This window comes from Citrobacter sp. CF971 (genome assembly GCF_006385635.1).
Lineage (GTDB): Bacteria > Pseudomonadota > Gammaproteobacteria > Enterobacterales > Enterobacteriaceae > Citrobacter > Citrobacter freundii.
Genome location: NZ_CP041051.1, coordinates 2015910 through 2129034, shown reverse-complemented (window position 1 = coordinate 2129034; position 113125 = coordinate 2015910). Strand labels below are relative to the sequence as shown.

Annotated in this window: 121 protein-coding genes, 5 pseudogenes and 1 other annotated feature (2 of these 127 only partly in view); of the genes and pseudogenes, 56 read left to right on the top strand and 70 right to left on the bottom strand. The window is 49.8% G+C overall.

Going from position 1 to position 113125, the window contains the following annotated elements; genetic code table 11:
• The 6 genes from pheS to thrS all read right to left on the bottom strand — a co-directional run.
• Positions 1–106, bottom strand: partial view of a phenylalanine--tRNA ligase subunit alpha gene (gene pheS / locus E6P06_RS13740; RefSeq protein ID WP_003832580.1) — the 5' end (the start) only. Its footprint begins 878 nt before the window's first position; the window shows 106 of its 984 coding nt (coding positions 1–106); it begins with the start codon at positions 104–106; the stop codon falls past the left edge of the window.
• Positions 107–230: 124 nt separating this feature from the next.
• Positions 231–355 (bottom strand) — a sequence feature (Phe leader region).
• Positions 306–350: a pheST operon leader peptide PheM gene (pheM, locus tag E6P06_RS27750; RefSeq protein ID WP_001386830.1), complete on the bottom strand. Its 45-nt coding sequence runs from the start codon at positions 348–350 to the stop codon at positions 306–308. Its footprint overlaps the feature before it by 45 nt.
• Before the next feature lie 120 nt (positions 356–475).
• On the bottom strand, positions 476–832 hold the full coding sequence (rplT, locus tag E6P06_RS13730) for a 50S ribosomal protein L20 (protein ID WP_003030578.1): 357 nt from the start codon (positions 830–832) through the stop codon (positions 476–478).
• A gap of 55 nt (positions 833–887) precedes the next feature.
• Positions 888–1085, bottom strand: a complete 198-nt coding sequence (gene rpmI, locus E6P06_RS13725) for a 50S ribosomal protein L35 (RefSeq protein ID WP_003030583.1) — start codon at positions 1083–1085, stop codon at positions 888–890.
• A 96-nt stretch (positions 1086–1181) separates the two neighbouring features.
• Positions 1182–1724 carry a translation initiation factor IF-3 gene (infC, locus tag E6P06_RS13720; RefSeq protein ID WP_048997935.1) on the bottom strand — a complete coding sequence of 181 codons (543 nt, stop codon included), beginning with the start codon at positions 1722–1724 and terminating at the stop codon, positions 1182–1184.
• A 3-nt stretch (positions 1725–1727) separates the two neighbouring features.
• Positions 1728–3656, bottom strand: coding sequence for a threonine--tRNA ligase (gene thrS / locus E6P06_RS13715; protein WP_003832572.1), 1929 nt, complete (start codon positions 3654–3656; stop codon positions 1728–1730).
• 391 nt (positions 3657–4047) lie between these two features.
• Here thrS and E6P06_RS13705 point away from each other — a divergent pair, with 391 nt between their 5' ends.
• The 3 genes from E6P06_RS13705 to E6P06_RS13695 are packed head-to-tail and all read left to right on the top strand — an operon-like array spanning position 4048 to position 6751.
• Positions 4048–4410 carry a GtrA family protein gene (locus tag E6P06_RS13705; protein ID WP_139935340.1) on the top strand — a complete coding sequence of 121 codons (363 nt, stop codon included), beginning with the start codon at positions 4048–4050 and terminating at the stop codon, positions 4408–4410.
• Entirely contained in the window at positions 4407–5327 is a 921-nt protein-coding gene (locus tag E6P06_RS13700; RefSeq protein WP_139935339.1) for a glycosyltransferase family 2 protein, read from the top strand. Before E6P06_RS13705 ends, E6P06_RS13700 begins: the two co-directional genes overlap by 4 nt.
• A complete protein-coding gene (locus tag E6P06_RS13695) occupies positions 5324–6751 on the top strand; it encodes a glucosyltransferase domain-containing protein (protein WP_139935338.1) in 1428 nt (475 codons plus the stop codon). Before E6P06_RS13700 ends, E6P06_RS13695 begins: the two co-directional genes overlap by 4 nt.
• A 28-nt stretch (positions 6752–6779) precedes the next feature.
• Here the strand turns inward: E6P06_RS13695 and E6P06_RS13690 are convergent, their stop codons facing one another.
• Entirely contained in the window at positions 6780–7892 is a 1113-nt protein-coding gene (locus tag E6P06_RS13690) for a hypothetical protein (protein ID WP_139935337.1), read from the bottom strand.
• Between the two features lie 146 nt (positions 7893–8038).
• A pseudogene (locus E6P06_RS13685) lies at positions 8039–8419 on the bottom strand (Rha family transcriptional regulator); the annotation flags it as partial.
• 37 nt (positions 8420–8456) lie between these two features.
• Here E6P06_RS13685 and E6P06_RS13680 point away from each other — a divergent pair.
• The 7 genes from E6P06_RS13680 to E6P06_RS13650 all read left to right on the top strand — a co-directional run bounded on the left by E6P06_RS13680 (position 8457) and on the right by E6P06_RS13650 (position 11088).
• Positions 8457–9233 carry an MmcB family DNA repair protein gene (locus tag E6P06_RS13680; protein WP_168199046.1) on the top strand — a complete coding sequence of 259 codons (777 nt, stop codon included), beginning with the start codon at positions 8457–8459 and terminating at the stop codon, positions 9231–9233.
• Positions 9230–9421, top strand: coding sequence for a DUF1382 family protein (locus tag E6P06_RS13675; protein WP_022650956.1), 192 nt, complete (start codon positions 9230–9232; stop codon positions 9419–9421). Before E6P06_RS13680 ends, E6P06_RS13675 begins: the two co-directional genes overlap by 4 nt.
• Positions 9418–9804, top strand: coding sequence for a phage protein NinX family protein (locus tag E6P06_RS13670; protein WP_139935335.1), 387 nt, complete (start codon positions 9418–9420; stop codon positions 9802–9804). The genes E6P06_RS13675 and E6P06_RS13670 overlap by 4 nt, the downstream gene beginning before the upstream one ends.
• Before the next feature lie 91 nt (positions 9805–9895).
• Entirely contained in the window at positions 9896–10111 is a 216-nt protein-coding gene (locus E6P06_RS13665; protein WP_139935334.1) for a TraR/DksA family transcriptional regulator, read from the top strand.
• A gap of 1 nt (position 10112) precedes the next feature.
• Positions 10113–10592 carry an AP2 domain-containing protein gene (locus E6P06_RS13660; RefSeq protein WP_139935333.1) on the top strand — a complete coding sequence of 160 codons (480 nt, stop codon included), beginning with the start codon at positions 10113–10115 and terminating at the stop codon, positions 10590–10592.
• Positions 10585–10749 carry a DUF551 domain-containing protein gene (locus E6P06_RS13655; RefSeq protein ID WP_139935332.1) on the top strand — a complete coding sequence of 55 codons (165 nt, stop codon included), beginning with the start codon at positions 10585–10587 and terminating at the stop codon, positions 10747–10749. The genes E6P06_RS13660 and E6P06_RS13655 overlap by 8 nt, the downstream gene beginning before the upstream one ends.
• A gap of 102 nt (positions 10750–10851) precedes the next feature.
• Entirely contained in the window at positions 10852–11088 is a 237-nt protein-coding gene (locus E6P06_RS13650) for a hypothetical protein (protein ID WP_032936075.1), read from the top strand.
• Here E6P06_RS13650 and E6P06_RS13645 read toward each other — a convergent pair.
• Positions 11046–12254: a site-specific integrase gene (locus E6P06_RS13645; RefSeq protein WP_139935331.1), complete on the bottom strand. Its 1209-nt coding sequence runs from the start codon at positions 12252–12254 to the stop codon at positions 11046–11048. The two genes, E6P06_RS13650 and E6P06_RS13645, sit on opposite strands and share 43 nt — an antisense overlap.
• Before the next feature lie 455 nt (positions 12255–12709).
• Here E6P06_RS13645 and yniD point away from each other — a divergent pair, with 455 nt between their 5' ends.
• Entirely contained in the window at positions 12710–12817 is a 108-nt protein-coding gene (gene yniD, locus E6P06_RS13640) for a small membrane protein YniD (protein WP_003030590.1), read from the top strand.
• Positions 12818–12981: 164 nt separating this feature from the next.
• Here the strand turns inward: yniD and E6P06_RS13635 are convergent, their stop codons facing one another.
• Positions 12982–13740, bottom strand: coding sequence for a YdiY family protein (locus E6P06_RS13635; protein WP_003840911.1), 759 nt, complete (start codon positions 13738–13740; stop codon positions 12982–12984).
• Positions 13741–14027: 287 nt separating this feature from the next.
• On the opposite strand from E6P06_RS13635, the gene pfkB reads away from it, so the two are divergent.
• Together pfkB and E6P06_RS13625 are read left to right on the top strand one after the other, a co-directional pair.
• The gene (gene pfkB, locus E6P06_RS13630) at positions 14028–14957 is read left to right on the top strand and encodes a 6-phosphofructokinase II (RefSeq protein WP_049003630.1); all 930 of its coding nucleotides are present in this window, start codon (positions 14028–14030) and stop codon (positions 14955–14957) included.
• Positions 14958–15227: 270 nt separating this feature from the next.
• The gene (locus E6P06_RS13625; protein ID WP_003840909.1) at positions 15228–16088 is read left to right on the top strand and encodes a fructosamine kinase family protein; all 861 of its coding nucleotides are present in this window, start codon (positions 15228–15230) and stop codon (positions 16086–16088) included.
• 64 nt (positions 16089–16152) lie between these two features.
• Here E6P06_RS13625 and E6P06_RS13620 read toward each other — a convergent pair whose 3' ends face one another.
• Complete coding sequence (locus E6P06_RS13620; RefSeq protein WP_003030600.1) at positions 16153–16689, bottom strand: YniB family protein; 537 nt, start codon at positions 16687–16689, stop codon at positions 16153–16155.
• A 167-nt stretch (positions 16690–16856) separates the two neighbouring features.
• Here E6P06_RS13620 and hxpB point away from each other — a divergent pair, with 167 nt between their 5' ends.
• The 4 genes from hxpB (at position 16857) to tcyP (ending at position 20644) form a co-directional block, all read left to right on the top strand.
• A complete protein-coding gene (hxpB, locus tag E6P06_RS13615) occupies positions 16857–17525 on the top strand; it encodes a hexitol phosphatase HxpB (RefSeq protein WP_139935330.1) in 669 nt (222 codons plus the stop codon).
• 147 nt (positions 17526–17672) lie between these two features.
• Entirely contained in the window at positions 17673–18434 is a 762-nt protein-coding gene (gene kduD, locus E6P06_RS13610; protein ID WP_003840907.1) for a 2-dehydro-3-deoxy-D-gluconate 5-dehydrogenase KduD, read from the top strand.
• Between the two features lie 83 nt (positions 18435–18517).
• Positions 18518–19117, top strand: a complete 600-nt coding sequence (locus tag E6P06_RS13605; RefSeq protein WP_139935329.1) for a metal-dependent hydrolase — start codon at positions 18518–18520, stop codon at positions 19115–19117.
• Between the two features lie 135 nt (positions 19118–19252).
• Entirely contained in the window at positions 19253–20644 is a 1392-nt protein-coding gene (gene tcyP / locus E6P06_RS13600) for a cystine/sulfocysteine:cation symporter (RefSeq protein WP_003843455.1), read from the top strand.
• A gap of 63 nt (positions 20645–20707) precedes the next feature.
• Here tcyP and cedA read toward each other — a convergent pair whose 3' ends face one another.
• Complete coding sequence (gene cedA / locus E6P06_RS13595; RefSeq protein ID WP_246862909.1) at positions 20708–20950, bottom strand: cell division activator CedA; 243 nt, start codon at positions 20948–20950, stop codon at positions 20708–20710.
• A gap of 213 nt (positions 20951–21163) precedes the next feature.
• Here cedA and katE point away from each other — a divergent pair, with 213 nt between their 5' ends.
• A complete protein-coding gene (katE, locus tag E6P06_RS13590; RefSeq protein WP_139935327.1) occupies positions 21164–23422 on the top strand; it encodes a catalase HPII in 2259 nt (752 codons plus the stop codon).
• 36 nt (positions 23423–23458) lie between these two features.
• On the opposite strand, the gene chbG is transcribed toward katE, so the two are convergent.
• The 7 genes from chbG to osmE form a co-directional block, all read right to left on the bottom strand.
• On the bottom strand, positions 23459–24217 hold the full coding sequence (gene chbG / locus E6P06_RS13585; RefSeq protein WP_049003634.1) for a chitin disaccharide deacetylase: 759 nt from the start codon (positions 24215–24217) through the stop codon (positions 23459–23461).
• Positions 24218–24229: 12 nt separating this feature from the next.
• Positions 24230–25585, bottom strand: a complete 1356-nt coding sequence (locus E6P06_RS13580) for a 6-phospho-beta-glucosidase (protein ID WP_003840902.1) — start codon at positions 25583–25585, stop codon at positions 24230–24232.
• A 124-nt stretch (positions 25586–25709) separates the two neighbouring features.
• The gene (gene chbR, locus E6P06_RS13575; protein WP_085951046.1) at positions 25710–26552 is read right to left on the bottom strand and encodes a transcriptional regulator ChbR; all 843 of its coding nucleotides are present in this window, start codon (positions 26550–26552) and stop codon (positions 25710–25712) included.
• 10 nt (positions 26553–26562) lie between these two features.
• Complete coding sequence (gene chbA, locus E6P06_RS13570; protein ID WP_003030618.1) at positions 26563–26910, bottom strand: PTS N,N'-diacetylchitobiose transporter subunit IIA; 348 nt, start codon at positions 26908–26910, stop codon at positions 26563–26565.
• A 54-nt stretch (positions 26911–26964) separates the two neighbouring features.
• Positions 26965–28323 carry a PTS N,N'-diacetylchitobiose transporter subunit IIC gene (gene chbC, locus E6P06_RS13565; protein WP_003030619.1) on the bottom strand — a complete coding sequence of 453 codons (1359 nt, stop codon included), beginning with the start codon at positions 28321–28323 and terminating at the stop codon, positions 26965–26967.
• 87 nt (positions 28324–28410) lie between these two features.
• Entirely contained in the window at positions 28411–28731 is a 321-nt protein-coding gene (gene chbB / locus E6P06_RS13560; protein ID WP_003840900.1) for a PTS N,N'-diacetylchitobiose transporter subunit IIB, read from the bottom strand.
• 298 nt (positions 28732–29029) lie between these two features.
• A complete protein-coding gene (osmE, locus tag E6P06_RS13555) occupies positions 29030–29371 on the bottom strand; it encodes an osmotically-inducible lipoprotein OsmE (protein ID WP_003030621.1) in 342 nt (113 codons plus the stop codon).
• Between the two features lie 199 nt (positions 29372–29570).
• On the opposite strand from osmE, the gene nadE reads away from it, so the two are divergent.
• A complete protein-coding gene (gene nadE, locus E6P06_RS13550; RefSeq protein WP_032936096.1) occupies positions 29571–30401 on the top strand; it encodes an ammonia-dependent NAD(+) synthetase in 831 nt (276 codons plus the stop codon).
• 131 nt (positions 30402–30532) lie between these two features.
• Positions 30533–31420 (top strand): excinuclease Cho, encoded by an 888-nt coding sequence (cho, locus tag E6P06_RS13545; RefSeq protein ID WP_003030624.1) that lies wholly within the window; start codon positions 30533–30535, stop codon positions 31418–31420.
• Here the strand turns inward: cho and ves are convergent.
• From ves to E6P06_RS13510, 7 genes are all read right to left on the bottom strand, one after another.
• Positions 31380–31955, bottom strand: coding sequence for an environmental stress-induced protein Ves (ves, locus tag E6P06_RS13540; RefSeq protein ID WP_003030626.1), 576 nt, complete (start codon positions 31953–31955; stop codon positions 31380–31382). The two genes, cho and ves, sit on opposite strands and share 41 nt — an antisense overlap.
• A 353-nt stretch (positions 31956–32308) precedes the next feature.
• Entirely contained in the window at positions 32309–32794 is a 486-nt protein-coding gene (spy, locus tag E6P06_RS13535; protein ID WP_003030629.1) for an ATP-independent periplasmic protein-refolding chaperone Spy, read from the bottom strand.
• 349 nt (positions 32795–33143) lie between these two features.
• Complete coding sequence (gene astE / locus E6P06_RS13530) at positions 33144–34109, bottom strand: succinylglutamate desuccinylase (protein ID WP_016150121.1); 966 nt, start codon at positions 34107–34109, stop codon at positions 33144–33146.
• Positions 34102–35445 carry an N-succinylarginine dihydrolase gene (astB, locus tag E6P06_RS13525; protein WP_003843447.1) on the bottom strand — a complete coding sequence of 448 codons (1344 nt, stop codon included), beginning with the start codon at positions 35443–35445 and terminating at the stop codon, positions 34102–34104. Before astB ends, astE begins: the two co-directional genes overlap by 8 nt.
• The gene (gene astD, locus E6P06_RS13520) at positions 35442–36920 is read right to left on the bottom strand and encodes a succinylglutamate-semialdehyde dehydrogenase (protein WP_016150120.1); all 1479 of its coding nucleotides are present in this window, start codon (positions 36918–36920) and stop codon (positions 35442–35444) included. Before astD ends, astB begins: the two co-directional genes overlap by 4 nt.
• Positions 36917–37951 carry an arginine N-succinyltransferase gene (astA, locus tag E6P06_RS13515; RefSeq protein ID WP_003030637.1) on the bottom strand — a complete coding sequence of 345 codons (1035 nt, stop codon included), beginning with the start codon at positions 37949–37951 and terminating at the stop codon, positions 36917–36919. Before astA ends, astD begins: the two co-directional genes overlap by 4 nt.
• Entirely contained in the window at positions 37948–39168 is a 1221-nt protein-coding gene (locus E6P06_RS13510; RefSeq protein WP_139935326.1) for an aspartate aminotransferase family protein, read from the bottom strand. The genes astA and E6P06_RS13510 overlap by 4 nt, the downstream gene beginning before the upstream one ends.
• A 444-nt stretch (positions 39169–39612) precedes the next feature.
• Here E6P06_RS13510 and xthA point away from each other — a divergent pair, with 444 nt between their 5' ends.
• The 7 genes from xthA to E6P06_RS13470 all read left to right on the top strand — a co-directional run bounded on the left by xthA (position 39613) and on the right by E6P06_RS13470 (position 46730).
• A complete protein-coding gene (gene xthA, locus E6P06_RS13500) occupies positions 39613–40419 on the top strand; it encodes an exodeoxyribonuclease III (RefSeq protein ID WP_003030642.1) in 807 nt (268 codons plus the stop codon).
• Between the two features lie 223 nt (positions 40420–40642).
• Positions 40643–41299 carry a TVP38/TMEM64 family protein gene (locus E6P06_RS13495; protein ID WP_168199060.1) on the top strand — a complete coding sequence of 219 codons (657 nt, stop codon included), beginning with the start codon at positions 40643–40645 and terminating at the stop codon, positions 41297–41299.
• A complete protein-coding gene (locus E6P06_RS13490) occupies positions 41296–41994 on the top strand; it encodes a TVP38/TMEM64 family protein (protein WP_139935325.1) in 699 nt (232 codons plus the stop codon). Before E6P06_RS13495 ends, E6P06_RS13490 begins: the two co-directional genes overlap by 4 nt.
• Positions 41995–42025: 31 nt before the next feature.
• Positions 42026–43195 (top strand): ABC transporter substrate-binding protein, encoded by a 1170-nt coding sequence (locus tag E6P06_RS13485; protein ID WP_139935324.1) that lies wholly within the window; start codon positions 42026–42028, stop codon positions 43193–43195.
• The gene (locus E6P06_RS13480; protein WP_139935323.1) at positions 43168–44703 is read left to right on the top strand and encodes a thiamine ABC transporter permease; all 1536 of its coding nucleotides are present in this window, start codon (positions 43168–43170) and stop codon (positions 44701–44703) included. The genes E6P06_RS13485 and E6P06_RS13480 overlap by 28 nt, the downstream gene beginning before the upstream one ends.
• Positions 44703–45335, top strand: coding sequence for an ATP-binding cassette domain-containing protein (locus E6P06_RS13475; RefSeq protein WP_139935322.1), 633 nt, complete (start codon positions 44703–44705; stop codon positions 45333–45335). Before E6P06_RS13480 ends, E6P06_RS13475 begins: the two co-directional genes overlap by 1 nt.
• A gap of 87 nt (positions 45336–45422) precedes the next feature.
• Complete coding sequence (locus E6P06_RS13470; RefSeq protein WP_048216537.1) at positions 45423–46730, top strand: sulfurtransferase; 1308 nt, start codon at positions 45423–45425, stop codon at positions 46728–46730.
• A gap of 100 nt (positions 46731–46830) precedes the next feature.
• Here E6P06_RS13470 and E6P06_RS13465 read toward each other — a convergent pair whose 3' ends face one another.
• Together E6P06_RS13465 and E6P06_RS13460 are read right to left on the bottom strand one after the other, a co-directional pair.
• The gene (locus E6P06_RS13465; RefSeq protein ID WP_049003648.1) at positions 46831–47454 is read right to left on the bottom strand and encodes a CDP-alcohol phosphatidyltransferase family protein; all 624 of its coding nucleotides are present in this window, start codon (positions 47452–47454) and stop codon (positions 46831–46833) included.
• Positions 47447–48016: a carboxymuconolactone decarboxylase family protein gene (locus E6P06_RS13460; RefSeq protein WP_003030660.1), complete on the bottom strand. Its 570-nt coding sequence runs from the start codon at positions 48014–48016 to the stop codon at positions 47447–47449. Before E6P06_RS13460 ends, E6P06_RS13465 begins: the two co-directional genes overlap by 8 nt.
• Positions 48017–48095: 79 nt before the next feature.
• Between E6P06_RS13460 and E6P06_RS13455 the strand changes: the two genes are divergently transcribed.
• Positions 48096–48509 carry a pyrimidine (deoxy)nucleoside triphosphate diphosphatase gene (locus E6P06_RS13455; protein WP_168199045.1) on the top strand — a complete coding sequence of 138 codons (414 nt, stop codon included), beginning with the start codon at positions 48096–48098 and terminating at the stop codon, positions 48507–48509.
• Here the strand turns inward: E6P06_RS13455 and E6P06_RS13450 are convergent.
• Positions 48469–48744, bottom strand: a complete 276-nt coding sequence (locus tag E6P06_RS13450; protein ID WP_139935321.1) for a YnjH family protein — start codon at positions 48742–48744, stop codon at positions 48469–48471. The two genes, E6P06_RS13455 and E6P06_RS13450, sit on opposite strands and share 41 nt — an antisense overlap.
• Before the next feature lie 244 nt (positions 48745–48988).
• On the opposite strand from E6P06_RS13450, the gene gdhA reads away from it, so the two are divergent.
• Positions 48989–50332 (top strand): NADP-specific glutamate dehydrogenase, encoded by a 1344-nt coding sequence (gene gdhA, locus E6P06_RS13445; protein WP_003832501.1) that lies wholly within the window; start codon positions 48989–48991, stop codon positions 50330–50332.
• A 60-nt stretch (positions 50333–50392) separates the two neighbouring features.
• Here gdhA and E6P06_RS13440 read toward each other — a convergent pair whose 3' ends face one another.
• The 3 genes from E6P06_RS13440 to E6P06_RS13430 all read right to left on the bottom strand — a co-directional run bounded on the left by E6P06_RS13440 (position 50393) and on the right by E6P06_RS13430 (position 54055).
• Positions 50393–52339: a DNA topoisomerase III gene (locus E6P06_RS13440; RefSeq protein ID WP_003030667.1), complete on the bottom strand. Its 1947-nt coding sequence runs from the start codon at positions 52337–52339 to the stop codon at positions 50393–50395.
• 4 nt (positions 52340–52343) lie between these two features.
• Positions 52344–53387, bottom strand: a complete 1044-nt coding sequence (gene selD / locus E6P06_RS13435; RefSeq protein WP_003840882.1) for a selenide, water dikinase SelD — start codon at positions 53385–53387, stop codon at positions 52344–52346.
• 116 nt (positions 53388–53503) lie between these two features.
• The gene (locus E6P06_RS13430; RefSeq protein WP_139935320.1) at positions 53504–54055 is read right to left on the bottom strand and encodes an NAD(P)H nitroreductase; all 552 of its coding nucleotides are present in this window, start codon (positions 54053–54055) and stop codon (positions 53504–53506) included.
• A gap of 175 nt (positions 54056–54230) precedes the next feature.
• On the opposite strand from E6P06_RS13430, the gene sppA reads away from it, so the two are divergent.
• Genes sppA through pncA form a run of 3 tightly spaced genes read left to right on the top strand, consistent with a single transcriptional unit; the run spans position 54231 to position 57812 of the window.
• Entirely contained in the window at positions 54231–56087 is a 1857-nt protein-coding gene (sppA, locus tag E6P06_RS13425) for a signal peptide peptidase SppA (protein WP_054528300.1), read from the top strand.
• Between the two features lie 55 nt (positions 56088–56142).
• A complete protein-coding gene (gene ansA, locus E6P06_RS13420; RefSeq protein WP_003030673.1) occupies positions 56143–57159 on the top strand; it encodes an asparaginase in 1017 nt (338 codons plus the stop codon).
• Positions 57160–57173: 14 nt separating this feature from the next.
• Positions 57174–57812 (top strand): bifunctional nicotinamidase/pyrazinamidase, encoded by a 639-nt coding sequence (pncA, locus tag E6P06_RS13415; protein WP_371419203.1) that lies wholly within the window; start codon positions 57174–57176, stop codon positions 57810–57812.
• A gap of 37 nt (positions 57813–57849) precedes the next feature.
• On the opposite strand, the gene E6P06_RS13410 is transcribed toward pncA, so the two are convergent.
• The 8 genes from E6P06_RS13410 to E6P06_RS13375 form a co-directional block, all read right to left on the bottom strand.
• Entirely contained in the window at positions 57850–59208 is a 1359-nt protein-coding gene (locus tag E6P06_RS13410; RefSeq protein WP_086504253.1) for an MFS transporter, read from the bottom strand.
• Positions 59209–59348: 140 nt separating this feature from the next.
• Positions 59349–60107, bottom strand: a complete 759-nt coding sequence (locus E6P06_RS13405; protein WP_003030679.1) for a DeoR/GlpR family DNA-binding transcription regulator — start codon at positions 60105–60107, stop codon at positions 59349–59351.
• A 136-nt stretch (positions 60108–60243) separates the two neighbouring features.
• The gene (locus E6P06_RS13400) at positions 60244–61227 is read right to left on the bottom strand and encodes an aldo/keto reductase (RefSeq protein ID WP_139935318.1); all 984 of its coding nucleotides are present in this window, start codon (positions 61225–61227) and stop codon (positions 60244–60246) included.
• Positions 61228–61236: 9 nt separating this feature from the next.
• Positions 61237–62184 carry a carbohydrate kinase family protein gene (locus E6P06_RS13395; RefSeq protein WP_003840877.1) on the bottom strand — a complete coding sequence of 316 codons (948 nt, stop codon included), beginning with the start codon at positions 62182–62184 and terminating at the stop codon, positions 61237–61239.
• A 4-nt stretch (positions 62185–62188) separates the two neighbouring features.
• Positions 62189–63025 (bottom strand): ketose-bisphosphate aldolase, encoded by an 837-nt coding sequence (locus E6P06_RS13390; RefSeq protein WP_003840876.1) that lies wholly within the window; start codon positions 63023–63025, stop codon positions 62189–62191.
• Positions 63026–63049: 24 nt separating this feature from the next.
• Entirely contained in the window at positions 63050–64093 is a 1044-nt protein-coding gene (locus tag E6P06_RS13385; protein ID WP_003840875.1) for an NAD(P)-dependent alcohol dehydrogenase, read from the bottom strand.
• Between the two features lie 17 nt (positions 64094–64110).
• Positions 64111–65490: an MFS transporter gene (locus E6P06_RS13380; RefSeq protein WP_003840874.1), complete on the bottom strand. Its 1380-nt coding sequence runs from the start codon at positions 65488–65490 to the stop codon at positions 64111–64113.
• 26 nt (positions 65491–65516) lie between these two features.
• The gene (locus E6P06_RS13375; protein ID WP_003030686.1) at positions 65517–66593 is read right to left on the bottom strand and encodes a zinc-binding dehydrogenase; all 1077 of its coding nucleotides are present in this window, start codon (positions 66591–66593) and stop codon (positions 65517–65519) included.
• A 296-nt stretch (positions 66594–66889) separates the two neighbouring features.
• On the opposite strand from E6P06_RS13375, the gene E6P06_RS13370 reads away from it, so the two are divergent.
• Together E6P06_RS13370 and yajD are read left to right on the top strand one after the other, a co-directional pair.
• Positions 66890–68143, top strand: coding sequence for a glycoside hydrolase family 18 protein (locus E6P06_RS13370; protein ID WP_139935317.1), 1254 nt, complete (start codon positions 66890–66892; stop codon positions 68141–68143).
• Positions 68144–68236: 93 nt separating this feature from the next.
• The gene (gene yajD / locus E6P06_RS13365; protein ID WP_003832478.1) at positions 68237–68581 is read left to right on the top strand and encodes an HNH nuclease YajD; all 345 of its coding nucleotides are present in this window, start codon (positions 68237–68239) and stop codon (positions 68579–68581) included.
• 44 nt (positions 68582–68625) lie between these two features.
• On the opposite strand, the gene E6P06_RS13360 is transcribed toward yajD, so the two are convergent.
• Together E6P06_RS13360 and msrB are read right to left on the bottom strand one after the other, a co-directional pair.
• Positions 68626–68901 carry a YeaC family protein gene (locus E6P06_RS13360; protein WP_003030693.1) on the bottom strand — a complete coding sequence of 92 codons (276 nt, stop codon included), beginning with the start codon at positions 68899–68901 and terminating at the stop codon, positions 68626–68628.
• 42 nt (positions 68902–68943) lie between these two features.
• The gene (msrB, locus tag E6P06_RS13355; RefSeq protein WP_003030695.1) at positions 68944–69357 is read right to left on the bottom strand and encodes a peptide-methionine (R)-S-oxide reductase MsrB; all 414 of its coding nucleotides are present in this window, start codon (positions 69355–69357) and stop codon (positions 68944–68946) included.
• A 341-nt stretch (positions 69358–69698) separates the two neighbouring features.
• Between msrB and gapA the strand changes: the two genes are divergently transcribed.
• Complete coding sequence (gene gapA, locus E6P06_RS13350) at positions 69699–70694, top strand: glyceraldehyde-3-phosphate dehydrogenase (RefSeq protein WP_003030697.1); 996 nt, start codon at positions 69699–69701, stop codon at positions 70692–70694.
• 83 nt (positions 70695–70777) lie between these two features.
• On the top strand, positions 70778–71662 hold the full coding sequence (locus tag E6P06_RS13345; RefSeq protein WP_003846660.1) for a D-hexose-6-phosphate mutarotase: 885 nt from the start codon (positions 70778–70780) through the stop codon (positions 71660–71662).
• Between the two features lie 196 nt (positions 71663–71858).
• Here the strand turns inward: E6P06_RS13345 and E6P06_RS13340 are convergent, their stop codons facing one another.
• Positions 71859–72713 carry an aldo/keto reductase gene (locus E6P06_RS13340; RefSeq protein ID WP_061549997.1) on the bottom strand — a complete coding sequence of 285 codons (855 nt, stop codon included), beginning with the start codon at positions 72711–72713 and terminating at the stop codon, positions 71859–71861.
• A 159-nt stretch (positions 72714–72872) separates the two neighbouring features.
• The gene (locus E6P06_RS13335; protein ID WP_003030706.1) at positions 72873–73619 is read right to left on the bottom strand and encodes a MipA/OmpV family protein; all 747 of its coding nucleotides are present in this window, start codon (positions 73617–73619) and stop codon (positions 72873–72875) included.
• A 433-nt stretch (positions 73620–74052) separates the two neighbouring features.
• Between E6P06_RS13335 and yeaG the strand changes: the two genes are divergently transcribed.
• Together yeaG and E6P06_RS13325 are read left to right on the top strand one after the other, a co-directional pair.
• Entirely contained in the window at positions 74053–75987 is a 1935-nt protein-coding gene (yeaG, locus tag E6P06_RS13330; RefSeq protein ID WP_049016455.1) for a protein kinase YeaG, read from the top strand.
• Positions 75988–76108: 121 nt separating this feature from the next.
• A complete protein-coding gene (locus E6P06_RS13325) occupies positions 76109–77392 on the top strand; it encodes a YeaH/YhbH family protein (protein WP_003030708.1) in 1284 nt (427 codons plus the stop codon).
• Positions 77393–77457: 65 nt separating this feature from the next.
• On the opposite strand, the gene E6P06_RS13320 is transcribed toward E6P06_RS13325, so the two are convergent.
• The gene (locus E6P06_RS13320) at positions 77458–78228 is read right to left on the bottom strand and encodes a class I SAM-dependent methyltransferase (RefSeq protein WP_044700039.1); all 771 of its coding nucleotides are present in this window, start codon (positions 78226–78228) and stop codon (positions 77458–77460) included.
• 163 nt (positions 78229–78391) lie between these two features.
• On the opposite strand from E6P06_RS13320, the gene dgcJ reads away from it, so the two are divergent.
• From dgcJ to E6P06_RS13305, 3 genes are all read left to right on the top strand, one after another.
• Positions 78392–79882 (top strand): diguanylate cyclase DgcJ, encoded by a 1491-nt coding sequence (gene dgcJ, locus E6P06_RS13315; RefSeq protein WP_003840869.1) that lies wholly within the window; start codon positions 78392–78394, stop codon positions 79880–79882.
• 43 nt (positions 79883–79925) lie between these two features.
• On the top strand, positions 79926–80429 hold the full coding sequence (locus E6P06_RS13310; protein WP_003030712.1) for a YbaK/prolyl-tRNA synthetase associated domain-containing protein: 504 nt from the start codon (positions 79926–79928) through the stop codon (positions 80427–80429).
• Positions 80430–80567: 138 nt separating this feature from the next.
• The gene (locus tag E6P06_RS13305; protein ID WP_139935316.1) at positions 80568–81014 is read left to right on the top strand and encodes a DUF441 domain-containing protein; all 447 of its coding nucleotides are present in this window, start codon (positions 80568–80570) and stop codon (positions 81012–81014) included.
• On the opposite strand, the pseudogene E6P06_RS13300 reads toward E6P06_RS13305, so the two are convergent.
• Positions 80997–81789: pseudogene (locus E6P06_RS13300) on the bottom strand (helix-turn-helix transcriptional regulator); the annotation flags it as partial. The gene E6P06_RS13305 and the pseudogene E6P06_RS13300 overlap by 18 nt on opposite strands.
• A 99-nt stretch (positions 81790–81888) precedes the next feature.
• On the opposite strand from E6P06_RS13300, the gene E6P06_RS13295 reads away from it, so the two are divergent.
• Positions 81889–83076: a CynX/NimT family MFS transporter gene (locus E6P06_RS13295; RefSeq protein WP_003846669.1), complete on the top strand. Its 1188-nt coding sequence runs from the start codon at positions 81889–81891 to the stop codon at positions 83074–83076.
• Between the two features lie 36 nt (positions 83077–83112).
• On the opposite strand, the gene E6P06_RS13290 is transcribed toward E6P06_RS13295, so the two are convergent.
• A complete protein-coding gene (locus E6P06_RS13290) occupies positions 83113–83820 on the bottom strand; it encodes a CTP synthase (protein ID WP_003846671.1) in 708 nt (235 codons plus the stop codon).
• 177 nt (positions 83821–83997) lie between these two features.
• Here E6P06_RS13290 and E6P06_RS13285 point away from each other — a divergent pair, with 177 nt between their 5' ends.
• Entirely contained in the window at positions 83998–84345 is a 348-nt protein-coding gene (locus E6P06_RS13285; RefSeq protein ID WP_003030722.1) for a DUF488 domain-containing protein, read from the top strand.
• Between the two features lie 7 nt (positions 84346–84352).
• Here E6P06_RS13285 and E6P06_RS13280 read toward each other — a convergent pair whose 3' ends face one another.
• Positions 84353–84601 carry a DUF333 domain-containing protein gene (locus E6P06_RS13280; RefSeq protein ID WP_003846673.1) on the bottom strand — a complete coding sequence of 83 codons (249 nt, stop codon included), beginning with the start codon at positions 84599–84601 and terminating at the stop codon, positions 84353–84355.
• Positions 84602–84787: 186 nt separating this feature from the next.
• On the opposite strand from E6P06_RS13280, the gene E6P06_RS13275 reads away from it, so the two are divergent.
• The 3 genes from E6P06_RS13275 to yoaJ are packed head-to-tail and all read left to right on the top strand — an operon-like array spanning position 84788 to position 86036.
• Positions 84788–85813: a sensor domain-containing diguanylate cyclase gene (locus E6P06_RS13275; protein ID WP_003846675.1), complete on the top strand. Its 1026-nt coding sequence runs from the start codon at positions 84788–84790 to the stop codon at positions 85811–85813.
• A 47-nt stretch (positions 85814–85860) separates the two neighbouring features.
• The gene (locus tag E6P06_RS13270; RefSeq protein WP_032941789.1) at positions 85861–85959 is read left to right on the top strand and encodes a YoaK family small membrane protein; all 99 of its coding nucleotides are present in this window, start codon (positions 85861–85863) and stop codon (positions 85957–85959) included.
• Between the two features lie 2 nt (positions 85960–85961).
• The gene (gene yoaJ, locus E6P06_RS13265; protein WP_099530266.1) at positions 85962–86036 is read left to right on the top strand and encodes a protein YoaJ; all 75 of its coding nucleotides are present in this window, start codon (positions 85962–85964) and stop codon (positions 86034–86036) included.
• A gap of 49 nt (positions 86037–86085) precedes the next feature.
• On the opposite strand, the gene E6P06_RS13260 is transcribed toward yoaJ, so the two are convergent.
• Positions 86086–86334 (bottom strand): GlsB/YeaQ/YmgE family stress response membrane protein, encoded by a 249-nt coding sequence (locus E6P06_RS13260; RefSeq protein ID WP_003030729.1) that lies wholly within the window; start codon positions 86332–86334, stop codon positions 86086–86088.
• Positions 86335–86693: 359 nt separating this feature from the next.
• Here E6P06_RS13260 and fdhF point away from each other — a divergent pair, with 359 nt between their 5' ends.
• Complete coding sequence (gene fdhF, locus E6P06_RS13255; RefSeq protein ID WP_139935315.1) at positions 86694–88841, top strand: formate dehydrogenase subunit alpha; 2148 nt, start codon at positions 86694–86696, stop codon at positions 88839–88841.
• A gap of 52 nt (positions 88842–88893) precedes the next feature.
• On the opposite strand, the gene E6P06_RS13250 is transcribed toward fdhF, so the two are convergent.
• The 11 genes from E6P06_RS13250 to E6P06_RS13200 all read right to left on the bottom strand — a co-directional run bounded on the left by E6P06_RS13250 (position 88894) and on the right by E6P06_RS13200 (position 98081).
• Positions 88894–89538: a hypothetical protein gene (locus tag E6P06_RS13250; protein ID WP_003846676.1), complete on the bottom strand. Its 645-nt coding sequence runs from the start codon at positions 89536–89538 to the stop codon at positions 88894–88896.
• A gap of 442 nt (positions 89539–89980) precedes the next feature.
• Positions 89981–90985, bottom strand: a complete 1005-nt coding sequence (locus E6P06_RS13245) for an IS110-like element IS4321 family transposase (protein ID WP_000427623.1) — start codon at positions 90983–90985, stop codon at positions 89981–89983.
• A gap of 96 nt (positions 90986–91081) precedes the next feature.
• Positions 91082–91264: a DUF1869 domain-containing protein gene (locus tag E6P06_RS13240; RefSeq protein WP_003840863.1), complete on the bottom strand. Its 183-nt coding sequence runs from the start codon at positions 91262–91264 to the stop codon at positions 91082–91084.
• A gap of 3 nt (positions 91265–91267) precedes the next feature.
• Positions 91268–91630, bottom strand: coding sequence for a DUF1971 domain-containing protein YeaR (gene yeaR / locus E6P06_RS13235; RefSeq protein WP_003030735.1), 363 nt, complete (start codon positions 91628–91630; stop codon positions 91268–91270).
• Positions 91631–91804: 174 nt separating this feature from the next.
• A complete protein-coding gene (gene leuE / locus E6P06_RS13230; RefSeq protein WP_139935314.1) occupies positions 91805–92443 on the bottom strand; it encodes a leucine efflux protein LeuE in 639 nt (212 codons plus the stop codon).
• A 139-nt stretch (positions 92444–92582) separates the two neighbouring features.
• Positions 92583–93194 (bottom strand): metal-binding protein ZinT, encoded by a 612-nt coding sequence (zinT, locus tag E6P06_RS13225; protein WP_231865366.1) that lies wholly within the window; start codon positions 93192–93194, stop codon positions 92583–92585.
• Positions 93195–93320: 126 nt separating this feature from the next.
• Entirely contained in the window at positions 93321–93911 is a 591-nt protein-coding gene (locus E6P06_RS13220) for an ATP-binding cassette domain-containing protein (protein WP_139935313.1), read from the bottom strand.
• The gene (locus tag E6P06_RS13215; protein WP_003840859.1) at positions 93895–94689 is read right to left on the bottom strand and encodes an ATP-binding cassette domain-containing protein; all 795 of its coding nucleotides are present in this window, start codon (positions 94687–94689) and stop codon (positions 93895–93897) included. Before E6P06_RS13215 ends, E6P06_RS13220 begins: the two co-directional genes overlap by 17 nt.
• Positions 94683–95495 (bottom strand): ABC transporter permease, encoded by an 813-nt coding sequence (locus E6P06_RS13210; protein ID WP_139935312.1) that lies wholly within the window; start codon positions 95493–95495, stop codon positions 94683–94685. The genes E6P06_RS13215 and E6P06_RS13210 overlap by 7 nt, the downstream gene beginning before the upstream one ends.
• The gene (locus E6P06_RS13205) at positions 95485–96459 is read right to left on the bottom strand and encodes an ABC transporter permease (RefSeq protein WP_003846681.1); all 975 of its coding nucleotides are present in this window, start codon (positions 96457–96459) and stop codon (positions 95485–95487) included. Before E6P06_RS13205 ends, E6P06_RS13210 begins: the two co-directional genes overlap by 11 nt.
• Positions 96459–98081, bottom strand: a complete 1623-nt coding sequence (locus tag E6P06_RS13200; RefSeq protein WP_139935311.1) for an ABC transporter substrate-binding protein — start codon at positions 98079–98081, stop codon at positions 96459–96461. Before E6P06_RS13200 ends, E6P06_RS13205 begins: the two co-directional genes overlap by 1 nt.
• A gap of 394 nt (positions 98082–98475) precedes the next feature.
• Here E6P06_RS13200 and E6P06_RS13195 point away from each other — a divergent pair, with 394 nt between their 5' ends.
• Both E6P06_RS13195 and waaZ read left to right on the top strand, forming a co-directional pair.
• Positions 98476–100563, top strand: a complete 2088-nt coding sequence (locus E6P06_RS13195) for a TonB-dependent receptor (RefSeq protein WP_032936136.1) — start codon at positions 98476–98478, stop codon at positions 100561–100563.
• Between the two features lie 424 nt (positions 100564–100987).
• Complete coding sequence (waaZ, locus tag E6P06_RS13190; RefSeq protein WP_139935310.1) at positions 100988–101764, top strand: 3-deoxy-D-manno-oct-2-ulosonate III transferase WaaZ; 777 nt, start codon at positions 100988–100990, stop codon at positions 101762–101764.
• A gap of 31 nt (positions 101765–101795) precedes the next feature.
• Here waaZ and E6P06_RS13185 read toward each other — a convergent pair whose 3' ends face one another.
• Complete coding sequence (locus tag E6P06_RS13185) at positions 101796–101993, bottom strand: hypothetical protein (protein ID WP_003840854.1); 198 nt, start codon at positions 101991–101993, stop codon at positions 101796–101798.
• Positions 101994–102162: 169 nt separating this feature from the next.
• Complete coding sequence (locus E6P06_RS13180) at positions 102163–103686, bottom strand: cyclic diguanylate phosphodiesterase (RefSeq protein ID WP_046670548.1); 1524 nt, start codon at positions 103684–103686, stop codon at positions 102163–102165.
• A 239-nt stretch (positions 103687–103925) separates the two neighbouring features.
• Between E6P06_RS13180 and E6P06_RS13175 the strand changes: the two genes are divergently transcribed.
• Together E6P06_RS13175 and E6P06_RS28250 are read left to right on the top strand one after the other, a co-directional pair.
• Positions 103926–104198, top strand: a complete 273-nt coding sequence (locus E6P06_RS13175) for a hypothetical protein (RefSeq protein ID WP_003030757.1) — start codon at positions 103926–103928, stop codon at positions 104196–104198.
• Positions 104199–104302: 104 nt separating this feature from the next.
• Positions 104303–104403, top strand: a pseudogene (locus E6P06_RS28250) (cytochrome b); the annotation flags it as partial.
• 60 nt (positions 104404–104463) lie between these two features.
• Here the strand turns inward: E6P06_RS28250 and E6P06_RS13170 are convergent.
• The 6 genes and pseudogenes from E6P06_RS13170 to E6P06_RS13145 all read right to left on the bottom strand — a co-directional run bounded on the left by E6P06_RS13170 (position 104464) and on the right by E6P06_RS13145 (position 108293).
• Positions 104464–104718 (bottom strand): hypothetical protein, encoded by a 255-nt coding sequence (locus E6P06_RS13170; protein WP_003846687.1) that lies wholly within the window; start codon positions 104716–104718, stop codon positions 104464–104466.
• Between the two features lie 10 nt (positions 104719–104728).
• Entirely contained in the window at positions 104729–105202 is a 474-nt protein-coding gene (locus tag E6P06_RS13165) for an Ail/Lom family outer membrane beta-barrel protein (RefSeq protein ID WP_230328673.1), read from the bottom strand.
• Positions 105203–105731: 529 nt separating this feature from the next.
• Positions 105732–105896 (bottom strand): annotated as a pseudogene (locus E6P06_RS13160) (NADP-dependent isocitrate dehydrogenase); the annotation flags it as partial.
• A gap of 304 nt (positions 105897–106200) precedes the next feature.
• Positions 106201–106626, bottom strand: a complete 426-nt coding sequence (gene arsC / locus E6P06_RS13155; RefSeq protein ID WP_003030760.1) for a glutaredoxin-dependent arsenate reductase — start codon at positions 106624–106626, stop codon at positions 106201–106203.
• Positions 106627–106638: 12 nt separating this feature from the next.
• Positions 106639–107928, bottom strand: coding sequence for an arsenic transporter (locus E6P06_RS13150; RefSeq protein ID WP_071684642.1), 1290 nt, complete (start codon positions 107926–107928; stop codon positions 106639–106641).
• Positions 107929–107972: 44 nt separating this feature from the next.
• Complete coding sequence (locus tag E6P06_RS13145; RefSeq protein ID WP_003030762.1) at positions 107973–108293, bottom strand: transcriptional regulator; 321 nt, start codon at positions 108291–108293, stop codon at positions 107973–107975.
• An 85-nt stretch (positions 108294–108378) separates the two neighbouring features.
• On the opposite strand from E6P06_RS13145, the gene arsH reads away from it, so the two are divergent.
• Positions 108379–109077, top strand: a complete 699-nt coding sequence (arsH, locus tag E6P06_RS13140) for an arsenical resistance protein ArsH (RefSeq protein WP_139935309.1) — start codon at positions 108379–108381, stop codon at positions 109075–109077.
• Between the two features lie 112 nt (positions 109078–109189).
• Here the strand turns inward: arsH and E6P06_RS13135 are convergent.
• Positions 109190–109396, bottom strand: a pseudogene (locus tag E6P06_RS13135) (hypothetical protein); the annotation flags it as partial.
• Positions 109397–109465: 69 nt separating this feature from the next.
• Here E6P06_RS13135 and E6P06_RS13130 point away from each other — a divergent pair.
• Positions 109466–109708 carry a DinI family protein gene (locus E6P06_RS13130; protein WP_003840850.1) on the top strand — a complete coding sequence of 81 codons (243 nt, stop codon included), beginning with the start codon at positions 109466–109468 and terminating at the stop codon, positions 109706–109708.
• A gap of 174 nt (positions 109709–109882) precedes the next feature.
• Entirely contained in the window at positions 109883–110392 is a 510-nt protein-coding gene (locus E6P06_RS13125; RefSeq protein WP_139935307.1) for a DedA family protein, read from the top strand.
• Positions 110393–110527: 135 nt separating this feature from the next.
• Here the strand turns inward: E6P06_RS13125 and icd are convergent, their stop codons facing one another.
• On the bottom strand, positions 110528–111778 hold the full coding sequence (gene icd, locus E6P06_RS13120; RefSeq protein ID WP_003841892.1) for an NADP-dependent isocitrate dehydrogenase: 1251 nt from the start codon (positions 111776–111778) through the stop codon (positions 110528–110530).
• Positions 111779–111980: 202 nt separating this feature from the next.
• Between icd and rluE the strand changes: the two genes are divergently transcribed.
• Both rluE and E6P06_RS13110 read left to right on the top strand, forming a co-directional pair.
• On the top strand, positions 111981–112598 hold the full coding sequence (gene rluE / locus E6P06_RS13115; RefSeq protein WP_003841891.1) for a 23S rRNA pseudouridine(2457) synthase RluE: 618 nt from the start codon (positions 111981–111983) through the stop codon (positions 112596–112598).
• A gap of 34 nt (positions 112599–112632) precedes the next feature.
• Positions 112633–113125, top strand: the 5' portion of a protein-coding gene (locus tag E6P06_RS13110) for a hypothetical protein (protein WP_139935306.1). It continues 440 nt past the right edge of the window; 493 of the gene's 933 nt are visible here — the first part of the coding sequence; its start codon is at positions 112633–112635; its stop codon lies off the right edge, out of view.

Genomic DNA, 113125 nt, shown 5'->3' with positions numbered 1-113125 from the left:
CTTTCTTGCCCAAATATTCGACGCGGACATTGTCTAACGCGGCAACATCTGAAGCCTGGTTAATGGCGGCCGTTGCACTGGCAACCAGCTCTGCGAGATGTGACATGGTTTTCCTCGTTATGTTGCGATATTCACTAGTCGCTCATATATACGCAAAATCATTCAAGTTGTATCAACGCAGCAAAAGAGCGAATGCAGCCAATACAGAGACAACTTGAAGGATGACGCGTATAAAAAAAGCCTCCACCAGGGAGGCTTTTAGGCGCTGTTTTCCGTTTCTTCTTTCACGCGCAAGCCTCCTGATTTCAGGTGCTAAAGTAAAAGAAGAAGCGGAAAATAGCAGCATTCATGCTTGCGTTACCTTGTGTGGTAAAAACCGGACAACCTTTATTGAAAAGGCTTACGGATAAATTGTCAACTAATTGATTGTACTGCAAATAAAAGAGAGGGAGCCAGGCTCCCTCTTTTCACCGGCTTATGCCAGAGCTGCTTTCGCTTTTTCGACCAGAGCGGTGAACGCTACTTTGTCGAATACTGCGATGTCAGCCAGGATCTTACGGTCGATTTCAACAGAGGCTTTTTTCAGGCCGTTGATGAATTTGCTGTAAGAAATACCGTTCTGACGTGCTGCTGCGTTGATACGCGCAATCCACAGTTGACGGAACTGACGCTTTTTCTGACGACGGTCACGATAAGCGTACTGACCAGCTTTGATAACAGCCTGGAAGGCAACGCGGTATACGCGAGAACGCGCACCGTAGTAGCCTTTAGCTTGTTTCAAAATTTTCTTGTGACGTGCACGGGCAACTACACCACGTTTTACGCGAGCCATATGTGCTCTCCTGTATCTATATTCTTAGTAAAAAAATGAATTAAACGTTAACGGCTTATGCGTACGGCAGGCACGCGATAACCAGACCCAGATCGCCTTTAGACACGAGGCCTTTTGGACGCAGGTGACGTTTACGCTTAGTAGATTTTTTGGTCAGAATATGACGCAGGTTTGCGTGCTTACGCTTAAATCCACCACCACCGGTTTTTTTGAAACGCTTAGCAGCACCGCGTACGGTCTTAATTTTTGGCATTTTAATAACTTCCACTTCGCATTGTTAATAAACGAAACGTAGGCGAACAACGGCTGTGGAACCCGTAGGCTCCACAGACATTGCTACTTGAAGGCCTTACTGTTTCTTCTTAGGAGCGAGCACCATGATCATCTGGCGGCCTTCGATCTTCGTAGGGAAGGATTCGACTACTGCCAGTTCACTCAGATCGTCACGGACGCGGTTGAGCACTTCCATACCGATCTGTTGGTGGGCCATCTCACGACCGCGAAAACGCAGCGTGATCTTAGCCTTATCGCCATCTTCCAGAAAGCGTACCAGGCTGCGGAGTTTTACCTGGTAATCGCCATCGTCGGTGCCAGGACGGAATTTAATTTCCTTAACCTGGATAACTTTTTGCTTTTTCTTCTGTTCCTTAGAAGACTTACTCTTTTCATAAAGGAACTTGCCGTAGTCCATAATACGACAAACTGGCGGTTCGGCGTTAGGGCTGATTTCAACTAAATCTACTCCAGCTTCTTCAGCTTTTTCGATCGCTTCTCTCAGACTCACAATACCCAAAGCTTCGCCTTCCAGACCTGTTAAGCGAACTTCCAGGGCGCGAATCTCGCCATTGATACGATTCGGACGTGCCGTTTGAACTCGTTTTCCGCCTTTAATACCTTATTCCTCCAGTTGTTGAAGACTGCGGCTGCGAATCTCTTGTTGCAGCTTCTCAATCACTTCATTTACGTCCAGGCTGCCCAAGTCTTTGCCACGACGGGTGCGCACGGCAACTTTGCCTGCTTCTACCTCTTTGTCGCCACAGACCAACATGTAAGGGACACGACGTAAAGTGTGCTCGCGGATTTTAAAGCCAATCTTCTCATTTCTCAAGTCTGCTTTTACACGAATACCCGCATTTTGTAGTTTCTGCGTTAATTCGTTAACGTATTCAGACTGAGAATCAGTGATGTTCATGACCACAACCTGAACCGGCGCAAGCCAGGTCGGGAAGAAGCCAGCGAACTCTTCGGTCAGGATACCGATGAAACGTTCCATCGACCCAAGAATTGCACGGTGAATCATAACCGGCACCTGACGTTCGTTGTTTTCGCCAACGTAAGAGGCGCTTAAACGGGACGGCAGGGAGAAGTCCAGCTGTACAGTACCGCACTGCCATGCACGATCGAGGCAGTCATACAGGGTAAATTCAATTTTCGGACCGTAGAACGCGCCCTCACCCAGTTGGAACTCAAACGGGATGTTGTTTTCTTCCAGCGCAACGGCCAGGTCAGCTTCAGCACGGTCCCACATTTCATCGCTACCGATACGTTTTTCGGGGCGAGTGGACAGTTTGACGACGATTTTCTCGAAGCCAAAGGTGCTGTACATATCGTAGACCATACGAATGCACGCGTTAACTTCATCACGAATCTGCTCTTCAGTACAGAAGATATGCGCATCATCTTGAGTGAAGCCACGAACACGCATCAGGCCATGCAGCGCACCTGACGGTTCATTACGGTGGCAGCTACCAAACTCAGCCATACGCAGCGGCAGATCTCGATAGGATTTCAGACCCTGATTAAAGATCTGTACGTGGCCAGGGCAGTTCATTGGCTTAATGCAGTATTCACGGTTCTCAGAAGAGGTGGTGAACATCGCATCTTTGTAGTTGTCCCAGTGACCTGTTTTTTCCCACAGCACGCGGTCCATCATGAACGGACCTTTCACTTCCTGATACTGGTATTCTTTCAGTTTTGAGCGAACAAAGACTTCCAGTTCACGGAAGATAGTCCAGCCATCGTTGTGCCAGAACACCATACCCGGCGCTTCTTCCTGCATGTGATACAGGTCAAGCTGCTTGCCGATTTTACGGTGGTCGCGTTTGGCCGCTTCTTCCAGACGTTGCAGGTAGGCATTCAGGGCTTTTTTATCTGCCCATGCAGTACCATAAATACGCTGCAGCATCTTGTTATTGCTGTCGCCACGCCAGTATGCCCCTGCGGTCTTCATCAATTTGAAGTGATGGCAGAAACGCATATTCGGCACGTGCGGGCCACGGCACATATCGACATATTCTTCATGATGGTACAAGCCAGGCTTGTCATCATGGGCAATGTTTTCATCAAGAATGGAGACTTTATAGGTCTCGCCACGCTTCACGAAGGTTTCACGCGCTTCGTACCAGCTGACTTTCTTCTTAATGACATCGTAGTTTTTCTCAGCGAGCTCGTGCATCCGCTTCTCAAGCGCGTCGACGTCTTCCTGGGTTAACGTACGGTCAAGATCGATATCGTAGTAAAAACCGTTATCAACAACCGGTCCGATCGCCATTTTGGTGTGCGGCCAGAGTTGTTTGATCGCGTGCCCTAACAGGTGCGCACAGGAGTGACGAATGATCTCCAGACCTTCTTCATCCTTCGCGGTGATGATGGAGAGCTTCGCATCATGCTCAATCAGATCGGAAGCATCTACCAGCTCACCGTCAACACGGCCAGCAATAGTGGCTTTCGCCAGGCCTGGACCGATGTCCAGCGCAACATCCATGGGGCTTACAGCGTGGTCGTAATGGCGTTGGCTGCCATCAGGAAGAGTAATAACAGGCATGTTATATCCTTATTTGCAGTGGTGACCCACACGTAAGATCACATACAAAGAGAAAATTTATTTGTTTACAATAAGTTGTGCAACCATCTAACCAACAATCGCTAAATTGGTACACAATCTGGTACACAAATGAAAAACTGACATCTTCAGTCCCTCACCCGGTAAAATGATGGTAACACTAAAAAAGTGGTGATTGCACCACTCTGTTTCACATTGATTCAAATTGTCTTGCAACAATGGATGCGATCGACTAAGTGAGAGCAGCACAAAGCCTTGCAAACCGATGCAAAGATTTGTGTGTCCCGTTTTTGTCTCATGCCAACATGACATGTCGATCGATCCACTTTCAAATGCTAAACTTTCGGCCTCTAAGAATTAACTGATTTTTATAATGTTAAAGCTATTCGCAAAATACACATCTGTTGGAATCATCAACACTCTCATTCATTGGGTTGTGTTTGCTATGTGCATATATGTATTGCACACAAATCAGGCTATGGCTAACTTCGCTGGATTTGTCGTAGCTGTATCTTTCAGCTTTTATGCCAATGCAAAATTCACCTTCAATTCCACGACAACAACACTACGCTACATGCTCTATGTCGGATTCATGGGGACGTTGAGTGCCGCTGTTGGGTGGGCTGCTGACATGTGCGGATTGCCGCCATTGGTTACGCTGGTTACTTTTTCCGCTATCAGCCTAGTATGCGGTTTTATTTACTCAAAATTCATTGTCTTTAGGGATGCGAAATGAAAATTTCTCTGGTTGTTCCGGTCTTCAATGAAGAGGCCACGATACCGATTTTCTATAAAACGGTTCGAGAGTTCGAAGAGTTAAAGCAATACGAAGTTGAGATCGTGTTTATCAATGACGGTAGCAAAGACTCAACTGAATCTATTATTAATGAGCTCGGTATTTCTGACTCGTTGGTTATCCCTATTTCCTTTACCAGAAATTTTGGCAAAGAACCCGCGCTTTTCGCCGGGCTTGACCACGCCACTGGTGACGCAGTAATTCCAATTGACGTCGATTTGCAGGATCCCATTGAGGTCATCCCACACCTAATCGAAAAGTGGCAGGCTGGTGCAGACATGGTGCTGGCGAAGCGCTCAGATCGCTCTACCGACAGCAGGCTGAAGCGCAAATCGGCTGAGTGGTTCTATAAGCTCCACAATAAAATTAGCAATCCGAAGATTGAGGAAAACGTCGGCGATTTCCGTCTGATGTCACGAGAGGTGGTAGAGAATATAAAACTCATGCCTGAACGTAATCTGTTCATGAAGGGTGTACTCAGTTGGGTTGGCGGCCGTACCGATGTTGTTGAATATGCACGAGCCGAACGTGTTGCAGGTGATTCAAAATTCAATGGCTGGAAGTTATGGAATCTGGCTTTAGAAGGCATTACAAGTTTTTCAACGTTCCCGTTGCGCATGTGGACTTACATTGGTCTTGTTGTTGCCAGCCTGTCATTCATTTATGGCGCATGGATGATTTTAGACAAGATTCTGTTTGGCAATAGTGTTCCTGGATACCCTTCATTGTTAGTTTCAATACTTTTCCTTGGCGGGATTCAATTGATTGGGATTGGGGTTCTTGGTGAATATATTGGCAGAATTTATATTGAAACAAAAAAACGACCAAAATATATAGTAAAGGTTTCAAAAAAATGAAAAGAAATAATGCAATAACTATTTTCCTTTTCTTGATAATGATGTCTTTTCAGATAATATCATCTAATGTTTATTACATGGATGATATATTCAGGCATGTGTTATGGTATTCTGGATGGTCTGGAGATGGTAGGCCATTTGCTGATATTATTTACAATATAATATCATTTGGAAATTCAATTGTTGACATGCATCCAATGCCTCTTATTGGATCGATAGGTTTTTTTAGCCTAACAATGTACTACTATGCAAAAAACAACAATATATCACTTGGTTATATATACATAGTATCTTGCTCTGTAATTATTATAAATCCGTTCTTTGTTTCTAATTTATGGTTTAGATTTGATGGTCCTTTCATGGTTCTATCTATATGTTTTGCAATAATCCCATTTTGCGCAAATATAAAAAATAAATTGGTACAATTGTTTTTTTCTTCATTCTTTATATTGCTGGCGCTTGGTTTATATCAGACATCAATAAATATTTTCCTTGGATTTATTTTTATAGAATTAATAATTAAAATAACCAATGAAAAATTATCATGCAGCATTAAACAGTTTGCTTATAGGCTTTCTTCTGCAATTGTTGCCATTTTATTATATAAATTTATAACATCAAACATATATCCAATGAATGATTATGCGGCAGCATACTCAAAAACAATAGGATTGGATTACAATGGATTGCGAACATTAATAAGCAATATAAACATTGCTTTAGATGGATTGAATACTGCATTATTGTCATTTTGGAAATATATAATCCCATGTGCTATTGTTGCATTATATGTATTAATTAAAAAAACATGCAATCATTCAAAAATTTCATTAATAATGGCATTGGTGTCAGTTGTGTCATTATTTTTCCTGTCATTCGGAGTTATAATATTTTCCAATAACATGGTAGTATACCCTAGGGTTTATCTTGGGTTTGGTTGTTTTCTTTTTTTGTTGTTTTTGCTGGTATCGCAGTCAAAATTAAAACCATATATTAGCTATGCTATTATACTAGTTCCATATTCCATCATGTCTATTTATTTTTTCATAGAAAGCTCATCAATAAAAGCTGAGTACATTGACAAAAACGAGTTAGCGCAAAAGCTAGTTTATGACATTTCAAACAATGCTGAAATAAACAACAAATGCATCATGATAATTAATTATCCTAAAATATCAAAAGTTGCTGAAATGAATTTGAGAGCATATCCATACTCCTATAATGTTCTTCCAAAAACATTCTCACCTGGGTATGATGGAGGAAGGTTTTTACTAATGTCTAATGGCTTGAAAGATATGAGATATCAAAATGAAAGCGAAGAGAAAGAAATTAAAGAAAATATTAATAAAATAAAACCAACAATAAATAATGACACATATGAACTTTATGGCATTGGGAATTGTACAGCTATAAAGTTCAAATAAAAGCAGGCGCCTAGTTGGCGCCTATTTATTAGTTTATTTTTGACCAAATCCAATTATTTGGAGATTGCTCAACACACACATACACTTGGTTTGGACCAGTTGATGTATCTCGCCAAAATGTTCCTGAATACTTTTCTTCTGCTACAGGCAATGTCCCTGCGTTTGCTCTAATTAGCATTCTTCCATTATTCTGAGTAAATGACTCAAGACTTCCTGAATCATCATATGCCCTTAGACCGCTATCCCCTGTGGATCCGTAGGACATAACATAAGATCCAAATTTAGGAAGCCTGTATATTATATATCTACCATCTCCATCCTTCACTCCTGATGCAAAATCAATACCATTAATTACAATGCTGTTTGGAAATGAAACAATATTCCTTGGGTTAGAAGTAGGTATCGATGGAACATTTACAGACGCCCCTTTTTGAGCGACAAGTACATTAATAGTACAACCCATGCAGTTCTCTATATTAATGTCAGTTGTTCCATGATTTGCTTCTGAGTACCCAACATTTATCACAGATTGATTTCCATAAACGACATTTACACCATACCTAGCATTGTAACTTGCATCTATGCCATCAATAATATTACCCTGCAATGTCATTGGATTATCAGGTGGTGGAATATAACTCTCACTAGAGTGAATAAAAACAACACCATCCCAACCAGTTGATGAATCTGTTGGCATTTCCCCGTAAGATGGACTTCCATTCCACCTGGCAGTTCCTCCATAAATTTGTATTGAATTTGCTCCCTGTGCGAATCTTACCCCTGCATAACCATTGTAATCAAAGTTACAGTTTCTAAACTGACTATAATAAGGCGTATGCGCATTAGCAACATCCTCCCATAGATCGATACCAAATTCTTTAAATTTGATCCAGTTGCAATTTTCGGCATCCAAAGTTCTATGCAGCCTAAGTCCTGTACCTGTATACCCATTAACAGGATCCCATGATTCAGGTTCAAAGGTGATGTTTTTATAAGAGCTTTTTGTTATTTCATTGCGAACTGCTTGCTTTGCAGAGAACCCACCAAAGAAAACTATTTTTGTTTTAGAACCATCACCATAATATTCTCCAGTTGAACCGCCTTCAATATTATGCCCATTGGTAACAAACTCATCATTCATATAATAAACGCCAGAAAAAAGCACATATTTCTGGTGCTCCAGTATCGATTTAATGGCTGACGGGTCGTTTGTCTTTGTACCATCTGCTACGTACATTTCAGGTGTATACCGACCGTTTACCTGTCTAACCCACCGTCCTGTCGCTAGCGGTGCTGCATTTCTTCACCCATCGCCATGCGTCGGTTTAGCTGCTCGGCCATCCAGTTAAAGGCGGCGATGTATTGCTCTTTAATCGCGGTCGCCATCTTCCCGGTAAACCCCATTACAAGCATCATCCAGCCATCTTTCGTGATGTTGTACATCAGGCGCATTTCACCTTTCTTATCGAGGTATTCAACGGGCTCAAAATTGAGCCGGTTAAAATCAGGGGAGCAATCTGACTCCAGCCGCTTGATAGTGCGAAGAACGTTTTTATGCGCCTTGCCGAAATAGCGGGCGATCTTCATGGACGTTGTGATGACCTTTCCGTTAGATGGCAAAACCATTTCTCGGAAGTCGAAGGCCGGAATAACTGACGGATTATTCATAGCGTGTAACCGACCAGTCTCTGACATGGGCAAAGGAATGCCAGTTCGCTATCCAGTTACGTGCCGACCTGATGTCTACTCTATTGCTCATAGCTACAGCAAGTTCTGCCCTGTCGTCTATGAGGTCAAAATCAGCGTAAGTGATTTCCGGGCTGACGTTACAGCAGGCAAATACACCAAATACTTCAACTACGCAGGCGGCGTTGTTTTTGCAGTTCCTGAAGGCATGCTCAAAAAAAGCGACATCCCAGATGGTTGCGGCTTGATGATCCGGAAGGAAACTGGATGGCATACCCTCAAGGGGCCGACAATGCGCCAGATTGATACCCTTCCTCGCGATGCCTGGATGAAGCTGCTTATGGATGGCATGACCCGGCAGGCAGAGAGAGCCCAAATAAAAAGCCGCGTAATCAACACCTACCTCAGCGAACAAAAACTTATGAAGCGACATGGCAGCGAAATCGCCGATCTTGTTTGTCGAGCGCATCGGTCGAAAGAGCGGCTTGAGCAGCACGTTAGGGATAACGATGAAAGGCTGAAGAACCTGCGCCAAGAAAGTGAAGAGGAGTTGCAACGCCGACGTAAGCGCCGGGAGGAATCTGAGGAAAGGTTAACTGACGCTCAGCAAGATTTGGCGAAAGCACTTGGCCTCGACCCGAATGTCCCTATGTATGTTCTGACAAGGACGCTATGGGAAGCAATGCGCCGACTGACCGAGGATGAAGAGATAAAGAGGTTGCGAGGAATATTGTCCAACCTTGAACGCACGCTGAATGACGGTCTGAAACCATTACCTGGGGAGAAAGCCGCATGAACAGAGCATCACCAGTTGATTTGAGAAAAAGCCTCGAAATCGCCAACCACCTGGCGCATATCGGGATTCGCTTTGTGCCGATCCCGGTGGCTACCGAGGAAGAGTTCCAGACGCTGGCCGCCGAGCTATCGCGACGGCTTGAGCAGATGGCGGTCGAAGCCGAGAAGAATGAAGGCGGTGCAGCATGAAGATTAAAACGGAAGATTTAGTAGGCATCCAGCTTGATTATGCAGCAGCGCTAGCAACCGGTCAGAAGGTGGATTTTGAAGCTGATACCGGATGTCTTTGGTTTGAAGAGCGCGATGTGTGGTTCACCTGGAGCCCCTCAACGGAATGGGCTCAGTGCGGCCCAATGATGGAGAGCTTATCCATCAGCTGCTATCAGTCAGCAGACCCAGCTACTGGCAAGTTGTACCACTGGGTTGGGGTTAATGAACTGGCTTCGCCAGGCCGACGCCGGGGTCTGGTTGCTGACAACCCACGCACAGCCATTTGCCGTGCTGTTGTATTTGTAAAGCTCGGCGATGAAGTGGACATACCGGACGAGTTAGCCGTAAAGGAGCCGGCATGAAGGCACTAATTACCAGGTCGCTATCGCGGCCTTTTTTATTGCTGGCTTTCACCTTCAACCGTATTAACCGACAGTTCCGGGAGCATTGACCATGGACATCATCGACACCGCAGCAGAAATTGAAGAGCTTCAGCGTAACGCTGCCCTTTCCGCTCACCGCATCGACCGCAACGCCGTATCAGCTGAGCATTGCGCGGAATGCGGCGAAGACATCCCGGAGCCGCGCCGCGCTGCCGTTCCCGGCTGCCAGACGTGTGTTAGTTGCGCCAATGATATCGAACTGCGGTTGAAACAGGCGGGGAAATGATATGCGCGTGAAATTTGATGTTGGCGAAAAGGTGGGCATGCTCACACTAATTGAGCCTTTCCCCAAAGATGAAAAAGGAGTTTACAAGGGTAAATTTTCCTGTGATTGCGGAAGCACTAAAATTATTCGCCTTTGTTTCGTTAAAAGTGGACACACAAAATCATGTGGCTGCTTAAAGATTGAAGCAAAAAGGACTCACGGAATGTCGAGTTCTTCAGAATATAGGATTTGGGAGTTGATGTTACATAGATGCGAAAACCCTAAAGATAAGAGATACAAGGATTATGGCGGGAGAGGAATAACTGTCTGTCATCAATGGCATGACTTCAACTCGTTTTACGCTGATATGGGCGCTCGTCCTGATGGGCTTACACTGGACCGCATTGATAATGACAAAGGGTATTCACCGGAAAATTGTCGTTGGGCCACGCCATCTGAACAGCAGTTGAACAGAAGGAAATTGAAGGGACAGGATGCCTGATGTTGGTGAGGTCGTCATAACGTCCGATGGAGAGAGTGTTGATGTAGGTGAGAGCGAGCGCTCAGGTGTCAATTTACGATTCTTCACGTCCATCATCACAGGGCGGGAGTTGCCAGCTACTCACTGGATGCCGCTACCTACACCGCCAACCACATGACGCAACTGATAGCCAGTTATGAGCTGGCTATTGGGTGCGAAAGCACTGCTCCGTTATCCCTTTTGCCCGGTTCGCCGGGCTTCTTTTTGCCTGGAGAAAAGCATGCAAACAACAATCAGCATTCAGCCGGTTCTGGTTAACCGTGAGCGCGTTCAGGAGATGCTTGGTGGTATCTCCAGAACCACGTTTTATCGTAAGCGCAAACAGTGGGAAGAATCCGGCACACCATTCCCGCAGGAAGTGGAAGAAATTCACCCACCTAAAGGCGGCGCTCTCTTCCGCTATGTAGAAGTTATTCAGTTCTGCAAAGATAAAGGGCTATTGGCTGCACACGCCTGAATCTTATCAGCCCACAATTCTGCAGCTGCCTGCTGCTCGGGGATGTAATCATACTGGTCATAAACAGCCAGCATCCCCGTTAGCTTATGCCCGAGTATCTTCTCTGATACGTGAGGTGCAATACCAAGCTCAGCCATCTTTGTTTTGCACGTTCTGCGCAGGTCGTGCAGAGACCAGTGCTCCCCACCCATTACCTCTTCCACCTGCCCCGCGATGGAAATCAATGTACTGGCTGACATAGGCCTGTCCACCTGCAATTTAGCCGGTGGAAACACGATTGACTGATCGGGGTACACATCAAAAACCTTCTGCAGATAATCGGCCGCCAGCTGAGAAATCCCACGCACAAAGCGTTTACGCGTTTTCGAGTTCTCTTTCGGTATAACCCATTCCCTCGCCTTCAGATCAAAGTCACCCTTCCTTGCTAATCTCAACTCAACACCTCGGCAACCGGTAAGCGCCACAAGGCGGATCAGCATTTTGTTTTGCCATGACATCTTGGTTTTATCGATGGCATTCCAGAACGCGCCTATCTCTTCGTCATTCAGGAATCTTTCCCCGTCATCCGGACGGCTACCGATATCGTTAATCTCAAGCAACATTAGAGAATTTGAAGTAATACGTTTTCGACGCAGCGCATAGCGGATCACCTGCTTCATCTTCACCAGCACGTTACCGGCCTGAACCGGCGAACCACCTTTCGTTATGCGCAGGAATATCTGCTCCCACTCAACGGGGCTCATCTCATCTGCTATCAGTCGGCCGTAATTGTCGGTAACGTGAAGCTTCAGCATCCGCTTCCAGTATTCATACTTCACCATCTCTTTCACTGATGGTGTTTCCAGCCACTCATCAACGAGAGTGCTGATGCTCGGCGAGCTGGATACGATGTCCCTGGCTTTTTTCCGCTGCATTGCCGGATCGCGTCCCTCTTCCAGCCAGCCCTTGCATTCCTCCATCGCGTCACGAGCTTCTTTGATCGACATCTTGCCGTAGGTGCCGAGTTTTAGCCTGGCCGGTTTCCCGTTGAAGCGATAGCGGTACTGAAAGGTGATAAGTCCCTTTGGGCTGATCCTGGCAGAAAGTCCACCACCGTCAGCTATCTCCTCTGGTCCATCATATGGCTTGCCAGCTATACGCCTGAGCTTGGTATCGTTGAGAGGCATGCTTGTCCCTGTTCAGCTTTTCGGAATTGGTACACGATTTGGTACACAGATTCTACGACACGAATGCGGACAAGATGAACTAAATTGAAACGGGTGAATTGAAGAAAGTTAGGAGTGGCGCTGAATTGGTGAAACAGGTAGGAACAGACAGGAATGAGGTGAAATTCTGGATGGTACTTACACGTAAGATCACATACAAAGATTCAATATTTAAAATTATCAAAAAGGTGTGGGCTGATTCCCGCTTCACTCTGCGAAATATGTCACTGGTCGCCTTAAAGACCACACTGGACCTACACCCGCTTTTTGATAACACCGTTTGACAGTGTACACGGCATTACGGGTCGATCAAAGCAGCAATCAACGCGCGCTCTATGATGTAAATCAATTCACTGACACCCAACCATCTTTGTTACACTTGCACAAAGTCATCTAACCTGAGCAGGAAAAAAACAATGCCCACAAATCGCTTTGCGAAGAAACACTGGAAGATGGTTGTGATTCTGCTCGTTATTTGTGCGGCCATGTTGATGCTGCGCTGGGCTGCGATGATCTGGGGCTAAATGACGCTCACCCGCTGTTCCGATTTCGTTTATTTATCGATTAATCGAATTCGTCTGAAAATAACGCGTTATGGCCAGGTAGAAAAATAAAACGCAAATTAAATATTAAATAAACTTAACTTTAATTTAGAAAAGCCAGGCCATTTATTTGACCCGGCTTGTCACTACATCCGATAGCCGAGGGAAACTGTCGTGCGGCGATCGGTATGCTCCGGCGCTGTTGCCGGTGGTTCAGAGTTCCAGGTCACGTTGTAAGCCACCTTTAACCCAAAGTGTTCGTTGATGGCAACGTTCAGGGCAGTTTCAGAGTTGAGTGTGGTATCGTCAGCGCCGAATACCGACACACCCTGAGTAAACTTGGTATTGTCCGTCATCTGCCATGCATAGGCCCCGGACGCATAGCCCAGCGGCTGTGTTTCGGTGGTGCCATCCGTGTGCTCGTCATAGCGCACGCCAGGACCGAATTCGAAACGGAAGCTGTGCACAGGCCCGTTGAGGAACTGACGACCATAACCCGCAGTCAGCACGTCACGCTCGCGGTAGCCGTTGTAGCGGTCGGTCAACCAGCTTGCCTGTCCAAAGAGATAGTCATAGTCGGTCATGTTGTAACGACTACGGCCACCTACGGCATATTTCTCCGATGAACGCTCATCATTTGAGGAGGTATTACTGGCATTTCCCCACAGAGACCATGCGGTCGTTTGGCCGTACCAGGTCATGGTGGTATCTGCGGTTAAAGAAGAACTTTTTGTGTTGCCTGACTGGGCGAGATATCCCGCGTTCAGGTTACCTTCAAAGGGTTTTTTCGCGCTGGAAGGGTCATCCATGACAGTAAAAACGGAATCATCGGCGGCAGCATGCATTGACGCAAGCAGGCCTCCCGTCAGCAGTAATGCTGCGGGCACTGTCTTCAAAAGCTTCATTTATTAAGAGTCCGTACAACAAAAAAAGAGACCATTACGGTCTCGGAAACTTTCATATGGATCAATGACAAAAGACCCTTGAAAGGTAACAAATTATAAAAAGACTCGAATAACATAGCAATAAATTCTTATTTCATTTTTTGAATAAGAGCGTTCCTAAACCTTTATTTTATTTATATAACTTTATGACGATAATTTTAAATAAAGATATGAAAAATCATGTTGTTAATTACTTCACTTTCGGGAGGTTAAGTGCCAGACTGAGGACAGCCTAACAGGAGGTAAAGATGGTACGTATCTATACGTTAACACTTGCGCCCTCTCTCGATAGCGCAACAATCACCCCGCAAATTTACCCGGAAGGTAAGCTTCGTTGTACCTCGCCGGTTTTTGAACCCGGCGGTGGCGGCATCAACGTTGCTCGCGCAATTGCCCATCTTGGCGGAACCGCAACGGCGATTTTCCCCGCGGGGGGTGCAACCGGAGAGCATCTTGTTGCATTGCTCGCCGACGAAAATGTTCCCGTATCCACTGTCGAAGCCAAAGATTGGACCCGACAAAATCTTCATGTCCACGTTGAGTCCAGCGGCGAACAGTATCGTTTTGTCATGCCTGGCGCTGCGCTGACCGATGACGAGTTCTACCAACTTCAGGATCAGGTGCTGGAAATTGAATCTGGTGCATTGCTGGTCATCAGCGGTAGTTTGCCGCCCGGCGTACAGCTTGAGAAGTTGACCCGACTGATTACCACCGCACAAAAACAAGGGATCCGCTGTATTGTCGACAGTTCAGGTGAAGCACTGACGGCGGCGTTAGCCATCGGCAATATCGAACTGGTCAAACCTAACCTCAAAGAACTGAGTGCGCTGGTAAATCGAGAACTGACACAGCCCGATGATGTGCGCAAGGCCGCACAGGAAATCGTACATAGTGGAAAAGCGCACCGCGTTGTGGTCTCGCTTGGGCCGCAAGGGGCGCTGGGCGTAGATCGAGATACCTGCGTTCAGGTGGTTCCGCCACCGGTGAAAAGTCAAAGCACCGTAGGCGCGGGCGACAGTATGGTCGGGGCCATGACGCTTAAACTGGCTGAGAATGCACCTTTTGAGGATATTGTCCGTTACGGCGTCGCCGCAGGTAGCGCAGCAACACTAAATCAGGGTACGCGCCTGTGCTCTTTGGACGACACGCAAAAAATTTATTCGTATCTCACTCAATAACGACACCGTCCCTCTTTTGAAGACAAAGGGGGATTCTCGCGTAAAACTGTCAGCATGGGTGTTATGCGACTATGATAAAAAATCACGTTATTACAAAGAAGTGAATCATGTGCAGTCAGACGTCTCCACAACGGTACGGGGTGAAGAAGAGCGACAAACATTAAGTGCCTTTCCAGCGATGACGCGTCCGTGGTGTGCGTCAGTTCGTGTTTTTTAACCGCATTCTTGCGCTAACCTTATGATCTGGCAGACAACATGGGGAGAGACATCATGTGGCAGGCTATCAGTCGTCTTTTAAGCGAGCAATTAGGTGAAGGCGAAATCGAACTGCGTAATGAACTGCCCGGCGGAGAGATTCACGCCGCATGGCATTTACGCTATGCGGGGCGGGATTTTTTCGTCAAATGCGATGAAAGAGAGCTGTTAACCGGCTTTACGGCAGAAGCCGATCAGCTGGAGCTACTTTCCCGCAGTCAAACTGTATCGGTACCGAAAGTCTGGGCAGTAGGCGCAGACAGAGATTACAGCTTTCTGGTGATGGATTTCCTCCCTCCCCGTCCGCTTGATGCGCATAACGCGTTTATCCTCGGTCAACAGCTTGCGCATTTGCACGAATGGAGCGACCAGCCTCAGTTTGGTCTCGACTTCGATAACGCGCTCTCTACCACACCGCAGCCCAATACCTGGCAACGTCGCTGGTCAACCTTTTTCGCCGAGCAGCGTATAGGCTGGCAACTGGAACTCGCCGCTGAAAAAGGCATTGCGTTTGGCAATATTGATGCCATCGTCGAACATGTCCAGCAACGTCTCTCTTCTCATCAGCCGCAGCCGTCTCTCCTGCACGGTGATTTGTGGTCCGGGAACTGCGCCCTCGGTCCTAACGGTCCGTACATCTTTGACCCTGCCTGCTACTGGGGGGACAGAGAGTGCGACCTGGCAATGCTGCCGTTACATATCGATCAGCCGCCGCAAATTTATGACGGTTACCAGTCTGTCTCACCACTACCGCTGGACTTTCTTGACAGGCAGCCAATCTACCAGCTCTATACGCTGCTGAATCGAGCAATTCTGTTCGGAGGACAGCATCTGGTTGTGGCGCAGAAAGCGCTGGATAGATTACTCGCTGCTTAACTACGTACCGCGTTGCTTATCAGGCCTGCCGTTTCGCAACATGGCAGGCCCGATAGAGCGGCACTTACAAAAAGCCCAGCAATGAGAAGAAGAAGTAGCCGATCACGATAACGATCACCGGCAAAATATAAAGCGGGAAAATTTGTAAGAAGATCGTATGGTGCGGTACCACAATTCGCGACTCAAGTTGCTCGCGGGATAATCCTTCACTGCCTTTTGCCTGTTCCAGAATCAGCTGATCCTCAACGCCTTCGCGTAAGAAACGTGCCTGGCGGCTCATTCTGGCGCCTGAATCCTGCAACGCCAGACCGATAAAAATCAGGATGAATATCAGCCAAAAAACGAGATTCAGTCCACTTTGAAAATCGGGCGTTGGCGAGTTATACCAGAACACGTTAAGAAAAGGTGTATTAACCCGCATCATATCGATCATCACATGAGCAAAATCGAGCATGACCGCGTTAATTCCCTCCTGCTTTTCGCTGTGCGCATACATAAACTTCAGTACAGAAACCAGTGTTGAAATCAGCGCGGGAATGAAAATTACCCATCCCGCCAGCCTTTTCAAGACGGCAATGCGTCCAGCTTGTTGATACGTCATGAGTTCCCCTTGATAAAGACGTGTCATTTTGGCCTAAGTTTACCCGCTGATAACCATTTTCGCCTGATCTTTAAAGGCGGTATACTGCTGAATTAGCCATAATGAACGCTCAGAGCCTGTTATTACTGGCTCTTAATCCCTTTTATCACCGTAAAGGAGAGGTTGTAATGTCAACCCCGCGTCAAATTCTTGCTGCAATTTTCGATATGGATGGGTTACTGGTCGATTCTGAACCGCTTTGGGATCAGGCTGAACTGGATGTGATAGCAAGTTTAGGCGTTGATATCTCCCGCCGCCATGAACTTCCCGATACTCTTGGCTTACGCATCGATATGGTGGTCGATTTGTGGTTTGCGCAGCAACCGTGGAACGGTCCCTCACGTCAGGAAGTCACCGAGCGCATCATCACCCGGGCCATTGCGTTAGTGGAAGAAACAAAACCACTGCTGCCGGGTGTGCGTGAAGCCGTGGCGTTGTGCAAATCTCAGGGAATCAAAGTAGGACTGGCATCCGCCTCGCCGCTGCATATGCTGGAAAAAGTGCTGACCATGTTTGATCTGCGCAGCAGCTTCGACGCTCTGGCTTCCGCAGAAAAACTGCCCTACAGCAAACCGCACCCGCAGGTTTATCTCGATTGCGCCACAAAACTGGGCATTGACCCGTTAAACTGCGTAGCACTGGAAGACTCGGTAAACGGCATGATTGCTTCGAAAGCCGCCCGTATGCGTTCCATCGTCGTACCAGCGTATGAGAATCAGGACGATCCCCGCTTCGTTCTTGCCGACGTTAAACTAACCTCGCTCACCGAACTTACTGCCGTTCATCTGCGCGGCTAATCCTGTAACGGGCAATGATCGTATTGCCCGCCCTCTCAGATTTTTTATTTTTAAAACATCGTTTCATTTTTAATTGTGTTTCTGTTTAACCTCTCCTATCCTTGCCCTATAGAGCAAGCGTTAATGACATAAATAGTTGAGGTAAACATGATTCAGGAAGCTTTTCGTCTCGAAGGTAAAGTAGCCATCGTCACTGGATGTGACACCGGCCTTGGGCAGGGTATGGCAGTGGCGCTGGCTGAAGCGGGCTGCGATGTAGTCGGCGTGAATCGTAAAATACCACATGAAACCGCAGAGAAAATTAACGCCCTCGGTCGACGTTTTATGGCTATTCAGGCCGACCTCAGCCAACAAGATGCTCTCACCAGCATCGTGACACAATCGGTGTCGGCGTTTGGCCGGATCGATATTCTGGTCAACAATGCGGGAACCATACGCCGTCAGGATGCGCTGGACTTCAGTGAAAAGGATTGGGATGACGTGATGAATCTGAATCTCAAATCTGTTTTCTTTCTGTCACAGGCCGTGGCGCGCCAGTTTCTGGCTCAGGGCAATGGCGGAAAAATTATTAACATTGCCTCGATGCTCTCTTTTCAGGGCGGAATCCGCGTCCCTTCCTATACAGCATCAAAAAGCGGCGTGCTCGGCATCACTCGCCTGCTCGCCAATGAATGGGCGGCCAAAGGAATTAATGTCAATGCTATCGCACCCGGCTATATGGCGACCAATAATACCCAGCAGCTGCGCGCAGACAGCGAGCGCAATCAGGAGATTATCGATCGTATTCCCGCAGGGCGCTGGGGCACGCCAAATGATCTGAAAGGCCCGGTCGTATTCCTCGCAAGTTCCGCCTCTGACTATATTCATGGCTATACGCTAGCCGTGGATGGCGGTTGGCTGGCGCGGTAATGGCGCACTTGTGACAAAGGGTTACAACGTCACCTCTTCCGCCTACTGTATAAAACCCCTATACTGTATGAATCGACAGTTTATTGGGTTTTATCATGACGGCGGAAGGCCACCTTCTTTTTTCTATTGCCTGTGCGGTATTTGCCAAGAATGCCGAGCTAACGCCCGTTCTTACGCAGGGTGACTGGTGGCATATTGTTCCTTCCGCCATTTTAACGTGCCTGCTGCCGGATATTGATCATCCCAAATCCCTGCTGGGGCAGCGTCTGAAGTGGATATCAAAACCCATTGCCCGGGCATTTGGTCATCGCGGGTTTACGCATAGCCTGCTTGCAGTCTTTGCCCTGCTGACCACGTTTTACCTGAAAGTCCCGGACACCTGGATAATACCGGCTGATGCCTTACAAGGTATGGTTCTCGGTTATCTCAGCCATATTCTGGCCGATATGCTGACCCCGGCGGGCGTTCCCCTGCTTTGGCCCTGCCGCTGGCGTTTTCGTCTGCCCATCCTCGTGCCGCAAAAAGGCAACCAACTGGAGCGGTTTCTGTGCATGGCACTGTTCGCATGGGCAATCTGGATGCCGCAGACCGTACAAGAGAACAGCGCTGTACGCTGGTCTTCGCAGATGATTAATACGCTACAAATGCAGTTCAATCGTTTCATAACGCATCAGATTGACTAATAAATCAGCCAAAAAGTCATTTTCGGTATAAACAATTCCATTTGAATATAAGAGGCATGTCACAGTTCTGCTAATCTTGCGCCAACAGAATCACCTTTAAACGGTGATACGCATAATAAGATCAGGAGAACGGGGATGAACTTTCCTTTAATCGCGAACATTATCGTGTTCATAGTGCTGCTGTTCGTGCTGGCGCAAGCCCGGCACAAACAGTGGAGTCTGGCCAAAAAAGTACTGGTCGGTCTGGTCATGGGTGTCGTGTTCGGCCTTGCCCTGCATACCATTTATGGTTCCGACAGCCAGGTTCTTAAAGATTCCGTACAGTGGTTCAACATTGTCGGCAACGGTTATGTACAGTTGCTGCAGATGATTGTTATGCCGCTGGTATTTGCATCTATTCTCAGCGCCGTTGCGCGTCTGCACAATGCCTCTCAGTTAGGTAAAATCAGCTTCCTGACCATCGGAACGCTACTGTTTACCACGCTGATTGCCGCACTGGTTGGGGTTCTGGTGACCAACCTGTTCGGCCTGACCGCCGAAGGTCTGGTGCAAGGTGGTGCCGAGACGGCCCGTCTGAACGCGATTGAAACCAACTATGTTGGCAAAGTGGCTGACCTCAGCGTTCCGCAACTGGTGCTGTCGTTTATTCCGAAAAACCCGTTTGCCGATCTGACTGGCGCCAACCCGACGTCGATTATCAGCGTAGTTATCTTCGCAGCATTCCTGGGTGTAGCCGCACTGAAACTGCTGAAAGATGATGCACCAAAAGGCGAGCGCGTTCTGGTGGCTATCGATACCCTGCAAAGCTGGGTGATGAAGCTGGTTCGTCTGGTGATGCAGTTGACGCCGTACGGTGTTCTGGCGCTGATGACCAAAGTGGTTGCCGGTTCCAACCTTCAGGACATCATTAAGCTGGGTAGCTTCGTCGTGGCCTCTTATCTCGGTCTGGGCATTATGTTCGTGGTTCACGGGATCCTCTTGGGTATTAACGGCGTTAGCCCGCTGAAATACTTCCGTAAGGTGTGGCCGGTGCTGACTTTCGCCTTCACCAGCCGTTCCAGCGCAGCCTCAATTCCGCTGAACGTTGAAGCGCAAACCCGTCGTCTGGGCGTGCCTGAATCCATCGCCTCTTTCGCCGCCTCTTTTGGCGCCACGATTGGCCAGAATGGTTGTGCGGGTCTGTACCCGGCAATGCTGGCAGTAATGGTCGCGCCGACCGTTGGAATCAACCCGCTGGACCCAATGTGGATTGCCACGCTGGTTGGTATCGTGACTGTGAGTTCCGCAGGGGTTGCGGGTGTCGGTGGCGGTGCAACGTTTGCCGCGCTGATCGTTCTGCCTGCTATGGGTCTGCCGGTCACGCTGGTTGCGCTGTTGATCTCCGTTGAACCGCTGATCGATATGGGGCGTACTGCGTTGAACGTAAGCGGTTCCATGACTGCCGGTACGCTGACCAGTCAATGGCTGAAGCAGACCGATAAAACAATTCTGGACAGCGACGATAACGCCGAACTGGCGCATCGCTAAGTCTGTCAGCTAAAAAACAAAAAACCGCCGGAGTATCATGATCCGGCGGTTTTTTTATATCCATTAATCGCTCAGTTCATTTTCCTGACGAACCTGATTAGCCCAGCGCTGCGCTGATTCCGGGACCGTAAATGCAGGCGAACGTGAAAACGACTCCCCCATTAAGACAAAAGCGACATATTTTCCGCGCAGTATCCATACGTCACGAAACGCATCCATTTTAATCGCATGCTCTGGTGGAGCGGGCTCCACGCGAGGAACATAGCTGATAACCGGACGATTTTGTTGGCGAAGAGGTTTCATAATCAGTTGCTTCACTAAAGACAAATTCTAAAAATCAGAAAACCGCTATCTTAGCCGATTTTGCCTCCTGACGTCCTGCCTTGCGTGCGCTGTTTGCCTGGTTCATCGCGCTTTACGTCATCGGCCTGTACCTGCGCCGCTGAATGAGTGGTCTATAGTTAAAGTTTTTGACAGCAACAACGACCCTTTCAGCGATGAAAACAGGAGACGAGTTTAATGTCACAGAACGATAAGCACCCACTCCATCACTCAGCGCCGGTTCATGATGCCAGCGAATCCCAGCCAGGACTTGACTCACTGGCGCCAGCAGACGGTTCACATCAGCCAGCGCCTGAACCCACACCACCAGGCATGCAACCCACCACATCCGGCAGCTTAAAAGCGCCTGACGTCACAAGTGACAAACTCAACGCGCTGGACAGTTTTCGCAAAGGAAGCGAGGATTTTGCCCTGACCACCAATCAGGGCGTGCGCATTGCGGACGATCAAAACTCTCTGCGCGCCGGAAACCGTGGGCCAACTCTGCTGGAAGACTTCATCCTGCGGGAAAAAATCACCCATTTTGATCATGAACGCATCCCGGAGAGGATCGTACATGCCCGAGGTTCTGCCGCTCACGGTTACTTTCAGCCCTATGCCAGTCTCAGCGCGACGACGAAAGCGGACTTTCTGAGTGATGAAAATAAAATCACCCCGGTTTTTGTCCGATTCTCTACGGTTCAGGGCGGCGCAGGCTCTGCGGATACGGTCAGAGATATACGGGGATTTGCGACCAAGTTTTACACTGAAGAGGGCATTTTCGACCTGGTGGGAAACAATACTCCCATCTTCTTTATTCAGGATGCCCATAAATTCCCAGATTTCGTCCATGCGGTTAAACCGGAGCCGCATTGGGCCATCCCGCAGGGCCAAAGCGCCCATGACACCTTCTGGGATTATGTCTCATTACAGCCTGAAACGTTGCACAACGTCATATGGGCAATGTCCGATCGGGGTATTCCGCGCAGCTATCGCACGATGGAAGGCTTTGGTATTCACACATTTCGGTTGATTAATGCGCAAGGGAAAGCCACCTTTGTCCGTTTCCACTGGAAACCGCTGGCAGGCAAAGCTTCGCTGGTATGGGATGAAGCGCAAAAACTTACCGGTCGGGATCCCGACTTTCATCGCCGCGATCTGTGGGAGGCGATTGAAGCGGGCGATTATCCGGAATATGAACTGGGGCTACAGCTCATTCCTGAAGAGGACGAATTCAAGTTCGATTTTGACCTGCTCGATCCAACGAAATTGATACCTGAAGAACTGGTTCCGGTACAACTCGTCGGTAAAATGGTGCTAAACCGCAATCCGGACAATTTTTTCGCCGAAAATGAGCAAGTGGCTTTTCATCCCGGACACATCGTCCCGGGCATCGATTTTACTAACGATCCCTTGTTGCAGGGCCGCTTGTTCTCCTATACCGATACCCAGATCAGTCGTCTGGGCGGGCCCAACTTCCATGAAATCCCAATTAATCGCCCAACCTGTCCGTATCATAATTTCCAGCGTGACGGCATGCATCGCATGGACATCGATACCAACCCAGCCAACTATGAACCGAATTCCATCAATGATAACTGGCCGCGTGAAACACCTCCGGGGCCAAAACGCGGTGGATTTGAGTCGTATCAGGAACGGATTGAAGGAAACAAAATCCGCGAACGCAGCCCCTCTTTCGGCGAATACTATGCGCAGCCTCGTCTGTTCTGGCTAAGTCAGACGCCAATTGAACAGCAGCATATTATCGGCGGATTCAGTTTCGAACTTAGCAAAGTTACGCGCCCCTATATCAGAGAAAGAGTGGTCGAACAGTTAGTTCATATTGATACTGCCCTCGCCACGGCGGTTGCCAGGAATCTGGGTTTTGAACTCACTGAGGAACAAACCAAAATTATACCGCCGGCCAACGTCAACGGTTTGAAAAATGCGCCGTCACTCAGTTTATATGCAGGTGCGCAAGGTGAGATTAAGGGCCGTGTGGTCGCCATTTTACTTAATGACCAGGTGAAATCGGCCGATCTGCTCGCCATCATGCAAGCCCTACAGGCCGAAGGTGTTCATGCCAAACTGCTCTATTCCCGAATGGGGAATGTGGTTGCCGACGATGGCTCCGTTCTGACAATCGCCGGTACCTTTGCGGGTTCGCCATCCCTGACGGTCGATGCAGTCATTGTTCCATGTGGGAATATTGCGGATATCGCAATGAACGGAGATGCCCGATATTACTTACTCGAAGCGTATAAACACTTAAAACCTATCGCCCTGGCTGGCGATGCTCGTCGGTTTAAAGCAACGTTGAATATCAAAAAGGAAGGAGAAGAAGGCGTGGTGGAAGCGGACAGTGCAGACACACAGTTCATGGATACCCTGCTGACGCTGATGACCGCGCACCGCGTCTGGTCACGCGCCGGAAAAATAGACACGATTCCGGCCTAAAAAAATGCGGCGCATCAAGCGCCGCAAACTCAGGAATTACACGTTTAGAAAACTGCCAAGACGATAACCGCGCTCCGCAATAGCATATTTTAGTGACGAAGACGTCAGCACGTCGAGCTCAGTTAAGCGGGGGTAACAGTAGGCACTTTGACGAATAATGTCATCGATAAAAGCCGGATGACACATCACTTCCAGCGAGGATTCTCCGCGATCGGCTGACGCATCAAGCATCTGCAAAAACAGAGCTTCAGAAATCGCCTCACCGTAAAACTCGCTGCTGAATCCCTGGGAAGTCCGTAAGGTTTCCGGTAAGTCAGACGCCTGGAATACCGCCTGACGATCGATACGCAACGCAATCCCCTTCTGGGCAGCAAACCCTGCTACGATAGGGAAAATTTGCGGGAACATATGCACATGGTGATGGCTATCCAGATGCGTCGGCTCCCGCCCGAACAGGTCAATAAAACGCTGATACTGTGCGGCCAGTTCCTGAGAAATTTCATCCAGCGGCAAAGTGTCTTCCTCAGCCATCTGCCAGATCCATTTCCCCAGTACCCCGTCACGAGTAAGGCCCGGCATTGCCGTCAACGGCCTGCCCAGCGTCAGAACAAAGTGCATTCCGACGGCAAGTTCAGGTATGTCGCGACTCAGCTGTACCGCATGGTCAATTGCCGCACCGTTAATCAGCGCCGTTGTCGAGGTGACAACACCATTGCGACAAGCTTCAACAATGCCGTAGTTTTGTCCTTTACTCAGGCCAAAATCATCCGCATTTACAATCAGTACGCGTTCCATAGCCGACCTCAGTTAGTGTTGTTCGCTTTTGAGTTTCTCAATGCACCCGGCGAAGTTTGGCAGCCATTTTTCATGTGCCAGAATTAGCTCACGCGCCAGAATCTCGGCATCGCTGTCAGAATGCACCAGCGGACTCAGGTTTAACGCCAGCAGCACATCATTCAGCTCGCCGCTCAATGCCGCATTGCTCGCCGCCACTTCAAAACCTTTAATGGTATAGATAAGGCCGAGCACTTTCTCATCAAAATGGGTAATTCGCGGATGCGGCGTAGCACCGTTGCGCCCCAGCGTACAGGTCATCTCAACCGCCCAGTCGGCAGGAATATTATCAACATGCCCATGGTGAGGAACGTTGACATAGTGCTCGGTCTGTTTGTCATTGTAGATGGCATTGATCACTTCACAGGCCGCATCGGAGTAATAGGCCCCGCCGCGCTGCTCCAGCTCTTTCGGTTTAACGTTTAGCTCAGGATTTTTGTAGAGCTCAAACAGTTGTTTTTCAACTTTTTGTACTACCTGAGCACGTGCGCCACCCTTATAGTACTCGCCCATTTCGATCGCCAGCATCTCTTTTGGCTTGAAGTAGTACAGCAGATACGAGCACGGCAGCAGCTTCAGCGAACGAATCAATCCTTCGCTGAACGGCAGGTCGAAGATGTTCTTCACGCCAGAGGCTTTCAACTGACCCGAAGCAACGCCGTCCAGCAGTTCATCAAAGCGTGACACACCGTTGACCAGAACATCCTTAATGAAGACCATATGATTCAGACCAAACAGGTCGATAGATAAGTCATCACTCTCTTTCAGCGCCAGCACGTCGCTGATGAACATTTTCATGCCGATCGGAATATTACATACGCCGATGAATTTCTTGAAATTCGTATGGCGATAAACCGCCTCAGTCACCATCCCGGCTGGGTTAGTGAAGTTGATCACCCACGCATTCGGGCACAGTTCTTCCACATCTTTAACAATATCAAAGATAACCGGAATGGTACGCAGGCCTTTGAACAGCCCGCCAGCGCCGTTGGTTTCCTGCCCCAGATACCCGTGGCTCAGCGGAATGCGTTCATCCTTTTCACGGGCTTGCAGTTGCCCTACACGCAGCTGGGTGGTAACGAAATCAGCATCTTTCAGTGCTTCACGGCGATCCAGCGTTTTAAACAACTTCATCGGTACGCCGGCTTTATCGATCATGCGCTGGCATAGGTCAAAAATAATGTCCAGTTTCTCTTTTCCACCGTCGACATCAACCAGCCACAACTCAGAAACCGGTAATTCATGATAGCGCTTAATAAAGCCTTCAAGTAATTCAGGGGTGTAGCTGCTCCCGCCACCGATAGTGACGACTTTTAATTTCTGGCTCATACTTTCTCCCTTCAGTGTCAAAACACTGACGTGTATTATGCTCAACCCGTATGTCAGGTATAGCGTGGCTGTCCCGACGCTATTTTGGGCAAGCTATAAAAAATGGGTTATTGGCAAATAATATCTACTGATTAAATTCAGTTAATTTCTTACGGTAGCTATTCGGTGTAAACGACGTCAGCTTTTTAAACGTTTTAATAAACAGGCTTGGACTACTGTAGCCAGACTCGTAAGCAATATCCGTTACAGAATAGTTCGTCATTTCCAGCTGTTTTTTAGCAAAGTTAATGCGGATTTCATTAATAATCTGCATCGGCGTTTTGCTGTAATAACGCTGGGTTGCACGGGTCAGATACTCCTGGGATTTCGCGGACAGGTGTACCATATTTTCCAGCGCGTTCTCGCTAAACTGCCGTTTGTCGTGCATGGTCTCGACGGTGGTTTTAAGCCACTGCGGAATATCATCCAACACCTGCTCTTCGCGATGATGACGTAACCGATTAATAATATAGAAGGTGACCACTTCTACAAATTCATCCAGTCCGCTCTCGCGAAAGTTAAGTGATGCAATAACCGTTTCAATATAGGTAAGAAACGAGTTATTCGCCCGATAGACCTGCGATGCAACGAAACAAAATGGCAGTAGCGGGTGATAGTGCTGTTCAAAAAAACGTTTACTGATGCCGACGTTAAGGATCCTTGTCGCACCAAAATCATAAAAACTTTGGTGGTGCGATCCCAACGGGATAAAGACAAAGTCTCCACGTTCGAGTAGTACGCGTTTACCGTTGATTTCCTGATAATAGCGCCCGGTTAAAACCAGGGTAAATTCATAGTAGTCATGCTGATGCAGCCCGCTGATACTCTCAGTTTTGTTATAGATGAACACATGGAAATTTTTGCCATTAAACAGCTGCTGTTCATAAACGGTTTTGATTTCCGGTGCGTTAATCTGTAGCTGCATTATGCACTCCTCGCTATTTCAGCTTTTCGTGAAGTTCAATCAGTTCAGTCACCAGCTCACGCGCCAGCATTGATGTCATCAGGTGGTCCTGCGCGTGGACCAGCACCAGGCTAACTTTCATTTTACCTTCGCCCTGATCGCCTTCAATCAGTTTCGTTTGCACGAGGTGCGCTTCGTTCAGCGCCAGACGAGACTGGTCCATCATCGCCTTGGCCGACTCGAAATCGCCTTGCTTGGCCATTTTGAGTGCGCCGTACGCCAGGCTACGCGCCTGACCGGAGTTGATGATGAGGCCCATCACCACTTCTTCAAGTTCTTCTGCTTCGGACTGCGTGTCGACGATATTCTCGATGTCCAACATACTTTTTTCCTCTGGTTCAGTCCGGCATGACCGTGAAGCCATGCCGGATTAAATTTAGAATTTCAATGCGTTAGCGATATCTTCTTCGCTTTCTTCTTGGTCAATAACGTTCTGCGCTTTGTTGGCTACCACCACGAACGGCAGGTAAACCAGCGTTGCGATACCGAGGTTGAACAGCGCGACCAGCAGAGCAGCGACACTACCGTTGGTGTTAAAGAACGCGCCCAAACCGGTTGGCATGGTCCACGGTGCAATGTTGGTAATCGGTGGAATAATGCCTGAGTAATAAGCTGCCAGCGTAATCGCCGCCAGAATCGGCTGAACCAGGATGAACGGGATAAACATCACCGGGTTCATGATGATCGGCAGACCGAACAGGATAGGTTCGTTAATCTGGAACAGACCTGATGGCAGTGCCAGTTTAGCAACCTGACGATAGTCAGGACGACGCGATGCCAGGAAGATAGCGATAATCAGACCCAGCGTTGCCCCGCTACCCCCAAGGAAAATATAGGAGTCGAGCATCGGTTTCGCCCAGACGTGGAACGTCTTACCGGCTTCCAGCGCGGCATCTACGGAACCAAACTGTTGGTAGATAGAGATGTTTTCCAGCGCCCATGGCGTCATGATACCGCTGTCCAGCGCAGTCAGCGCCAGTGAACCGTGAATACCAAAGAACCACAGCAGCGGAACAAAAATCACGTAGGCCCAGCCCACCACGCTGCCCAACGACGCCAGCGGAGTTGAAATGGAATCCATAATGATCTGGTGGAAGTTCGTACCCCAGGTGTTCAATGCCCAGGCGATGATCCCCATAATGGAGAGGATAAGGAAGCCAGGAATCAGCGCAGAGAAAGAGCGCGATACAGATGTCGGTACGCTATCAGGTAATTTAATGACCCAATTGCGACGAACCACAAAGGTGAACATTTCCGCGACCGCGAGGCCGATAATGATACCGGAAATAATATTGGCACCGCCGAGCCAGTTCGCGCCAACGGCATAGGCTTCACCCACGCTATAAGGCGTTACGGTCATAAACGCGGCGACAGATAACAGCCCGGCAGCCAGTGAGTCGACTTTACGTTCTTCTGCCAGCGCCATGCCGATAAAGAACGGTGCCATCAATGACATGATACCCAGCGTACCGTTATAGACGTTTCCACCAATGCCTTTCAAGCTATTCAGCGTTTCAATAGTTGAAGCATCAAGTCGAATGCCCATTGAATAAAAAAACGACCCCTCCCCAAAGCTCAGGAAAACGTTATTGATTAATACAAACATGGCCCCTGCGAGGGTTAACGGCATTAAACGAATAAAACCGTTCTTGATTGCATTAACGTGTGGCTGCTTTCCAATTTTTACAGCAAAAGGAAGGAGTACCTTTTCAAGTGAAGCAATAGCGTTACTCATAGAAAAATACCCTTAAATACCGCAATTAAAAATTGCGGTGAATGTTAATGAAATAACTCTTTGACGGGAAAAATTAAAATAAAATAATTAATTTGCTGCGGCTTTTTTAATTGCTGCAACAGCAGCCTTAAGCACGCCTAAACCATCGACTTTGCCATACAGCAGCGAGTCAATCACTTCCACAGGCTTGTTGGGTAACAAACGCTGAATTTCGGGCAACATATAAGCAATTTGTGGACCTAATAACACGACATCGGCCGTTGGACCTTTTTCTCCGGCCAGCGTTTCAGGAAACGCTTCAATAATAACCGGCACTTCGTATTTTTCGGCCTGAGCACGCATCTTCGAAACCAACAATGAAGTCGACATGCCCGCAGAACAAAACAGATAAATGTGTTTCTTTTCCATTAAAACGATCCTCATATGCGATTATCTGTCAACCAGACACTCCGCAAGCCATAACCTGCATCCATGCTCTGGGTAACTTGCGTCAGCTAAATTACTTTTTTAGGTGGCTGAAATGAGTATACGGGATTGCACCAGTGGATGGTATTTCCTTGACCAACTAAATTGTCTCTCCTTGACCTGTCGTTATGACCCCCCTCACATTTCGGGCAAATAATTCGCGGCAATAAATAAGATCGTTCGGCACAAAAAAACCGGCACGATGGCCGGTTCGTCTGAATGCTCAGGCAATAAGCAGTTGTTACTTCTTCGCCGCCTGCGGGTCGGTGTCGTACTCTGCGCAGGTCTGGTAACCGGAGTTAATCACATGTCCGGTGTCATCTAAAGCAACAAAATAGGTTTCAGCTTTACCATCTCGTTGACCCAGGATGTAGGTCTGGCATGTCCCTCGCGCATGAATCATGCTGACTTCAGAAGAAGGTTTACCGGCAATCTGCGCCACCTGCGCCCGGCTCATCCCTTTCTTCACATCTTTCACCACGGGCTGAACAAATTGGTCTTTGGTACGATCGTAAGCCGTACACCCTGCCAGCATAGTCAAAACAGCCGCTGCACTCAGAATTCCTGTTAGGTTCTTGTTCATATTCCGTCCTCTTGTATTTCAGCGTGTTATATAAGCCTGGAGCACAACAACGCATTTTTCAAGCAATCAGATGATACTTAGGCGGTTTCGGAAAATTCTATTAAAACAAAATGATGCTCGCATCCCTTGTCGTTTGGGCCTCAACGCGATAATTTTAACACATCATTTTTTGATCATTTTATTTTCCATAGGGGGTTAAATGACTCTGCAGCAAGAGATAATCCAGGCGCTTGGCGCAAAACCGCACATCAATGCAGAAGAAGAAATTCGCCGCAGCGTGGATTTCCTTAAATCTTATCTGCAGACCTACCCCTTTCTGAAATCACTGGTATTAGGGATTAGCGGCGGGCAGGACTCAACGCTCGCGGGAAAACTATGCCAGATGGCTATTTCCGAGCTTCGCGAAGAAACGGGGAATGACGCGCTGCAGTTTATTGCTGTACGTCTGCCATATGGCGTTCAGGCTGATGAACAGGACTGTCAGGATGCCATCGCCTTTATCCAACCGGACCGCGTACTCACCGTCAATATTAAGGGTGCGGTACTGGCCAGTGAACAGGCCCTGCGTGAAGCGGGTATTGAACTGAGCGATTTTGTCCGTGGCAATGAAAAAGCCCGTGAACGTATGAAGGCTCAGTACAGTATCGCCGGCATGACCAGCGGCGTTGTCGTGGGAACCGATCATGCAGCAGAAGCCATCACCGGATTTTTCACCAAATACGGCGATGGTGGTACTGACATTAACCCTATTTTCCGTTTGAACAAGCGTCAGGGTAAGCAGTTGCTTGCCGCGCTGGGTTGCCCGGAACATTTATATAAGAAAGCACCAACCGCCGACCTCGAAGACGATCGTCCTTCTCTGCCGGATGAAGCAGCATTAGGCGTCACCTATGACAACATCGACGATTATCTGGAAGGAAAAACGCTGGCTGCCGACGTCGCGAAAAAAATTGAAGGCTGGTATCTGAAGACCGAGCACAAACGTCGCACACCGATTACGGTGTTTGATGACTTCTGGAAAAAAGCGTAATTCTTTTAGTCACATATTGCCGGATAGCACTGGGATCACCGCTGTCCGGTCCCTTTTCCTGATCTGATGCCGCTTTTTTAATCGGTTCCAAACTGTTACACTGGATGGATAACCAGCATCCGGAGTGAGAAGTGGTACGGCGTCAATCAGCCCCGCGCCTGACATTTGAGGCAGCGGCAATCTATGAATATCCTGAGCACCTGCGTCCATTTTTGAGTGCGCTTCCCGCCGTGCCAGGCGTCTATCTGTTTCACAGTGAAAGCGACACTATGCCGCTCTATATTGGTAAAAGCGTCAATATTCGCAGCCGCGTGATGGCACACCTGCGTACCGCAAACGAAGCAGCAATGCTGCGTCAGGCCAAACGCATTAGCTGGATTTGTACCGCGGGAGAAATTGGTGCCCTGCTGCTGGAAGCGCGATTGATCAAAGAACAGCAGCCGTTGTTTAATAAACGACTGCGGCGCAATCGTCAGCTTTGCGCCTTGCAGCTTACCGACCGAACTGTTCAGGTTGTCTACGCACGAGATATTGATTTCTCCCATGCCCCCAATCTGTTTGGCCTGTTTGCCAATCGTCGCGCAGCGCTACAAGCGTTGCAAAGCCTCGCGGATGAACAACAGCTGTGCTACGGCCTGTTGGGGCTGGAACCCCTGAGTCGCGGGCGCGCCTGTTTTCGCTCCGCGCTTAAGCGATGCGCCGGAGCGTGCTGCGGGAAAGAGAGTCATGAAGCCCATCATTTGCGTCTGTTAGAGGCGCTGGAAAGAGTGAGAGTGATTTGCTGGCCATGGAGCAATGCCATTGCGCTGCAGGAAACCCGCGCTGAAATGACACAGTACCATATCATCAACAACTGGCTGTGGCTGGGAGCCGTTTCAACGCTGGATGAAGCGGCTACCCTGGCGCGTATGCCGGCCGGCTTTGACCATGATGGCTACAAAATTCTCTGTCGGCCTGTTCTGTCTGGTCAATATGACATTATTGAACTGCGTCCGGAGAATGGCCCGGCATCCAGTTAATCTCGCTGAACAGCAGTTTTCCCTCGCGCTCCAGCAGTCGTAAGGTGTGTTTACCGTCGTGCCAGCTTGCACCCTGATCGGCAGTCAGTAGCTTATCGCCCAGTTGCCAGGCACCGCTGATAACAAATACCACGCCGCCGCGCGAACCAAAAGTCGTAAACGTGCGGTCGGCAACTCTGACTTTCGCCTGGCAGACATCCCGTCGGGTCATGATATTGAAATCCATCGACATCTGCCCTTCTGTCAGCTTCGCTTTTACCACCTTGTCACCGGCAAAGGTAAAAGGCTGATGCTGTTTCAGAGTATGTGTGAAGGTGTTTGACTCTTCCAGGGTCACTTCTCCACCTTCCAGTAGAGTAATCACGCGTTCTACGCCGGGAAAGAGAGAAAACTCTCCGTTGGCTGCAATGGAGGCGATACTCGCCCGCCAGTGAAAATCTCGTGTTGCTGGCGGAAAACAGCAAATCTCACGGGTTTCTCCCGCACCATTTCGCCACAGATTGACCGGCATTTTGCGGATATCAAAGTATTCCATCATCCCTCCAGAAAGACGCAGCACGGCAACCCGCCGTAAACAGGCAGCCATAAATCATCATTGGTATGTTCACCCTGCAGATTATTGTTATCGGCAGCAGAGTTGATTTGCCTTAGCGATGAACCCGGTGTTTTGCAAAAAAGAATAACGCGCTGATCCAGGTAGAATTTTCACGGGCTTCAGGAGAATAGCGTGTCGTGTGTCCGGTGCAATAGGCAGGAAAGAAAAAACCGCCGATCCTGCCCACATCGTTAAACGTGTTGTGGACAAGAGCGGCGGTCTTGAGTTTGGTTTCACGCTGTGCGGCAATCAGTGCAACACAGCATGAATGATTTAGTGTAGACGCTGATCGATTACTCGGCAGCTTGTGGCATTTTACCTTTCTGCGCTGCACGTTCTGTCAGACGCTTCTCAAAATTGGCATTAAACTGCTTTTTCTGTTCCGGGGTCAGAATGTTGTAAATCTTGTTCTGAGTTTCCATATGCGCCAGCATGTTGGCTTTGCGCTGTTCTTCCATCTTCGCAATCTGCGCTTCGGCTTTCGCTTTATCGAAACTATCGCTGGCAATAATGTCGTGCATCGCGCGACGCTCTTCCAGCGGCGGACGTTTCATCTGGTCGCGTTGACCTTTCATGATCTCGCGAATCTGCTGTTTCTGAGCATCGGTCAGGTTCAGGTCTTTGAACATCATGTCGTGATGCGGGGCGAATTTACCGTTGTGGTGCATCATCGGTTTGGCATCAGCTGGCGCAGCTGTTGTCGTGTCAGCGGCGTGAGCCAGGTTGGCAGCACCCAGGGCCAGAGTAGAGGCAACAAACAGAGCAGTCAGTTTACGCATAATTTCTATCCTTTCTTTCAGTTATTTTTACGACACTCATGCGACTCTTATGCAATGTGATGTCGTGTTGACGAGATTAACTTTACCGGCTTAAGCGTCAATTAATCAGAGCAACGGTAAAACAGTGAAAGTATAAAAAACAAATTTTCATCAATTATGAAGAAAAAAAGAATAAATTGCGCAGAGTTGCAATAAAAAATTACAACACGATGATTTTGAAAGGATTATGAAGAACTATACCTGAAACCTGATTATTAAGAAAGCAATTCACCAGGAATAATCCGTAATAAATAAAAACAGCACGCAAAAATAAGCCCTGAAGGATAAACCTGCAAGGCATATATATTTATCACATTTTTTGGAGCATCAGCCCGGCACGTAAACCACAGGCCACGTTGGGATTCGGAAAGAGAACGTATTCAACATCATGGGTGACAATAAAACGTTCATCACCGTCCTGCGCCAGCAAGGTTCCCTCTTTAAAAGGGGTAAAGTTGAGCGTCTGGTTATCCATATGGAGAATAAAATCATCGCTACGTCGCGTGATTTGCGACACTACGCGGTAGCGCAGCGGAGATGTTTCTCCCGTCGATACTCGCTCGCCTCGCAGCAACTGCGCCAGTGCGTCTGCCGTTTGCGCAAACTGGGACAGATCGTTTTGTCCAAACGGCAGCGCTTTACCGAGTTCCAGCGTACAGGCCAGTGCGCCAAAATGTTCCCCGCTAAAATGGGTGAACGTGCCGCCAGGCGTCTGATGAAAAACCAGCGCCTCCAGTCCCGCATCTCCCAGCCATTCAAGAAAACCCTCATCCCAGGCAACGTTGCGTTGTGGCAACACGCCAAAGCGCAGATGCTGTGAACCGCGAATCGCGGTGTGTAGATCCAGATGCCAGCGTGCTGGCTCTTTCGCCCGCGAATAAAAATCCTCCAGACACAGCTCAAGCTCATGGGCTCGGCGCGTTTCTTCACTCGCGGTAAAAATCTGCCACCGGCCGCCAAACATACGATTCAGGTCGCTATGACAATACCGTTTTCCCGCAGCAAGCGCCTGCGGGTTTCCCAGAATCACCAGTAGCCGCCATGTTAGTGCCAGCTCGCCGCTAAATAACCTGGACAACAATGAGTCGAGTATCTCTACCGGCGCGGTTTCATTGCCATGGATCCCCGCAGACAGCACCAGAGAATGTTCAACGGGTGCAAGCGGCGTCAGTTCCAGAATTCCGTGACCGATCCACTGCCAGTCAAAACCATGAATGGTTCCTTGCGTTTTCTCTGGAGTGGCGCCTGCGAGCGTGATAGCCAGAAAGTTATCCATGGCGCATCCCCTCCAACTGGAAAGGATACACAGAGCCGAGGTTAAGCAATTGCGTCAGCGTATCCAGCGCTTCACGCCCCTCGCGCAACAGCTGTGGGTCGGCAAGGTCGGCAGCGGTAAGACGATCGCGATAGTAACGGTCAACCCAGTTATTCAACGTGTTAAACAGCATATCGTTCATGATAACCGCCGGATTCACCGCCTGCTGTTCCTGCAAGGTGAGCACCACTCTCAGGCGCAAGCATGCCGGACCGCCGCCGTTGGACATACTTTCACGCAGATCGAATACCCGCAGGTCATCGATCGGATTGTCTTCCTCGAGAAGACGGTTCAGATACCGCCACACGCCAGTATGCTCCCGGCACTCCTGCGGCAGGACCAGCATCATCGAACCGTCGTCACGACTCAGCAACTGACTGTTAAACAGATAGGTAGTCACCGCATCCTGCACCGAAACTTCCGCAGTCGGGACTTCCAGCGGGGTAAAACCTGCCACCTGACTACGCAACTGCTCTAATAACGCCTGCTGTCTAACAAACGCCTGCTGATGACAAAACAACACCTGGCGATTCGACACCGCAATCACATCGTTATGAAACACACCAAGATCGATGACATCCGGATTTTGCTGAGCAAAAATACACTGATGCGGGTTAACCTGATTCAGTCGTGCGACCGCCTCACTGGCCTCACGGGATTGCCTTGCCGGATAGCGCTTCGGCTGGGATGCATTGCCTTCTTCACGACCGTAAACAAATAGCTGTACACCGGGATCGCCGTAATCTCCACCGAGGCGGTTATGGTTTGCCGCCCCTTCATCACCGAAAAGCGCAACCTGGGGTAACGCACCGTGGACAGCAAAACTATTCTCATCACGGAAAATCGCCCGTAGCAACGCTTCGGTAGTAGGAGCTTCCAGCGAACGGTGGAACTTATTATTCAGATTCGCCACCGTCAGATGCACTTTCCCGTCCAGCGAATCTGCTGAAGGGCAAACCGTTGCCGCATTCGCTACCCACATAGGCGATGCGGAGCTGGCACTGGAGAGCCAGTGAGGTGCCTGACGCGCCACTTTCTCCAGCACCTGTTCATCACTGCCGCTAAAACCCAACTGACGCAGAACCGGAATAAAAGGCCGCTCGTGGGGGGGGATCACCGCCTGAGGAAAACCCGCATCCGCCAACGCTTTCATCTTTAGCAGACCTTGCTTCGCCGCCAGACGCGGGTTCGACACCTGAAATCGATGTTTGGTTGAGGCCTCATTACCAAATGACAATCCAGCATAGTGGTGAGTCAGTCCCACCAGGCCATCAAAATTTACCTCACGGGCTTTCATAGATTATCCTCGCGAGAAAAATCCAGCCCGGGGCTAAGCGCCGTTGGCAGCGTTAAGACCGGTGATTCCAGACTTGCCATCGGCCAGGCGCAATAATCTGCGGCATACCACGCGCTGGCGCGATGGTTCCCGGAAGCGCCAACGCCGCCAAACGGTGCGGTACTCGCAGCGCCGGTTAACGGCTTATTCCAGTTGACGATCCCTGCTCGTGCCTCCAGCAGTAGCTGTTCAAACTGGCCGCGATCGGGCGAAACTAACCCACACGACAGTCCAAAGCGGGTGTTGTTCGCCACACGAATCGCCTCATCAAAACTGTCATAACGCCATACGCCAAGCAGCGGCCCAAAAACCTCTTCATCAGGTACGTTCGCCGCCCCGGTCAGTTCAATGATTCCAGGGGTCAGCAGTGACGTTCCGGCTTTCACCAGACGTGGCGCCAACAGCGTACGTCCCCCCAACGACGCCAGACGCTGCCAGGCATCATAGACATGCTGCGCGGCCTGTTCGGAAATCAGTCCGCCCATAAACGGCTGCGGTTCCGCATCCCAGTTACCGGGCATTAAACGCTGACTAACCTCTACCAGACGCGTCAGGAACGCATCACCCTGCGCGCCTTTTTTAACTAACAGGCGGCGGGCACAGGTACAGCGCTGTCCGGCGGTGACAAATGCGGACTGAATGGTCAGATGTACCGCGGCATCAATATCCTCCGGATTCTCAATAATCAGCGGATTATTACCCCCCATCTCGAGGGCGAGGATTTTTTCCGGTTGACCGGATAACTGCCGATGCAACTGATAACCGGTATTGGCACTGCCGGTAAACAGCAGACCATCGAGGTCTTCCAGCGCACTCAGCGCCTGCCCTGTTTCACGTCCGCCCTGCACCAGGTTCAGCACGCCCGGCGGCAATCCCGCCTGTTCCCACAGCTTTGTTACTGTTTCACCGGTCCACGGCGTCAACTCGCTGGGTTTGAAAATCAACGTATTGCCTGCCAGCAATGCCGGAACAATATGGCCATTGGGTAAATGACCTGGGAAGTTATACGGACCAAAAACCGCCAGCACGCCGTGTGGGCGATGGCGCAACGTTGCCGCGCCATCCGGTAGTTCGCTGTGCTGCTCTCCGGTACGGGCATGGTAAGCTTTGACGGAGATGGCGATTTTATTGATCATCGCCGTCAGTTCAGTCGCGGCTTCCCAGCGTGGTTTGCCGGTTTCCCTGGCGATAATCTGGGTTAGCTCGGACTTATTGCTTTCCAACAATGAAGCAAACTTTTCAACAATCGCCTGGCGTTCACTGAAGGGCTGTTTAGCCCAACCGGCAAAAGCTGCACGCGCAGCCTGGCACGCTTGCGTCACCTGCGTGGCATCGGCATCATTGCCGTGCCACAGCACATCACCACCTACTGGGTTGGTTTTCACCCGGCGCTCGCCCAGTCCCGTCACCCAGTCACCGTTTATCCATAGTGTCATGCTGTTTTCTCCTCTGCACAAAGACGCACAAAACGTACATGGTCGCCCGCGTGGCATTTCAGGGCATCCAGTTGTGCCGCCGTCAGTACCAGACGTTGGGTATCCGGGTCTGCGCGAACCAGCATGACGCGGAAGTTTTGATAGTTTTCATTGGCAACCAGACAGGCCGGATAATCGCCGGTTGCTGGCTGACCTTCCGCCACTTCCACCAGCCTGCTTTTACGAATCGCCCGCACCCGGTCAATATCGCATTCCAGCGTCGGCCCGCCGTCGAAAATATCGACATAGTTGCGATAGCGAAAGCCCTCTTTCTCCAGCACCGCCCGCGCGGGCGCCGTTTGCGGATGAACCTGACCAATCACGCTTTGTGCTTCATCAGACAGGAAATCGGTGTAAATAGGATGCTTGGGCATTAATTCAGCAATAAACGCTTTTTGCCCTGTTCCGCAGAGAAAATCCGCCCGGCTGAATTCCATTGAAAAAAAGCGTTTGCCGAGGCTTTGCCAAAACGGCGAGTAACCGTGTTCATCAATCACGCCGCGCATCTCAGCCACGACCTTCTCATTAAACTTGTCACGAAACGCGGCCATAAACATAAAGCGTGATTTTGACAACAAATAGCCGTTGCCTTCTTTTCGCCAGTCCGGATCGAGAAACAGCGTACAAAGCTCGCTGCTACCCGTGTGATCGTTACTCAGAAACAACGTCGGCAGCGCGTTATACACATTCAGCTCTTTCGAGGCGTGGACCAGTGTGCCGACCCGATAGTTGTACCAGGGATCGTTAAGTCCTACCGCCACCTCAATGGCGCAAATCCCGGCCACAGTTCCGCTGGCGCTGTCTTCCAGCACAAACACATATCCCTGCTCACTTTTGGGCAACTCACCGCGCCAGGTTTGTAGCGAACGTTCGATACGCGCCATTAGCGTCGCTTCATTCGCCGGTAGCGAGGTCAATCCGCCGCCGGTCTTACCGGCAAGCTGCATCAACGCGGTGATATCAGCACGTTCAATGGGACGAATCACCATCATGATGAACCTCCTGCTTTAATGCGTTCGCAGGCCAGCGCAAAGCGATCCAGTCCGGTGGCAACTTCTTCTTCGCTGACATTGAGCGCTGGCGCAAAACGCACCACGTTAGCGCCAGCAATCAGTACCATCACCCCGGCGACAGCCGCTTCTTGCGAGATGAGTTTCGCTTTCCCGGCAAATTCCGCGTTCAGCACGCAGCCGATCAGCAGCCCGAGTCCACGAATTTCACTAAACAGTCCAAAACGTTCGTTAATGGCGTTAATACGCTCCACAAACCAGTCGTGGCACTGTTTTACTCCGTTGAGCACTTCCGGCGTGTTAACAATTTCCAGCAGTTTACCCGCCACCGCCGTCGCCAGCGGGTTGCCGCCGTACGTTGTACCGTGCGTACCCACCGTCATCACACTGGCGCAATGCTCTGTCGCCAGCAGTGCGCCGATGGGGAAACCACCGCCCAGCGCTTTAGCTGTCGTCAGCAGGTCCGGCGTAACGCCGTAATGCATATAGGCATACAGCTCGCCAGTACGGCCAACCCCGGTCTGAACCTCATCAAAAATCAGCAGCGCATTATGGCGATCGCATAATTCACGCAACCCCTGCAAAAACGCGTTTGTTGCCGGCACCACGCCGCCTTCGCCCTGGACAGGCTCGACGATGACCGCACAGGTCGTGTCATCAATCAGTTGGCTGGCAGAATCGAGATCGTTATACACGGCATGGCGGATATCCGGCGGCAACGGCGCGAAATCCTGTGAATAGGCGGGCTGACCGCCGGCGCTGACGGTAAACAGCGTGCGGCCATGGAAGGCATTTTTAAACGCCACAATCCCGCTCTTCTGGCTGCCAAAACGATCGTGGGCATATTTACGCGCCAGTTTTAGTGCCGCTTCGTTGGCTTCAGCGCCGGAGTTACAGAAGAAAATGCGCTCGGCGAAGGTGGCGTCAATCAGTTTTTTCGCCAGACGCAATACTGGCTCGTTGGTGTAGCCATTTCCGGTATGCCAGAATTTGCTCGCCTGGTCGTTTAATGCCTCGCGCAATGCCGGATGGGCGTGACCCAGCGCGTTAACTGCAATGCCTCCCGCGAAATCGATATACTCTTTACCCTGCTGATCCCACAGACGTGAACCTTCACCCCGCACCGGAATAAAAGGGGCCGGAGCGTATACAGGCATCATCCATTCATCAAAATTTTCACGCGTAATTGACAGAGACATAGCGACCTCAACGGTAAATAAAAAGTTATTTATATGTTAATAAATATAGTGTTTGCGGTGTAAATGTAGATTGCAGGGTTCGTGCCAGCCAGCGAAAAAAGTGCATAAACGGAGGTCGAGGACGGAATATCAACAGGTTACAACGTGACGATATTCACTATATGTGCATATAAAGTGAATATGTTTGCGCATCAGGTGACTAAACAGAGGAAAAAACGCAGTTTTATTCAGTCGCCAAATATAATTCTGGAATTGTGATCGTATACGAAATTTTTCGGAAATTATTGCTCCATTCCGGCGCGCTTCGCGCCAAAACGGTGCAGTTTTTGCTCCATCGTTAACACCATTAGCAATCATTGTTGGAATCAGGTGACAAGAAGCAGTCAGTCTGCAGAAATTCTGCTACCATCCTTGCACTATTCATCTTGCAAAGTGGCAGTGACTATGAAATTTGTCTCTTTTAATATCAACGGCCTGCGTGCCCGTCCTCATCAACTGGCAGCCATTGTCGAAAAACATCAACCGGATGTTATTGGCTTACAGGAGACAAAAGTCCACGACGATATGTTCCCTCTCGAAGAGGTAGCAAAGCTCGGTTACAACGTCTTTTATCACGGCCAGAAAGGCCATTACGGCGTCGCGTTGTTAACGAAAGAAACGCCAATTGCGGTACGTCGTGGCTTCCCGGGCGATGACGAAGAAGCGCAGCGTCGTATCATCATGGCAGAAATTCCGTCCCCTCTGGGCAGCATCACTGTGATCAACGGCTATTTCCCGCAGGGCGAAAGCCGCGACCATGAAACTAAATTCCCGGCCAAAGCCGCGTTTTACCAGAACCTGCAAAACTATCTTGAGACAGAGTTGAAGCGCGACAATCCGGTATTGATCATGGGCGATATGAATATTAGCCCAACCGATCTCGATATCGGCATTGGCGAAGAGAACCGTAAACGCTGGCTGCGTACCGGAAAATGTTCCTTCCTGCCGGAGGAGCGTGAGTGGATGGAACGCCTGCTGGGCTGGGGTCTGGTGGATACCTACCGTCACGCAAATCCTGAAAAGAATGACCAGTTCTCGTGGTTTGATTACCGCTCAAAAGGCTTTGACGATAACCGTGGCCTGCGTATCGATCTGTTGCTGGCGAGCAACCCATTGGCGGAACGCTGCGAAGAAACCGGCATCGACTATGAAATTCGCAGTATGGAAAAACCGTCCGACCATGCGCCGGTATGGGCTAAATTCCGCGTCTGATCTTCTATGTTTTGTTACTCTCCGGGCCCGGCCTGGAGAGTCTGTTTATTCTGTGCAAAATCAATAAAGCGACGGTAATACATTGTTGCGGCCGGGAATTTATTATATCTTCGCGCGCACTTTTCGCTGACGAAAATGCTCCATTGCACTCGGTTTTACAGGAGACCCCCCATGAAAAAGAAGTTCGCATAAAGCAGAATACCGGCTGCTGATTGTCGCGGTCCTGTTCTGCGTTCTGGCGGGAGTTTTCCATCATTATGGTCTGACCGACCTGATAACCAATTTCCATCATTTACAAGACGTCATCCGCCAAAGCGGTATGTTCGGCTATACGCTTTATATCCTGCTGTTTATTGTTGCTGCGCTGTGTCTGATCCCCGGCAGCATCCTGGTGATCGTCGGCGGTGTGCTGTTTGGCCCCGTGGCAGGGACGCTTATCTCCTTAGTGGCAGCAACCTTGGCCTCGGCGCTGTCGTTTTTGCTGGCTCGCTGGCTTGGACGGGATCTGCTCCTGAAATACGTTGGGCATACGACAATGTTTCAGGCTATCGAAAAAGGTATTGCCCATAGCGGAGTTGACTTTCTGATCCTCACCCGGCTCGTGCCGCTGTTCCCTTATAACATTCAAAATTACGCCTATGGGCTGACGGCTATTCCGTTCTGGTCATTTACCGTGATATCTGCGGCAACCACTTTACCAGGCATTTTTATTTATACGCTGATGTCGCACGAACTGGCCAGCGAAGGAATTAGTTGGGCATTTATCGGTAAGCTCAGCGTGGCGGGGCTGGCGTTATTCGCCCTCGTACAGGCAACCAAAGCCTGGGCCCGGTATAAGCGTATCGATCCATCAGCTCCTCACGAGTGCGCAGATAAATGATAAAACGACGCATCCATTACTACCGCGCAGGAGTGATAATCCTGCTGCTGCTCGCGCTGATGGCGTGGGCGTGGATACCTGGCGTGAGCGATTTTCTCCACGCCAGCCTGGCGGCATTTGCCACGCTCGATCAGCATGCAATTGAGAATTTTATTCGTTCTTACGGAACTCAGGCGGCGGTCGTTTCATTCTTCCTGATGATCTTGCAGGCCATCGTCGCCCCGCTTCCCGCTTTTGTGATCACCTTTGCCAACGCCTCGCTGTTTGGTGCATTTTGGGGCGGCATATTGTCCTGGTGCAGCGCAATGGCCGGCGCGGCGCTGTGCTTTTTTATTGCCCGTGTTTTAGGCCGTGGCGCGGTGGAGAAACTGACCGGAAAAACGGTGTTGAACAACATGGACGCTTTTTTCGAGCGTTATGGCAAGCACACCATTCTGGTCTGTCGACTGTTACCTTTTGTACCGTTCGATCCGGTAAGCTACGCAGCAGGCCTGACCTCGATTCGGTTTCGCCATTTTTTCATCGCCACCGGTATCGGTCAGTTACCCGCCACTATCGTCTATTCATGGGCTGGTAGCCTGTTAACCGGCGGTACATTTTGGTTTGTAACCGGCCTGTTCATCCTGTTCGCTCTGAGCGTAATAATTTCAGTGGCGAGAAGCCTTTATCTTGAACATCAGCGAAAAAAAAACTGAGACTTCCCCCATTTTTAGCCATGGAGATACTATGCGTTACTGCTTATTGTGCCTGAGTTTAATGCTCTGTCCGCTGGCGACGTTTGCCCAGGACGACGGCTGGCAACAAATCAAAAATGATGCCCGCGGTCAGACGGTGTGGTTCAACGCCTGGGGTGGCGACAATGCAGTTAACCAGTATCTCGATTGGGTTAGCGGCGAGATGAAAACGCACTATGCCATTAACCTGAAAATCGTACGTCTCGCAGATGCCGCCGACGCGGTAAAACGTATCCAGACAGAAGCAGCATCCGGGCGAAAAACCGGGGGTTCTGTCGATTTATTGTGGGTTAACGGCGAAAACTTCCGCACTCTGAAAGAAGCCGGGCTTCTGCAAACTCAGTGGGCGCAAACGCTACCTAACTGGCGCTATGTTGATACCCAGAAACCGGTGACCGAAGATTTCTCCGTTCCAACGGAGGGAGCTGAATCACCGTGGGGCGGTGCCCAACTCACCTTTATTGCCCGGCGCGATCTCACCGCGCAGCCGCCGCAATCTCCGCAAGCACTGCTTGAATTTGCGCAGGCGCACCCTGGCACGGTGACCTATCCGCGCCCGCCAGACTTTACCGGCACGGCGTTTCTGGAGCAGTTGTTAATATCGCTCACCACCAAACCACAAGCATTGAAAGTTGCGCCAGATGCAGCGACATTCGCCGACGTTACCGCGCCATTGTGGCATTATCTTGATACCTTGCACCCTGTACTTTGGCGTGAAGGCAAAGATTTTCCGCCCACGCCAGCACGAATGGATGTACTGCTCAATAGCGGCACCCTGCATTTGTCATTGACCTTTAACCCTGCCCACGCGCAGCAAAAAGTAGCCAGCGGCGAATTGCCTAAAAGCAGCTACAGTTTTGGTTTCTCACAGGGCATGCTCGGCAACGTGCACTTTGTTGCCATTCCGGCGAATGCCCGCGCCAGTGCCGCAGCAAAAGTCGTGGCAAACTTCCTGCTTTCGCCCGAAGCACAACTGCGTAAAGCCGACTCAACTGTCTGGGGAGATCCTTCGGTGCTTGATCCACAAAAATTACCTGTCGAACAGCGTGATGCGCTGCTGGCACGGATCCCACAAGGACTCCCTGCCGTTCTGCCGGAACCGCATGCTGCCTGGGTAAACGCTCTGGAACAAGAATGGCTACGCCGCTACGGTACGCATTAATTTTGCTACTCTGGGCCATCATGGCGGCAGTTTATCTGCCGTTGGTGCCAGCGGCTTTCTCTCTGATAGCGCCAGCCCTTAGCCTAACCCATTGGCTGGCTCTCTTTGCCGACCCTCAACTTCCGCAGGCGTTACTGGCGACGCTTGTTTCCACAGGACTGGCTGCCGGCGGCGCACTAATCATCGCGCTGCTGGCGATCTTCGCTTTATGGCCCGGTGCAGGCTGGGCGCGACTAAGCACCCGTCTTCCGTGGCTGCTGGCGACCCCGCATGTTGCCTTCGCCACCAGCGTGCTGTTGGTTTTTGCCGAAGGCGGTAAAATCTGGCAATGGCTTCCGTTCCTCAGCCCACAGCCAGACCGTTACGGCATTGGGCTTGGCGTGACGCTGGCGGTGAAAGAGAGCGCTTTTTTGTTATGGATCCTCTCGGCTCTACTGAGTGAAAAACAACTTTCGCAGCAGGTTATCGTGCTGGATTCGCTGGGTTACAGCCGACTGCAATGCCTGAACTGGCTGGTACTGCCCGCTATCGGCCCGGCATTAGGCAAAGCTATGCTGGCGATTGTTGCCTGGTCACTCTCCGTTGTGGATGTGGCAATCGTCCTCGGCCCCGGAAATCCGCCAACACTGGCCGTATTGAGCTGGCAATGGCTCAGTCAGGGCGATGTCGAACAGCAGGCGAAAGGCGCACTCGCCAGCCTGTTGCTGGTGCTGTTACTCCTCATTATCGCGCTGGTGAGTTATCTGTTGTGGCGCGCCTGGCGACGTACTATCCCGGCAGTAAATGGTGAACGCCTGCATTTTTCACCTATAACAATCGCACGCCCGCTGGTACAGATCTTGCCCGTCAGCGGTGTGGTATGCGCGCTTGTACTGGCGCTTATCGCCAGCTATTCCTCACTAAACCACGAGGCGCTCAGCAATAGCCTGCAGCTAGGGCTCCTTTCCAGCGTGTTAGCGCTACTGATACTTTTTGTCTGGCTGGAATGGGGTCCACAAACCGGGCACCGCTGGGTCTGGCTACCGCTCATTTTGCCTGCGCTACCACTGGTAACCGGACAATATCTGCTGGCGTTATATGCCGAACAGGATGGACTGATGACAACCATTATCTGGGGCCACCTGCTGTGGGTGATGCCCTGGATGCTATTTGTGCTTAAACCGGCCTGGCAGCGCATTGACCCGCGATTAATTTTGATTGCACAAACGCTGGGCTGGTCGCAGGGGCGGATATTCTGGCTGGTGAAATGCCCGCAGCTGGTGCGTCCGGCATTGATTGCCTTCGCGGTTGGCTTCTCGGTCAGTATCGCCCAGTATATGCCGACGCTGTGGCTAGGTGCCGGACGCTATTCCACGCTGACCACCGAAGCGGTGGCATTAAGCAGCGGCGGTAGCAGCGAGATTCTGGCAACACAAGCGTTGTGGCAGCTTCTTCTACCACTGCTCGTTTTCGCGCTCGCAGCCTTTCTCGCCGCGTGGATTGGCCGCTTTCGACAAGGACTCCGCTAATGCTCATTGTGCAAAACGTTTCGTTGTACCAGGGGGCGACTGCGCTGCTGAAGAACGTTACCTTTCAGGTTGATAAAAGTGACATTGTCACGATCATGGGTTCTTCCGGCAGCGGAAAGTCTTCGTTGTTTTCGTGGATGGTCGGGGCGTTGTCGCCTCAGTTTCAGGCATCAGGCGAGCTGTGGCTCAACGAACGACGCGTTGACGCGCTGCCTACGGCGCAGCGCCAGATTGGCATTCTGTTCCAGGATGCGTTGTTGTTTGACCATTTCAGCGTTGGGCAGAATTTACTGCTGGCCCTACCTGCCAGCCTGCAGGGTCCCGCCAGACGCCATGCGGTGGAAAGTGCTCTCGCGCGCGCTGACCTGACCGATTTTTATTCGCGCGATCCGGCGTCGCTCTCCGGCGGACAACGCTCGCGTGTCGCCCTGCTCCGCGCACTACTGGCTCAGCCCCAGGCACTGTTACTTGATGAACCCTTTAGTCGGCTGGATGCGTCGCTACGCGACACCTTTCGCCAATGGGTCTTCACCGAGGTGCGTAAGTTGGGGATCCCGGTGGTACAGGTGACCCATGACGCGCAGGACGTTCCACCAGCAGGCCGCGTACTTCAGATGGAAAACTGGGCGTGAATGTGGCGATATGCTGCGTTAACGCAAGGTTTTTACTTAACCGGCGGCACAGAATGTCGTCCTCTTTTTTCAACGTCGGGCTATTCGATGAAACGTGTTTCTCAAATGACCGCGCTAGCACTGGCTTTAGGGCTCGCTTGCGCTTCTTCCTGGGCAGCTGAAACAGCACAGACGCTCACCCTCGACCAGTTACAGCAAAAGCAAGGCGCGGCGATCGATACCCGTCAGAGCGCTTTTTACAACGGCTGGCCGCAGTCGCTTAATGGTCCTTCAGGACACGAACCTTCCGCACTGAACCTGTCTGCCGCCTGGCTCGACAAGATGAATGATGAACAACTCAGCGCCTGGATTCAGTCACATCAGTTGAAAACTGATGCGCCAGTAGCGCTGTATGGTAGCGATAACGACATACAGGCTGTCAAAGCCCGCCTGCAAAAAGTTGGCTTTAACCATATCTCCACCCTCAGCGATGCGCTTACGGACCCAGCCCGCCTGCAACGTCTGCCGCACTTCGAACAGCTGGTGTACCCGCAGTGGCTGCACGACCTGCAGCAGGGTAAAAACGTAACCGCTAAACCGGCGGGTGACTGGAAAGTGATTGAGGCCGCCTGGGGCGCGCCGAAGTTGTATCTGCTCAGCCACATCCCTGGTGCGGGCTACATTGATACCAACGAAGTTGAAAGCGAACCGCTGTGGAATAAAGTTTCCGACGCGCAGCTCAAAGCGATGCTGGCGAAACACGGTATCCGCCACGACACCACGGTGATTTTATACGGTCGCGATGTCTATGCCGCTGCTCGCGTGGCGCAAATTATGCTGTACGCAGGCGTGAAAGATGTTCGTCTGCTCGACGGCGGTTGGCAAACCTGGTCCGACTCAGGTTTACCGGTCGAACGCGGAACTCCGCCAACGGTGAAACCAGAACCTGATTTCGGCGTGAAAATCCCTGCCCAGCCGCAGCTGATGCTCGATATGGAACAGGCTCGCGGTCTGCTGCATCGCCAGGATGCGTCTTTGGTGAGCATTCGTTCATGGCCAGAATTTGTCGGTACCACCAGCGGCTATAGCTACATTAAGCCAAAAGGTGAGATTGCAGGTGCACGTTGGGGCCACGCAGGCAGCGACTCCACGCATATGGAAGATTTTCATAACCCGGATGGCACCATGCGCAGCGCGGATGACATCGCCGCCATGTGGCAGCAATGGAATATCCTGCCGAATCAACAGGTCTCTTTCTATTGCGGTACCGGCTGGCGCGCTTCAGAAACGTTTATGTATGCCCGCGCGATGGGCTGGAAAAACGTCTCCGTCTACGACGGCGGCTGGTATGAGTGGAGCAGCAATCCAAAAAATCCGGTTGCCAGCGGTGAACGGGGCCCGGACGCCAGTAAGTAAGATTGTCATTATTGCCGGATGCGGCGAGAACACTTTACTCTGCCTGGATATACCATCGTTGTAGGCCGGATAAGCGAAGCGCATCCGGCAACGCAATATCTTACTCCTGACGCTGGACCGCTTTCAATGTCAGGTATCCGCTCCAGATCCGGGTAAACGTCGTCATCCAGCACAGCGCGCCAAAGACCCACGCCATCACGGCAAAATATTCCGGGAACAGACACCCCAACACAAATAGCAAAATCGTCTCAGTACCTTCGGTCAGTCCCCCCAGATAATAAAACGATTTATGCGCGTAGCCCGGGTTATCAATTTGATGTTTCGCCGCCAGCGCGGCAAAGGCCAGAAAGCTGCTGCCGGTTCCCATAAAGGCGAACAGCAGCCAGCCGCCAGCCAGCGAGTTAGCCGCCGGATCGGCGAGCATAAAACCGAATGGCACTAAGGCATAAAACAGAAAATCGAGCGAGATATCAAGAAATCCGCCTGCGTCGGTTAGCCCTCTGCGCCGCGCCAGAGCCCCATCCAGCCCATCAAAAAGCCGATTGAGCACAATGGCCGCCAGCGCTGCCGGATACCAGCCTAACGCCAGAAATGGCAAGGCCAACACGCCAATGGCAAAACCGACCAGCGTAAGCCCGTCCGGGGTAATCGCCGGTTTATCAATAATGCTTACGCAGCGATGCAAAAGCGGTTTTAATCGCGGATGAATATGACGATCAAGCATGCGGGCGTCCTTTAAAGCTGTCGCACAGCCCCTGGGAAGGAATATCGAGAGCAGCATTAAAACGCGCAGAGAGATTTTGAAACGCAATCAGCGCGGTCATTTCCGTAATGGCATCATCGGTAAAATGCTGCTTCATCTGCGCTTTCAGCGCATCATCAACCTGTGGAGGCGTTGCGGTCACCGCATCGGCATAGGCCAGAGCTACTTGCTCTTCTGCGCTAAATAGCGCCGATTCTTGCCAGTTGGCAACCTGTAAGACTTTATCCAGCGCGCCACAGCGTTCAGCCAGCCGTAAACTGTTGGCATCAACGCAGAAAGCGCAGTGGCACACCTGAGAAACGCGGGTCATCAACAGCGCGCGCATCACCGGCGTTAAGCGCGCCTTTTTACGCTCCAGAAACCCGACAAACAGCGCCACCAGCCAGAACAGAAACGGCATCCGCCCCCACCAGCGCGTGGGATGCAGCACATCGCCATAATGTTTTTTCTGCGTAGCAACGAGCGGTTTTAGACTGGAAGGGATACGCGTTAACGGCTTTACCCACGACTGAGGTTCGTTCAACGGTGGCTCCTGAATACTTTAGATAAAACAAAGATAACGATAGTATGTCATTTTCTGCTGTTAGATCTTGATGAATATAATGAAAACCCTCGACGTGGTCGCCGCTATCATTGAAGGTGATGGCAAAATTTTACTGGCTCAGCGTCCGCTACATGCGGATCAGTCAGGCATGTGGGAGTTTGCCGGCGGTAAGGTTGAATCGGGCGAAAGTCAGCCCGAGGCGCTGTTCCGTGAACTGCGTGAAGAGTTGGGCATTGAGGCAGTCGTGGGGCGCTACATTGCCAGCCATCAACGCGAGGTTTCGGGCCGACTGATTCACTTACATGCCTGGCATGTACCGTCATATCAGGGGGAACTGAAGGCGTGTGAACATCAGGATATCGTCTGGTGTTCACCCGAAGAGGCGCTGCGTTATCCGCTGGCGCCTGCCGATATCCCACTACTGGAAGCGTTTATTCTTTTACGCGACGCCAGACAAGCGGATTTGTGCTGATCGTTTTCTCATCGCGTTGGCACTGAAGCAAGACGCCGTCAGCTTTAATCACTGCCCCTTCCGAATAGTTTTGATCCTGATAAATACAGCACTGGTTACAGGGCTGCGCCCTCTGACCGCTGGAACTGAACACTTCCGGCGGTACGTTAACCTGCACATCCGGGCGATAAGGCTGATTTGCCAGCGTCGCGCTGGACACCAGGGCCAACACGCCTGCCACGATTAAACGGCGCATATTCTTTCCTTTTTAACTGACAATTATGCTCAGTATAACGGTATAAATCGGCAGAAACTTTAGCCTCTTCGATCATCGTTTTTGGTTATGACCCACGACGCAATATTAATTTACTTAGCGGGGTTAATTTTTTCTTGCGTCGCGTCACAGTGCTGATGGTATAGTCAAAAACTGCACAACACTTAACACAAAAATCAAAAATCAAAAATATAACCATATCAATACATAAGAGGTTCTTATATCTATGGATCAGACATGTTCTCTGGAGTCATTCCTTAACCATGTGCAAAAGCGCGACCCGAATCAAACCGAGTTCGCGCAAGCCGTTCGTGAGGTAATGACCACGCTGTGGCCTTTCCTTGAGCAAAACCCGCGTTATCGCCAGATGTCATTGCTGGAACGTCTGGTTGAACCGGAGCGCGTGATCCAGTTCCGCGTAGTCTGGCTGGACGACCGCAATCAGGTGCAGGTCAACCGCGCATGGCGCGTGCAGTTTAGCTCTGCCATTGGCCCATACAAAGGCGGTATGCGTTTCCATCCTTCCGTGAACCTGTCGATCCTGAAATTCCTTGGCTTCGAGCAGACGTTTAAGAATGCCCTCACCACGCTACCAATGGGCGGGGGTAAAGGCGGGAGCGATTTCGATCCAAAAGGGAAAAGCGAAGGCGAAATCATGCGTTTCTGCCAGGCGCTGATGACCGAACTGTTCCGCCATTTAGGTCCCGATACCGACGTTCCGGCGGGCGATATCGGTGTGGGCGGCCGTGAAGTCGGCTTTATGGCCGGGATGATGAAAAAACTCTCCAATAACAGCGCCTGCGTCTTTACCGGTAAAGGTCTCTCTTTCGGCGGTAGCCTGATCCGCCCGGAAGCCACCGGCTACGGTCTGGTGTATTTCACCGAAGCGATGCTCAAACGCCATGGTCTGGGCTTTGAAGGCATGCGCGTGGCGGTTTCTGGCTCCGGTAACGTGGCGCAATTCGCCATTGAGAAAGCCATGGAGTTTGGCGCGCGGGTGGTTACCGCCTCCGATTCCAGCGGTACCGTAGTTGACGAAAGTGGATTTACCAAAGAAAAACTGGCGCGCCTGTGCGCAATCAAAGACAGCCGCGACGGTCGTGTAGCAGATTATGCCCGTGAATTTGGCCTGACCTATCTGGAAGGCAAACAGCCGTGGTCGGTTCCGGTCGATATCGCCCTGCCGTGTGCCACGCAGAATGAGCTGGATGTCGATGCAGCACGCGTATTGATCGCCAACGGCGTGAAAGCTGTCGCCGAAGGGGCAAACATGCCGACCACTATCGAGGCCACCGATCTGTTCCTCGAGGCAGGTGTACTGTTCGCACCGGGTAAAGCCGCTAACGCCGGTGGTGTAGCGACATCCGGTCTGGAAATGGCGCAAAACGCCGCTCGTCTGGGCTGGAAAGCGGAGAAAGTGGATGCGCGCCTGCACCACATCATGCTGGATATTCACCATGCCTGCGTTGAATACGGCGGCGAAAGCAAGCAGACCAACTACGTACGTGGCGCCAACATCGCAGGCTTCGTAAAGGTTGCCGACGCGATGTTGGGTCAGGGTGTGATTTAATATTGTCTCTGCAAGCCTGTAGGCCGGATAAGGCACGGGTGCCGCATCCGGCCTACAAACTTACAGGCCCGCCTCTTCAGATGGCGGGCTTTTTTTCGCCGGACGTTTACGCGGCGCACTCTTTTTCTTATCGCCACCACTACCGCCAGGTGCAGCAATTCCGCGAAAGCGTCGTACCGGTGTGCTGCGCGCCTGATCGATAAGCTGATACAGCGTCCCCACCAGCGGCTGCATGAAATCCTGATAGCGGCATTGCTTTTCGCTGATTTGGGTCAGTATAGATTCCCAGTGCGCGGTCATGTCCGGACGCGTCGCCATTTCTGGCAACGAGTGGAACAGCGCTTTTCCCGCGTCGGTCGAATGGATATACCGCCCTTTTTTCACCAGGAATCCGCGCTTAAACAGCAGTTCGATAATTCCGGCGCGCGTCGCTTCTGTACCTAAACCATCCGTTGCACGCAGGATCTTTTTCAGATCTTTATCCTGCACGAATCGCGCAATCCCGGTCATCGCTGACAGCAGCGTGGCATCGGTAAAGTGACGTGGTGGTTGAGTCTGACGTTCAACCACTTCGCCTTTTTCGCACAGCAGTTCGTCATCTTTTGCCACCACCGGCAACGGCGTTCCGTCGTTGTCTTCGTCGCGCTCTTTGTTGCCAAGCAGCGTGCGCCATCCGGCTTCCGCCAGAAAGCGCGCTTTGGCGACAAACTTGCCTTTGGCGATGTCCAGCTCAATCACGCACTTTCTGAATACCGCATCCGCGCAAAATTGCATCAGATACTGACGGGCAATCAGGTTGTAGATTTTCGCTTCGTTGTCGTTCAGGTTAATGGATGAACTGCGCGCGGTAGGAATGATGGCATGGTGCGCATCCACTTTTTTATCGTCCCAACAGCGGTTGCGCGTATCGGGATTGACCGCCGGTTGCGGGAGCAGATCCGGGGCATGGACGCTAATCGCGTTCAGTACCGCATGACGTCCGGCAAAGTGCTCTTCCGGCAGATAACGGCTATCCGAACGCGGATAGGTAATCAACTTATGGGTTTCATACAACTTCTGGCAGATATCCAGAACGTTTTGCGCACTTAAACCGAAGCGCTTCGCCGCTTCAATCTGCAACGCCGACAGCGAGAACGGTAACGGCGCGGATTCTGATTCCCGTTTATCGTTATAGCTGGTGACTATCGCCGGTTGACCGTTAATTCGGTTCACCACGTGTTCAGCCAGCGTGCGATTCAGCAAGCGCCCTTCTTCATCCTGATACGGCTCACACGCTTCGCTCGGCTGCCAGATAGCGGTAAACCGCTCATCGGCGGGCGTTACGATATGCGCTTTCACTTCGAAGAAGTCTTTGGCGACGAAGTTCTCAATCTCTTCATCACGACGCACAACCAGCCCGAGCACCGGCGTTTGTACGCGCCCGACCGAAAGTACGCCCTGATAGCCTGCGTTACGTCCGAGAATGGTGTAAGCGCGCGTCATATTGATACCGTACAACCAGTCCGCACGCGCTCGCGCCAGTGCCGACACGCACAGCGGAATAAACTCACTGTTGGCGCGCAGCCGCTCAATAGCCCGCTCAACGGCCTGCGGGTTGAGGTCGTTAATCAGGCAACGCTGCACCTTCTGGCGCTTTTCAGGCGCCAGTTGCAGGTAATCCAGCACTTCATCCACCAGCAGTTGCCCTTCACGATCGGGGTCACCGGCGTGAATAACTTCGCTGGCCTCATGCAAAAAGCGCTTAATGACGTTGAGCTGTTTGGTCACCGAGGGGCGCGGTTGCAGTTGCCACTTTTCCGGGACAATCGGCAGATCGACCAGGCTCCAGCGAGCATAACGACTGTCGTAGGCATCCGGCTGCGCCTGTTCAAGCAGGTGACCAATACACCAGGTCACCACTTGTCCATTTCCGCATTCGATAAAACCATCGCCTTTGCGATGCGGCTTTGGCAACACATCGGCGATAGCACGCGCCAGACTTGGTTTTTCGGCAATAAACAACCGCATCGAGTTAACGAATCTCAACCATGGCGCGACCGCCACGAGCTTCCACTAACTCACCAATGGCGGTGAGATCGATACCGAACTGCGCCGCTGCCGCTTTCACTTCGGCTTCAGCTTCCGGCGTTACCGCCAGCAGTAGGCCACCGGAAGTTTGCGGATCGCACAACAGATCGCGTACCGATTGCGGCATTTCACCCATCAGGTGTCCGTAGCTGGCAAAGTTACGTTGGGTACCGCCGGGTACTGCACCCTGCGCGATGTATTCTTCAACGCCAGGCAGCTTAGGAATATCCTGGTAGATAATTTGCGCCTGAACGCCTGCGCCCTGACACATTTCACTCAGATGCCCCAGCAGACCAAAACCGGTAACGTCGGTCATGGCTTTCACGCCGTCGATATCGGCGAATGCCGCACCGGCAATGTTCATCCGACACATCACTTCTGTCGCCAGTCCTTTGTGTTCTTCCTTCAGTAGTGATTTTTTCTCTGCTGTCGTCAGAACGCCAATCCCCAGAGGCTTGGTCAGGAATAACTTACACCCTGCCTCTGCGGTGCTGTTTTTCTTCACGCGTTCGGTCGGCACAACGCCGGTTACCGCAAGGCCAAAGATAGGCTCTGGGGCATCGATAGAGTGGCCGCCCGCCAGCGCAATACCCGCCTGACGGCAGGCAAAACGTCCGCCTTCGGTGACTTCGCGGGCGATTTCCGGCGCCAGCTTATCCAGCGGCCAGCCCAGAATAGCAATTGCCATAATCGGTTTGCCGCCCATAGCGAATATATCGCTGATGGCGTTAGTCGCGGCGATGCGGCCAAAATCAAACGGATTATCGACAATCGGCATAAAGAAATCGGTGGTGCTGATAACGCTGGTGCCGTTTCCCAAATCGTATACGGCCGCGTCGTCGCGAGTTTCATTACCCACCAGTAAGTTCGGATCAACAAACTTCGCCTGCTCGCTGTGCAGGATGGTTTCCAGCACTTTTGGGGAAATTTTACAACCGCAACCGGCTCCGTGGCTGTATTGCGTTAAACGAATAGCTTGCTCGCTCATGGACATCTCCTGTCATTGCAATCCGGATATGGTAGCGCTCATTCCATGATGTGGTAAGAGTGACTGTCTGAATTCGAGTGTCTTTGCTCAGAATCCAGACAGTTTTGCCGTTGATATCAGAAATAACGGACGAATGCGCTCGGATCGGCAAGGTTGATCGTCGTGGATGCTTTTAGCTGCGGTGTGCCCAGATAGAGGAAACCGACGATTTTATCTTGCGGGCGACAGTCGAATGCTTCACGTACGACCGCACTTTCGGTTAATGCACCACTGCGCCAGATACCGCCAAAGCCCTGGGCAATTGCGGCCATCTGCATAGCCATCACCGCACAACCGGCAGACATTTCTTGTTCCCACAGAGGAACCTTGTCGTTTTCTTCACATTTCGCCACCACGGTAATAATCAGCGGTGCGCGAAACGGTGCGCTGCGCGCTTTTTCCTGAGCTTTCTCATCGCTACCTGCGGCAATCGCGCCTTTCTCAAGTACGGTGCTAAAGCGTTCACGCCCTTCACCCTCAATGACATAGAATTGCCACGGTTGCAGCGTTTTATGGTCCGGTGCGCGCATTCCCGCCCGCAGAATGTTTTGCAGTTGCTCTCCGGCCGGGGCCGGCTCGACAAGACGAGAAGCGCTACGACGGGTGATAAGTAATTCGAGTGCATCCATTTGCTTAACTCCAACAATGAGATTTGTTCACAAAATTAACACGTGAGCGGATTTTGTTACAGCACAGGCGGTGATTCCTGCTGACAAGTGCCTGTCTGGTCATTACGATAGCCTCATCTTATCGCCTTTCTCCGGGATTTCGGGATGGCGTGTTGTTAATCGGTAGGGAGAATACATGCGAACCCTGTGGCGATTTATTGCCGGATTTTTTAAATGGACATGGCGATTACTTAATTTCGTCCGTGAATTTGTGCTTAACCTGTTCTTCATCTTCTTGGTGCTGGTGGGCGTGGGTATCTGGATGCAGGTCAGCAGCAGCAATACCAGTGAACACGCTGAGCGAGGCGCACTGCTGCTGGATATCTCGGGGGTGATTGTCGATAAGCCGTCGAGCACCAGTCGCTTAAGCGTTATTGGTCGTCAGCTGTTTGGTGCCAGTTCCGATCGCCTGCAGGAAAACTCCCTGTTCGATATCGTGAATACTATTCGCCAGGCAAAAGATGATCGCAACATCACCGGCATTGTGATGGATCTGAAAAATTTTGCCGGGGCCGACCAGCCTTCCATGCAGTATATCGGTAAAGCGCTGCGGGAATTCCGCGACAGCGGCAAACCGGTCTTTGCCGTAGGCGATAACTTCAGCCAGGGGCAGTACTACCTCGCCAGTTTCGCCAATAAAATTTATCTTTCTCCACAGGGTTCCGTTGATCTGCACGGCTTTGCCACCAACGGTTTGTACTACAAATCCCTGCTCGACAAGCTGAAAGTTTCCACACACGTGTTCCGTGTCGGGACTTATAAGTCTGCCGTAGAACCGTTTATCCGTGATGATATGTCTCCTGCCGCGCGTGAAGCTGACAGCCGCTGGATCGGCGAGCTGTGGCAGAACTATCTCGACACGGTTGCTGCCAATCGCCAGATCCCTGCTCAGCAGGTGTTCCCTGGCGCACAGGCCATGCTGGACGGTTTGACAAAAGTCGGGGGTGATACCGCGAAATATGCGCTCGACAACAAACTGGTGGATGCACTGGCCTCCAGCGCTGAAGTCGAAAAAATGCTGACCAAACAGTTTGGCTGGAGCAAAGCGGATAAAAATTATCGCGCTGTCAGCTATTACGATTACTCACTGAAAACGCCAGCGGATACTGGAGACAGCATTGGTGTTATCTTCGCCAATGGCGCGATTATGGACGGTGAAGAAACTCCTGGGAATGTGGGCGGTGACACGACTGCCGCGCAGATCCGCGAAGCCCGTCTTGATCCGAAAGTGAAAGCAATTGTTCTGCGCGTGAACAGCCCTGGCGGCAGCGTCAGTGCCTCCGAAGTCATTCGTGCTGAGCTGGCTGCGGCAAAAGCGGCGGGTAAACCGGTTGTGGTGTCCATGGGCGGCATGGCAGCCTCCGGTGGGTACTGGATCTCCACCCCAGCAAGCTACATTGTGGCGAACCCCAGCACGCTGACCGGTTCAATCGGCATCTTTGGCGTGATCAACACCGTGGAAAACAGTCTGGATTCCATTGGCGTACACACCGACGGCGTGGCGACATCCCCACTGGCGGATATCTCCATCACCAAAGCGTTACCACCAGAAGTGCAGCAAATGATGCAACTTAGCATCGAGAACGGCTATAAGCGCTTTATCACGCTGGTCGCAGATGCGCGTAAAACAACACCTGAGCAGATTGACAAAATCGCGCAGGGCCACGTCTGGACCGGACAGGATGCAAAAGCCAACGGTCTGGTAGACAGTCTGGGTGATTTTGATGACGCCGTGGCGAAAGCGGCTGAGCTGGCCAAACTGAAACAATGGCACATTGCGTATTATCAGGACGAACCGACATTCGTTGATATGGTGATGGACAGCATGTCAGGCTCCGTTCGTGCCATGCTACCTGACGCCATTCAGGCTATGCTCCCACCACCGCTGGCCTCTGCGGCCAGTGCAGTAAAAGCCGAAAGCGATAAGCTGGCCGCATTCAACGATCCGCAAAACCGCTATGCGTTTTGCCTGACCTGCGCCAACGTTCGCTAACTATTGACCCCTCTTCGGGATGAAGAGGGGTTTTCTTTGAGACAGAAGAAAAGTCATGCAGAAAAAATCAATTTACGTTGCCTATACCGGCGGTACCATTGGTATGCAGCGCTCAGAACAGGGTTATATTCCCGTTTCCGGTCATCTGCAGCGCCAGCTGGCATTGATGCCTGAATTCCACCGTCCGGAGATGCCAGACTTCACCATCCACGAATACGCCCCGCTGATGGATTCCTCCGATATGACGCCGGAAGACTGGCAGCATATTGCGGAAGACATTAAAGCGCACTACGACGATTACGATGGTTTTGTCATTCTGCACGGCACTGACACCATGGCGTTTACGGCTTCGGCGCTCTCTTTTATGCTGGAGAATCTGGGCAAGCCGGTCATTGTGACAGGGTCACAAATCCCATTAGCAGAACTACGTTCTGACGGACAAATCAATTTGCTGAATGCGTTGTACGTTGCAGCAAATTACCCGATCAATGAAGTTACCCTGTTTTTCAACAATCGATTGTTTCGCGGCAACCGGACCACTAAAGCGCATGCTGATGGTTTTGACGCGTTTGCCTCACCCAACCTTGCACCACTGCTGGAAGCCGGGATCCACATTCGTCGGCTGGGAACTCCGCCCGCACCTCACGGTACAGGTGAGTTGATTGTGCATCCTATCACTCCGCAACCGATTGGCGTGGTCACCATTTATCCTGGGATCTCCGCTGATGTAGTACGCAACTTCCTGCGCCAACCTGTAAAAGCATTAATTTTGCGCTCCTACGGCGTGGGGAATGCGCCGCAGAATAAAGAGTTCCTGAAAGAACTTGAAGATGCGAGTTCGCGTGGCATTGTGGTGGTGAACCTTACGCAGTGTATGTCCGGCAAGGTGAACATGGGGGGCTACGCGACAGGCAATGCGCTAGCGCATGCTGGCGTGATTGGCGGCGCGGATATGACCGTCGAAGCCACACTCACCAAACTGCACTATTTGCTGAGTCAGGGACTGGATACGCAGACGATCCGTGAAGCGATGACGCAAAATCTGCGTGGTGAGCTCACGCCTGACGATTAAAGGAGTCTATGCCCATGGCCCGAGCCTTACTGTTGGTCGATTTACAAAATGACTTTTGTGCCGGTGGTGCCCTCGCGGTCCCACAAGGTGACAGCACAATCGATATTGCCAACCGTCTGATTGACTGGTGTGCCTTACGCGGCGACATGGTCGTTGCCAGTCTGGACTGGCACCCGGCTAATCACGGCAGTTTTGCCAGCCAGCATCAGGTCGAGCCCTACTGCCAGGGACAACTCGATGGACTGGCGCAGACATTCTGGCCCGATCATTGCGTACAAAACAGCGCAGGTGCAGCCCTGCATCCGCTGCTGAACCAGCGTGCGATAACTCAAACGTTCACTAAAGGTGAGAACCCGCTGGTCGACAGCTATAGTGCGTTTTTTGATAACGGTCGTCGTCAGGCTACCGCGCTGAATGCATGGCTACTCGAACGCCGCATTGCCGAGCTCATCATCATGGGTCTGGCAACCGACTATTGCGTTAAATTCACCGTACTGGATGCGCTCGATCTTGGCTACACCGTCAGCGTTATTACCGACGGCTGCCGTGGGGTTAATATTCAACCCCAGGACAGTGCAAACGCCTTTATAGAAATGGCGGCGGCGGGTGCAACGCTGTATACGTTGGACGACTGGCTGGAAACCCAACCGTAAGCGATGCCGACAGGGTCACTCCTGTCGGCGCGTTATCTCAGGCCAGCGCTGAAATCTCTTCCAGCGATACTTTGCGTGTTTCGATGCCAAAACAAAAAAGAATCAGCGCGCATAGAACCAACATTACTCCTAACACGATAAAGACCGTAATGGATCCATAGCGGGTCAACATAATAGCGACGCCATAGGGCGTAAACACAGCGACAATCCTTCCCACCGCATTAACAAAACCTGATCCTCTCAATCTTAGGTGCGTGGGCCATAGTTCTGGGACATAAACTGCAGAGGCAAAGCAGACATACATATACAGAAAAAAAATCATCACCAGCCCGTAGCTCAGAATGGCCCACTCTTCAGTTTGAAGTGAATAGAAATACCCGAGCAATGCGATAATAATCAACAAGAATGAGCCAAACAATCGCCGTGGAAAGCGATCGATAATTAACGCGGCAATAAATATCCCAACTGGCGCGCCAATCATAATTATCGCGGTCATAAATATGGATTTCGTTACATCGATTCCCGAATTAACAAATATAGTCGGGATCCATACCGTAATGGTGTAGAGCGAAATATTCATTGCGATAAGCACCGTGATCGCCACCAGTGTACAGCGCAACATTGGCCCCTTAAACAATAGCCAAAATGAACCACTTGCCGTGCTTAAATCCGCCGACGGGCATTCGTTCCGGCAGGATGGTAAAGTGATGTTTTTTTCTAGCTCAATTTGCGATTCAACCTGCATAAGATGTTTTTCAGCTTCGCTTCTCTTCCCTTTACCAGCCAGCCAACGTGGGGATTCAATATAGTATTTTCCTGACAGATACCAGGCCAACAGCATTGCCATGCCACCGAGCAGAAACATCACCCGCCAGCTTAAAAGTGCAATGATCACGACGCCAATTGCCGCAGATAGCATTGGTGCCCAGTTGCCGACAAATGACAGACGGGCAGACCATTTCCCACGTACCGCGGGTGGAATGAATTCTGTAAATGAGGCATAGCCCACCATAATTAGCGCCCCCATTCCAATCCCCATCAGACAGCGGAAGAAGATAAGCCAGTACATGTTGGGCACAAACGTTGCAGCGCAGGCTGAGGCCCCGACGATTAACAAATTGATACGGAACGCTTTGCGTCGACCGAGATAATCACCAATAAAGCCGCCGGCTAGTGAACCGATAAAGTAGCCGAACATCAGCGCTGAGGTAAACGCGGCATTTAGATAATTGTTTGACCAGCCAGTGTTGACTAATTTTGCTAATACCACATTCCCGGAATAGCTGAGAAAACCGGTTGTTAACAAACTAAAACTAATAATGCCGAAAATACGAAAATGAAATCGAGATAAAGGTAAGCGATCTAATCTTGCGCCGATAGGGTCACATTGTTCCATCTGGATGCCTCAAATTCAGCTAAATAGAAAGTATGGCGATCGCGGCAGAAGCAATTTTGCCGCGCCATCCATCATCATTAGATTCTTATGGCATTTCCCAGGTGCAAACTAGAATAATATCGACACAACCCTCGCTATAGTTAATAAACGAGTTGAATATTATTCTCTTTGCAAAATGCAATCCACTCTGCACCCGGTGCCTTATTGGTTATTAGGTAATTAATATGGCTAAAGTCCACTAGCTGAACGAAAGCTTTACGATCAAACTTTGAGTGATCAACTAACAAGGCCACCTCAGTCGCCTGGCGGATCATGGTTTTTTTGATTTCCGCTTCCGCTTCATTAGAATCAAGCGCCCCACTCTGCATATCCAAACCTTTGCAGCTCATCACCATGATATCAACATGATAGCGGCTGATAATCTCCTTGGTGATTCTTCCCTGCAGCGACAGCGTATTCTTATTCAGCTCACCGCCAGTAGAAACCACGTTAATTTCTGACTGCGCCAGCTCATGAAATGCTTCAGCCGAATTGGTAAGCAACGTCAGATCGTTTCTTTCCTTCAACAGCTTTAATAATTCCATCGCGGTACTGCTGGAGTCGGCAGCCATTGTGGTCTTATTTTTAATAAACGGTAATGCATTACGTGCAATGATCTGCTTTTCTTCGAAGAAAGATTTTGCACGCTTATAAAAATGAATATTGTCGGACAACGCGGTGGTATTGAGCACTGCACCACCATATGTTCGGGTCAAAAAACCTTCATCTTCCAGTTTTTCAAGATCGCGGCGAATCGTTTCCTCAGTCACCTGAAAGATTGAACTTAAATTAGATACCACCACTTTCTTATCGTTAGCCACCATTTGCTTAATGGCCTGAATCCTGTCTTTTGCCGCCACGATGATACCTCTGTTTCCTGCAAAGTAATAATAAGACCCTAGTATCTCACAGGCTATATTTATTTTCAAAAGAACATGTCTGAATCACAGATTTTAATACTCTTTTACACAGAAACAGAGGTCAATCCTATCTGAATTAATTTATATCCAACGCTTCCGCCATTCGCCTCATCAATAATGAATCATCATCTGTCAGGGGAATGGTTAACGCCTTGACATTCTCGCGAACCTGTTCAGGTGCGGTTGCGCCACTCAGTAAGGTGATCAAATCGCTTTGCTTTAAAATCCACGCCAGAGCTAGTGCGGGAATTGTGCAGCGGTATTTTTCACAAAGCGGCTGCCACTGCCCAAGCATATCAATCACCCGCAACATATTTTCCCGCTGAAACCAGACCTTGTTAGCCCGCGCGCCGCCAGGAACATAATCTCGGGCGATAGTACCGGTCAACAACCCCTGCTCAAGCGGTGAATAGACCTGCACGATGATGCCATTCTGCTGGCATAGCGGCAGCAGTTCAGCTTCCAGCGCCCGGTCAAGAATGCTGTACTTAGCCTGGATAATATCCAGCTCACCGTGTTTGAGATACTCCCTGATATGCCCGGCATTGACGTTCGCCGCACCAATCGAACGGATTTTCCCCTCTTTTTTCAGTGCGTTCAGCGTGTCTACGGTTTCCGCAATCGGCGTAAAACAGGGTTCGACCGACTGCCAGTGGGTCATATAGATATCAATACTGTCGATACCCAATCTTTGCAGGCTGGCATCAACCTCTTCGCGAATAGACTCAGGCGTGAGGTTTTTATACAGCTGGCGATCGCCCACTTTGTTAAACAGGCTACCTGTTCGCTCCCAGACGATGCCGCATTTGGTTTCAACCACTACCTCGCTGCGCGGCAGCTTTTTCAGCGCCTGACCGACAATCACTTCACTGTTGCCAAAGTTGTAGCCTGGCGCGGTATCAATCAGATTGATACCGCAGCGATGCGCCTCAACAATGGTATCGATACAAATCTGCAGATCGAGATCGCCATTCCATGCCGGACCACCGCCAATAGCCCATGTGCCTAATCCCATGCGGGAAAGCGTAATATCCGTACTTCCTAAAGGAATCATTTTCATCTGCCGCTATTACCCTTCGTATTCGTCAAGAAGTTGTTCAACCAGCTTTCTGTTCTTCACACCCGTCGTGGCACCCACGCTCAGTACCGATATTGCCGCCGTTGCATTAGCAAACAGCGCGCAGTCGCGAAGCGGTTTGCCTTCTAGCAGCGCGGAGATAAATCCTGAAGCAAAGTTATCCCCCGCGCCGATGGTGTCGATGGCGGTAATTCCTGACACCGCCGGGACCTCCATTTTCATGTCAACACGCTTGATAAAACAGCCTCTCTTGCCGGTCTTAATCACGACGGTTTTCACGCCACAGTTCAGAAAACTGTCGGCAATCTCATCCAGCGTCTCTTTCCCAGTGAGCAGTTTTGCCTCTTCAAAATTGGGAAACAGATAATCCACGTAGCTCAGCGCTTCACGGATATCGTCCAGCGTTTCATTCAGTCGCGGTTTAATCATATCCGCGCAGATAATGAGCTTATGCGCTTTCGCCTGAGTGAAAATTGCCGTCAGTGCATCACCATCCAACAACGGGCTATTAAAAATACTCGCCAGCGACAGCAGCTTTGCTTGAGAGAAACGGTCAAAATCAACATCGTTTATATTCAGTTTCCATAAGCTGCCGTTACGGTTAGTCACAAAGGTGCGTTCACCATCAGCGGTGACTAAACCCACGTTAATGGAAGTATCAATATCAGCATCCTGCTTCAGGCTTTTAATATCAATATTCTCCCGACGGCAGTGGTCGACAATAAAATGCCCCGCAGCATCGTCACCTATCCGGCCTATTAACGCCGTGCGATGGCCGAGGCGAGAAATAATCGTCGCCTCATTAATAGCGTCACCTCCCGTGGTCATAGCTATTCGTTCTAATGGATAAGAGTCAACATCAAAGATATTTTTACTCACTGGTTGCAAGGGAATATCAACAATTGCCGCCCCTATACAAATAACCTCGATATTATCCATATTGTCATTCCGCTTTACCGTCTGAACCAAACAATTTGATTTTCTCCAGCGCGCGCGCTTTTACGGCTTTACGTACTTCACGTTCAACGTGCAGGAACGGCTGGTCCTGGTTCTCCTGCACCGCCACCATTGCGGCCTGGCACAGTTCGGTGTGAATATTGATTTTCGAAATGCCTAATGAAATGGCTTTTTTGATATCCGCGTCGCTAATGCCGGACGCGCCGTGCAGCACCAGCGGAACGGATACCGCCTGACGCACTCGTTTAACCACGTCAAAGTTCAGTTTCGGTTCGGAGGTGTAGACGCCGTGCTGGTTACCAATCGCTACCGCCAGCGAGTCACAGCCGGTACGCTCGACAAACTCAGCCGCCTGGCTTGGGTCAGTGTAGTGATAACCCGCCAGCGCCTCTTCGTAGACCGTTTCATTACCCACATGGCCCAGCTCTGCTTCGACCGGAATACCCAGCGGGTGGAAGAAATCGACCGCCTCTTTGGTCAGGCGAATATTCTCCTCGAAATCAAAAGCGGAAGCATCACGCATCAGTGAATTCATGCCGTGGGCCCATGCGTTATGGATTATCTCCATGCTGCGTCCGTGATCCCAGTGGGTAATAACCGGCACCGAGGCTTTTTTCGCCATAGAAACCATCATATGCGAAAAATCTTCAAACGAGGTATTACCCACAAAGCCGGTACCGAAGGAGATAATTACCGGCGATTTAGATTCTTCCGCCGCATCAATCACTCCCATTAGCATTTCCGCATTCCACACGTTAAAGTGGGCAATCGCATAATGTTTATTTTGAGCATCATTTTCCCAATATTTAATATCTGCCAGCATGGTTATTTCTCCCTTTTCAATAGATTAATAATTTACTTTAATAACGCCTTTGATAATTTCACATTTGTTATTAACGGATTCATCAAACGCGCGCTGAACATCTTCATAATCGTAAATATGCGTCACCATCGACTTCACATCAAAACGCCCTGAGGAGATGGCTTCAATCGTGACCGGGTAGCGGTTGGCATAACGGAAAACGGTCTGAATAGACACTTCACGGTTAATTTTGAGGAAATTAATCGCTGAATCACCAGGTACAGTACCCACGATCATGATTTTCCCGCCGCGCATTACCAGATATGGAGCCTGCTTAACAGTGATCGCTGAACCTGCGGTTTCAAAAACAATATCGGCCCCCATATCTCCGGAGAACTGCTGGCAGCGGACAACGGTGTCCTCTTTCGCCCCGTTGATCACGGTCGTCGCACCAAGTTGCTCGGCCATGGTCAGACGCTTTTCCAGGACATCAACCACCGCAATGTCGGTAGCACCCAAACATTTACAGGCTTGCAGGGTCATTAAACCAATACAGCCCGCCCCCAGAATGACGATTTTCTTGCCCGGTTTAACGTCCGCCAGCATTGCGGCATGCATCCCTACCGCCGCGGGCTCTACCAGCGCGCCTTCCATGGTGTCCATATTATCGGGCAACTTGTAAGTGAAGCTCTCCGGATGGCACAGATAGTGGGTTAGCGCGCCGCGATAATTAGGTTGCGTGGCCATAAAGTCAACATCAGGGCAGATGTTGTATTTCCCTTCCAGACAGTAGCGGCAGTGACCGCATGGCACGCCCGGTTCGATATTCACCTGGTCGCCGGGTTTAAATTTAGTCACACGGTTCCCTACTGCCACCACCGTACCGGCGCATTCATGCCCCAGACCAATTTCCTGATTGGGATCTTTCGGCGGAATAAAAGGACCTGATTCAAAACCATGAACATCTGATCCACAAATTCCAACGTATTCCACTTTAATCAGCACTTCGTGCTCTTTTGGCACCGGGATATCGGCGGCAATAATTTTCATCGTGCCCGGCGTTTTTAATATCGCTTTTGAATTTTTCATTTTATTTCCCATCAATATTATTTGCTGGTAACTGCATCAATACCGAGACTTTCGACAGAGACGCCTTTGGTTTCAATTCCGATGGTAGCAATGGCGACAGCGACAATAATGGAGACCGCACCCAGCAGTACAAATACACCCGTCACTCCATAACCGTTAAGCAATACCGCGACCGCATAAGGCGCAGCGATACCACTGATACGTCCTACCGCATTCGCCAGACCAGAACCGCGGAGTTTCGCTTCGGTTGGCCATATTTCCGGAACATAGACTGCCGAGGCGTAGCAAACGTACATATAGACAAAAGTAATCAGGAAGAAACCAATTAGCGTAATCAGCAGCATGCTGGTTTGCAGTGAATAGATATATCCCAGCACGGCAATTAACACTAATAACCCCACACCCATGGTCTTTCTCGGAATTTTATCCATTACCAGCATGGCGATAAAAATCCCAAACGGCGCGCCGAACATACTCATGGTATTTAAGACAATGGAGTCTTTCAGATTAATGCCCTGCGTCATAAATATTGTCGGTAGCCAATTAATTAAGGTGTACTGGACGACGTTCATGGCAATCAGAACAAAGGAACCCAAAATAACCCGCTTCAGTAACACCCCTGTTAATAATGCGGAGTACGGAACAGAACACGGTTGTTTGCCATCATCATCTATTACGACTGGTGGCAGCGGCTTACCGGTCTGTCGAATGACACCTTCCTCAATTGCCCGCATCACCTTTTCGGCTTCCTGGTAGCGCCCGCGAGACTCCAGCCAGCGAGGCGACTCAGGGAAACTGCGCCAGGCAATAACCGTTGCTATGAGCGACAGCACCGCAGGAATCAACAACTGTACGCGCCAGTTCCATTCCGCGCTGATAAGTGGCGTCAGCCCCATCGCAATCAGCGAACAGAGTGGATAAGACCAGTTGCCGATAAACGAGACCCGACTCGACCATGTACCACGATTTCTACCAGGCATATATTCGGTAAACCCGGCAAATAAGGTCACTAACAGCGCGCCTAATCCAACTCCCATTACAAAACGGCAGGCGATCAGAAAGGTCATATTGGGTGAAAACGCACCCACGATCATAGAAATAATATGAATCGCTTCATATAGAATAAATGCGTTTTTACGCCCGATTTTATCGCCAATAATTCCCCCACCGAGCGCGCCGAGAAACATTCCAGCCGTCGTAATGGCAGAGAACGTGGCGGTGGTGGAATTATCAGTCCAGCCAAGTTCTTTTAACTGCGCGAGAATTAATCCGCCGACGGCATTACTCCAGCAAACCAGTAATCCGAAGGCAACCATCGCAAACATTGACGTATGCCAGCGACAGTCAGGTAGCCTGTCCAGTCTGGCGCCGCAGTGCGGTTTTGCTATTTGTTCCATGCGATAACGTCCTTTTAATAAACATGTTATTCATCAAAGTCGTAAGTCATGATGACTTTAATCGCGGTTTTATTGACCATGGCGTCAAATCCTTCGCGCCATTGCGACAGGCCGATACGGTGAGTGATCATCGGTTTGACCTTGATCGCTCCGCTGGCCAGCAGGCGTATGGCGTTGCGCCAGGATGTAGAATCGTAGGCCATATGACCAATGATGCTTTTGTTCCACGCGGTGATGTCGTTGATGGAGAAATCGAGAGGTTTAAAGCCCATGCCGACGCGAACGACTTCACCATTCGGGCGCAGCATTTCGATCGATTGTTTCAGAGCGATATTGGCACCAGAGCATTCAATGACTAGCCCCAGATTGTCTTTACCGCAGATTTCCTGGCAGCGTGCAACCACATCTTCGGTCGAACCGTTAACGACAGCTGTCGCCCCCAGCTCTTTGGCGATCGGGAAGCGTACGGCAACGTCCTCTTCCAGCCCGACCATTACGATATTTACGGCCCCCATGATGCGCGCCATTTGCACGGAAAAGAGCCCTAATGGGCCGGTGCCGAAAACCACGACGTCCTGGCCGGGAAGGAATTTGGATTGCTGAGCAATAGATTTGTAGGCGTTACAGATAGGATCCAGCACCGCCGCTTCTTCATAATCAACGCCTTGTGGAATTTCCCACAGCGCATGGCGGTGAATTTTGAGGATTTCCCCCGGCACCAGGCAATATTTAGAGAACCCTCCTCCCCATGTGTTATTATCGAGACCTAAGTTCACTTTTTCTGTACAACACAGAAAATCGCCCTGTTCGCAGGCCGGGCAAACACCGCAGACATGTCCACTATTGTCAGAAACCACCCGCTGACCGACTTTCCAGTCCTTAACTTTGTCGCCAACGCGGACAATTTTACCGGCGAACTCATGGCCGCGGATGGAGTTAAATTGATCAGAACCGCTATCAACATTGTAGTGTTTCATGTCCGCGCCGCAGATAGCCGCCGCTTTGATTTCAATCACGATGTCATCCGGGCCACAAACCGGTTCCGGTACATCAATCATCTTATAGCCGCCAAAGGCCTTGCCAAATCTTGCCAGTGCTTTCATTGAATTTTCCTTTGTGTTCAGTTTTGCATCAGTGACAATCATACTTATCCATATAATTTTTGAGGTCAACATCAAATCTTTAAAACACAGATTATTATCTGCATTTCACAACCAAGATCACAAATAAGTGCAAAGATGAATTGAAAACCAAGTGAACCTGGCAGCCGCTTCGCTAAAATGGCGTGAACCCCTTCGCATTTTTCCTGTTATGAAACTGTTAACCTGCGGATGCTGTTTTTTTCGCCACGCCATTTCCGTGGCGTGTTTACTTGTTTAAATGTCAAAGAGGAACACCGATGAAACTATTGCCTTTGTTGGCAGCATTACCCCTGCTCTGCGCCAGCGTTGTTTCCGCCAATACACTGATGTCAGTTGGCTACTTTAATGGCGGTGGCGACGTCACTGCCGGTCCTGGCGGCGACATCAATAAACTGGATGTTCGCCAGATAACCCATCTCAACTATTCGTTTGGCCTTGTCTACAACAACGAAAAAGACGAGACCAATGACGCCTTAAAAGACGCCAGCAAACTGCATCAAATTTGGCTTTCACAGAAAGTGCAGGATGATTTGCTGAAAATCCCACAGCTGCGTAAACAAAATCCAAACCTGAAAGTGTTACTTTCCGTCGGCGGCTGGGGAGCGCGTGGATTCTCTGGTGCGGCGGCAACGAAGGATACGCGCGCAGTGTTTATTCAGTCTGCGCAAGAGATAATTGCGAAATATGGTCTGGATGGCATCGATCTCGACTGGGAATATCCGGTTAACGGCGCCTGGGGACTGGTCGAAAGCCAACCGGCTGACCGCGCTAACTTTACCGCGCTGCTAACAGAACTGCGGGCCGCATTGGGGCATAAAAAACTGCTGACCATCGCCGTGGGCGCAAATGCAGAAAGTCCGAAAAGCTGGGTAGATGTAAAAGCCATTGCACCATCGCTCGACTACATCAACCTGATGACCTATGACATGGCTTACGGCACCCAGTATTTTAACTCGAACCTGTATGATTCGACGCAATGGCCGACGGTCGCCGCGGCGGATAAATACAGCGCCGATTTTGTGGTCAGTAACTATCTCGCAGCCGGTCTGAAACCGAGCCAAATGAATCTGGGCATTGGCTTTTATGGACGCGTACCAAAACGCGCCGTTGAGCCAGGTATTGACTGGAGCAAACCTGACGCGCAGAAAAACCCGGCTACCCAGCCCTATTTCGAGTCAGCTCAAATTGAGTTGTTCAAATCACTGGGCGTCGACCTGAGCAAAGATACCTACGTGAAGTACAACGATATCGTGGCGAAGTTGATCAACGATCCGCAAAAGCGCTTTAGCCAACATTGGGATGATGAAGCGAAAGTACCGTGGCTGTCGGTGCAGTCTGCGGATGGAAAAACACTCTTTGCCCTCTCCTATGAAAATCCGCGTTCGGTGGCGATCAAAGCCGACTACATCAAAAGCAAAGGGTTGGGAGGCGCCATGTTCTGGGAGTACGGCGCAGATGACAATAATCAGTTGGCGAAGCAGTTAGCCGATTCGTTAGGCATCAAACACTGATCCCAACGCCTGACACAATAGGTTATGATTAGCACATTCTGCTGCGCCAGCTTTTGGCGCAGCTCTTCATTTTCTACTGGAGGCATGAGCTTTATGGCTTTTATCCCTAAAAATTACGCCCGTCTTGAAGTCGGTTACCGGGAAAAGGCGCTTAAACTCTTTCCCTGGGTCTGTGGACGCTGTTCCCGTGAGTTCGTGTATTCAAATTTGCGCGAGTTGACGGTACACCATATCGATCACGATCACTCGAATAACCCAGAAGATGGTAGCAACTGGGAAATGTTGTGCCTGTACTGCCACGATCACGAGCATTCCAAATATACGGAAGCGGACCAGTATGGTTCAACGGTGGTTGCAGGAGAAGATGCGCAAAAGGCCGTAGGCGAAGCGAAATACAACCCGTTCGCCGATCTGAAAGCGATGATGAATAAGAAATAACATCAACTGCAGGCCCGACATCGATGTCTGCCGGGCCTGGGTAATCAGGATTTAAACGTCGCAATCGGTTCGGGCGTAATACCAAACTCAACCTTCAACTGCTGCTTGCTCTTCATCACCATCTCACCGTTGGTATCAATCGTCATATGCTGCGCGTCAATATTGTTACGCGCCTGCCATAACATCACCAACTGTAAGCTATTCTCTTTTTGTTCTGCTGTTAGCGCTACCCCATCCGGCCATTTTCCGAGCTCAACGGCAGTCGATAAGCGCTGATAAACTTCCGGCGTCATACTGTTGATCATCTCATCAAGATTCATGTTAAATCCACTCTCCGTAGAATAATTTGCTGAATCGTTTCTTCAACCCTTGGTTTGCTCACCGTTTTCACTATCAGTGAAGTTCAAAGACGCTGAGTTAACGCAGTACCGTTCACCGGTAGGTTTCGGCCCATCCGGGAAGACGTGTCCCAGGTGCGCATCACAGTTTCCGCAGCGGATTTCTATGCGCTGCATGCCGTGTGACGTATCTTTTATGTAATGGATAGCCTCATCGCTGACAGGCTCGTAAAAGCTGGGCCAGCCGCAGCCAGAGTCATATTTTGTCTCGGAACGAAATAGCGGTTTATCGCAGATCAGACAGTGGTAGATGCCGTCTCGCTTGTTATGCAGCAAACGCCCGGTAAATGGCGGTTCTGTCCCGTGATTCTGCGTCACGTAGAACTGCATTTCGGTTAAATTTTTTTTCAGTTCTTCTGGAGAAGGTTGATTAGCCATTTGCTCACATCTCGCTTTATCTAAACTCACATCGCGAGACAGATTCTAACAAAACATTAACACCGGAGTGCGAACTTTTGTTCTAAACTTGATCCTTGCGAAATGGCAGCCTGCAATTCGTGATCAGAATCACGTTTTTATCTTGATTGCCCTTTAAAATTCGGGCCGCCGACCCCATGTGGTTTCAAGCCCAAAGGAAGAGTGAGGCGAGTCAGTTGCGCAAAGCTTAGGCAGCAGATTGATTTGTCGCAATGATTGACACGATTCCGCTTGACGCTGCGTAAGGTTTTTGTAATTTTACAGGCAACCTTTTATTCACTAACAAATAGCTGGTGGAATATATGACTATCAAAGTAGGTATCAACGGTTTTGGCCGTATCGGTCGCATTGTTTTCCGTGCTGCTCAAGAACGTTCTGACATCGAGATCGTTGCAATCAACGACCTGTTAGACGCTGACTACATGGCTTACATGCTGAAATATGACTCCACTCACGGCCGTTTCAACGGTACCGTTGAAGTGAAAGACGGTCATCTGATCGTAAACGGTAAAAAAATCCGTGTTACCGCTGAACGTGATCCGGCTAACCTGAAATGGGACGAAGTTGGTGTTGACGTAGTAGCTGAAGCTACTGGCCTGTTCCTGACAGATGAAACCGCTCGTAAGCACATCACTGCTGGCGCGAAAAAAGTGGTTCTGACTGGTCCGTCCAAAGATAACACTCCGATGTTTGTTAAAGGCGCTAACTTTGACAAATACGAAGGTCAGGACATCGTTTCTAACGCTTCCTGCACCACTAACTGCCTGGCTCCGCTGGCTAAAGTTATCAACGACAACTTCGGCATCATCGAAGGTCTGATGACTACTGTTCACGCGACCACCGCTACTCAGAAAACCGTTGATGGCCCGTCTCACAAAGACTGGCGCGGCGGCCGCGGCGCATCCCAGAACATCATCCCGTCCTCTACCGGTGCAGCTAAAGCTGTAGGTAAAGTACTGCCAGAACTGAACGGCAAACTGACTGGTATGGCGTTCCGCGTTCCTACCCCGAACGTATCCGTTGTTGACCTGACCGTTCGTCTGGAAAAAGCTGCTTCTTACGAAGAAATTAAGAAAGCAATCAAAGCTGCTTCCGAAGGCCCGATGAAAGGCGTTCTGGGTTACACCGAAGACGACGTAGTATCTACCGATTTCAACGGTGAAGTTTGCACTTCCGTGTTCGATGCTAAAGCTGGTATCGCACTGAACGACAACTTCGTGAAACTGGTATCCTGGTACGACAACGAAACCGGCTACTCTAACAAAGTTCTGGACCTGATTGCTCACATCTCCAAATAAGTTGAGATGAGTATCTGATCCAAAAAGGCGACTTCGGTCGCCTTTTTTTATGACCAAAATATTCACATACCAAGGATTGCATCATGATTAACAAAATTTTCGCTCTCCCGGTCATTGAACAGCTTACCCCTGTCCTCTCCCGCCGTCAGCTTGATGAGCTTGAGGTTCTTGTTGTCGATCACCCCCAGGTTAAAGCGTCTTTCGCGCTACAGGGCGCACATCTTCTTTCCTGGAAACCAAACGGCGAAGAGGAAGTCCTGTGGTTAAGCAACAATACCCCGTTTAAAACCGGCGTAGCGCTGCGTGGCGGCGTACCAATTTGCTGGCCGTGGTTTGGTCCGGCTGCTCAGCAGGGCCTGCCTTCGCATGGTTTTGCCCGTAACTTGCCATGGACGCTGAAAGCGCACAACGAAGACGACAATGGCGTGGTGTTGACGTTTGAACTGCAGAGCAATGCCGAAACGCGTCAGCTTTGGCCGCACGAGTTTTGCCTGCTGGCCCGTTTCAAAGTGGGAGCCACCTGTGAGATGGAGCTGGAAGCTCACGGTGAGTTTGAAACCACCTCGGCACTGCATACCTATTTCAACGTTGGTGACATTGCGGCAGTGAAAGTTAGTGGTCTCGGCGATCGCCTGATCGATAAAGTGAATGATGCTAAAGAAGATGTGCTGGCTGATGGTATCCAGACCTTCCCGGACCGCACCGATCGTGTCTATCTGAATCCGGAAGCGTGCAGCGTGATTCATGATGATGCGTTGAATCGCAATATCGACGTTGTCCACCACCACCACCTGAATGTCGTGGGCTGGAACCCTGGCCCGGCGCTGTCCGTCAGTATGGGCGACATGCCGGATGATGGCTACAAAACGTTTGTTTGTGTAGAAACGGCTTACGCGACCGCTCCGCAGAAAACCACCGAAGAAAAACCATCTCGCCTCGCGCAGACTATTCGTGTTGCTAAACGCTAAGACAACTCTGCTCATCATGCCGGATGCGGCTAACGCCTTATCCGGCCTACAAACACACGCAGTCGTAGGCCTGATAAGCGCATCGCCATCAGGCAAATCAGTGCAACATGCCGGATGCGGCTAACGCCTTATCCGGCCTGCAAACCGCACGCAGCCGTTGGCCTGATAAGCTGCGTGAGCATCGTAATTTGGCAAATCAGGCCATATCCAGCGCTGTTTTACCTTTTGGCGCCGGATACGCCTTATCTAACTGCTTCAGCTCATCCACAGAGAGCGTTATCTCCAGCGCGGCGGCATTTTGTTCGACATGCGCTACGCTTGCGGCTTTTGGAATTGCTATTACACCCGACTGACGAATCACCCACGCCAGCAAAATCTGCGCAGCACTAACATTGTGCACGCGCGCAATGTCATTCACCACGGAATTAGAAAGCAAATCGCCACGCAGCCGTCCCGCCTGGGCCAGCGGACTGTATGCCATGACCGGCATCTGCTGCTGCTGGCACCACGGCAGTAAATCATATTCAATACCGCGCGAGGCTAAATGATAAAGCACCTGGTTAGTCACACACTCCCGTCCACCGGGTACCTGCCATAACGCCTGCATATCATCATAATCGAGATTTGAGACGCCCCAACGGCGGATTTTCCCCTGCGCAATCAGTGTTTCCATGGCATCGACGGTCTCTGCAAATGAAAAATCGCCCATCCAGTGCAGCAAATAGAGATCCAGATAATCAGTTTTCAGTCGACGCAGGCTGGCTTCGCAGGCGGCAATGGCTTTCTCTCCACCGGCATTCCATGGGTAAACTTTCGAGACTAAAAAAGCGCTATCACGCCGTCCCGTTAATGCTTCACCCACCACCTCTTCCGCTGCACCATCAGCGTACATTTCTGCGGTATCAATCAATCGCAGGCCGAGATCCAGTCCGGCCTGCAGCGCAGACACTTCATCCCGGCGTCGGCTTGGATCCTCGCCCATGTACCATGTTCCCTGCCCAATAGCAGGAAGCGATACCTGGTTTGTAAACGTCACCTGTTTCGCTGTCATCGCACCCTCCTGTGTTAATGCACCACAGTAAAGCAAAACAACGTGCATGTGTCCTGTTAGGGTGCACAAATTGCACCATCATGATCTGGGGGTTGTCTTAAATTTAATGACGTAAAAAAGCCCGCAGAGATGCGGGCTAGTGTTTGACACCGAGTAGTATCAGAACTTGTAGGTCACACCCACCGAGAAGATGCCAGACCAGGACTTATCGACCATCGGGCTGTCTTTCACTTCATCACTCAAACGCACATAACGGCCAGTGCCGTACACGTTCCAGTTGCCAAGGAAGTTATAGCTCGCGGTCAACTCCAGGTACGGATCCCATCCATCGTCAGCGTTGTAGCTATTCAGACCACTGCGGCGAGACTCGTGATTGGACACACCATAATAGTAGTCGTTGTAGTTTTCGCTGCTGTACTGCACACCGATACCCGGCGTCAGGGTCAGACCACCATTGGTGTAACGGTAGAGCCAGGCCAGATCCCAGATAAAGCCGTTGCTGTTATCCAGGGTATCACCCGCCAGTGCGGTACGCAGGAAACCATACTGGGTGTTATGTACATATGATAGACCAGCCATCAAGCTGCTTTTACGCTTGTCGAGTTGGCGTAAAGCATGGCTATCGCTATCACCCGGCTTGAAATGCGTCGGATCATAGTACGCCATGATGGAAAGCTTATCTGCCGTATCATTCCACAAATAGTAACCGCCACCCAAGCCGCGGAACCACACATTATCGCCTTCATAGGTGACAACCGGAACAGGGTAAACATCGCGGTCATACTGTTTGTACGGGCTGTTAATCACACCAACACCCGCGCCAACAGTCCACTGACTTTCCGCCTGTGCGGTGCTAACTGCGGTTGCGGCAAGGACGCCAAGTGCCAGAAGTTTGAGTTTGGTCACAATCCATAATTCCTTATTCAAATGTGTAGCGGTCAAAGTGTAACCGCCAATACGCTTCAGCCCAACTATTTTACGTATTCACCCCAGAATGTAACCCCCTAATTTCTCAGCGAGTGATGACATTTTGCTTGCAGCACGGTGAACACCGCATGAATCCCGCTCCAATTCTTTACATAAGATGTGCTTTTTTTGCTGATGAGTTATTGATATGCCATTGAAATTCATTTGCGCACACAGGCAAGTTTTGCAAATGCCATCTACGCTTAATTTTAGAAGGTGTATCACCGAATACGTTGATCTCCTGACCACTAAAATGGCATGAGAGTTGCTTATTTCTTCAGCAGCGACGTCGTTCAGTTTACCTCTTCAGGGGCCTCTACTATTCATATGAACGGCTCTTAACATGTGCTAAAAAACGAAAGGACGGCATACCATGAATATATTCGATCACTATCGCCAGCGTTATGAAGCTGCCAAGGACGAAGAGTTCACGCTGCAGGAGTTTCTTACCACTTGTCGGCAAGATCGCAGTGCTTATGCCAACGCGGCAGAGCGGCTATTAATGGCTATTGGTGAGCCTGTCATGGTTGACACTGCCCATGAACCTCGACTTTCTCGACTCTTTTCGAATCGGGTAATTGCACGCTATCCCGCTTTTGAAGAGTTTTACGGCATGGAAGACGCCATTGAGCAGATTGTTTCTTATTTGAAGCATGCGGCTCAAGGTCTGGAAGAGAAGAAGCAGATTCTGTATCTGCTGGGGCCTGTGGGAGGGGGGAAATCATCTCTTGCTGAGCGGCTGAAGTCGCTGATGCAACGAGTACCGATTTATGTCCTGAGCGCCAATGGCGAACGTAGCCCGGTCAACGATCATCCGTTATGCCTGTTTAATCCGCAGGAAGACGCGCAGATCCTGGATAAAGAGTATGGGATCCCGCGTCGTTATCTCGGTACGATCATGTCGCCGTGGGCTGCTAAACGTCTGCATGATTTTGGCGGGGACATTACAAAATTCCGCGTCGTCAAAGTCTGGCCGTCTATTCTGGAGCAGATCGCAATCGCTAAAACGGAGCCTGGTGATGAAAACAACCAGGATATTTCTGCGCTGGTCGGGAAAGTGGATATTCGTAAACTCGAACACCACGCCCAGAACGATCCTGATGCCTACGGTTATTCGGGCGCACTATGCCGCTCAAACCAGGGGATTATGGAGTTCGTTGAGATGTTTAAAGCACCGATTAAAGTGCTGCATCCTCTGCTGACCGCCACCCAAGAAGGAAACTACAACGGGACAGAAGGTATCTCCGCCCTGCCGTTTAACGGGATTATTCTTGCCCACTCGAACGAGTCTGAATGGGTAACGTTCCGTAATAACAAAAACAATGAGGCGTTCCTTGACCGTGTTTACATCGTCAAAGTGCCTTATTGCCTGCGGATCTCTGAAGAGATCAAAATTTACGAAAAACTGCTTAACCACAGTGAGCTGACCCATGCGCCTTGCGCACCGGGCACGTTGGAAACGCTCTCTCGCTTTACCATTCTTTCTCGCCTGAAAGAACCTGAGAACTCGAGCATTTACTCGAAGATGCGCGTTTACGATGGCGAAAGCCTGAAAGATACCGATCCAAAAGCGAAATCCTATCAGGAGTATCGGGATTACGCCGGGGTTGATGAGGGAATGAACGGTCTGTCCACGCGTTTCGCGTTTAAGATCCTCTCTCGCGTCTTTAACTTTGACCATGCCGAAGTGGCAGCTAACCCGGTTCATCTGTTCTACGTACTGGAGCAGCAAATCGAGCGTGAACAGTTCCCGCAGGAGCAAGCTGAGCGTTATCTTGAGTTCCTGAAAGGCTATCTGATCCCGAAATATGCTGAATTCATCGGCAAGGAGATCCAGACAGCTTATCTCGAATCCTATTCCGAATACGGACAGAACATTTTCGACCGTTATGTCACTTATGCGGATTTCTGGATTCAGGATCAGGAGTATCGCGATCCAGATACCGGTCAGCTGTTTGATCGCGAGTCACTGAACTCAGAACTGGAGAAAATTGAGAAGCCGGCGGGTATCAGTAACCCGAAAGATTTCCGTAACGAGATCGTCAACTTTGTTCTGCGTGCCAGAGCGAATAACAGCGGTCGCAATCCAAACTGGACCAGTTACGAAAAACTACGCACGGTTATTGAGAAGAAAATGTTCTCCAATACCGAGGAGCTGCTGCCGGTCATTTCGTTCAATGCTAAAACCTCGACTGACGAGCAGAAAAAACACGACGATTTTGTCGACCGTATGATGGAAAAAGGCTACACGCGTAAACAGGTGCGTTTACTGTGCGAATGGTATTTGCGCGTACGTAAATCGTCTTAACATAAGTGCCCGGTGGCGCATGCGCTTACCGGGCTTGCAAAACAATGTTCCGTAGGCCGGATAGCGACAGCGCCATCCGGCACTTACAGACATGGCGAACAGTTGGCAGTACGGGGGGCTTATGACCTGGTTTATTGACCGGCGTCTTAACGGCAAAAACAAGAGCACGGTAAACCGCCAGCGCTTCTTACGCCGTTATAAATCGCAAATTAAACAGTCGATCTCCGAGGCCATTAACAAGCGTTCGGTGACTGATGTGGATAGCGGCGAATCTGTCTCTATTCCGACTGATGATATTAGCGAACCAATGTTTCATCAGGGACGTGGTGGCCTGCGCCATCGCGTACATCCGGGTAACGACCATTTTGTGCAGAATGACCGCATTGAACGCCCACAAGGCGGCGGTGGCGGCTCAGGAAGTGGACAAGGCCAGGCCAGCCAGGATGGTGAGGGTCAGGATGAGTTCGTCTTTCAGATCTCTAAAGATGAATATCTTGATCTGTTGTTCGAAGATTTAGCACTTCCTAACCTGAAGCAGAATCAGCAGCGTCAGTTAACGGAGTATAAAACACACCGGGCAGGTTTTACCTCTAACGGTGTGCCTGCCAACATTAGCGTGGTGCGATCCCTGCAAAACTCACTGGCGCGCCGTACGGCGATGACAGCGGGTAAGCGTCGCGAACTGCATGCTCTCGAAGCGGATCTGGAAACCATCGCGAAAAGCGAACCAGCGCAGTTGCTGGAAGAGGAACGGTTACGCAAAGAGATTGCCGAACTGCGGGCAAAAATCGAACGCGTGCCATTTATCGACACCTTTGATTTACGCTACAAAAATTATGAAAAACGCCCCGACCCTTCCAGCCAGGCGGTAATGTTCTGCCTGATGGACGTCTCTGGTTCGATGGATCAGTCGACCAAAGATATGGCTAAACGTTTTTATATCCTGCTGTATCTGTTCTTAAGCCGGACCTATAAGAACGTGGAGGTGGTTTATATTCGCCACCATACCCAGGCGAAAGAAGTGGATGAGCACGAGTTCTTCTACTCTCAGGAAACCGGGGGGACCATTGTCTCCAGTGCGCTGAAGTTAATGGATGAAGTGGTGAAAGATCGCTACAACCCTGCCCAGTGGAACATCTATGCTGCACAGGCATCGGATGGTGATAACTGGGCAGATGATTCACCGCTGTGTCATGAGATTTTGGCGAAAAAGCTGCTGCCAGTGGTACGCTATTACAGCTATATCGAAATCACTCGCCGCGCTCACCAAACCTTATGGCGTGAATACGAACATCTGCAATCAACCTTTGATAACTTTGCGATGCAGCATATCCGCGACCAGGATGATATTTACCCGGTATTTCGCGAACTGTTTCATAAGCAAAGTACGACCAGTAACAATTAATCTAAACAAATCAGTCAGCGCGTAGATGTGCTGACTGATTTTATAAATAGTGCCCCATCCTGTTTTTATTTTCCCTTAACAGAGCAGCAGGCAATGTAGTTTAACTGATGACGTTGCGAACGGAAGAAGCGAAACATTTTCAGGAACCGACGACGATTTTCGCTCGTGCGTAAGCCGTTAAACACAATTTTAACTGCCCCTGTAAGCCCTTCATCACGAATTAATCCGCGCGGTGACATCAGCGACATGTTGCCATTCTGCTGCAAGACCTGTTCGAACCCGCAGTTAAGAAACAAATCACGCCAGCCTTGTCTGGTCATTGGGCTAACGTTTGATTTCACCACATCGACAAGCTGGCCCTGATCGCCCGCGCCCAGTTTTTGGGCGGTGAACATAATATCGTGGGTGAGCAGGCGCCCACCGGGCTTCAACACACGATAATATTCGGCAATTAACTTCGCCTTCGCTTTATCGGCATACATTGTCAGCATGGCTTCGTTAATCACAACATCAAAACTGTTATCCGCAAAAGGCAGGGTACTGGCATTCGCAGCCATCACATGGATGTGATTTTCCAGCCCATTTGCTGCCACATTATTTCTGGCATTAGACAGCGCGGTTTTATCCATATCGATAGCGTAGACCGTACAACCAAAGCGTTGAACTAACTCTATCGCCGTCGTGGCCATGTTGCACGCCACTTCAAGCACCTGGCTGCCGGGCGTCAGCTGTGACTGGCTAAACAACCATTCTGTTGCTTCAACGCCGCCCGGACGCAGACGGGTTTTGCCCAGGCTGGCTAAAAATGTATGACCCGCTTTTTCAGTCGCGCTCATTGGCCTGTCTCCTTTTATAAGTTGCATTATAAATACAACATTAAGAGTTAAAGGTGAAGCGCGCGAATGATTTTTATTACAAAATGTCCTTGCCCGTAGCGTTAGAGCGGATGTATGCCGTGTGATAGACTGAACTATCAGACTTACAGGGCTGTAAATCATTATGAAATTGCATCATAAAGCGCTCAGGCTCTTTATCTCCGTCAGCGTAATTGTTTTGACGTCTTCTTTTTTGGTTTATGAGCTCATTGCCAGCGATAAAGCAATGAATGCGTACATGCGCTATATCAATGAGAAAGCCGACTCATCGTTCCTCTATGATAAGTACACAAATCAGAGCATCGCAGCCCATCTGATGCGCACATTTTCGTCCCCCCATGAGCCAGCCTCTCTCGAACAGCAAAAAGCACTTTGCACCGCTTTCGACAGCGTTAACGGCGCTCATGGGCTCAACCTTACTAAGCACAACTATCTGCCATTGCACGGTACGTTGCAGACCACCTCAACAAAATGTAGTGAGCAGCTTGATGACATTTTTCTGCTGCCTTCTTTTGACCGGGCGGTCAATGTTAATCGTCAGCAGAAAGATTACGGTCAGGGATTAGGGACGTTAGAGTATAAATTTCGATATTACGTCGATCTCAAAAATAACTACGTCTATTTCTATGATTTGATCGACTCGCGGAAATTTGCGATACACAACTGGTCGTTTTTGCAAAAAGGTACGCTGGGAATCGACCAGAATGATATTGATGGTATTTTCACCGGCCGCACGGTGATTTCCAGTATTTATGAAGATAACCTGACCGAGAAAAAAGTGATGAGCTTTTTAACACCGGTCTACTACACCGGTAAGTTAAAAGGTGTGGTGATGGTAGATATTAATAAAGAGAATTTACAGAATATTTTCTATACCAGCGACCGCCCTCTCGTCTGGCGCTATCTTAACGTAACGGTCTCGGATACCAGCTCCGGTAAAGAGATTCTCGTTCATAAAAGTGAAACCGATCTGTTCCGCTATGTTGACTATGAGAAGGACATACCCGGTGGTATACGCATCACACTCTCACTCGATGTTATGTATTTTATTGTCTCGTCCTGGAAGATATTCGCATTCTATTTACTGGCAACGATATTACTGCTGAATATGGTCAGAACGCATTTTCGGTTGTATCACAACGTCACGCGGGAAAATGTCAGTGATGCGATGACCGGGCTCTACAACCGTAAAATTTTAACGCCGGCGCTTGAGCAGCGTTTGCAACAGTTGGTGAACACGGGAACGCTCGTCACCTTTATCGCCATCGACTGCGATAAACTGAAAGTCATCAATGACACGTTAGGGCATAAAGAAGGCGATCGGATTATCACCCATCTGGCCAAAGCCATTCAAAGCTCTATTCGCAAAAGCGACTACGCCATCCGCCTCGGCGGCGATGAGTTTTGTATTATCCTCATCGACCACCCCAGTGATTTAACGCCCCGCCTGCTGGAGAGAATTCGCTATAACTTACAAATTATTGCGCATGATATATCCATCAGCTTCTCCGCCGGGGTTTATAATATGCAGCCGAACGACACTATTGATGATGCTTACAAAGCATCTGATGCACAGCTCTATCTGAACAAACAGAAAAAACACGCCGGTGCGTGATTATTTTTCTGCAGGATTTTCATTGTTGTACCAGGAGTAAGTCATGACGGAAGTGAACAAAGGTAACGCAACGCATCAGCGTTTAATTTCGCTGTTGTCAGAGCAAGGCGCAACGTACCGCGTGGTAAGCCATGAAGCCGTCGGCAAATGTGAGGCAGTTTCTGAAATTCGTGGTACCGCACTGGGCCAGGGAGCAAAAGCGCTGGTCTGCAAAGTAAAAGGCAACGGCGTCAATCAGCATGTTCTGGCGATCCTCTCTGCCGATCAGCAGGCCGACCTGAGCCGGTTAGCCAGCCATATTGGCGGGTTGAGAGCGTCTCTTGCCAGCCCGGCGGAGGTAGATGAACTGACTGGCTGCGTATTTGGCGCTATCCCACCGTTCAGTTTTCATCCTAATCTCAAGCTGGTCGCTGATCCGCTATTGTTTGAGCGTTTTCATGAAATTGCGTTTAATGCTGGGTTGCTGGAAAAATCCGTGATCATGGATACCGCAGATTACCTGCGTATCGCGCAACCTGAATTAATCCCTTTCCGCCGCGAACAATAATAGTCTGCGTTAGCAGTAAAAAACGTCGCATCGTGCGTTAGCCCAAAAAAAATCATAATCATTAAAAAAAGCCTGTTCCGTCACGCATTTACGCGTACAGTAAGCAGGCTTATTTTTTCTTTTGGCAAGGAAACTACGATGTTTGATGTCACTCTGCTGCTCCTCCTCGGACTGGCAGCTCTGGGCTTTGTCAGCCACAACACCACTGTCGCTGTTTCAATTCTGGTGCTGATCATTGTCCGTGTTACCCCTCTGAATACTTTCTTCCCCTGGATTGAAAAACAGGGCCTGACCGTCGGGATTATCATTCTGACCATTGGCGTCATGGCACCGATCGCCAGCGGAACGCTACCGCCCTCCACGCTCATCCACTCCTTTGTAAACTGGAAATCACTGGTCGCTATTGCCGTCGGGGTATTTGTCTCATGGCTCGGCGGACGCGGCGTTACGCTAATGGGCAGTCAGCCCCAGCTTGTTGCCGGATTACTGGTGGGCACGGTACTGGGCGTGGCGCTGTTTCGCGGTGTGCCGGTGGGGCCGCTTATTGCGGCAGGCCTGGTCTCGTTGATTGTTGGGAAGCAGTAGCCAGCCCGTTCAGATAACGGCCTGGCGTCTGCCCCAGGCCTTTTTTGAACATAGTGATAAATGCCGTGGTCGAATCGTACCCGAGCATTTGCGCGACCTGTTGTACATTGCGGCCATCGATCAACGCCTGCAGCGCCAGAATCAGCTGGAGCTGGTGACGCCAGCGGCGAAAACTCAACCCCGTTTCTTTGACGACCAGACGAGCAAGGTTACGTTCACTCATCGCAAATACGCTGGCCCATTGTCCCAACGTCTGCCATTGTGCTGGCTCTTTCGCCATCGTTGCGACCATTCTGCGAATTTTCGGGTGATCGGAAACCGGTAACTGCATCTGCTCCTGTGGTTGCTGCGGGAGTTCATCAAACAACACTTGCGTCAGCCGCTGGGTTGCCGGCTCCAGTCGCTGAGCATCCGATTTGGACGCCAGCGCCAGAATGAGTTCCCGACATAACGGGGCGATTTTCAGCGTGCAGCAACGTTCAGGCATCACGACAGCCTGCGGCTCAATAAACAGAAAACACAATTGCGCGCCTACGGTAACGTGGTTGCTGTGTGGAATTTCGCCAGGGATCCACACCGCATATTGCGGAGGCACCATCCACATAGCATTTTCAACTTCACAGGTGATCGCGCCATGCAGCGCCAGGATCAACTGTCCCTTACGATGCTGATGCAGCGGACTGAAAAGTTCATCTTCCCGAGCCTGAATACAAAATGCGACCGCCGCATCGTGGTGCAAATCGGGCTCATATCCATCCAGTCTCAGCCCCAACATAAGAATGTCCTATTTTAGCGATAATCTGTCATTTTAGCTTGATTCATCCATAGTGTAAAAACGCTAAAGTATCGCCTCGCCTGACGATATGAGAAAAAAATGATTACTACACCTTCCTCCCGTGGCAAAAATGCAGCGTTGCTGATCGCGGGGATCCTGATGATTGCCACCACACTGCGCGTCACCTTTACCGGCGCAGCCCCGTTGCTGGATGCCATTCGCGCCGACTACGGCTTGAGTACCGCCCAGACTGGGCTTCTGACTACCCTGCCGCTGCTGGCCTTCGCGCTGGTATCACCCCTGGCTGCCGCCGTTGCGCGCCGCTGGGGCATCGAACGTAGCCTGTTTGCCGCGATGCTGTTGATTTGCGTAGGTATTGCGATTCGTTCGCTGCCTTCCTCAGGGTTCCTGTTTAGCGGTACCGCCATCATTGGTTGCGGAATCGCGTTGGGAAATGTGCTGTTACCCGGATTGATTAAGCGTGATTTTTCCCAGCATGTGGCGAAACTCACTGGCGCATACTCGCTGACCATGGGCGCGGCGGCGGCACTGGGCTCGGCAATTGTGGTTCCATTGGCACTAAATGGATTTGGCTGGCGCGGTGCGTTGATGGTGCTGATGGCCTTCCCGCTGCTGGCGCTGATTATCTGGTTGCCCCAATGCCGCCAGACTGCTCATGCCAGCCTGAGTAACTCGCGCGCCTTGCATTCCCGCGCGATCTGGCGCTCTGGCCTAGCCTGGCAAGTGACGCTGTTTCTGGGGATCAACTCCCTTGTCTATTACGTCATCATTGGCTGGCTACCCGCCATTTTAATTAGCCATGGCTACAGTGAATCTCAGGCCGGTTCGTTGCATGGTTTACTGCAGCTGGCGACTGCCGCGCCGGGAATATTGATCCCTCTCGTCCTGAACAGATTTAAGGATCAGCGCGCCATCGCCGCTCTGGTTTCGTTAATGTGCGCCGTCGGCGCGGCGGGATTCGCCATAATGCCCGAACAGGCATTGCTATGGACCATCCTGTTTGGCTTTGGCTCAGGCGCGACGATGATCCTCGGCTTAACCTTTATTGGCCTGCGCGCAAGCTCAGCGCATCAGGCTGCAGCGCTCTCCGGCATGGCGCAGTCTGTCGGATATTTACTGGCCGCCTGCGGGCCACCGCTGATGGGGAAAATTCACGACCTCAACGGTAGTTGGCTGATTCCATTAACGGGTGTCGCCGTGTTAGCGATGCTGATGGCGGTGTTTGGTTTGTGCGCGGGGCGCAATCGGGAGATCGCGAGCGCATAATGCAGAAGGCAGGTTCGCGGACAACCTGCCCAATATTTATCCGCGCGCGGCGCGCAGCATCGCCTGAACCAGAGGTACGGGTTTTCCCGCCAGCGCTCCGCGTTCATGCTGAAAGAGCGTGCCGACATAAAATGGATGTGTCACCAGCTCAATGGCACGAATATCACCAGCCTCATCCCAACCGGTCACACGGAGATCGCCGCGCTCCAGCTCAGCGGCAAAATCTTCCGATACGCCATAGTTGCAGTGATATCCCTCCGAGATAACATCCCGTCCGTAGGCTTTGGCAATCAGCGTATTGGCCCGAAGCTCAATATCATCCGTTTTTTCTACCAGCGAGCAGGTCAACGGTGCTATCACCATCCGACCCGTGGTGTCCGTCTCCGCGTGGGCGGCGTCGATCCAGCCCAGCACGTTGCGGGCATACTCCAGAATGGCATGTTGAAAGCCGCCACAGGTACCCAGGAATGGGATGCTGTTTTCGCGCGCATAGCGTATCGCGATCAGCGCCCCTTCCAGGTGGCGATAAGGACTGCCTGGAACGACCCAAATGGCATCATAACCTACCAGGTCCTCACTGCTGCTGATATCAGATGTGGTTAGCCAGTCATAATCAGCCACTAATTCCAGGACGGCAGCGGCATCATCAATGGCAAGAGGAATAGCCTGATGCGCCACAATATCGGGGTTGTAATCGCCCACCAGCGCAATGCGAAGCGTATCTTTAATCGGGGAAATTTCCATTAAACTTTCCTTATGTCCAGACAATGAGGGACACTATAAGGAGCCTCAGCCTACCGATTTTTTGTTGGTATCACAATCCCTTAAATTGGGAGTCAGGGCTGGCGGAATGCTATAATGGTCACGTTTTACGATCTTATTTAACCGTAATAGCGATAGCTTAATGGAGCGGATGAAGAGATGAATATTCAGTGCAAACGTGTGTATGACCCGGCAGAAAAAAGCGATGGTTACCGCGTGTTGGTCGACCGGTTATGGCCTCGCGGGGTGAAAAAGAGCGATCTTATTTTCAACGAATGGAATAAAGCACTTACCCCGTCATCTGATTTACGTAAGGCATTCCACGCAGAGTTGATTGATTTCTCGCATTTTTCTGAGCAATATCGCGCTGAACTGGCTCAACAGCAGCAAGAAGGAAAGCGCCTCGCAGAGATTGCCCGACAGCAAACCTTAACGCTACTGTATGCGGCGAAAAATACCCAGCAAAACCACGCGCTGGTGCTCGCTGAGTGGCTACGTCAATGCTGACCGCGTATCACTTGCCCGCTGTCGGATGATCTCTACGCCAGAGCGCCCATTCATCAATCACTTCCCCTCCGGGTAGTTTGCAGTCTGACCTTACGCCTTGCGGAGTCTGCACCGCAACCAGCGTACCGCCCTTTTGTTCGCAATACACCGATGCCGGATTCGCCATGCCGATTTTTGGTGGTTTAGGGGCATCAGGCTGCGTGGTACACCCCGCCAGCACCAGCAAGCCGGGCAAAATAATAGACACTAGTTTCATCTCTACTCCTGTTTAAAAGCATTATTCCGGCAGGTTACCCCGACTTCCCTTCTATCTCCATGTTTTACGTTCTAATTTCAATTTTATGATTACATTTCAGCCAGAAACACGTGTTTCATCTTGCTCCCTGATGTTCTATCATGCGCCCACGCCAGCCTTGTCATCACTCAGGAGTATTTACACCTCATGTCGGACATGATCCTTGCCAGAGTCTCACAATCCTTAGCCACGGAGCAGTCAGTTGAGAGTCTGGTACGCCAACTTCTGGAAATGCTGGAAGTAGTGACTGAGATGGAATCTACATACTTGACCAAGGTCGATCTGGATGCCCGTCTGCAGCATATTCTGTATGCGCGTAATAGCAGCCAAATGCAGATCCCCGAAGGGCTGTCCGTACCGTGGGATGAAACGCTGTGCAAACGCGCTATTGAGGAAAACTGTCTGTTCAGCGACAACGTGCCCGCACGATGGCCGGAATGTACCGCCGCTCGCGCACTGGACATCACCACTTTTCTGAGTACTCCCGTTCATCTTCCGGACGGAACATTTTACGGAACGCTCTGCGCCACCAGTCGCCGCCAGCATGCGTTAAGCGAACGTGGTGAACAGGTGTTGCATCTGTTTGCCGGTCTAATCGCCCAGTCGATTCAAAAAGAGTCGCTGGTTGCTCAGTTACGTGAAGCGAACGCTGCGCTGATTGCTCACTCCTACACCGATGCCCTGACCGGATTACCGAATCGGCGCGCAATTTTTGAAAATGTAGAGACCCTTTTTTCGCTCGCCCGCCACCTCAGGCAGAAGATAGTTGTCGCCTATATCGATTTGGATGATTTCAAATTGATCAATGACCGCTTTGGCCACGAGGTTGGCGACCAGTTCCTGATCCAGATTGGCCACCGCCTGCTGCGTAAATGTAGTGATAATGACATTCTCGGTCGACTGGGCGGTGACGAATTTTTAGTCGCTCGCCTGTCGCCGGATGATGACAGGGAGCAACGCGTTCGTCTGCAGCAGGTGAAACATCAGTTGCAGCAGCAAATTTGCGGCGACTACCACCTGGGCGATATTCATCTGTTTTATCCTGGCGCCAGTCTGGGCGTGGTGGAAATTGATCCGCTGGAGACTGATGTAAACTGTGCGCTTCACCTCGCAGACAGCGCAATGTACAAGGATAAAAAACGTCAGGATAAAACCGCTTTTGTCGTACATTAACCCCTGCTATGCTGACTCGTCTTTAAATAACTCTGGTAGATAATCGTATGCGACTCGGTATTATTTTCCCTGTCATTATTTTCATTTCCGCTGTCGTTTTCTTATCCTGGTTTTTTATTGGCGGTTACGCTGCGCCTGGAGCATAACGATGAAAAAAACAACGCTTATTATGATTGGCGTGGCTATCATCGTGGTTCTGGGCACGGAACTGGGGTGGTGGTAACCAAAGAAAAAGGCCACTTATCAGTGGCCTCTATTGTCTGCATGTTTACTTAACTTTTGACTTTTCTATAGATAAACAGCACCACAATCGCACCGATAACCGCTACGACAAAACTGCCAAAATTGAAACCATCAACTTTACCAAAACCAAAGAAGGTACTGATCCAGCCACCCACTACCGCACCGACAACCCCTAAGATGATGGTCATAAAGAATCCGCCGCCATCTTTACCCGGCATAATCCATTTTGCCAAAATCCCAGCGATAAGACCGAAAATCACCCATGAAATAATGCCCATAATATCCCTCACTTATGTTTTTAAGTTAACGATTCGCTCGTTGTATAAAAGCATAGCATAGCGCTGAAAAATTAAAATTTGTGATCGGTATCACCTGCTATTTTCATCTTTTTCTGATCTTTCATAAGGTTAAACCATTCGATGCGACATTTTCCCTGACGTAGCTCGTCATTAATGTCGAATCGTCAGTCATTCTGCTTTACTCATTCGCCCTCAGTCCCTGCAATTACTGGGTTTTCACTTCTGGCACGATTTATGCTTAAGCAGCCGGTCACTATGACAAATCGTAGTCCGCGATGCGTATCGCGCGGCTCCGTTTACAATTCGCGCTATTTCAGCATTTAACAGGTCTGTTATTGATGAAAAAAATCACCAGTGTATGCCCATACTGTGGGGCCGGGTGCAAGCTCAAGCTTGTTGTTGAGAATAACAAAATCATCCGCGCCGAGGCCGCAGAGGGTGTAACGAACCAAAATCAGTTATGCCTGAAAGGCTACTATGGTTGGGATTTTCTTAACGACACTCGCCTTCTGACTCCCCGTCTGACTCGCCCGATGATCCGTTATGAAAAAGGTGGAAAATTCACTCCCGTTAGCTGGGATGAAGCCATTCGTTACACCGCAAAACGCTTATCTGAAATCAAAAATACCTATGGCCCCCGCGCCATTATGACCACTGGGTCTTCACGCGGAACAGGGAATGAAACCAACTACGTGATGCAAAAATTCGCACGTGGCGTTCTCCATACCAATAATGTCGATTGCTGCGCCCGTGTCTGTCACGGCCCTTCCGTTGCCGGGTTACAGGAAACATTAGGCAATGGCGCCATGAGCAATTCCATCAGCGACATTGAAAACTCAAAATGTCTGCTGATCTTTGGCTATAACTGCGCCGACTCGCACCCAACCGTGGCTCGCAGGGTAATTAAAGCTCGCCAGAATGGCGCAAAAATCATTGTCTGTGACCCACGTCGTATTGAAACTGCTCGTATCGCTGACCAACATTTGCAGTTAAAAAACGGTTGTAATATGGCACTGGTTAACGCCTTTGGCCATGTCCTCATCGAAGAGCAACTCTACGATCGCGAGTATGTACAAAAGCATGCGGAAGGACTGGAAACATACTGGGAAACCGTGAAGGACTATGCGCCTGAAGCCGTTGAACATTTAACGGGTGTTCCCGCACAGCAGGTTCGTCAGGCGATGCGTACATTTGCCGCAGCGCCATCGGCAACCGTGATGTGGGGAATGGGCGTCACCCAGTTTGGCCAGGCCGTTGACGTGGTTCGTGGTTTGTCGAGCCTGGCGTTGCTGACCGGCAATCTGGGACGTCCTAACGTCGGCGTTGGGCCGGTGCGTGGGCAGAATAACGTGCAAGGCGCGTGCGATATGGGGGTACTGCCTAACCAGTTCCCTGGGTATCAGGACGTGACCGATTTCACCGTCAGGGAGAAATTCGCCAACGCCTGGGGCATTGACGTTAATCAGATGGATGACAAGGTTGGGACGCGCATCACCGAAGTTCCGCATCTGGCTATTGAAGGCAAAATTAAAGCCTACTACATCATGGGGGAGGATCCGTTGCAAACCGAGGCCGATTTAGGTCTGGTCCGCGAAGGGTTTAACGCGCTCGATTTTATTGTCGTGCAGGATATCTTCATGACCAAGACAGCGGAAATGGCCGACGTCCTCCTGCCGGCCACCTCCTGGGGTGAACACGGTGGTGTCTTTACCTGCGCCGATCGTGGATTCCAGCGTTTTGAAAAAGCGATTGAACCCTCAGGTGATGTCAAGCGTGACTGGGAGATCATCAGCCTGCTGGCCAGTGAAATGGGCTATCCCATGCGGTATCAAAGTAACCAGCAAATCTGGGATGAGATGCGCGAGCTGTGCCCGCTGTTCTACGGCGTAACCTATGAGAAAATGGGTGAAATGGGGCATGTTCAGTGGCCATGTCCGGAGCTCGATCACCCCGGCACACCTTACCTTTACGCGAACAGCCAGTTTGATACCGCCAATGGCAAAGGCAAACTGTTTGCCGCACAATGGCGAGCGCCCGCAGAAGTTCCTGATGAAAAGTATCCGCTGGTCCTGTGTACAGTGCGTGAAGTTGGGCACTACTCCTGTCGTTCAATGACCGGCAACTGCGCAGCGCTGCAAGCCCTGGCAGATGAGCCTGGGTATGTGCAAATCAATACTCATGATGCAGAAAAACTGGGTATTCGTCATCGTGACCTGGTATGGGTCAGCTCGCGTCGTGGTAAGGTCATCAGCCGCGCGGATGTATCCGAGCGTATCAATGCCGGAACGGTGTATATGACCTATCAATGGTGGATTGGTGCGTGTAACGAGTTAACCCAGGATAACCTCGATCCTATTTCGAAAACGCCGGAAACCAAATATTGCGCCGTAAGTATTGAGCACATTAGCGATCAGGGATGGGCTGAAAAGTATGCCGCACAGACGTATAGCGACATGAAATCACGCTTGTGCGAGGCCATTGCGTAAGTCACCTCGCTAACCGCCTGAGTCTGGTCATCCAGACTCAGGTATTTTCTCGTTACTTCGCCAGCTGTGGTTCACTAAAGGGAATAGCAGCAGATTCTTCCTGCTTATCCCGCTGCATAAAACCGAGGTTCATCAGGAACAATCCTACCATAAACGGGAGTTCATACAGCTCTTCAATGAGATCGCCGTACTGCGCGTTGTGCAAAAAGACAGGGGCCAGCAGACGATGATGCTCTACCGTATCGGAGATCAAAAATGCACAGGTGGTGATCGCTAACAGCCATAGCGGCAGCGGTTCATTGCGTAAGCGACGGGCAATATCCTGGCGTAAGCGTTTTGATATCAGGACAGGCAGAATAATCATTGCAATCAATACCACTGAGATAACTCTGAACAGAAGTTTAGGGTGCTCGGGGAAATAATCACGGCCCCAACTGGTACTGCGACCCAGCAACACCAACCACCACACAGCCGCCCAAAGCCAAAATTGTTTCTCGCCTTCAGGACGTGATAAAGGCCGGATGTAGCTGAGAGTAAAAAGCGCTCCAAACAGCAGCCATAACGCCTGGCCATTCTCAATCCATCTGACGACAGTACCGTTGAGCAAAGGTAGATTCCAGTTCGCAGTGAACGGGATCGCTACGATGATCAGCCCAAGAATGAAAGTGGGTAATGTTAGTCGGGTATTCAGTTTCATAAGCGAGGTTCTGTATTGTGACTGTTTCACGATCATAACCCCTGTGAATGATCCAACATTAGCAATCAATGCGGATTTCTTAAGGTATTCTTAAGAAATCTTTTTCCGGATATTTCCAGGTTTAACACGGATAAAAAAACCGCTCTGCGCCAGAGAAACGCAGTGCGGTTTATAAATCAAAAACGAATCTATGGTCACTCCCGTTTTTGCAACACCGATTTTGACGACAAGTTGGCTTGCTTGAATCTATCCGGCGTCTGAATGGGATTTTATTCCCGCGCCTTGATGAGTTCCGCGCCTGATGAACCTCCAGAAAATATACGGCTTCAATGAGCCTTTCCGTTTTACAGGTTCCTCAACAGGCCGGTGGGCCGTTAGTATCATCAATATCAGTATTCGCAAAACCAGATCAGTAATTCTTTAAACCGGTGTATTTCTGCCGTTATGCTACATAAGTTTGCTGTCGTGCCGTTAGGGCCCAGGCTATTCTGGCCAGCTTGTTTGCCAGAGCACAAGTGACGACAAAGTTGCTTTTCCGGCACAGTAAATCCCTGACCCAATCGGCCAATTTGCCAGACTGGTGTTCCAGTTTTTGTATGAATACCCTGGCACATTGAACCAACAAAGTTCGGATCTTTTTATTACCTCGCTTACTAATTCCCAGCAATGTCGTCCTACCTCCCGTGCTGTACTGCCGAGGTACAAGCCCTGTTGCCGCCGCAAAGTCACGGCTGCTGGCGTACTGCTTCCCGTCGCCAATCTCAGTTGAAATAGTACTCGCTGTCAGTGTTCCGACGCAGGGAATGCTCAGCAAGCGCTGTCCAACCTCATCTTCGTCCAACTTTCGTTTCAACTGGGATTCCAAATCTTTAATCTGCTCAACAAGATAGTGATAATGCTGTTGTAATTTCAGCAATAACTGGCTGAGGTAAAGAGGCAAACTATTATCCTCAAGAATGGTACTCAGTCGGCTAATAACGGCAGCTCCTCGGGGAACGCTAATGCCAAATTCCAGCAGAAAAGCATGCATTTGATTGGTTGTTTTTACCTTATCCTGAACCAGGGATTCACGGACACGATGCAGAGCCCGCATTGCCTGCTGAGATTCCGTTCTGGGCTGCACAAAACGCATAGACGGACGCGATGCAGCTTCACAAATAGCTTCGGCGTCGACAAAGTCGTTTTTATTGCTTTTAACGAACGGGCGGACAAATTGTGGTGATATCAGCTTTGGGGAATGCCCCAACTCTTCCAACTTGCGTGCCATAAAGTGAGAACCGCCACAGGCTTCCATTGCGATGGTTGTAGCGGGGCATGTCGCCAAAAATTCGATCAACTTTGGCCGGGTAAATTTTTTACGGTAAACAGCCTTCCCGCGACGATCCTGGCAATGAATATGGAAAGAGTTTTTACCCAGATCGATACCAATGAGCGCAATGTTTTCCATGATAGTTCTCCGAATGAAAGCCTGTCCTCAGCATAGTACCGGGAAGGAGGGAGTGACCATCTCATTAAATATGCAATCAGAGGCAGAGGCTAACATCTACCAGCCGCAGACGTCGTGCTCATTCTCGGTATCGTATGAACGTACCGTATTGACCAGGTCTTTAACCACTTCAGCGGCCACATCCGGAATCAACAGCGTCATCGGCGCTTCAGTTTCATAATCGACTGACACGCCGTTGCTGTTATTGGTCACTGTTACGGTATAGGTTGCTTTGCCCATGATTTACTCCTTGCCGGTGCGCACGACTTTTCGTTGATTCGCGCTCTCCATCAGAACTTCCGGGGCAACGAAAAAATCGATATTAAAGTAAGTGTCGTCGGTCATCACTTCGATGTTATGCCATTTTTCCGGTGGAAAAACGCCAAACTGACCGGCTTCAATAACCATCACCTCTACGGGCTCCGGGCTATGTTCATCTGCGTATCCGAGATATTTGACCGCCCCCTGCATAACCGAAAGTCGAGGGTAAACCCCGGCACGGGTTCCTTTATCAAGGTGGCGTTCGAAAATTCCGGCAGGTGCCGTTTCTTTGTTCCAGAATGGAGTAGAGCGTGTATGGATATGGTTCTGTGGAATTTGAAGCATTTTTCTTCCCTTTTCCAGTCGACAACCAGCGAGTTCTTACTGAACCGCTGCTGTACACAGGGTACGCCTCATAATATACATTTAAAATACCATTTATTGGTTATAACAATACAATTATAAATGAATTGCAGGGTGTAATATTGAAGGCCCGCCGTAACCAACGGGCCAATGGCGTCACGACTGAAGCGTGGCCAGACGAGCGGCAAAACCAACAAAAATCAGACCAATAAGGGAATTACCCACTTTGGCCAGCTTTTTCTTCGTACGGATATACTGCGTCACGAACGCGCAGGAGAAAATAAGAAAGCTCAGGTAGAAAAAGCTCACTATCTCAAGCGTAATAGCCAAAATAAAGAATGACAGCCCTGAGTGCGGCGCATTGACATCAATAAACTGCACAAAGAACGACACATAAAACAAAATAGCTTTAGGATTCGTCAGGCTCAGAATTAACGCACGTTTAAAAATAGCGCCAAACGGGACTTCTTCAGGCGCGGCATCGCTTGCTTTCGATTTCAGTGTTACATACAGGATCTTCGCACCGAGGTACAGCAGATAAAACGCGCCAAGATAGCGAACGATGTTGAACAAAACGGGCGTTGTTTTGATCAATGCGGCAACTCCGGCATAGGCCAAAAACATTAACACGGCATCGCCGATAAACACACCGCTTGCGGCGAGATAACCGCCCTTCACTCCCCGACCAACGCTGTTCTTCAACACAAATATCGTATTTGGCCCCGGTACCAGCACGATAAAAATAGCCCCCACCAGATACGTCCAGTAATTCAGAACTCCATACTCTGCGAACACGTTAACCTCTTCCTGAAAAAACACATGCACTTGCTGCGAGACAATATGCTAACGAATGCATCGGGTGATGGAAAGAGAAGGTTATGAATTAAAAAACCCGCCACTGGTGACGGGTGTGTACAGATAAGGTTAGCCCGGATTAATGGTGCAGCATCTCATCCACAACCTCTTCTCCCTTCAACTGGTAAGGGTAGTAGGTCGGCCAGTTTTCCATCTCTTCAAGCAAAGCTGCCTGCGAGGTATTTCCCATAAAGATATGGAAGTGGCTCGATTTACGCGGCGCGATAATATGATCGCTGAATTGCACGTATTTAGGTGCTTTGCTGTTAGCGTCTTTACACTCAAACAGATAACGTACACCTTTCTTGCCTGACTTATAGTGCAGAATTTTATAACCGGCGTAGTCGTATTTACATGATGCAACCTGATTACCGGTGTGAAATTCCATTACGTCATTTTCGATGCCGATGGTGTCTACGTTGGTTGCATAACCTTTACGGTAGTAATCTTTAATTTGTTCTGCCGTTTTGCTTTTGTCTTTCTCCGCTTTCTTTTTGAAGACCGGATCAAGCTCGCCGCTGACCAGATACGGATAGACAGATTGCCACATGCCATCCCAGTCGGTCAGAGCCCTATTTTGCACCTGGTTATCATCAAAAACCCCTTCCGACGCCTTTTGTTCTGCTTCGCTCATCGGTGCACCATGGGAATGATGACCGTGCGCCATAACCGAACCACTGACTAAAAGCATCCCCAGAGCAATTGTCAGTTTTTTAATACAAATAGCCAAAATTTCACCCTCAAATCATTTGCGAGCGAATGTTATAATATAACATATCAATTTAATCAATAGATCAGCTACAAGCCTTATCTCATTTCACGTTACAAGGAGTTTGCTGGAACAAAGCTGCTCAAGCAGGGCCTGTTGATGGCTGATAATCAGCATAGCCAATGGCCGACGCTGGCATTCTTCAAGCAGCAGCGCCCAGATATCCCGTTGAATGGAAGGATCGAGCTGGGCGGTAATTTCATCAGCAATAAGAAAACGTGTCCGCGGGTCCAGCGCACGAAGTAAAGCAATTCGCGCCAGTTCACCGCCAGAAAGTTGTCCGGGGCGGCGAGTTAACCACTCTGGGTTGATGTGAAGACGGGTAAGCATTTCAGCATCCGGTCGCCAGGCATCATGAACCGCATCACCGGCGCTGCGTCGGGGGTTAAAAGTTAATTCCGGATGCTGTGGCACCAGTTGCACCGGGCAATACTGGTGCATCGGTAACGGTTGTTCATCAACCAGAATGTCACCCGAAGTTGGTTTCTGCCAGCCCGCCAGCACGCGTCCCAGCGTCGTTTTGCCCGTCCCACTTGGCGCACAAATCCCAATACGTTCTCCAGGGTGTAGAGAGAAGGTCAGATTTTGCCACAGAACCTTTTCTCCCTGACGGATTGTTACATCACGACAGCACAACATCGCGCTCTCCAAAAAGTTGATTTCTTTCAGGCAGCGCCCGCCATTGTCGTTGCAGATGTTCGCTAATCTCTCCGCGTAACAGCTGTTCCCGGCTGACGTTATCCGACACCCTTCCCTGATGCAGCGCGACAATACGATCCGCATGGCGGGCCGCCAGCGTGAGGTCATGCGTTACCCATAAAACGCCAGCCCCTTGCTCACATTGCTCACGCAACTGTTCAAGGAGTTGATTAGCCAGAGGTGCATCAAGCCAGGCGGTAATTTCATCAGCCAGAATATAGCGAGCCTGACTCAGAGACGCATGACAGGCCAGGACACGTTTCGCCATACCGCCTGAAAGCTGGCGCGGAAAAGCATCTAATACGCGACTTTCCAGTCGGCTACGCTGGAGCAATCGTTCAATTTTTCCGGCATTCCATTGTTGGCCAGAAAGCTGGCATGCCCTGCGCAGATGCTTTTCAATCGAGAGCAGCGGGTTAAGCGCCTGAACGCCTTGCGGGACATAGCTGAAGGTATTGCCACGACATTTGCGAATATCATCGCTGTTCAGCGTTTTTCCCTCCAGCGTGATAGTGCCCTGGAAGCGCAAATTCTCCGGTAAGAGATCGAGCAGGCATTGCAGCAGCAGGCTCTTACCCTCCCCGCTTCCTCCCACTAACGCCACCATTTGACCCGGTGCCACGTCGAAAGAGATATCCTGCAACAGCGAAGACCAGTTTCTCGCGCCATACCAGCGATAACGCGCCACCTCCAGCGAGACCTGTCTTAAACTCAACATGCGTCACCTCGTAACCATAAACGATGTACCGCCCTTGCGAGCTGATCGAATAACATCACCAGACTGAACAGCATCAGTCCCGGAAACAGCACCAACCACCAATCGCCATGACTGATAAATCTCAGCGCATCCGCCAGCAGCAGTCCCAGTGACGGTTCATGCGGTGCCAGCCCAAAACCGAGGAAGCTTAACGCCGCACTGTGCAACACCGCGTGGGGAAACATCAGCAGTGTTCCCGTTAGCCATTGAGGTAATAAGGCGGGTAGATAGTGATGTCGCCAGCAGTAAAAATGTCCGTGTCCCAGACGCCAGGTCAGCGTCAAGTAGTCACTGTGGGCCACGCGCTGCGCTTCAGCACGCAGGATCAGCGCCAGACGCGGCCAGTGGGTCAGCGCAACCGCCATAATCACGCCGTTTTTCCCGCCGCCTAGCGTAAAGCAGATCAAAATGAGCAACAGCAGATGCGGCATCGACAGCATGGCATCAGTAATCAGACGCATAAGCACATCCAGACGCGGATGTATGCGCGAAACCGCCGCCATCACTAACGCAATGAAACCGCTGCACAACGCCGCACCAATACCAATTTGCAGACTGGTTAACGCGCCCTGAAAACAACGGATCCACAGGTCGCGACCAAGGTTGTCGGTGCCAAACCAGTACAGCGCATCAGGCGGTAAATGCCGGGCAAGCAGATTAACGCTCAACAGGTTATCCAGCATTGCGGCACCATACACTGCAATGAATAACAGGCAGCTAAATGAGAGCAAAAGACGAATCAGCGTCGGCGTCGGGTTATAGAGCATCAGGTCGTTCCAGAGCACGGTTCAACATACGGACAAGCCAGGTAGACAGCGAGTTACCAATAAACACCAATACGGTACTGAACAATACAATTCCCATCAGTAACGGCAGATCTCCACGTAATCCAGCATCAATAGTGGCCTGCCCCAGTCCCGGGTAAGCAAAGACTTTTTCGGCCAATAATGCGCCTCCCAACAGCTCCCCCAGCGAGGCAAACTGCAAACACAGCGCAGGCGTAATTGCATGACGCAGAACCTGATGGCGTAACAGTGACCAGCCTTTATCTCCCTGAGAACGCGCAAAACGGACAAAATCGCTTTTCATCACGCTGGCGATGCTTTCCCGTGTATGAAGCGTAATTTGTCCCAATCCCAGCAAACTGAGCGCGCAAACGGGAAGCACCAAATGGCGCAGACGCTCAGTCAGCGTCGCCATATCGCCGCTGTTGCCCGGCTCCCACGCGCAGCAGACCGGAAATACCGGCCAGCGCACGGCAAATAACGCCAGCAACAGCATGCCAATCCAGAAGGTCGGCAGCGAAGAAAGCAGATAACTGAGGCGACAGATTGCTTTATCCGGCCAGCGATTCAGATAGCGACCCGCGACAAACCCCATTGCCGTTCCCAATATGCCAGAGAGCAGCCACGCGCCACCAAGCAGCGCAAACGAGGTAGAAAAGCGTTCCTTGATCACGCTGGCAACCGGTGCGTTAAACAACATTGAATAGCCGAGATCGCCCTGTAATACACGGACAAACCAGTGACTAAAACGCTCCCATAGCGGTTGGTCCAATCCCCAGCGAGCCGCGATACGCGCATATTGCTCCGGCGGCACATGCAGGAGATCGTTGCCGATATAAGCCCGAATCGGATCGACCGGAGAAAAGCTGAGCAGCACAAAAGTGCCAGCCGCAACCAGCACTAATAACACTATCAGCCGTAGAAAATGGCCCACAACAGACTTCATCAACGGCAGGTCCAGGTCCATTCATCCAGATTATTGAGCAGTGACCAGCTACCGTGAATCTCCGGTGCGCCTTTACCTAAGTCAATACACGGATTTGCCAGGTAGGTATGCTGAATATTCAGCAGCCATGCCCAGGCAGCATCGCCCTGCACGCCAGCCCCTTGCTTGCCATCCCACTCAACTTGTTGCCAGAACGGCAACGCTTTTTGCCAGTCCGGAGCGTCAATTGCCTGTTTAAGATGCTGCTCAACGACAGGATTGCTGTAATAGCCTGGATTGTAATATTCCACGCCCGCAGCCTGATTACTGTAGTGATGGAAAAGCTCCATCGGATCCAGACTTCCCCAGCCAAACAGCGTCGGGTTGGCATGCATATGCCGCTCAACAGTTTCCCAGCTCCCGGATTGCAGAGAAATCTGAATACCCACTGGCTCCAGCATCGCACGTACGGCTTCGGCTAAATCCCGGCGTGTACTGTCACCGCTGGCGTACCACAACGTTAAGCGAGCCTCTTTACCGTCCTTCACACGTACGCCATCTTTACCCACCTTCCAGCCGGCTTCTTCCAGAATCGTTCGCGCTTTTTCGCTATCGCCATCTTTGAACGCAACTGATTGTCCCTGCCATGGCAGACCCTGAACCGCGCTATACGCCGGAATCGCATGGCCTTCCATGACCTGATCGGCAAGCTGCTTACGGTCGATGGCGTAGTTGATGGCGCGCCTGATGGCAACATCGGCAGTGATATCGTTCCCAATCGGATAGCCATTGGCGTCTTTTTTACCTGCAGGAACCATCGGGAACACAATGCCACGGTTTTCCACGCTGTCGCGTACCCAAAGTTTCAAATTTTTCTGCTGAGGAGTGACCGCCATCGACGGCGCGATACGTACGAGTCCCAATTGGCCGCTACGCGCTGCGGCATAAGCGTTATCTTCATCAAGGAAGACAAACACCAGCTTACTGAAATCATTTTTCTTACCGGCATACCAGGGGTTAGCCTCAACGATCAACTGCTGCCCCGGCTGAAAACTCACCAGTCGATACGGACCCGCGCCAATCGGATTTTTAGCGAATGTTTTTTCGTCATACCGTTTTTGCGGAACAATTCCTAATGAACCCAGCACGTTCACAAAGGTACTTTGCGGGCTACGCAACGTAATTTCTACCGTGCGGTTATCTTTCAGACTGGCATGGGTGAAGTTTCCCATGTCGATTTTGCCGCCGCTTTTTGCTGCTTTGTTATAGGTGAACACCACATCTTCAGCGGTTAGCGGCGAACCATCAGAGAATTTAAGGTCAGGTTTTAACGTCAACGTCCAGGTTTTGCCGTCTGCGCTGGTCTCTACTTTTTCCGTCAGCAGGTTTCCCCAGCTCATATCTGCATTTTGTTTTAATAATGGTGCATGCAAAAGCAGATAGCTGCCATGACTCCAGCCCAGCATCGGGTCAAAACCTTCCGTTGGCTCCGGTCCAATTGCCAGTTTTAACGTCTGCCCTTCGCTCGCATTTTGCGCGGCGAGAAGTGGTGAGGTTAATGCGAGAGTCAATGCGCACGTAAGCAGTGCCAGCTTGCCTTTGATCATTATGTTATCCAGATTTACGTTATTTTTATGCTGCATAACGATTTACAGTCGTTAAGCAGTCTCCTGGGGAAGGGATTATGGCGGACAGAAATGACGAAAAAAATGATGCGGCGCAGAAAAGTATGACGATTTTCTAAAATTATCATACTTTTTTCTGATACTCCGTTATGAGTACGATGTGAATCTCAGAATATAGATTAATCCCTCGCCATTTATTCAAAGAATATTAATCCCTATCTAATAATTACCCATGCGGACTATTTACCCTCCCCGCTATTTCCTTATCTAAAACTCATGACAATTTATGTATATTTATTCAAAAAAAACACCAGAAGTGACAAGTTATGTAAATTTGTAATGATAATTATTTGTATTATCATTACGATCACTTATCTTACTGCCTTTGATTTTTAACAAAGGAAGTTTGACTATGCGTTTAAAACCTGTTGCCTCTGTCGTTCTGTCCTGTTTAGGATTTTCCAGCCCCCTGGTATTTGCTGAAGATGTCATGGTGGTAACCGCTTCCGGTTACGAAAAGAAAATCACCAATGCCGCCGCCAGCGTCTCTGTTATTTCGCAGCAAGAGTTACAAACCAATAAATATAATGACTTAGGTGAAGCCCTGCGTTCTGTTGAAGGGGTAGATGTTGAAAGCAGCACCGGTAAAACTGGCGGTCTGGAGATCAGCATCCGTGGCATGCCCGCCAGCTATACCTTGATCCTGATTGACGGTATTCGTCAAAACGGCAGCAGCGACGTGACGCCAAACGGCTTCTCTGCCATGAATACCAGCTTTATGCCCCCGCTGGCGGCAATCGATCATATTGAGGTTATCCGCGGCCCGATGTCGACGCTTTATGGCTCCGACGCAATCGGTGGCGTGGTGAATATCATCACCAAAAAAAGCACCGATAAATGGAGCACTTCCATCAATACCGGCGTTAACCTGCAAGAGAGTAATAAATGGGGTAACAGTACGGTCGCCAACTTCTGGTCAAGCGGCCCGTTAATCGCGGGCGTACTGGATATGCAGGTTCGGGGGAGCACAACCCAGCGTCAGGGTTCCAGCGTCACTTCGCTGAGCGATACCTCTTCCACCCGCGTACCTTATCCAACCGAGTCGGAAAACTACAATATTGGCACGCGATTCGACTGGAAAGCCAACGAAAGCAATACGCTGTGGCTGGATCTCGACTCCGCCAGACAGCGTTATGACAACGATGACGGTCAGTTGGGTAACCTGACGGGAGGTTATGATAAAACGCTGCGCTATGAGCGTAACAAAGTGACCCTCGGCCACGATACAGCCTTAACGTTTGGCACCTGGAAATCCTCCCTCGGCTGGAATGAGACCGAGAACAAAGGCCGACAACTGGTCTCCTCCGCACTCACACCAGAGAACGCAGGTCGGGCCGGTGACGCGCGTGAACTGAAGAACACCAACGTCATACTAGACTCAGTGCTACTGACACCATTAGGTGATTCGCACCTCTTAACCCTTGGCGGGGAATACTGGGATGCACGAATGAAAGATGGTGTGGTGCTGGCCAATACCGGCGAGACGTTCCACCAAAAAACGTGGGCAGCCTATGCGGAAGATGAATGGCATATTCTCGATTCGCTGGCCTTAACCGCAGGAACACGCTATGAGCATAACGATGTCTTTGGCGGTCATCTCAGCCCACGAGCCTATATGGTCTGGGATGTTTCCGACGAATGGACGCTCAAAGGCGGCGTAACGACAGGTTATAAAGCACCATCACTGAGCCAGTTACATAACGGGATCAGCGGCGTAACCGCACAAGGAACGGTGAATACGGTCGGGAACCCGGACCTCAAACCTGAGGAAAGCATCAGCTACGAAACCGGGCTGTATTACGAGAACAACGCCGGGCTTAACGCCAACATTACCGGCTTCTATACTGAATACAAAAATAAAATTGTCTCGTATTCTATCGATGATAATACCAACAGTTATACCAATAGCGGCAAGGCGAGGACCGATGGCGTTGAATTTGCCAGCACCTTCCCTCTATGGTCGGATGTGCTGACCTTATCTCTCAACTACACCTACACTCAGAGCAAGCAAAAAGATGGTGACAATAAAGGTGCGCCGTTAAGCTATACACCAAAGCATATGGCTAACGCCCGTCTGAACTGGCAGGCAACGGAAGATATGAACGCCTGGCTGAGCGCACGTTATCGCGGTAAGGCCCCACGCTTCACGGAAAATTACGACAATCTCAGCGCAGTACAAAAAGCCGTCTATGACGATAAAGGTGCTAATTTAAAAGCCTGGACCGTCCTGGACATGGGAATGTCTTACAAACTGACCAAAGATCTGACACTTAATACGGCAGTTAATAACGTGCTGGATAAAGACTTTAGCGAGGTTAAACTTTACCAGGTGGGCCGTAATAGCACCTACGCAGGTGATTATTATCAGACTGCACAATCCACCACCGGATACGTAAACCCGGGTCGTAACTACTGGGTATCGTTAAACTATCAGTTCTAATGTTGTTTTCCCTTCCTGACGGACTGGAATTGATAGCCCGTCAGGAATTATGTTACATCAAATAACAGGCGGATGATGTTATAAAATCGCACTCTTTATAAGGATATGATTAAAACACTCTCAGCCACCTGTAACTAAAAGTAACTAATTTTCATGTTAAATTCTTACCAGGCAAGAACACCAGAATCAGATTTATTCACACAACAAATGCCTGGATTTTAAAAACCGAAAAACAAAAGCCAACATCATCATATTTTTCTGAGTTACCAGACCTTACTCTCAAATAAACATTTATCAAAATAATAATAAAAATACATTCACATAATCAATTCTTCAAGTTTAAAAAACAAAAAGAAACATCTTCTTTGATTTGGAACGGATACTCAATGTTATTATTTCAAAAATAACATCCACGGTAACCGCCATGCTCATCACACACGAAATACTTAATGGAATAATGGGTGAAAGAGTTTCCGATGATTGTATTATTTACTTGTCTGGACCTTCATCATTAGATACGCCCCTTGAGATAATGCGTAGTAAAAGCTGCATTTGCGTAAATGGTAGCGCAGGCTATTTAATTAACAACAATATCCCTGTATTTCTTTATGTTGTTTGTGACGGTTCTTTTTATGAAAACAATAAAGACTTATTTTATAAGTATTCCGCCTATGCTCAGCATACCTTTATTAGTGAAGATGTTATTAAAAGAGCTAATTCAACAGAGGCAGAGAGCTTGCTCAACACATGTTTTCTGTTAAAGGACATTTGCAAATCCAGAGGTGGTATCGGTAGAAAGATTCGCTATAAAATAAAAACAATGACTAACAAGAATCTTCGAATTAAATGCTCTGCATTCAGAAAAGTGAAAACAATTGCATTTTCAACTGATGTAACACATGGTCATTTTGGTAGTGCTACGGTCGCATTTAGCGCGTTACAAATAGCCATTAGTCTAAAATTTGGAAGAATAATTTTTTCAGGTTTAGATTTGAAAGGTAGCTGTAAACGGTTTTACAATGAAGTTAACGCTCAACCCACGACTCTACCCGCTGATCTTAGCTTTATATTAAGATCATTTTCTTATGTAAGTAGCCACTATGACGGTAAGATCTACAATCTTTCTCCACAAACAGCTATTCCCTACGATGTTATTCCGTTCATCAATACAGAAGAAGTAGCTTGTTCCACCTCCTACTAGCAATACACCAACGATAAGAATATTTAAATGATTAATACAGAAACACCCCTTCATGCACCATTAGATACAATGCCAAAACAATAACCCCGACGATACCACCTAAAAACAGTGCTGCGGCAATCACAAGCTGGTTGCGGTTTGTGTACTTCGTATTGTTTCGTACATCCAACTCTTTTTTCGCTGCACTGTGACTTGAATCACGCTCCATCGCGAATGTTATATCTGCCATGCCATTATCCAGTTGCTGTATATGAAAACACAAATAACCACTACATCGATAAGGGTATAGATTTTAAATAACATAATCTGAGATTTGTCTCACAATAAAGATAATCATCGGATTTTTACTCCCGAAGCAGATTTCATGCCCCCTTTTCATCAATAAGGTTATCCTGTATTTATTCGACAAAAACCTTCACTTTAGGCTTTGCCAGCAGAATCATGACAAACTCAGTGAAGGTTACTGGTTTATAGAAATAGTACCCTTGCAGGAAAACAATGTTGTTTTTGTTGAGATAATCGAGCTGGGCCTTCGTTTCAACTCCTTCTGCAACGATGCTTAAAGACAGCTTGCGCGCCAGATCGAGAACACAATCCAAAATTCGGGTTGAATCGGGAAGCTCATTAACCCTTCCCACAAAGCTCTGATCGATTTTAATGTAATCAATGTGCAGGTCATGCAAATAAGAAAGCCCAGAATAGCCCGTACCAAAATCATCAAGCGCAATCACAAAGCCATTTTCATGCAGGATATTGAGCCTCTGCACAAGTTCTTCATCTATATGTAATGGCTCACGCTCAGTAACTTCAATCACCAGGTTGAGATCATGGCGGCTGAAGCTATCTTTGAATTTCAGACACTCTTCAACAAATGTAGGGGTAGTGATATGGGATGCGCTGAAGTTAATACCGACATGGAATCCAGATGGCAGTTTGCTGGCAATGGCGTTCATATTCGCCGCAACCTGCCTCATCAGACTTTGAGTTAGTGGCACTATCAGGCCTGATTTTTCGGCGACGGGAATGAAGGAGGCAGGAGAGATATATCCGGCTGTTGGATGTTTCCATCGGGCCAGCACTTCAACACCGCGTAACGTCCCCTCACGACCATTTACGATAGGTTGATAAAAAGGCACGATCTCTCCTTTTACTATCGCTCTGCGCAACGTTTCTTCTGGGGTATCGTTCTTATTTAGATATTTATCAATGGCATAAGCGGCTGCGAAAGATATTAACAGGATAAAAACCAGAATCCCTGAACCTTGTGTAACCAGCCTTTTTGCACTAAACAATGGCGGTTCATTATAAATAATGCTGAACGGATACTTTGCGGAATTCACCTGACCAGACATCTGTGAGCTTGCTGTAACGGTTTTCACATCACCCAATAAACCAAGCACTTCGTCACCTACGAGTAGTGAATATGTCACCCCCTTTAACGGAACATTCAATGCTCCACGGATATGCACCCCGCTAATAGTGACAATGATGTGGTTGGTTTGAAAACGAGTTTGATACAGCAGAACGGGTATCTCATTTTCCGTATTTCTTGCGGGAGTAAGCAGCAAATTTGTATCAGTAATCACCGGAATTTGCTTAAGCAAGATCCGATTACCTGGCAGTGACGTACACCAAAGCTTCCCCTGTCGGATAATGATCAGCGTTCGCAAATGAGGGCGAAGTGCAGCTTCAGTTCCAAGTTGGTATTGACCCTCCAGATCGCATTTTTTTTCGGCGATGTGCATAGCGGTTCGAGTTGCCTGGAAAGCTTCATCCAGTATGTTATCCATATTTTTCGCGGCATATCTGGCTCCTCCAAGGGTTTCTGTCGAAGAGGAATACCAAAGCTGCATATTAAGAATAAAAACACCTATCAAAAAAAGACACACCGCAGCGGTTACCGGTAAAAGTACTTTGCGCATTCTCATGTCCCGTGGCGAAAACTGATCAGTCGTTGCGATGAGCATTGACGTGTTCTAATTTATCTCTACAGAGCATGGTAGATAGAATCAAAAGTCGCCATGCGCCCAGTCACACTTCCAAAGCCACAACATAAGAAATTGATTTTTATATAAAATTAGCCCTGAAAAGATCATAACAATAATGACATCCCTCCTTCCGATTTTGCTATCATATAAATGTACTAATAAGAGGTAAGCAAATGAAAATCTTTATCACTGACAATGAAGGGAATCTCATTCCTGTTGACGGAAAAAGCGTCGTGATCGAATTGAATAGCGGCGGAACTATTGAGATCGCCGAGGAGTACAGTCGGGACGATGTTCCTGAAGGTATTAATCTGTGGGGAGGACGAGAACCTTCCCCTTCACTCTCATTCGAGGAAATTAAAGCTCGAACAGAAGGCCTTGGTGTTTACCCCATTGCAGCCAATGCCCTGCACGTATTCCCGTACAAACTTTCATCAAAAGAATGATTGCATACAGCAGGCGAAGCGTTTTTCTGAAACCAAAGTAAGGCCATTGTTATCATAAATACCTCTGGCCTTGGGGGGAGTCAACTCGCCAATATCTGTTACTTCTGATTGCAGTCCATGCTGGCGCTGCATTATTTCATCACTATATACAGAAAAAAATACGCTTTTGAGAGTGATTCCTGAGCATAAGCATTTGAATAATTAATAAATGATTATAATGTTAAGAACATAAGCACTCAAGACAGTAAGTACGTGGTCTAAAATATTAATCGTCATCATAATGCTTATGCTTCTTGCGATCACTCATAGACTCTTTAAAAGCATCTGCTTGTGTATTAGCAGCCTGCAGTCGACTCATGTTAGCACTGTAATTATTCCAATATTCTTTTTCTTCATGATAACAAACATCACGGCTAATTCCCTTCGCTTCGCACTTTGCTAAGCGTTGTTCTTCTGATACGCAACCAGACATCAAAGAAACAGTAGAAAATGCAACCAGTATTATCATTAATTTATTCATATAAATAACCTTAGAATTTCCAGCCGGCGCCGACTACAATACTATTAGCTTGCGCGCCAAAGACCTTAGAACCTTCATAGCCTGCATCAACAGTGAAAGCTGCAATGGGGGTAAACTGAATACCAGCACCATAGGCAAAACCTGTAGAAGTATCAGTTTCACCATTCACTTTGATCGCACCTCTCCCAATACCCACCATTACATAAGGTTTTATCACATCATTTACTTTATAACTTGCACCGACTAATGCAGAACCATAACCACGATCTATATCATTATCGTCATTTGCTGAAATAGTTAAGGATGTTATAACGCCTAAATCACTTTCATCTGGGGTATAACCATATTTAGCGTTAAGACCGTTAAGGTTCTGTCCATCTGTCCGGGTATGTACATAACCGCCGGTGACTACGCTTTCTCCTGCATAAACTGTCATAGCAAAACATAATGTAACAGCCACTAAACCCGTTTTTAAACTTAGCATTTTAATAACTACTTTCATCATCAACTAATAGTAAGCAACACACATAATAAGGAGTCATGCTTTGAATTTCATTTCTCAAGCATGTCGCCAAGATAAAAACAGAAAGGTAATAAAAAATCAATCTGGAAAAATGTTCTTTTTTGGACATTATTAGCGTTCAGAATAATAAATTGTCATAACACGCTGATAAAAATGGATTTAAGATTAGAGAAAAATAACATTAAAACGCCACCACATTTAATATCCCCCCAATATTTTCTTGTTTTTAAAACGACTGTTTTACATCTAATAACCAATAATATACAAACACCACTCAATTATATTTAGTTCTCATACCCAGATCGGTTTAAATAAATATTGAAAGATATGAATATCTTTTATCAATAAATGGAATTGTAATGACAAAGATAAAAATTAAATCTTTAGTGCTATTAAAATGAGTTTAATAGTCTGAGTGCCAGGAAAGCACTTTGCAGGTAAAAAAACGGGAACCAATCGGCTCCCATTCTTATACAACCCGGAATCTGGATTACATGTTTTCGATGATCGCGTCACCAAACTCTGAACATTTCAGCAACTTAGCGCCGTCCATCAGACGTTCGAAATCATAGGTTACGGTCCTGGCGTTGATCGCACCTTTCATACCTTTAACAATTAAGTCAGTCGCTTCGGTCCACCCCATGTGGCGCAACATTTCATTGCTAAAATCATAGCAACCATTTGATAAAGTCGAAATTATCATCCTCTCTACTTTCAAATCAGCCAGTAGCTACCATTTTAAACTCATTGATTATCTAAACTTTGGTTTTAGTTTTGGGGAAGAGTTTTGGGGAAGAGTTTTCGCCAAGAATCCAAGTTTTTCACGCCAGCGCATTCAACACACTACCACTAATGGCAAGCCTCGATGGTAAAGCTGTTGCTGCCGCAGAGGTCCGATTTGAGCGAAAACCGGATGCCCGCATAGCGTGAACAGACATCCGGTATTTTGAAGTGGCAGATTACTTAATCTGCTTACCCGTTTCGTCAATGACCTTCTCGCCATCCTCTTTGGTAAACGCTCCTTTCTGACCTTCCGGTAGAATATCCAACACTATTTCTGAAGGGCGGCAAAGACGAGTGCCAAGCGGCGTAACGACTACCGGCCGATTAATCAGGATCGGATGTTGAAGCATGAAATCAATCAACTGCTCATCACTAAATTTCTCTTCATCAAGACCCAGGTGTTCATAAGGCTCAACATTCTTACGCAGTAATGCACGCACCGTAATTCCCATATCTGAAATAAGTTGAATCAGCTCATCACGGGTCGGTGGCGTATCGAGATAATAAATTATCGTTGGTTCGTTGCCGCTGTTACGGATCATCTCCAGCGTGTTGCGAGAAGTGCCGCAGGCAGGGTTGTGATAGATGGTAATGTTGCTCATATCTGTATCTCATTACAAAGTGATGGAGAGCCGCAACGCCAGCGCGGCCAGAGTGACAAACAGCACGGGCAGAATCATGATAATACCCGTACGGAAGTAATATCCCCAGGTAATCGTTATATTTTTCTGGGCAAGCACATGCAGCCAAAGCAGGGTTGCCAGACTGCCAATCGGGGTGATTTTCGGACCTAAATCGCAGCCAATCACGTTGGCATAAATCATTGCCTCTTTGACGATGCCAGTCGCCGTGCTCCCGTCAATCGCCAGTGCACCAATCAGCACCGTCGGCATATTGTTCATCACCGACGACAGGAACGCGGTCAGGAAGCCGGTGCCGAACGTTGCTGCCCATAACCCCTTTTCTGCCAGTAGGTTCAGCACGTCAGACAGATACTCCGTAAGCCCTGCATTGCGCAGGCCATAGACCACCAGGTACATACCCAACGAAAAAATAACGATCTGCCATGGTGCACCGCGGAGGACTTTTCCGGTGTTGATGGCATGACCTCTTTTCGCCACTATAAACAGTATTGCTGCGCCACTAGCCGCTATCGCACTGACCGGGATCCCCTGAGGCTCCAGAACAAAGAAACCGACAAGCAGCAATAACAGGACAATCCAGCCCGCCCTGAACGTTGCCGGATCCTTTATCACACTGGCAGGCGTCTTCAACAGCGAAACGTCATACGTCGCCGGAATGTCCCTGCGAAAGAAGAGATGCAGCATGACCAGAGTGGCCGCAATCGCTGCCACATCTACGGGGATCATAACGGAGGCATACTGCGTAAAGCCCAGACCGAAAAAGTCCGCCGAGACGATATTCACCAGGTTAGAAACAATTAGCGGCAGGCTGGCCGTATCTGCAATAAATCCTGCGGCCATGACAAACGCCAATGTCGTGCCCCGGCTGAATCCCAGTGCGAGCAGCATCGCAATTACAATCGGCGTCAGGATCAGCGCAGCGCCGTCATTGGCAAACAACGCAGCAACAGCGGCACCAAGCAAGACTATCCAGGTAAACAAAAGGCGGCCACGTCCGTTACCCCAACTGGAGACGTGCAGTGCGGCCCATTCAAAGAAGCCGGACTCATCGAGCAACAGGCTGATGATAATGACCGCAATAAATGCCGCTGTCGCGTTCCAGACGATATTCCAGACAACGGGAATATCTGCGATATGAATGACTCCGGTTCCCAGCGCCAGCGCAGCTCCGATACTCGCGCTCCAGCCAATACTCAGGCCTCTGGGTTGCCAGATCACCAGTACCAGCGTCAGTAAAAATATACTCCCTGCCAAAAACATTTCAGACTCCGTTATATATGATTATGTAAATATGTTCTCCTGCCTCAGCAGGAGGTACAGGCCGACTTTGCCAACCATTCCCGCACATCCTCCCGAAGGCACAGCCAGGATGTCGTGATTGTCTCAGCGGCCCACGCCGGAATATGAGGTGACAGACGATAGTGGATCCATTTCCCTTCCCGACGATCAAGAACAAGCTTTGCCTCACGCAGGACGGCCATATGGCGTGATATTTTGGGCTGTGATTCGGCGGTAGCTGCACAGATATCGCACACGCACAGTTCTCCGGACTCCCGCAGAAGCATGACAATGGCGAGCCGTGTTTCATCTGACAGGATTTTGAAAAGCTGAACAGGTTGTAGCATTTTTCTCTCCGTTCCCTTTAGAATACACATATGGTAAATCATATGTATCAACTTTGAAATCATCAGCTCTCTCTGGAGGAGAAAAATGGAACAATTTCCTGCCTTGAATACTAAATGCTTTGATCAACACATCGCTGAACGCCTGAACGTGCAGGAGCCACCACGGATTCTGATCCTGTATGGTTCAGTGAGAGAGCGCTCCTACAGCCGCTTTGCCGCGGAGGAAGCCGGTCGCCTGCTGACGGCGATGGGCGCGAAAGTGAAACTGTTTAACCCCTCCGGTTTACCCCTGCCGGATGATGCGCCGGACACGCATCCCAAAGTCACCGAGCTGCGCGGTCTGGTCAGATGGTGTGATGGGATGGTGTGGAGTTCTCCGGAACGGCACGGTGCTATGAGCGCAGTCATGAAGGCGCAGATTGACTGGATACCCTTAAGTGAAGGAGCGATTCGTCCTTCGCAGGGCAAAACACTTGCGGTAATGCAGGTCTGCGGCGGTTCACAGTCCTTCAATGCCGTGAACCAGATGCGTATACTTGGTCGCTGGATGCGGATGTTTACGATCCCCAACCAGTCCTCTGTAGCCAAGGCATGGCAAGAGTTCGACGAAAACGGACGAATGAAACCTTCTTCATGGTATGACCGCATCGTCGATGTAGCCGAGGAGCTGTTTAAAATCACTCTGCTGCTTAAGGGACAAACCAGTTATCTTGCAGATCGTTACAGCGAGCGAAAAGAGAGCCATCAGGAGCTTTCATCCCGTGTCAATCAGGACAAAATATAACGTATGTTCTTCGTGAATCCATACTGCATGAGTTTAACAATGTCCGCTTTGGCAGATTGATTATGCCGGATGATCTCTAAATGTGAATGGCACGATTATGCGGGCTACTTACAATTGCACATATCAGCAATGAGCCATCGCAGGCAGTAAGTGACGCATCCACAACAAACAGCACCCCCTGAAGTATTCCTTCCCAGAAATGTGAACGCGATGCCCGCATAAAATAAGTCGCTGCGGGCTGGCTGATTAGTTGCTGGTCGAGGGAGATTCGTGTTTCAACATAATCTGCCGCAGGTGAAGGAAAGCCCATGTTTATGCCCTCTCTTGAATACCGGATAAAAACACAGTATAAATACTGTATATCCATCCAGCAAAGAGGCGATAAGCAATGTTCGTGGAACTCGTTTATGACAAAAGGAATTTTGATGGTCTGCCCGGTGCAAAAGATATCATTCTGGGCGAATTGACCAAGAGGGTTCACCGAATTTTCCCCGACGCTGATGTCCGGGTTAAACCGATGATGACATTGCCGGCGATCAACACTGACGCCAGCAAGCACGAGAAGGAACAGATAAGCCGTACTGTCCAGGAAATGTTTGAAGAGGCTGATATGTGGCTGGTTTCAGATTAAGTGCGTTCGATTCATCTTCCTTTACCCTATCCCGCTCAACTGTATTCTGCTGCTATACGCAGATAGCTGTCACAGCCGGGATTAAGTGCAGCAGTCAGTAATTCATCTGTGTTGAGGCCTGATTAAGCCGTATCGCGGTTAAATAGCCAAGGAACCTTAACTGGAGAAGCATTGATGGGGTGGGTAAACGCGTTGATGAGCCATTTCGCGCTTCATCCTTTCAGCCTGTGGGGCCTGCTTTTTGGAATAGCATTCGCAAAATCTACGTTCCTCATTTCAGCTGTATTACCGCCAGCATCTGTTATGTTGGTTGCTGTAATTTCCGTCGGCAAGGCGACTATTGCGCCATGGGAAGCGGGAATTGCTGTAATGATTGGCGCATGGTGCGGGACAATTGTTAATTATCACCTTGGAATGATGATGGGACATCTACCCTGGCTGGCACGCATCATGTCGCGTCATGCCGATACAGTAGTACGGGTTCGACGCCGGTTGCAAAACAGTTCTGTACCGATACTTTTTACTTCGCGCTTTATTGCCGTGCTGCGTTACATTGTGCCATTAGTTGCTGGAATGTTGCATCTTCATCCAGTGAAAGTGTATGCAGTCAGTCTGATCTCTGCGGCGACCTGGTCAGCGCTTTATGTCGGAGGCTTTAGTCTCGTTTTGCCTTTTTTTAGCTAAACCAAACATAAATAGACCACAACAAGCCCTGATCCCCCTAGGTACTGGGCGGATAAAATGACAGGGAAAGAATTTATCAGGCACAAAAAAACGGGAACCAACCGGCTCCCGTTCTCATACAACCCAGAATGTGGATTACATATTTTCGATGATCGCGTCACCAAACTCTGAACATTTCAACAGCTTAGCGCCATCCATCAGACGTTCGAAGTCATAGGTTACGGTCTTGGCGTTAATCGCGCCTTCCATACCTTTAACGATCAGGTCAGCCGCTTCGGTCCAACCCATGTGGCGCAGCATCATTTCTGCAGACAGAATGATAGAACCTGGGTTCACTTTATCCTGACCTGCATACTTCGGTGCAGTACCGTGGGTTGCTTCGAACAGTGCGCATTCGTCACCAATGTTTGCACCCGGCGCGATACCAATACCACCAACCTGTGCGGCCAGCGCATCGGAGATGTAGTCACCGTTCAGGTTCATACAGGCAATCACGTCATACTCAGCCGGGCGCAGCAGGATCTGTTGCAGGAACGCATCGGCGATAACATCCTTAACTACGATCTCTTTACCGGTTTTCGGGTTCTTGATTTTCACCCATGGACCGCCATCGATCAGTTCGCCACCAAATTCTTCACGCGCTAACTGATAACCCCAGTCTTTGAACGCGCCTTCGGTGAACTTCATGATGTTGCCTTTGTGTACCAGGGTAACTGAATCACGATCGTTGGCGATGGCGTATTCAATCGCTGCACGTACCAGACGTTTAGTCCCTTCTTCAGAACACGGTTTGATACCAATACCGCAATGTTCCGGGAAGCGTATTTTCTTCACACCCATCTCTTCGCGCAGGAATTTAATCACTTTCTCAGCATCGGCAGAGTCAGCTTTCCACTCGATACCCGCGTAGATATCTTCGGAGTTTTCACGGAAGATGACCATATCGGTCAGTTCAGGGTGTTTAACCGGGCTTGGTGTACCCTGATAATAACGCACCGGACGCAGGCAGACATACAGGTCAAGTTCCTGACGCAGAGCTACGTTCAGAGAGCGAATACCGCCGCCAACAGGAGTGGTCAGAGGGCCTTTAATGGCAACACGATATTCACGAATCAGATCTAAGGTTTCAGCAGGCAGCCAGACGTCCTGGCCATAAACCTGAGTGGATTTCTCACCGGTGTAGATTTCCATCCAGGAGATTTTACGCTCGCCTTTATAGGCTTTCTCGACAGCAGCATCGACAACTTTGATCATCGGTGGGGTTACATCAACGCCGATACCGTCGCCTTCAATGAACGGGATAATCGGATTTTCAGGAACGTTGAGTTTGCCGTTTTGCAGGGTGATCTTCTTACCTTCCGCCGGAACAACTACTTTGCTTTCCATTCACCTCTCCTTCGAGCGCTTCTGGTTCTGCTCGTCTGTCATCGCGCTGCATGTGCGTTTGCGTCCTGCTGCACGAATGCGTTAGAGCAATTTTTTGTTAATGTTTTGTAATGAGCATGTCAATACTACCCTAATGTTCGCCGCCATGAAAGACACTCGTTCTTAGGCTATAATGCGGCAATTGATATAATCTGAAAATACCATGCAAAAAACTTCTTTTAGAAATCACCGGGTTGAGCGATTCAGCTCACGACAAGTCACTAAGCAGCGTAAAGAAAACCAGCCAAAACGCGTGGTTTTGTTCAATAAACCCTACGATGTTTTGCCACAATTTACTGACGAGGCTGGCAGAAGCACGTTAAAAGATTTTATTCCCTTGCCGGGAATTTATGCGGCGGGCCGACTCGACCGGGACAGCGAAGGGCTTTTGGTGCTGACCAATGACGGCGCACTGCAGGCGCGGTTAACGCAACCCGGTAAGCGTACCGGGAAAATTTATTACGTCCAGGTTGAAGGCGAGCCGACAGCAGAAGCGCTGGACGCCCTGCGTACCGGAGTAACGCTCAATGATGGTCCCACGCTACCCGCAGGCATTGAGGTAGTAGAGGAACCCGTATGGCTGTGGCCGAGAAATCCGCCGATTCGGGAGCGGAAAAATATCCCCACCACCTGGCTGAAAGTCACCTTATATGAAGGCCGCAACCGCCAGGTTCGCCGTATGACAGCACATGTTGGATATCCTACGCTGCGTCTCATTCGCTATGCTATGGGGGATTACACGCTGGATAATCTCGCCAACGGCGAGTGGCGGGAGCTCTAGCATCAGGCCTTTACAGCGCCATTAACAAGGAAGAATGAAAGAAATGGACAAACGACTCATCGCGCCACTCATTCTGTATGCCGTATCGCCATTGGGTTATGCCGCGCAGAATTGTGAAGCGACAGCAGGTATCGCGGCAGGCGCGGCTGATTATCTCTATGAAACCGCTCAGGTAAAAACAACCTCCCGACTACACTTCAACTCCGCACCAGATGTTGAATGTCAGCTCCCTGCTTTCCTGGTCAACGGCAATACGGTAGAGGTGTTAAGAGAAGCGCGATCGGCCCAATCAGCAGACGCTCCCGTTCATACTTTTCGCTATGTTCGATACCGTGATGCCAAAGGCATGTTCGCCACAGGCTGGGTCGCGGCTGAAGGTCTGGTACCTCTGACGACTCCCTTATCCGTAAATCCGGCCTGTAAGAAATGGGCGCACAAAGAGATGCCGCAACGCGAAAGAATGCCCCCCGTTGCTGATAATCATTATCAGGTTACAGGCAACGATCGCGCCTGGTTTTATACCATGC

Excerpts from the sequence above, each read along its gene's own strand:
- rplT (WP_003030578.1), bottom strand. The coding sequence starts at position 832 with ATGGCTCGCGTAAAACGTGGTGTAGTTGCCCGTGCACGTCACAAGAAA.
- rpmI (WP_003030583.1), bottom strand. The coding sequence starts at position 1,085 with ATGCCAAAAATTAAGACCGTACGCGGTGCTGCTAAGCGTTTCAAAAAA.
- thrS (WP_003832572.1), bottom strand. The coding sequence starts at position 3,656 with ATGCCTGTTATTACTCTTCCTGATGGCAGCCAACGCCATTACGACCAC.
- E6P06_RS13705 (WP_139935340.1), top strand. The coding sequence starts at position 4,048 with ATGTTAAAGCTATTCGCAAAATACACATCTGTTGGAATCATCAACACT.
- E6P06_RS13700 (WP_139935339.1), top strand. The coding sequence starts at position 4,407 with ATGAAAATTTCTCTGGTTGTTCCGGTCTTCAATGAAGAGGCCACGATA.
- E6P06_RS13695 (WP_139935338.1), top strand. The coding sequence starts at position 5,324 with ATGAAAAGAAATAATGCAATAACTATTTTCCTTTTCTTGATAATGATG.
- E6P06_RS13690 (WP_139935337.1), bottom strand. The coding sequence starts at position 7,892 with ATGAATGATGAGTTTGTTACCAATGGGCATAATATTGAAGGCGGTTCA.
- E6P06_RS13680 (WP_168199046.1), top strand. The coding sequence starts at position 8,457 with ATGCCAGTTCGCTATCCAGTTACGTGCCGACCTGATGTCTACTCTATT.
- E6P06_RS13675 (WP_022650956.1), top strand. The coding sequence starts at position 9,230 with ATGAACAGAGCATCACCAGTTGATTTGAGAAAAAGCCTCGAAATCGCC.
- E6P06_RS13670 (WP_139935335.1), top strand. The coding sequence starts at position 9,418 with ATGAAGATTAAAACGGAAGATTTAGTAGGCATCCAGCTTGATTATGCA.
- E6P06_RS13665 (WP_139935334.1), top strand. The coding sequence starts at position 9,896 with ATGGACATCATCGACACCGCAGCAGAAATTGAAGAGCTTCAGCGTAAC.
- E6P06_RS13660 (WP_139935333.1), top strand. The coding sequence starts at position 10,113 with ATGCGCGTGAAATTTGATGTTGGCGAAAAGGTGGGCATGCTCACACTA.
- E6P06_RS13655 (WP_139935332.1), top strand. The coding sequence starts at position 10,585 with ATGCCTGATGTTGGTGAGGTCGTCATAACGTCCGATGGAGAGAGTGTT.
- E6P06_RS13650 (WP_032936075.1), top strand. The coding sequence starts at position 10,852 with ATGCAAACAACAATCAGCATTCAGCCGGTTCTGGTTAACCGTGAGCGC.
- E6P06_RS13645 (WP_139935331.1), bottom strand. The coding sequence starts at position 12,254 with ATGCCTCTCAACGATACCAAGCTCAGGCGTATAGCTGGCAAGCCATAT.
- yniD (WP_003030590.1), top strand. The coding sequence starts at position 12,710 with ATGCCCACAAATCGCTTTGCGAAGAAACACTGGAAGATGGTTGTGATT.
- E6P06_RS13635 (WP_003840911.1), bottom strand. The coding sequence starts at position 13,740 with ATGAAGCTTTTGAAGACAGTGCCCGCAGCATTACTGCTGACGGGAGGC.
- pfkB (WP_049003630.1), top strand. The coding sequence starts at position 14,028 with ATGGTACGTATCTATACGTTAACACTTGCGCCCTCTCTCGATAGCGCA.
- E6P06_RS13625 (WP_003840909.1), top strand. The coding sequence starts at position 15,228 with ATGTGGCAGGCTATCAGTCGTCTTTTAAGCGAGCAATTAGGTGAAGGC.
- E6P06_RS13620 (WP_003030600.1), bottom strand. The coding sequence starts at position 16,689 with ATGACGTATCAACAAGCTGGACGCATTGCCGTCTTGAAAAGGCTGGCG.
- hxpB (WP_139935330.1), top strand. The coding sequence starts at position 16,857 with ATGTCAACCCCGCGTCAAATTCTTGCTGCAATTTTCGATATGGATGGG.
- kduD (WP_003840907.1), top strand. The coding sequence starts at position 17,673 with ATGATTCAGGAAGCTTTTCGTCTCGAAGGTAAAGTAGCCATCGTCACT.
- tcyP (WP_003843455.1), top strand. The coding sequence starts at position 19,253 with ATGAACTTTCCTTTAATCGCGAACATTATCGTGTTCATAGTGCTGCTG.
- katE (WP_139935327.1), top strand. The coding sequence starts at position 21,164 with ATGTCACAGAACGATAAGCACCCACTCCATCACTCAGCGCCGGTTCAT.
- chbG (WP_049003634.1), bottom strand. The coding sequence starts at position 24,217 with ATGGAACGCGTACTGATTGTAAATGCGGATGATTTTGGCCTGAGTAAA.
- E6P06_RS13580 (WP_003840902.1), bottom strand. The coding sequence starts at position 25,585 with ATGAGCCAGAAATTAAAAGTCGTCACTATCGGTGGCGGGAGCAGCTAC.
- chbA (WP_003030618.1), bottom strand. The coding sequence starts at position 26,910 with ATGTTGGACATCGAGAATATCGTCGACACGCAGTCCGAAGCAGAAGAA.
- chbC (WP_003030619.1), bottom strand. The coding sequence starts at position 28,323 with ATGAGTAACGCTATTGCTTCACTTGAAAAGGTACTCCTTCCTTTTGCT.
- chbB (WP_003840900.1), bottom strand. The coding sequence starts at position 28,731 with ATGGAAAAGAAACACATTTATCTGTTTTGTTCTGCGGGCATGTCGACT.
- osmE (WP_003030621.1), bottom strand. The coding sequence starts at position 29,371 with ATGAACAAGAACCTAACAGGAATTCTGAGTGCAGCGGCTGTTTTGACT.
- nadE (WP_032936096.1), top strand. The coding sequence starts at position 29,571 with ATGACTCTGCAGCAAGAGATAATCCAGGCGCTTGGCGCAAAACCGCAC.
- ves (WP_003030626.1), bottom strand. The coding sequence starts at position 31,955 with ATGGAATACTTTGATATCCGCAAAATGCCGGTCAATCTGTGGCGAAAT.
- spy (WP_003030629.1), bottom strand. The coding sequence starts at position 32,794 with ATGCGTAAACTGACTGCTCTGTTTGTTGCCTCTACTCTGGCCCTGGGT.
- astE (WP_016150121.1), bottom strand. The coding sequence starts at position 34,109 with ATGGATAACTTTCTGGCTATCACGCTCGCAGGCGCCACTCCAGAGAAA.
- astB (WP_003843447.1), bottom strand. The coding sequence starts at position 35,445 with ATGAAAGCCCGTGAGGTAAATTTTGATGGCCTGGTGGGACTGACTCAC.
- astD (WP_016150120.1), bottom strand. The coding sequence starts at position 36,920 with ATGACACTATGGATAAACGGTGACTGGGTGACGGGACTGGGCGAGCGC.
- astA (WP_003030637.1), bottom strand. The coding sequence starts at position 37,951 with ATGATGGTGATTCGTCCCATTGAACGTGCTGATATCACCGCGTTGATG.
- E6P06_RS13510 (WP_139935326.1), bottom strand. The coding sequence starts at position 39,168 with ATGTCTCTGTCAATTACGCGTGAAAATTTTGATGAATGGATGATGCCT.
- xthA (WP_003030642.1), top strand. The coding sequence starts at position 39,613 with ATGAAATTTGTCTCTTTTAATATCAACGGCCTGCGTGCCCGTCCTCAT.
- E6P06_RS13490 (WP_139935325.1), top strand. The coding sequence starts at position 41,296 with ATGATAAAACGACGCATCCATTACTACCGCGCAGGAGTGATAATCCTG.
- E6P06_RS13485 (WP_139935324.1), top strand. The coding sequence starts at position 42,026 with ATGCGTTACTGCTTATTGTGCCTGAGTTTAATGCTCTGTCCGCTGGCG.
- E6P06_RS13480 (WP_139935323.1), top strand. The coding sequence starts at position 43,168 with ATGGCTACGCCGCTACGGTACGCATTAATTTTGCTACTCTGGGCCATC.
- E6P06_RS13475 (WP_139935322.1), top strand. The coding sequence starts at position 44,703 with ATGCTCATTGTGCAAAACGTTTCGTTGTACCAGGGGGCGACTGCGCTG.
- E6P06_RS13470 (WP_048216537.1), top strand. The coding sequence starts at position 45,423 with ATGAAACGTGTTTCTCAAATGACCGCGCTAGCACTGGCTTTAGGGCTC.
- E6P06_RS13465 (WP_049003648.1), bottom strand. The coding sequence starts at position 47,454 with ATGCTTGATCGTCATATTCATCCGCGATTAAAACCGCTTTTGCATCGC.
- E6P06_RS13455 (WP_168199045.1), top strand. The coding sequence starts at position 48,096 with ATGAAAACCCTCGACGTGGTCGCCGCTATCATTGAAGGTGATGGCAAA.
- E6P06_RS13450 (WP_139935321.1), bottom strand. The coding sequence starts at position 48,744 with ATGCGCCGTTTAATCGTGGCAGGCGTGTTGGCCCTGGTGTCCAGCGCG.
- gdhA (WP_003832501.1), top strand. The coding sequence starts at position 48,989 with ATGGATCAGACATGTTCTCTGGAGTCATTCCTTAACCATGTGCAAAAG.
- E6P06_RS13440 (WP_003030667.1), bottom strand. The coding sequence starts at position 52,339 with ATGCGGTTGTTTATTGCCGAAAAACCAAGTCTGGCGCGTGCTATCGCC.
- selD (WP_003840882.1), bottom strand. The coding sequence starts at position 53,387 with ATGAGCGAGCAAGCTATTCGTTTAACGCAATACAGCCACGGAGCCGGT.
- E6P06_RS13430 (WP_139935320.1), bottom strand. The coding sequence starts at position 54,055 with ATGGATGCACTCGAATTACTTATCACCCGTCGTAGCGCTTCTCGTCTT.
- sppA (WP_054528300.1), top strand. The coding sequence starts at position 54,231 with ATGCGAACCCTGTGGCGATTTATTGCCGGATTTTTTAAATGGACATGG.
- ansA (WP_003030673.1), top strand. The coding sequence starts at position 56,143 with ATGCAGAAAAAATCAATTTACGTTGCCTATACCGGCGGTACCATTGGT.
- pncA (WP_371419203.1), top strand. The coding sequence starts at position 57,174 with ATGGCCCGAGCCTTACTGTTGGTCGATTTACAAAATGACTTTTGTGCC.
- E6P06_RS13410 (WP_086504253.1), bottom strand. The coding sequence starts at position 59,208 with ATGGAACAATGTGACCCTATCGGCGCAAGATTAGATCGCTTACCTTTA.
- E6P06_RS13400 (WP_139935318.1), bottom strand. The coding sequence starts at position 61,227 with ATGAAAATGATTCCTTTAGGAAGTACGGATATTACGCTTTCCCGCATG.
- E6P06_RS13395 (WP_003840877.1), bottom strand. The coding sequence starts at position 62,184 with ATGGATAATATCGAGGTTATTTGTATAGGGGCGGCAATTGTTGATATT.
- E6P06_RS13390 (WP_003840876.1), bottom strand. The coding sequence starts at position 63,025 with ATGCTGGCAGATATTAAATATTGGGAAAATGATGCTCAAAATAAACAT.
- E6P06_RS13385 (WP_003840875.1), bottom strand. The coding sequence starts at position 64,093 with ATGAAAAATTCAAAAGCGATATTAAAAACGCCGGGCACGATGAAAATT.
- E6P06_RS13380 (WP_003840874.1), bottom strand. The coding sequence starts at position 65,490 with ATGGAACAAATAGCAAAACCGCACTGCGGCGCCAGACTGGACAGGCTA.
- E6P06_RS13375 (WP_003030686.1), bottom strand. The coding sequence starts at position 66,593 with ATGAAAGCACTGGCAAGATTTGGCAAGGCCTTTGGCGGCTATAAGATG.
- E6P06_RS13370 (WP_139935317.1), top strand. The coding sequence starts at position 66,890 with ATGAAACTATTGCCTTTGTTGGCAGCATTACCCCTGCTCTGCGCCAGC.
- yajD (WP_003832478.1), top strand. The coding sequence starts at position 68,237 with ATGGCTTTTATCCCTAAAAATTACGCCCGTCTTGAAGTCGGTTACCGG.
- E6P06_RS13360 (WP_003030693.1), bottom strand. The coding sequence starts at position 68,901 with ATGAATCTTGATGAGATGATCAACAGTATGACGCCGGAAGTTTATCAG.
- msrB (WP_003030695.1), bottom strand. The coding sequence starts at position 69,357 with ATGGCTAATCAACCTTCTCCAGAAGAACTGAAAAAAAATTTAACCGAA.
- gapA (WP_003030697.1), top strand. The coding sequence starts at position 69,699 with ATGACTATCAAAGTAGGTATCAACGGTTTTGGCCGTATCGGTCGCATT.
- E6P06_RS13345 (WP_003846660.1), top strand. The coding sequence starts at position 70,778 with ATGATTAACAAAATTTTCGCTCTCCCGGTCATTGAACAGCTTACCCCT.
- E6P06_RS13340 (WP_061549997.1), bottom strand. The coding sequence starts at position 72,713 with ATGACAGCGAAACAGGTGACGTTTACAAACCAGGTATCGCTTCCTGCT.
- yeaG (WP_049016455.1), top strand. The coding sequence starts at position 74,053 with ATGAATATATTCGATCACTATCGCCAGCGTTATGAAGCTGCCAAGGAC.
- E6P06_RS13325 (WP_003030708.1), top strand. The coding sequence starts at position 76,109 with ATGACCTGGTTTATTGACCGGCGTCTTAACGGCAAAAACAAGAGCACG.
- E6P06_RS13320 (WP_044700039.1), bottom strand. The coding sequence starts at position 78,228 with ATGAGCGCGACTGAAAAAGCGGGTCATACATTTTTAGCCAGCCTGGGC.
- dgcJ (WP_003840869.1), top strand. The coding sequence starts at position 78,392 with ATGAAATTGCATCATAAAGCGCTCAGGCTCTTTATCTCCGTCAGCGTA.
- E6P06_RS13310 (WP_003030712.1), top strand. The coding sequence starts at position 79,926 with ATGACGGAAGTGAACAAAGGTAACGCAACGCATCAGCGTTTAATTTCG.
- E6P06_RS13305 (WP_139935316.1), top strand. The coding sequence starts at position 80,568 with ATGTTTGATGTCACTCTGCTGCTCCTCCTCGGACTGGCAGCTCTGGGC.
- E6P06_RS13295 (WP_003846669.1), top strand. The coding sequence starts at position 81,889 with ATGATTACTACACCTTCCTCCCGTGGCAAAAATGCAGCGTTGCTGATC.
- E6P06_RS13290 (WP_003846671.1), bottom strand. The coding sequence starts at position 83,820 with ATGGAAATTTCCCCGATTAAAGATACGCTTCGCATTGCGCTGGTGGGC.
- E6P06_RS13285 (WP_003030722.1), top strand. The coding sequence starts at position 83,998 with ATGAATATTCAGTGCAAACGTGTGTATGACCCGGCAGAAAAAAGCGAT.
- E6P06_RS13280 (WP_003846673.1), bottom strand. The coding sequence starts at position 84,601 with ATGAAACTAGTGTCTATTATTTTGCCCGGCTTGCTGGTGCTGGCGGGG.
- E6P06_RS13275 (WP_003846675.1), top strand. The coding sequence starts at position 84,788 with ATGTCGGACATGATCCTTGCCAGAGTCTCACAATCCTTAGCCACGGAG.
- E6P06_RS13270 (WP_032941789.1), top strand. The coding sequence starts at position 85,861 with ATGCGACTCGGTATTATTTTCCCTGTCATTATTTTCATTTCCGCTGTC.
- E6P06_RS13260 (WP_003030729.1), bottom strand. The coding sequence starts at position 86,334 with ATGGGCATTATTTCATGGGTGATTTTCGGTCTTATCGCTGGGATTTTG.
- fdhF (WP_139935315.1), top strand. The coding sequence starts at position 86,694 with ATGAAAAAAATCACCAGTGTATGCCCATACTGTGGGGCCGGGTGCAAG.
- E6P06_RS13250 (WP_003846676.1), bottom strand. The coding sequence starts at position 89,538 with ATGAAACTGAATACCCGACTAACATTACCCACTTTCATTCTTGGGCTG.
- E6P06_RS13245 (WP_000427623.1), bottom strand. The coding sequence starts at position 90,985 with ATGGAAAACATTGCGCTCATTGGTATCGATCTGGGTAAAAACTCTTTC.
- E6P06_RS13240 (WP_003840863.1), bottom strand. The coding sequence starts at position 91,264 with ATGGGCAAAGCAACCTATACCGTAACAGTGACCAATAACAGCAACGGC.
- yeaR (WP_003030735.1), bottom strand. The coding sequence starts at position 91,630 with ATGCTTCAAATTCCACAGAACCATATCCATACACGCTCTACTCCATTC.
- zinT (WP_231865366.1), bottom strand. The coding sequence starts at position 93,194 with ATGCTTTTAGTCAGTGGTTCGGTTATGGCGCACGGTCATCATTCCCAT.
- E6P06_RS13220 (WP_139935313.1), bottom strand. The coding sequence starts at position 93,911 with ATGTTGTGCTGTCGTGATGTAACAATCCGTCAGGGAGAAAAGGTTCTG.
- E6P06_RS13215 (WP_003840859.1), bottom strand. The coding sequence starts at position 94,689 with ATGTTGAGTTTAAGACAGGTCTCGCTGGAGGTGGCGCGTTATCGCTGG.
- E6P06_RS13210 (WP_139935312.1), bottom strand. The coding sequence starts at position 95,495 with ATGCTCTATAACCCGACGCCGACGCTGATTCGTCTTTTGCTCTCATTT.
- E6P06_RS13205 (WP_003846681.1), bottom strand. The coding sequence starts at position 96,459 with ATGAAGTCTGTTGTGGGCCATTTTCTACGGCTGATAGTGTTATTAGTG.
- E6P06_RS13200 (WP_139935311.1), bottom strand. The coding sequence starts at position 98,081 with ATGCAGCATAAAAATAACGTAAATCTGGATAACATAATGATCAAAGGC.
- E6P06_RS13195 (WP_032936136.1), top strand. The coding sequence starts at position 98,476 with ATGCGTTTAAAACCTGTTGCCTCTGTCGTTCTGTCCTGTTTAGGATTT.
- waaZ (WP_139935310.1), top strand. The coding sequence starts at position 100,988 with ATGCTCATCACACACGAAATACTTAATGGAATAATGGGTGAAAGAGTT.
- E6P06_RS13185 (WP_003840854.1), bottom strand. The coding sequence starts at position 101,993 with ATGGCAGATATAACATTCGCGATGGAGCGTGATTCAAGTCACAGTGCA.
- E6P06_RS13180 (WP_046670548.1), bottom strand. The coding sequence starts at position 103,686 with ATGCGCAAAGTACTTTTACCGGTAACCGCTGCGGTGTGTCTTTTTTTG.
- E6P06_RS13175 (WP_003030757.1), top strand. The coding sequence starts at position 103,926 with ATGAAAATCTTTATCACTGACAATGAAGGGAATCTCATTCCTGTTGAC.
- E6P06_RS13170 (WP_003846687.1), bottom strand. The coding sequence starts at position 104,718 with ATGAATAAATTAATGATAATACTGGTTGCATTTTCTACTGTTTCTTTG.
- E6P06_RS13165 (WP_230328673.1), bottom strand. The coding sequence starts at position 105,202 with ATGCTAAGTTTAAAAACGGGTTTAGTGGCTGTTACATTATGTTTTGCT.
- arsC (WP_003030760.1), bottom strand. The coding sequence starts at position 106,626 with ATGAGCAACATTACCATCTATCACAACCCTGCCTGCGGCACTTCTCGC.
- E6P06_RS13150 (WP_071684642.1), bottom strand. The coding sequence starts at position 107,928 with ATGTTTTTGGCAGGGAGTATATTTTTACTGACGCTGGTACTGGTGATC.
- E6P06_RS13145 (WP_003030762.1), bottom strand. The coding sequence starts at position 108,293 with ATGCTACAACCTGTTCAGCTTTTCAAAATCCTGTCAGATGAAACACGG.
- arsH (WP_139935309.1), top strand. The coding sequence starts at position 108,379 with ATGGAACAATTTCCTGCCTTGAATACTAAATGCTTTGATCAACACATC.
- E6P06_RS13130 (WP_003840850.1), top strand. The coding sequence starts at position 109,466 with ATGTTCGTGGAACTCGTTTATGACAAAAGGAATTTTGATGGTCTGCCC.
- E6P06_RS13125 (WP_139935307.1), top strand. The coding sequence starts at position 109,883 with ATGGGGTGGGTAAACGCGTTGATGAGCCATTTCGCGCTTCATCCTTTC.
- icd (WP_003841892.1), bottom strand. The coding sequence starts at position 111,778 with ATGGAAAGCAAAGTAGTTGTTCCGGCGGAAGGTAAGAAGATCACCCTG.
- rluE (WP_003841891.1), top strand. The coding sequence starts at position 111,981 with ATGCAAAAAACTTCTTTTAGAAATCACCGGGTTGAGCGATTCAGCTCA.